The organism is Roseovarius nubinhibens ISM, assembly GCF_000152625.1.
Taxonomy (GTDB): domain Bacteria; phylum Pseudomonadota; class Alphaproteobacteria; order Rhodobacterales; family Rhodobacteraceae; genus Roseovarius; species Roseovarius nubinhibens.
Genome location: NZ_CH724156.1, coordinates 2,368,086 through 2,479,501 on the forward strand (window position 1 = coordinate 2,368,086; position 111,416 = coordinate 2,479,501).

Below are 111,416 nucleotides of genomic sequence, written 5' to 3' on the forward strand. Positions count from 1 at the left end.
AGGTGCCTTTGACGAAACGCTTGTAGCTGTTGATATAGGGCGCGAAGAAATAGGTCATGTCGGGCGCGTATTTGAGCAGGCCCGCCATGTAATGTTTCATCAGCTCGCTCATGCCGAGCGGGTCGTTCGCGTCATAGAAGGCCGGTTTGCCCTCTTTCCACAGCGATTGGTGGACATGGCTCGAGCTGCCGACCTTGTCGTGATGCCATTTCGGCAGGAAGCTCGCGGCATGGCCCTGCTGCCACGAGATTTCCTTGACCGCATGTTTGGCGATCGTGTGGTAATCGGCGGTGTCGAGCGCCGCGGCATATTTGATGTTGAGCTCTTCCTGACCGGCCTCGGCCTCGCCCTTGGAATTCTCGATGGGAATGCCCGCGTTCCACAGATGGTTGCGGATCGGGCGCATCACATGCTCTTCCTTGGTGGTCTGGAAGATGTTGTAATCCTCGTTATAGCCGGAATAGGGCTGCAGATCGCGGTAGCCGTCCTTGCGCAGCTCTTCAAAGCTCTTCTCGAAGAGGAAGAATTCCAACTCGGTCGCCATCATCGCGTCAAAGCCCATGGCGTCGAGCCGGGCGAGCTGTTTCTTGAGCATGGCGCGCGGCGAATGCGGCACCGGTTCATGCGTGTGGTGGTCGAGCACGTCGCACAGCACCATCACCGTGCCTTCGAGCCAGGGCACCGGGCGCAGCGTTGTGAGATCGGGCTTCATCACATAATCGCCATAGCCCTGCTCCCAAGAGGTCGAGGCAAAGCCCTCGGGCGTGGCCATCTCGAGATCGGTGGCCAGCAGGTAGTTGCAGCAATGGGTTTCTTCCCAGGCGCTGGCGATGAAATGCCCGGCGTGGAACCGTTTGCCCATCAGGCGGCCCTGCATGTCCACGAGGCATGCGAGGACGGTATCGACGCTGCCATCGGCAACCTGGTCTTTCAACGTATCGAAGGAGAGCATGAGCGGCCCTTTGTTGTTGCGGCCAAAACGCTTGGCGAAGCGTTTTGCCAAATTCCTGTGGAGGAATTTGGCCCACCCGGAAGCGGGCCAAATCCGATTGCGAAACCTCTATCAGGTGTAGCGGTAGGGCCGACCGGCTTTTTGCATGTCGGCGTTGTATTTTTTGAAGATTTCGACGACGCGCGCCTTGGTCTCGGATTCGGCGGCGATCTCGTCCCAGAAGGTGAGCGCGGCGTCTTCGACCTTGGCCCATTCTTCGTCGGGGATCGTGGTCAGCTTCATCTTGTCGCCATTGACGCGCAGCGAGGCTTCGCCACCCCAATACCACCACTGACGGTAGTAATGCGACTGGTCACAGCAGACGCGGAACAGCGTTTGCAGGTCTTCGGGCAGCTCGTCCCAGCGGCCTTGGTTGGCAAAGAACGACCCGGCCCAAGCGCCCGAGATGTTGTTGGTGAGGAAATAGTTGGTCACATCGGCCCAGCCGACGGTGTAATCCTCGGTGATGCCCGACCAGGCGATGCCGTCGAGCTCGCCGGTTTGCACGGCAACCTCGATGTCTTCCCACGGCAGGGTCACCGGCACGACGCCGAACTGCGCGAGGAAGCGACCGGCGGTGGGGAAGGTAAAGACCCGCTTGCCTTCGAGATCGGCGAGGCTGTTGATCGGGTCCTTGGTGGCGAAATGGCAGGGGTCCCAGGACCCGGCCGAGATATGTTTGACGCCGACCTTGGAATATTCCTCGTCCCAGATTTCATTCAGACCGTATTGGTTGAAGAGCACCGGCACATCGAGGGAATAGCGCGAGGCAAAGGGGAAGTAGCCGCCAAAGACGGTGACTTCGGTGGGCGAGGCCATGCTGTCGTCATCGGATTGCACCGCGTCAATCGTGCCGCGCTGCATGGCGCGGAAAAGCTCGCCCGTGGGCACCAGCTGATCGGCGAAGAAGAGCTCGATCTGCATCCGGTCGCCGGCGATCTTGTTGAACATATCGATGGCGGGTTTCACCACATGTTCGGCCAGCGCGGGACCGGCGTAGGTCTGCATCCGCCATTTGATCGTCGATTGCGCGATGGCCGGGGTCGCCAGCGGCGCGGCGGCGGCACCGACGGCGGCCGTGGTTAAGAACTTGCGTCTTGTGGTCATGGTCTCTCTCCTTTGTTGAACGAGGTGCCCCTTGCGGGGTCTTGGTGGTTATTTTCCGTAGACATAGTCGGGCAGCCAGAGCGCGATCTGCGGGAAGACCATCACCAGTGTCAGCGCGACAGCCATCACGAGGACGAAGGGGATGATCGACACATAGATGTCGCGAAGCCCGATTTCCGGCGGGGCCATGGCCCGCATCAGAAAGAGGTTATAGCCGAAGGGCGGCGTCATATAGGCGATCTGCGTGGTGATCGTATAGAGTACACCATACCATATGAGATCGAACCCCAGCTCGCCCACCAGCGGCACATAGAGCGGCGCCACGATGACCAGCATCGCCGTGTCGTCGAGAAACGTGCCCATGATGATGAAGCTGAGCTGCATCAGGATCAGGATCGCCCAAGGCCCGAGGCCGAGCTGCGAGGTGAAGAGATCCTCGATGGCCTTGACCGCGCCGAGCCCGTCGAAAATCGCGCCAAAGCCCAGGGCCGCGAGGATGATCCACATGAACATGCAAGAAATGCCGAGCGTGTTGCGCACCGAGTTTTCAAAGACTTCGCGGGTCATCCGGCCCTTGAGCACGGCGGCGAGAAAGGCGGTCATCGCGCCGATGGCCGAGCTTTCGACAAGCGAGGTCCAGCCGTTGACGAAGGGCACCATCATCGCGGCAAAGATCGCCAGCGGCAGGATGCCCGCGCCCAAGAGCCGCATCTTTTCCGCCATCGGCACGCGGCGCTCTTCTTCCGGCAGGACCGGGCCGAGATCGGGCTGCAGACGGCAGCGCACATAGATGTAGATGATGAACATCGCGGCCATCAACAGCCCCGGCAGCACACCTGCGAGCCAGAGCTGCCCCACCGGCTGCCGCGCGATCATCGCATAGAGGACGAGCACCACCGAGGGCGGCACGAGAATACCTAAGGAAGAGCCTGCCTGAATGACCCCGGTTACCATGATCTTGTCATAGCCCCGGCGCAGCAGTTCCGGCAGGGCGATGGTCGCCCCGATGGCCATGCCCGCCACCGACAGGCCGTTCATCGCGGAAATCAGCACCATGAGGCCGATCGTGCCAATGGCCAGACCGCCGCGCACCGGGCCCATCCAGACATGGAACATCTTGTAGAGATCATCGGCGATGCGGCTCTCGGAGAGCACATAGCCCATGAAGATGAACATCGGCAGGGTGAGCAGCGGATACCATTTCATCAGCTTCATCGCCGCCGAGAAGGGCACATCGACGCCGCCCGTGCCCCAGAGCAAAAGCCCTGCCGCCGCGCCGACAAAGCCGATGGCGCCAAAGACACGCTGCCCGGTGAGCAGCATCAGCATCATCGAGCTGAACATCAGCAGCGCGATCATTTCGTAGGACATCAGACCTCCACTCCGCGCAGACGCGCGATGTCACGGAAAAACTCGGCCAGGCATTGCAGGAGCATCAGGAAGACGCCGAAACAGAGCAGCGCCTTGACCGGCCAGATATAAGGGCGCCAGGCGCTGCGGCTGCGTTCGAGAAAGCCGAGCTTTTCCCCCGCCGCGTCAGAGCCTTCGGTGACCAGCGTCACCAGCAGATCCCAGAAGAAGGAAAACGGCTCGGTGCCGAAATAGCCGAGCGAATAGGCGGTCGAGCCGACCGCGCCATAGAGCAGCACGCCGAGGTAGAACATCAGGAACAGAACGGTGATCCCGTCCATCCAGGCCTTGGTCCGTGGCGACCATTCGCCATAAAAGAGGTCCATCCGCACATTCGAGCCAAGCTGGATCGAATAGGGCCCGCCGAGCACGTAATAGGCGACCATGACGAACTGGGCCATTTCCAGTGTCCAGAGCGACGGGTTGAAGAACGTCTTGGACACCGAGGACCAGAGCAGCACGCCGATCAGCGCAAAGATCAGATACATGGTGATGCGGCCGATGAAACGGTTCATCGCATCGACCCCGTGGATATAGCCGAGAATGAGTCTAGGCATTCTGTGCCCTCCCGGTCTTGGCACCCGATGACCCCCCGGCCCCCAGAGCGTCGAGCGCCGGGCGCAAAAGCGTCAGCATCTCGTCGGTCATCTGCGCCTCGTCAGCGGCATTGGTCAGCAGATCGTTGCGGATCTCGATCATCACATTCGGCAGGCCCCGGGTGATGCCGTATTCCTTGAGCGAATGGGTGACGCCATCCTGCGGGCCGTAGGGCTCGTTCCGCTCGACACGGCGATGCGGCAGGCGGTGCGCCTGATCGAGCATCGCATCGGCAAGACCTGCATCCTCGTCATGCAGAATGCCGATTTCGACGGCGCGGGGGCGGTCGTTATAGACGGGCGTAAAGCTGTGGATGGTGATGAGGAGGCTTGGCTGACCGGCCTCTGCACGGGCATCCAAGAGCCGGTACACCGCGTCGCGGAAGGGCAGGTAGACCCGATCGACCCGGGCCTGGCGGGAGGCGTCATCAAGATCGCGATTGCCGGGGACAGAGATTTTCTCTGATTGGGACGGCATGGCCGAGGCCGCATGCGGCGGGCGGTTGCAATCATAGACCAGCCGCGAGACCGTCGAGGCCACCAAAGGCGCGTCGAGCGCCTGCGACAGGCCCAGCGCCACGGCGCGCGCGCCCGGGTCCCATGCGGCATGGCTCTGCCGGTCCGCCTCTGCGAGGCCGAGATCGCCGAAGTCATCGGGAAAACGGTTCGATGCATGTTCACAGAGAATCACCGCCGCGCCCTGACCCTGTGGGTTGATCAGCTCGACCGCCTGCAAATCCTGAGTGTCGCGCAATTCTGTTGCCAAATTCCGTCCCCCTTTGAAAAAATGTTTTCACAAGCGGGAAAGCCTGTCAATATATTCACAGTGAGCCCGGAGAAGAATTTGATCAAAGGCGCCCGACGGGAGGGGCCAAGGGAGGGACGAGGTGCCGGAGACAGACGAAACCGTCCGCGATCTGATCCGCGCGCATTACGAGGATCTGACCCAGACCGAGCGCAAATGCGCCAATGCGCTGTTGCAGGATTATCCCGGCGCGGGGCTGGCCTCGATCACCGAGGTGGCGGCCAATGCCGACGTGTCGACGCCGACCGTGGCGCGGATGGTGCAAAAGCTCGGCTTCAAGGGGTTTCCGCAGTTCCACAAGGCGCTGCTGCAGGAGTTGCAAGCCAAGGTCTCGGGGCCGACACAGCGCCGCGATGCCTGGGCCTCGGAGGCCCCGGCGGCGCATCTTCTCAACCGGTTTTCGCAAGCAGTGACCCACAATCTGGAGCAGACCTTTTCGCATGTGGACAGCGACCGGTTCGACGCCTCGGTGGCGCTGCTGTCGCGCACGGAAGGCCAGCTTTATATCGTTGGCGGGCGGATCACCCGGAGCCTCGCCGATTATGCCTTTACCCATTTTCAGGCGATCCGGCCGGGGGTGGTGCATATGACCTCCTCCGCCGCCACCTGGCCGCATTACGTGCTCGATATGGGGCCGGGGGACACGCTGTTGATCTTCGATATCCGGCGCTATGAGGCGAACCTCTTGCGACTGGCGGAACTCGCGTCAGAGCGCGGCGTCAAGGTGGTGCTCATCACCGATCAATGGACCTCGCCGGTGGCGCGGGTGAGCGACCATGCCTTCACCTGCTGGGTCGAGATCCCGTCAGGTTGGGACAGCAATATCTCGACCATGATGCTGCTCGAGGCGATGATCGCCGCCGTGCAGGAGAGCCGCTGGCCCGAGGCGCGCAAACGTTATGAAGAGCTCGACCAGATCTTTGATCAAACGCGGCTCTTTCGCAGGCCGGGCAGCAGCTAGCCCTATTGCGCTTGGGCGTAGAGATAGCCCAGACCGGCGGCGAGCAGCGCGCCGAGGATGACGGCGATGGTGATCTTGATGGCCGACCAAGGGCGTTCGCCCTGCACCCGGCCAGTGCGGCCATTGACCACGAACCGGTAGGTTTTGCCGCGGTATTTATAGGCCGCGAGCCAGACCGGCAGCAGGATATGTTTGAAGGTCACGTCGCTGATCGCGGTGTCGATATCGTGGATGCGCTGGCGGTCGCCGCCGATGTCGAATTTCACGTCGCGGGCGATCACCCGGTCCATATGGGCGCGGGCCTCGTCAAAGCCGGTGTCGAGATCGACCGTATAGGCCTCGGCCCGAAATCCGGCAAGATATTCAGGACGATAGGGTTCGAGCGCCGCGAGATCCCAGGGCTCTAGCGCGTCGGTATAGCGTTTCGGCAGGGAGGTGGAGCCGAGCACGAGCACGTCGTCGAAGAAGCGCGCGACGCGGCCTGTGACGGCGCGCCAGCGGATTTTGGCGACGCGCTGGGTCTGGCGTTTGCCGTCGCGCATGACGGTGCGGTTCTCGTAATAGACCGTGCCGCGTTCGCCGCGATAGCGGCTTTTCGTATCGGCGTCGAAGGTCCAGTAGGGGACGTAAATTCCCTGCATTTTCCGACCCTTGCGGGCATATTCCTGCAGCCCGCCGGGGGCAAACCAGAGCCCTCCGAGCCAGTCGGTCATGGCCTGCCGCGCGGCGCGTTCTTCGAGGGCGAAGGGGAGGAGGGCGCGGGGTTTTATGTGGCGGTTGGGGCCGGTGTCGGTGACCACGGGGGTGGCGCAGAACGGGCATTCGGCGGCGTGGGTGGCGGCGTCAAACTCGAACACCGCGCCGCAGTTGGGGCAATTGACCGTGCGCGTTTCTTCGATTTCTTGCGCAGGCAGCAAGTCATTGATGGCGCTGCGAAAATCGAGCTCGTTGATGGCGTGGGGGGCGCTGGCGCGTTCGATCTCGCGGGTGTTGCCGCAGAAATCGCAGACCAGTTGATCGGCGCCCGGGTCATAGCGATAGTCGCCGCCGCAATTGTCGCAGGGAAAGCGGTATTGCGTCGGTAAAGCGTCGGTATCTGGTCGGTGCGGAATCATCAGGGCGCCAGCGTTGGATTTGGGTATTTGTCACCAGAAAGAGCGGGGGCCGCGCGCCTAGCCTGCGGGCGGCGGTGGCGGCGGCATGACGGTGAAGAGCTGGGCCAATTCGCGCACGTCGCCGGCGCGCAGCCAGCCATCCTGACCCGGGGTCCAGACATGGGTGTCGCGGCTCAGGCTGCCGTCACCGGCCATGCGGCCCATATCGGCCTTGGAGAAGGGGCCGCGGGTCTGGCCGGCCTCGGCGATATGCCAGACATGTTCCACGGGGGGCGGCGGCGGAGCGGGCTGGGCCTGGGCCGGGCGGGCGCCCCAGGGGCCGGATTGCGGGCTCTGCTGGCCCGACATCTGCTGTGCCATGGCAAGCCCCATGCCCGCGCCGAGACCGGCGGCCATGCCGCCACCAGCCGGGTTGCGGGCGGCCTCGGTCATCGCCTCGGCGGCGGAATATTGGGTGAAGCGGCCAAGATCGCCGGCGACGCCCATCGAGGTGCGTTTGTCGAGCGCCGCTTCGACGGCGGCGGGCAGCGAGATGTTTTCGATATAGAGCTCGGGGATGGAGAGGCCGTATTCGGCCACGGTGGCGGAGATGGCGGCGGCGACCAGCTTGCCCAGGTCGGCGGTGTTGGCGGCCATGTCGAGCACCGGGATGCCGGAGCTGGCCAGCACGCGCGAGGCCTCTTGCACGATGATGTTGCGGATCTGGTAGCTGATCTCGTCCATGGTAAATTCGCCGTCGGTGCCGACGATTTCGACGAGGAATTTCGCGGGGTCCGTGACGCGCACGGAATAGGTGCCATAGGCGCGCAGCCGGGTCGGGCCGAACTCTGGATCGCGCAGCATGATCGGGTTCTTGGTGCCCCATTTGAGATCGTTGAACCGGGTCGTGTTGACGAAATAGATCTCGGATTTGAAGGGCGATTTGAAACCGTGATCCCAATGGTTGAGCGTGGTCAGGATCGGCATGTTGTTGGTCTCGAGCATGTAGAGACCGGGGGTGAAGACATCGGCCAGCTGACCTTCGTGGACGAAGACCGCCGCCTGACCTTCGCGCACGGTGAGCTTGGCACCATATTTGATTTCATGGCCTTCGCGCTCGAACCGCCAGACCATCGTGTCGCGGGTGTCATCGGTCCAGTGGATGATGTCGATGAATTCGCCGGTGAGAAAATCGAAAATACCCATAGATCAGGTCTCCTCTGGGTTAACTATTGCCCATGGCACGGGCGGTCAGGCGGCGCAGGATCGGCCGTGCCTCGTCGATCCCCATGCCGGGGCGCAGGGCGGGATCGTAGAGCAGGCCGAGCAGCAGCTCGTCATGGGTGGTGAGTAGGGCGAACTCGTCATCATCATTGAAGATCGAGGGCCGAGCCCGGGGGCTGTCATTGGCGAGGCCCATGCCTTGGGCCATTTCTTCGTGCACGCAGGAGCGGCGCATCAGCTCGGGCTGTTCGGCGCGCACGAAGGCCACCGCGCGGCTGTAGCTGTAGCGGCTGTCGTTCGAGCCAAAGGCCGTCACGAGGCAATAGATCGAGGGCGGCAGGTTGGCGATGAGCGAGAGCGTCGCCGAGTTCACATTGGGCGAGACCGAGCGGAGCAGCGCCTGAGCCTCGCGCGTGTCATCGGCGGTCATGAAGAAGACGTGGAAATTGGGCGCGTTGGCGGACATCGAAATGGGATGGCCGGTGACCCGGGCGAGGCGCTGGGTGAAGCCCGCGACCATCGCGCGGTCGCTGGCGCGCTGGGCCTCGGGGACGGTCGAGCCAAAGCTCGTCGAGACCCGCACCGGGCCGGTCCATTTGCGCAGCGCGCCGGGGCGGTTGGCGGCGCGGGCGCCGCTCACCGTATGTTCGTCGTAAAAGGCGATCCGTTCGAAATTGCGCAGCACGTCCGTGTCGGTAAAGACCGTGTCCGGGCCGCCGCCATCGGTGCGCAACAGCCCCTGCGATTGCAGATGCTGTTCGAGCCGGGCGTAGCGCTGCGCCAGCGACTGGCTATAGGCGGAGGGCTGTTGCGTGGCGGGCTGGGCCGCGCTCGGCGGGCGCAGCGCCGTGGGCTGGGCCGGGGCCGGGGGGGTGGGCGCCTGCGTGGCGGGCAGGCAGGCGGCGAGCGCGAAACACGCCGCCAAGAGCCCCGTCCGCACGGATCTGCACCCCGTGATGGTCATCCCCGGCCCCGCCAAGATCAGCTCGGGACCGCGGTGCCGGCGTTGTCGCCGGTGCCGTCGCGGCGGGCCTTGGCGGAGGCGAGCGTGTCGCGCAGCTCGGTCTCCATGCGCTTGAGCTCTTCCTCAGCGGCGGCGCGACGGGCCTTGCCTTCGTCGGCGATCTGCAGGCTTTCCTGAATGGTGCCGATGAGATCGGCATTGGCCTGTTTCACCGCTTCGATGTCGAACACGCCGCGTTCCATCTCTTCGCGGATCATCTTGTTGCTTTCGCGCAGATTTTCGGCATTGGCGGTGAGCAGCTCGTTGGTCAGGTCATTGGCGTCGCGCACCGCGGCGGCGGCGGCGGCGGAGCGCTGGATCGTGACCGCCTGCGCCAGCTGGGTTTCCCACAGCGGCACGGTGTTGACGAGGGTCGAGTTGATCTTGGTCACCAGGCTCTTGTCGTTTTCCTGCACGAGGCGGATCGACGGCAGCGATTGCATCGTCACCTGGCGGGTGAGTTTGAGATCATGCACCCGGCGTTCGAGATCGTCGCGCGCGGCGCGCAAATCGCGCAGCTCTTGCGCCTTCATCACCTGATCTTTTTCGGGCGCGGCCTCAACCTCGGCCTCTTTGGCGGGGATGTCGACCGTGTCGAGCACCCGCAGCTTTTCCTCGCCGGCGGCGATATAAAGCGCCAGCTCGTCATAGAATTGCAGGGTTTTCTCGTAGAGCAGGTCGAGCGATTTGATGTCCTTGAGCAGCGTGTGCTCATGGCTCAGCAGATCGTCGGTGATCTTGTCGATCTGGCCCTGCACGCTTTCGAACTTGGCGGTGAACTTGGCGAAGGGGGCGGCGCGGCCGAGCAGTTTTTCCCACCAGCTGCGTTCGCGGCGCACGTCGAGTTCGGAGACCGAGAAGCCGCGGATCGTGGTGACGATCGAGCGCAGGCTGTCGCCTGCCGGGCCCACGTCCTTGTTGCGGACGCCCTGCAGCATGGATTGCGAGATTTCCTGCAGCTCGGCCTGGGCGGCGGAGCCGAAGGAGACGATCGAATTGGTGTCCGACATGTTGATCTCGTCCATCCGTTTCTGGATGGCGGCGCTGGTCGGTTGATCGGCCTCTTGCAGCGGCACGACCGCGTTGGCGTCGGCGGGTTCGGGCAGGATCATGGCGCTGACTTGCTCGACTTCGGCCAATGTGGCCTCGGCCTTGGCGCGGGTGCTTTGTGACATAACGGGTCCTCTCAACTCGGGGTACTTAGCTGTCCAGATGGATGCCTTCACGCTGCAGGCGGTCGCGCAGGACGCTGATCTCGATCTCGAGGTCAGAATTGTTGTCTTGCAAGAGCTTGCGCGTCTTGGCGGTGAAATTCTCTTCGAGATCGGTCAGCAGCATCATGTAGTCCGACCGGGCGCCGGCATCGCGGGAGCGGGCGTAGATATCGGCAAATTTGATCGTCGCGTCGGTGGCGCCCTTGAGGTAGACGCCGAGATAGCGCCGGGCGGCGGTGAGATCGCGCGGGTCCTCTTCGACCGTGCGCAGCATCTCGCGCACCTTGGTCTGAAACCGCTCGACGCGGGCCTCGGCCTGACGGTCGCCCGAGCGCAGGATGGCGTCGCGCATGGCGGCGAGATGGGCCTCGGCCTGATCGACGACGCGGGCGACGCGGTCGGTCTGATGCTGGTCGATGCCCTCCATCCCCTTGTCGCGCAGCGGGTCGAGACCGAAGGCAAAGCCGTGCAGCAGGGTGCCGGCCACCAGATAGACCAGCGCGGCGAGCGTGCCGCCGCCTGCGGCAAAGCCTGCGAGGCCGAGACCGATCCCAGTCAGCAGCGAGCCGGCCATCTTGCGCGGCACGCCGGGGCGGCGGGCCACCTTGCGGGCGTCATAGGCCTCTTGCGCGATGATGCCCTCGCGGCTGAGCCAGGCGGCGAGCAAAAGAGCGCCCAATGCCAAGAGGTTAAGCGCCATGGCGGAGGCGCCGTTGCCAAAGGCCTGCCAGATCAGCGGCAGCGGCGCGAGGAAGAGGAAATTGACGCGGCCCCCGGCGCGGGTGCGTTTTGCATCGCGATAGGTGCCGATGTCCGGGGTGGTCTCGGTCGGGTCCGTGTCGGTGGGGTCGGGGCTATATTTGCCGCCATATCTCTGCGCCATCACACGCCTCCTGCGACGGTCACATAGAGGATCAATATGACAAGCAGAAAAAAGGCCAGTTTCTGCAACCCGGTTCCCGACATTCAACCCCCACAAGCCTTGGTTTCTCGTCAATAACTTAGGGGATGCAAGGCAGGCTTGCTAGGGGGAAGATTGGCAGGGGCGAAACATCGCCCCCGCCGCTGTCTCTTGCCGTCGGGCCTATGACCCGCTCAGCGACCCGATCAGTGACGGGCGCCGCCCTGCTGGGCGCGGCGTTCGGCGTTGAGCTTGCGGGTATAGCCGGATTGGATGATCTCGACCGCAAAGAGCACGATGACCGAGAAGTAGAATGTCGTCTTGGACATCGGCACCACCTCATAGCCAAAGAACTTGAGCGCCAGCGTGTCGTCATGCATCGCATGGGCTGCCGCCTGACCGGCCTCGCCCAAGAGCACCACACCGACGATCAGCAGGATGAAGAGGCCGAGCACCTCGTACATCCGGTTCTTTTCGAGGAAGCGCGTCACGCTGTCGGCCAGCACCAGCATCGCCACGCCCGAGAGGATGATTGCCGTGGCCAGCACCGCAAAGACATCGGTGATCGCCAGCGCCGAGAGCACCGAATCGAACGAGAAAATCAGGTTCATGAAGACGATGAGCATCACCACCTTGGCCGCCGATTTGCCGCTCTTGCCTTCGACATCGGTGTGCAGTTGTTCGACGCTGAGCATATGGCTGATTTCCTTGACCGCCGTGTAGATGATGAACACGCCGCCGAGGATGAAGACACAGGTGGCAAAATTCACCCCGCCTTCGAGGATGCCGACCCAGTTCAACACGACGAAGGGTTCGGCCATCTTGTCGATCAGGCTGATCATCACGAAGAGCAGCACCACCCGCAGCGCCACCGCGATGATGATGCCCCAAAAGCGCACGGCGCGTTGCTGCGCCACCGGCGCGCGCTGGGACTCGATGGAGATGTAGAGAAGGTTGTCAAAGCCGAGAACCGCCTGCAAGAAACACAACATCAGCAGGTTACCCAGGTTCTCGATGGTCAGAAGGTCGGCCATAATTCCGCTCCGGAGATAATTACGCGTATGATGGGTGATGTAGCGCAGTGGTCGCTTTAAGACAAAACGAAACGCGCGGCGGCCTATATGCCGAATGCGACAAGGATGCTAAAGCAGGCGGTCATGACGGAACGGAATTTCATCTCCAAAGGGGCGGCGAGCCTGCAGGTGGCCTATGACGGGCCGCCGAAGGATTACCATTTCCTGCTCTTGCCACGGCTGACGCTTCTCGCCTTTACCTCGGCGCTCGAGCCGCTGCGCATCGCCAATCAGGTGTCGGGCAAAGCGCTCTATCGCTGGTTTCTGATGACCGAGGATGGCGCGCCGGTGACCTGTTCCTGTGGCGTCCATATCACCCCCGACAGCGGCTTGGTCGATGTGCCGCGCAATGCGGCGGCCTTTGTCTGTGGCGGCACCGAACCGGCGGGCACCGCCTCGCCGCGCATCGTCAACTGGATCGCGCGGCAGGACGCCCATGGCTGTGCGGTGGGCGGCATCTGCACCGGGGCCTTTGCGCTGGCCCGGGCCGGGGTGATCCGCGACCGGAGCTTTACCCTGCATTGGGAAAACCAGCCCTCCTTTGTCGAAATCTTCCCAAGGCTCGAGCCGACCGGGCATCTCTTTGAGGCCGATCGCGGGCTTGTCACCTGTGGCGGCGGCAGCGCGGCGACCGATATGATGCTCGGGCTGATCGAACGCGATCACGGCAAGGAATTGGCGCTCATCGTGGCCGATATGTGCCTGCATGCGCGCAGCGGCGCACAGGGCGTGGCGCAGCGCTCGGCCTATTCAGCCGCGCTTGGCAGCCGCAACCCGCATCTCATCGCGGCGATCCGGCTCATGCAGGAGAACATCGAGACGCCGCGCGACATTCTCAGCATCAGCGAAGAGGTGGGCGTGTCGCGGCGGCAGTTGGAGCGGCTTTTCAAGCAGCACACTGCCGTATCGCCGGTGGAATATTACATCGACCTGCGAATCGCGCGGGCCCATGCGCTGCTCAACGAGACGGATATGAGCATTGCCGAGATCGCCTCGGCCACCGGGTTTTCCGGCACGTCGCTGCTCGCGGCGCGGTTCCGCAAACGCTATGGCAAGCCGCCCGGCGCCTATCGCCGCAGCTGGAGCGTGACACCGGGTTAGGGGTTACTTGCGGCGGCGCTGTGGTTTGCCGCGCGGCTTGGCCTTGGCCTGAGGGCCCGGCGTGCGCCCGGCCTCTTCCTCGGTCAGACCGAGCTGTTCGCGCATCACGCGGGGGCGAATTTCCTCGACCTCGCCGGATTTGAGCTGACCGAGCTGGAACGGGCCGTAGGACACCCGGATGAGCCGGTTGACGCTCAGCCCGACGCTTTCCATGGCGCGGCGGATCTCGCGGTTCTTGCCCTCGCGGATGGCCACGGTGATCCAGGCATTGGCGCCTTGCTGACGGTCGAGCGTCACCTGCATCGGCTGAAACCGCTCGCCTTCGAGTGTGACACCCTTGCGCAGCGGCTCAAAGGTCGCGTCATTGGGGCGGCCATTGACCCGCACCCGGTAGCGACGCAGCCAGCCGGTCGACGGCAGTTCCAGCCGCCGCTTGATGCCGCCGTCATTGGTCAAGAGCAGCAGACCCTCGGAATTGAGGTCGAGCCGCCCGACGCTCATCACCCGGGGCAGATCTTCGGGCAGCTTGTCGAAGATCGTGTCGCGCCCCTGTTCGTCACGGGTGGTGGTCACCAGCCCGGTGGGCTTGTGATAGAGCCAGAGGCGCGGCGGCTCGGGCGTGGCGAGGGCGCGCCCGTCCACGGTGATCTTGTCGCTCGGGGTGACATTGAGCGCGGGGCTGTCGATCTTGCGGCCGTTGACCGTCACACGGCCGGCCTCGACCATGCGTTCGGCTTCGCGGCGGCTGGCGAGGCCGGCACGGGCGATGACCTTGGCGATCCGATCGCCGGGAGGAGGAGTCTCTGACATGCTGCGTCCCTTACCCTATCCATCCGGCTTGCGGTAGTGGGGGAAGCGAGGCAAAAAGCACGGATGACATTTCGCAGCCATATGGACCGGGCGCTCGATGAGGCCCGCGCCGCCGCCGCCCGCGGCGAAGTGCCCGTGGGCGCGGTTCTGGTCGGGCCGGATGGCGCGGTGATCGCCGCCGATGGCAACCGGACGCGCGCCGGCCATGATCCGACGGCCCATGCCGAGATGCTGGTGATCCGGGCGGGCTGTGCGGTGCTCGGGGTCGAGCGGCTGACGGGCTGCGATCTCTATGTGACGCTGGAGCCTTGCGCCATGTGCGCCGCCGCCATCTCTGCGGCCCGCGTGGCGCGGGTCTATTATGGCGCGGGCGATCCGAAATCGGGCGGCGTGGCCCATGGCGCGCGGGTTTTCAGCCACCCGCAATGCCACCATGTGCCCGAGATCTATGACGGGATCGGCGGGGCTGAGAGCGAGGCGCTGCTTCGCGCCTTCTTTGCCGCGCGTCGAGGCGCGACCGGAGCAGAGGGTATTTAGAACCAGAAAGAGGCAGGGCGTGGCCCTCTTTCTGGTTGGAAAATACCCAAGGCGCGACGTGGGTCCCTAGCGGGCCGTCTATTCGGCGGCGCGCCGGGTGCTCAGCCCCGCTTCGCGGTAGAGATAGTCACGGGTCAGCGGCACGCTGCGCTGGTCGCGGGCGAGTTGGAACTGGAACACCACTTGCGTGGCATGGCGGAAGGTGAGCTCGCTCGCCAGAAGGTAATAGCGCCACATCCGGCAGAACCGGTCGTCATAGAGCGCGCGGGCGCGGTCGATATTGTCCTCGAACCGGCTGAGCCAATGGCTCAGCGTTTCGGCATAATGCAGCCGCCAGACCTCGACATCGGTGGTGACCAGTTTTTGATGTTCGATGGCGCGTAGAGTTTCCGACATGGCGGGGACATAGCCGCCGGGGAAGATGTATTTGGTGATCCAGGGCGAGGTGGAGCCGGGGGGCTCGGACCGGCCGATGGTGTGGATGAGCGCCACGCCCTCGGGGGTCAGCAATTGGCGCAGGCTGCGGAAATAGGTCTCGTAATGGGGCACGCCGACATGTTCGAACATGCCCACCGAGACGATCCGATCAAATTCGCCGCTGATGTCGCGGTAATCGGTGAGCAGGAATTTGGCGCGCTGGGCGAGGCCGGCCTCTTCGGCGCGGCGATTGGCCATGGCGTGCTGTTCGGTGGAAAGCGTGATGCCGGTGACCTCGGCGCCATAGTCGCGCGCCAGGGTGAGCCCCATGCCGCCCCAGCCGCAGCCGATGTCGAGCACGCGCATCCCCGGCTCGATCAGCAGCTTGCGGGCGATATGGTGTTTCTTGGCCTCCTGCGACGCCTCGAGCGTCATCCCCGGATTAGAAAAATAGGCGCAGGAATATTGCCGGTCGGCGTCTAGAAAAAGATCATAGAGCTCGCCCGAGAGATCGTAGTGATGCGCCACATTGGCGCGCGAGCGGCTGGCGGGGTTGAACTGTTTGAGATGGCGCAGCGCCACGCGGAGATATTCGAGCGGGCGGCGGAACCAGGGCTGACCCTGGGCGTGGATATTGATCAGCGCGAGGCTGAGAAAGCCGCGCAGATCGTCGCCGGCGATGGTCAGGCGGCCGTCCATATAGGCCTCGCCCACCGCCATGTCGGGCGACAGCACGATCTTGCGCGGCAGCGTGTCATCATGCAGCGTGATCGCCACCTCTGGCGCGCCTTCGCCCGAGCCATAGCTCTGGGTGCGGCCGCTGGGCAGGGTCACGGTGAGCCGTCCCTGCCGGATCAAATGTTCGAGAAACGCGTCGAATACCTGTACCCACATGGTCCGATCTCCTCCCAAAGCGGCGGGCGGGAATTGCGCGCCGTTCCAGAGGAGTCGTTGCCGGACAGCCCCCGGAATTTGCAGGACGTCTTTCAAATCGAAGAGCATTTTTGCGCAAAGAGAGCGTTCTGTAAACGGTTTGCTAACTTTTTTGCGGGTGGCGTGCGTGGCACGAATGCCCGTGGATTGATCATGGATTGCCAGAGGATTGGCCTTGGAATGCCCCGGTGCCCTTGACTTTAGGCCGTGGGCAAGGTGTATCGGCGCGACCAAGGATCACTCAGACCCGCGCCCCGCGAGGCGCCCGGAGACAGCATCATGCACGCATATCGCAGCCACACCTGCGCCGATCTCAACAAGGACCACGTGGGTCAGACCGTTCGTCTGGCCGGCTGGGTGCACCGCATCCGCGACCACGGGGGCGTGTTGTTCGTCGATCTGCGGGATCATTATGGCATCACCCAGGTGCTCTGTGATCCCGACAGCCCGGTGTTTTCGCAGGTCGAAGAGCTGCGCAGCGAATGGTGTGTGCGCATCGATGGCGAGGTCAAGGCCCGGGCCGAGAGCCTGATCAACCCCAAGCTGCCCACCGGCGAGATCGAAGTCTATATCCGCGATGTCGAAGTGCTCGGCCGGGCGCAGGAGCTGCCGCTTTTGGTCTTTGGCGATCAGGAATATCCCGAGGAAACCCGCCTGCGCTATCGCTATCTCGATCTGCGCCGCGAGGCGATGCAGCGCAACATGACGCTGCGCTCGGATGTGGTGGCCTCGATCCGCCGCCGCATGTGGGACCAGAAGTTCCGCGAATTTCAGACGCCGATCATCACCGCGTCGAGCCCCGAGGGCGCGCGCGATTTCCTCGTGCCGAGCCGTCTGCACCCGGGCAAGTTCTATGCGCTGCCGCAGGCGCCGCAGCAGTTCAAACAGCTGATCATGGTGTCGGGCTTCGACAAGTATTTCCAGATCGCGCCCTGTTTCCGCGATGAAGACCCGCGCGCCGACCGTTCGCCCACCGATTTCTATCAGCTCGACCTCGAGATGAGCTTTGTCGAGCAGCAAGATGTGTTCGACACGGTGGCGCCGGTGATTGCGGGCGTGTTCGAAGAGTTCGGCGGCGGCCGCAAGGTCGATGCGCCGGGCGACTGGCCGCAGATCCCCTATGCGAGCGCGATGCTCAAATATGGCACCGACAAGCCGGACCTGCGCAACCCGATCGAGATGCAGGATGTGAGCGAGCATTTCCGCGGCTCGGGCTTTGCGATCTTTGCCAAGCTGCTCGAACAGGACGGCACCGAGATCCGCGCCATCCCCGCGCCGACCGGCGGCAGCCGCAAATTCTGTGACCGGATGAACGCCTTTGCCCAGAAAGAGGGTCTGCCCGGCATGGGTTATATCTTCTGGCGGGCGGGCGAAAACGGCATGGAGGCGGCAGGCCCGCTGGCCAAGAACATCGGCCCCGAGCGCACCGAGGCGATCCGCCAGCAGCTCGGCCTCGGCGAGGGCGATGCGGCCTTCTTCCTCGGCGGCAAGCCCGATGCGTTCCAGCGCGTGGCCGGCAAGGCGCGCGATGTGATTGGTGAAGAGCTCGGCCTCACCGATCAGGACCGGTTTGCCTTTGCCTGGATCGTGGATTTCCCGATCTACGAGAAGGACGAAGAGACCGGCGAGATCGATTTCGAGCATAACCCGTTCTCGATGCCGCAGGGCGGCATGGCGGCGCTTGATGGCGATCCGCTGGCGGTCAAGGGCTGGCAATATGACCTTGCCTGCAACGGCTATGAGCTTGTCTCCGGGGCGATCCGGAACCACAAGCCGGAGATCATGCTCAAGGCGTTCGAGCTGGCGGGCTATGGTGAGGACGAGGTCAAGAGCCGCTTTGGCGCGCTGTTCAACGCCTTCCATTACGGGGCCCCGCCGCACGGTGGCTGTGCCGCCGGGATCGACCGGATCGTGATGCTTCTGGCCAATCAGGAAAACATCCGCGAAGTCATCATGTTCCCGATGAACCAGCGGGCCGAAGACCTGATGATGAACGCGCCGTCGGAGCCCACCAGCGATCAGCTCATGGAGCTGGGGCTTCGGGTGATGCCGCGCGAAGAGTGATCTTTGGCGATGAGATGCGAGAAGGCCGGGTCAGGGACCCGGCCTTTGGCGTTTTAAGGGGCGTGCGGCCTGAGGATCAGTCTTCGAGACTGTCTTCGCGCTTTTCCGCGATCAGGCCGAGCTCCTTGTCCTTGCGCTCTTGGAAGCGTTTTCCATAGCCTTCGATCTCGTCCTCGGGGATGACCTCGCGGGCGCGGCTGAACACCTCGTCCTCTTCTTCGTCGATGTGATGTTCGTAATCATGGCGCAGTTTCTTGAACTTTTGCAGCCAGGCGCCCTGGCTCATGTCCATCTCGTTGAGCTCTTCGAGCAGGTCGTCGATTTGCTGATGCTCATGCACGGAATGGCGGGCGCTGTCCTGGCCCCAGGTTTTCGAGATGAGCTTGGAATAAAACGTCTCTTCTTCGGCGGCGGAATGGCTTTTGACATCCATGTAGAACTGCGTCCAGGCGTCCTGACGGTCTTCGCTGGCGCCGCTGGTGTCCTCGATCCGGTCCAAAAGCTTGCGATGCGCGTCATGGTCGGATTTCAGGGCGGTGTAGATATCTGGCATGGGTCTCTCCTCGGCTGGCTTTGCCATGCAACGCAGGCGAGGGGCGGCGGGTTCCCGCGCGGGGGTCAGCCGGTGAGCGAGGGATCGTCGGCGACGCGAACCAGTCGGGTGAGATCGGAGAGCGATTCGTGTTGGCGGCTGTCGGCGTCGAAGTTGCCGGGGTCGAGCCAGAGGCGGTAGGCCTCTGCGAGCGCGGGCCAGTCCTTGTCGATGACGGCGAACCAGGCGGTGTCGCGGTTGCGGCCCTTGACCACGGTGGCCTGTCGGAAGAGGCCCTCGTAGCTGAACCCGAGGCGCTGTGCGGCGCGGCGCGACGGGCGGTTGAGCGCGTCGCATTTCCATTCATAGCGCCGGTAGCCCGCGTCAAAGGCCCATTGCATCATGAGAAAATGCGCCTCGGTGGCGGCGCGGGTTTGCTGCAGGCAGGGGGCGAGGGCGATGGAGCCGGTTTCGATACTCCCCGAGGCCGGGGTGATGCGCAGGTAGGAGGCAAAGCCGCCCCAGTCGCCGGTTTCCTTGTTCTGGATCGCAAAAAAAAGCTGATCGCGCGATTGCGTGGCCTCGCGCATCCAGCGGTGAAACTGCGCGGCCGAGGCGAAGGGGCCGTCCGACATGTAATCCCAGACCCAGTCATGGCCGTCGAAAGCGCGAAAGAGCAGCGCGGCATGGGCATCGGCGTCGAGCGCCACGAGCCGAGCATAGTGCCCGTCGAACACGAGCCCGGCCTCGGGGGCGGGCGGGGGCGTCCAATTCTCGATCACCGGGCCGATGGGGCGGTCGCTCTTCATGCCGATCCTCCTTTGGGATGCGGCAACGATGCTAGGCCGGGGCGGCGGGCGGTTAAAGCGCTATCCGCCAAGCGGCGCGCGGTTTTAGATCGCGGCGCGGTCGGCGACGCGCTCTTGCAACAGCGCGGCCAGATGGGCGAGGGTGCGTGCCGGGCTTTCCTTGCGGTCGAGGGTCTCGGACAGGCTCTGAGCGCAGAGCAGCAGCTCGTTATCTTCGGCGGCGCGGGCGATGCCGATGAGAAACTGGCTGATATAGCGGATCATCCGGGGGCTGAGCGAGTCCTCGACCAGCAGCGAGATATGCCCGAGGTCGTCGCGATAGGCCATCGGATCGGGGTGGATCACCTCGTCGCGCATTGGGCGCGGGCCGCTGGGCTGTCGGTCGGGGGGCAGGGCGTTGAGAATGATATTCTGAAACGTGCCGAGATTGGCCACGGGTTTCGGCAGGAAGGCATCGGCCCCGGCCTGCATGGCGCGGGAGGCGGCGCCCTCATCGCCGCTGGTGCCGATGATGGCGGCGACACGGGGCAGGGCGGTGCTCAGATCCGAGATGAGATCCTCGCCCGCGCCATCGGGCAGGCCGAGATCAACGAGGATCGCCGAGGGGCGGTAGACCTGCAGGTGACGCCGCGCCGAGCGCAGGCAGTCCGCGCGGCGGATGCGTGCGCCGCTGTGCAGGCACATGAGCCGGAGCGCATCGCTGGCGTAAAGGCTATCCTCGACGGCGAGGATCGTCATGCCCAGCAACGGTCGGCCCGCGTTGGGCGCCTGAGCGGGGTGAAAGCAAGCAATGTCATCCATGACCGTCTCCTGATGTTGTCCGGGCCGCGGTGCAGTCTGGGCCGAGTCGCAGCATGGCAGAGCGATGGTGAACGCGAGGTTAATCGCGGGGCTGCGGCGCTTCGCCCCGCTGCGGACCCTTGTCATGGGAGGCGCGGAGTTTCATAAGAAACGCCGACAGAACCATTCCGAGGGAGAGCCTGACCATGATCGGACGCCTGAACCACGTAGCCATTGCCGTGCCGGATCTCGACGCCGCGGCGGCGCAATATCGCGACGCGCTCGGCGCCAAGGTGGGTGCGCCCCAGGACGAGCCCGACCACGGCGTCACGGTGATCTTCATCGAGCTGCCGAACACCAAGATCGAGCTTCTCTACCCGCTGGGCGACGACAGCCCGATCAACGGTTTCCTTGAAAAGAACCCCTCGGGCGGCATTCACCATGTCTGCTATGAGGTCGATGACATTCTCGCGGCGCGCGACCATCTCAAGGCGACGGGGGCCCGTGTGCTTGGCTCGGGCGAGCCCAAGATCGGCGCCCATGGCAAGCCGGTGCTGTTCCTTCACCCGAAGGATTTCAACGGCTGCCTCGTCGAGCTGGAGCAGGTCTGATGGGCCCCGTCTCCGGTCTTGTCCTCTATGTGGTGATCTGGGCCATGACCTTTCTTGTGGCGCTGCCCATCCGCATCCAGACGCAGGGCGAGGCAGGCGAAGTGGTCAAGGGCACCCATTCGGGATCGCCGCAGCAGCATCACATCAAGAAAAAGGCCTGGATCACCACCGGCGTGGCCTTTGTGATCTGGGCCATCTGCGCCTATGTCATCCTCACCGGCACGGTGACGGTGCGCGACATCGACTGGTTCAACCGGATGGGGTGATCCCGCTTTTGCGCGTCACCGCGTGGAAGATGTGGGTGAACGTGGCGGCCCCGAGGATCGGCACCAGCAGGTTCACAAGCGGGATCGACAGCGGCATCGCCATCAGCGTGCCGGCGATCCAGATCCGGCCGATATGGGCGCGGCGCAACTCCTTGGCGCGGTCGCGCCCGACATGGCGCATGGCGGCGAGCTGAAAATACTCGCGCCCGAGCAAGAACCCGTTCATCGCCCAGAAGATAAAGAGCGCGGCGGGCGGGAACAGAATGTAGAGGATCAGCGCGAGGATATTCGCGGCCACCAGCACGCCGAGAAAATTCACCGTGTCACGCAGCCCGTCCCAAAAGCCCACATTGCGGCCCTTGGGCACGTCCGGGTAATGCCGGTCCTCGACCGCCTGCGCCACGTCTTCGAGAAAGAGCGAGGTGATGGCCGAGGCGACCGGCACCATGAGGAAGACCGACAGGAGCAGCATCACAAAGAAGCTGCCCCAGCTCAGCAGATCATCGACCCAAGTGACATGGCCGATGATCGGCAGCTCTGCCCCCTCGCCAAGCGACCATTGCAGAAAGGCGAGAAACACCGCATAGACGGCGATCAGCAGGGCAAAGCTCAGCCCGATGCCGAGAAAGAACACCCGCCGGAACCGAGGATCGCTGAGCTGGCCCAGCGCCTTGAAAAAACTTGCGAAAATCATGCGTCCATCCAGGTGGTGATCTCTGCCAGATCAGGGCGGGGCCGGTCGGGCGGGGCGGTCTCGGCGGTGCCGATATGGATGATCCCGGCGACCCGTTCAGAGGCGGCGAGGCCGAGCCCCGCCTCGACGAAATGGCGGTCGAAGACCGGCCAGCCGGTAAGCCAGTTCGCCCCCCAGCCCGAGGCCAGCGCGGCATTGAGCAGCGCAAGGCAGACGGCCCCGGCGGAATAGGTTTGTTCGACCTCGGGGATCTTGTCCGAGGGTTTCGGCGCCTCGATCACCACCACGGCGAGGGGCGAGCTGTCATAGCAGGCACGGGCCTTGGCGATGTCTTCGTCCGAGCGGCCGCTGGCCGCGCCACAACTCGCCACGAGATCGCCGAGCCGCCGCAGCGCTGCCGTCTCGAGCACCACAAAGCGCCACGGCACCAGCTTGCCATGGTCCGGGGTGCGGGCGGCGGCGGTGAGAATGGGCGTGAGGGCGGCGCGATCCGGGGCCGGACCTTGCAAGAGCTTGGCCGGGCGCGACCGGCGGCTGAGAAGAAACTCCATCACGGCCGGGGCCGGGCTTTGATCGGTCATGCTATGGGGTCCGCCTCTTCTACAAACTGCAATGCCCCGTATGTCGGGGCAGGGCGGTCCGGGGTCAAGCCCTTGTGGCGGCGGGCCGGTCTCGTGCGGATAGCTCAGCGCGGCTGGCGGGCGCGCTGATAGACGCCTTCGGGCAGGTCGAGCGCGGCGGCGAGATCCTGCAGCTGGTTCACCGAGAGGGTGATCGTGATGCTTTGATCCGTGCGCGCGTCAAACTGGGTGAGCGTCACGCATTCCTCAAAGGCGTTGATGATCACGTCTTCCTGCAAGGGCGCGGTGCCCTCGTCGACGAGCGTGATCACGGTGGAGTCGAATTCGTGTTCAATGGAAAACATGGGTTTACCCTGACCTGCTTGGCGGATCATTGCAAGATGTCAGCGTCCCGCGCGAAGGCACTGGCAAGTGGGTTGATCCGTGCTAGATTATTCAGCGACCAAGTAGAACCGAGGTTTCCATGCGTAAACTGATCTGTGCCAGCTTTCTCGTTCTTGCGGGATGCGTGAGCACCACCACGACCCAGTCGCCCAGCCCGCAGCCGAGCCAGCCGCAGGCGCAATCGGCCCAGAGCAAGGCCACCACACCGACCGCCGCACAGGTGAGCCGGTTCAAGACCGTGGTGTCCCGCGTCGAGCCGGTGGCCGAGCGGATGTGCCGCCAGCAGACCTCGAACCTCAACTGTGATTTCAAGGTGGTGATCGACGATCGCCCGCAGAAATCGCCGAACGCGTTCCAGACCATCGACAAATCGGGGCGGCCGATCCTGGCCTTCAACCTGCCGATGATCGCGCAGGTGCGCAATGATGACGAGTTGGCCTTTGTGATGGGCCATGAGGCGGCGCATCATATCGAGCGCCATCTCGACCAGCAGCGCAACAATGCCATGGCCGGGGCGATCATCCTCGGCGGGCTTGCGGCGCTCACCGGTGCAAGCTCGGGCAATGTCGATGCGGCGGCGGATCTCGGCGCCAATGTCGGCGCGCGTAGCTATTCCAAGAATCACGAGCTCGAGGCGGATGCGCTGGGCACGGTGATCACGCGCTATGCGGGCTATAACCCGGTGCGCGGGGCCGAGTTCTTTACCCAGATCCCGGATCCGGGCGACCGCTTCCTCGGCACCCACCCGCCCAACAAGTCGCGGATCGAGACGGTGCGCCGGGTCAACGCCGGGCTCTGATGCGGCAGCTTCTCAATGTGATCAGCGACCGGGGATCGAAATATGCGGTCTCCGGGGCGGCGGTGCGGGATCGCGCCGCCGTTGACGATTTTCTCAAGGAATTGAAACGCAACAAGAAGTTCGCGAAGGCGACCCACAACAGCTGGGCGGTGGATTTCTCGGAGGCGGGCCCTCTCAAGGGCGATGACGGCGAAGCGGGCGCGGGCCAGGTCATCCTGCGGATGCTCGAGCGCGAAGAGCTGCGCGACCACGTGATCGTGGTCACCCGCTGGTATGGCGGCAAGCATCTCGGCGGCGACAGGTTCCGCCATGTGCAGGATTGCGTGCGGGCCTATTTGGAAGGGGCTTAGCCCAACCGCCCCCAGAGATCATATTCGCCGGCCTCGTCGACGGTGACCGAGACGAGATCGCCGACCGAGAGCCCCTCGGTGCCTTCGTCGATGAAGAGATTGCCGTCGATCTCGGGCGCATCCGCCTTGGTGCGGCAGGTGGCGATGCCGTCCGCGTCGATGTCATCGACGATCACCTCTTGGACGCTGCCCACCTTGGCGGCGAGCTTGGCCTCGGAGATGGCCTGCGCCTTTTCCATGAACCGCTCCCAACGCTCCTGCTTGACCTCTTCGGCGACGTGATCGGGCAGGTCGTTCGACCGCGCGCCATCGACGTTTTCATATTTGAAACAGCCGACCCGGTCGAGCTGGGCCTCGTCCATCCAGTCGAGCAGGTGCTGGAACTCGGCCTCGGTTTCACCGGGATAGCCCACGATGAAGGTCGAGCGCAGGGTGATGTCGGGGCAGATGTCGCGCCAGGCGGCGATCTCGGTCAGGGTTTTCGACGTATGGGCCGGGCGCGCCATGCGTTTGAGCACATCGGGATGCGAATGCTGAAACGGGATGTCGAGATAGGGCAGCACCAGCCCCTCGGCCATCAGCGGGATGAGCTGGCGCACATGCGGGTAGGGGTAGACGTAATGCAGCCGCACCCAAGCCCCGAGCGAGCCCAGATCGCGGGCCAGATCGGTGATATGGGCGCGGTGGCCGCGATCCTCGGCATGTTTGATGTCAACGCCATAGGCCGAGGTGTCCTGACTGATCACCAGCAATTCGCGCACGCCGTTTTCGACCAGCTTCTCGGCCTCTCGCATCACCGCGAAGGCCGGGCGCGAGGCGAGACGGCCGCGCATGTCGGGGATGATGCAGAATTTGCACTTGTGATTGCAGCCCTCGGAAATCTTGAGATAGCTGTAATGGCGCGGCGTGAGCTTGACGCTCGAGGCGGGCAGCAGATCGACAAAGGGATCGGGCGAGGGCGGCACCGCCCCATGCACCGCGTCGAGCACCTGTTCATATTGATGCGGCCCGGTCACCGCGAGCACTTTGGGATGCACCCCGGTGATATAGTCGGGCTCGGCCCCGAGACAGCCGGTGACGATCACCCGGCCATTCTCCTTGAGCGCCTCGCCAATCGCCTCAAGGCTTTCGGCCTTGGCGCTGTCGAGAAAGCCGCAGGTGTTCACGATCACCGCATCGGCGCCGGAGTAATCGGGCGAGATGCCATAGCCTTCGGCGCGCAGCCGGGTCAGGATGCGTTCGCTGTCGACAAGGGCCTTGGGGCAGCCAAGGCTCACCATGCCAATGGTGGGCTGGCCAGCACGGGAGGTGTCGGTGACGCGGGCGCGCGCAAGATCGGGGCGCAGATCGGGTGGGTTTGTGCTCATGGGGGCCATATAACCATGCCGGGGCGGGCCGGAAAGAGTGAAACGGTTATTGTAAATCAGGGCCGCGGCTTCCATCATTGCGAAAAGACACAGCAGAGCAGGACGGAGGCCCACCCATGCGCTGGATCATTCGCCTGATGGTGCTGGCCCTTGTGTTCGTGGTCATTGCCGTCGGTTCAATTCTCTTGTTGCCGAGCGAGCGCATTGCCCGCATTGCCGCCGACCAGATCGCCCAGGCCACCGGGCGCAAGGTCGAGATGACCGGCGAGACCAAGGTCAGTTTCTACCCCGTGCTGGGCATCAGCACCGGGCGCACCACCGTCGCCAATGCCGATTGGTCCGACAAGGGCCCGATGTTCCAGGCCGACAGTTTCAAGGTCGGGGTCGATCCTCAGGCGCTCTTTGGCGGGGCGATCCGGATCACCGGGCTCGAAGCGGTGAACCCGCATATCCTGTTGCAAAAGGACAAATCGGGCCGCGTCAACTGGGAGCTCAATGTCGAGGGGGTCACCACCACCGGCGCCGGGACCGAGAGCGCGCCGGCGCAATCCTCGCAGCTGGCTCTGACGCTGGACCGGGCGCTCATCACCGGGGCGCAGCTCACCTATATCGACGATCAGGCGGGCAGCACCACGCAGATCAAGGATGTGAATTTCGATATGCGCTGGCCGTCCTATACCGGCGAGGCGACGATCGACGCCTCGTTCCGGCCCGCGCAAGAGGTGGTGTCGATCACCGGCCGCATCGCGCGGCTCGATCATCTGATCGACGGGGCGGTGTCGGATCTGACGGCCAAGGTCAGCACCAAGGGCGGTGCCGTCGATTTCACCGGCAAGGTGAGCAGCCTGCCGCAGGCGGCGGGGCGGATCAGCGCCGATCTGTCAGACAGCTCGCGGTTTATGACCTCGCTGGGGCAAGCGGCGCTCGACCTGCCAGAGGGGCTTGGCCGGGCGGCATCGGTGGCGGGGGACCTGACCTATAGCGAGGCGGGGCGGCTGTCGCTGCGCAACCTCAGCGCCAAGCTCGACCACAATAGCCTGACGGGCGGGGTTGATTTCATCCCCGGCGGGGCGCGACCCCGGATCGAGGCGCAGCTTGACGCGGGCGCGCTCGACCTCAGCGCGCTGGCGCCCGAGAGCGACGGCGAGGCCGGCACCAAGGAGACCGGCACGGCGGTGGACACCGGTTGGTCCAAGGCGCCGATCGATGCCAGCGCGCTTGGCCTGGCCGATGCGCAGATTGCGCTTTCTGCCAAGAGCATCGACCTCGGCACGTTCAACTTTGGCCAGACGCGGATGATCGCCGCGGTCGATAATTCGCGGGCGGTGTTCACGCTCAAGGAGCTCAGCGGCTATGGCGGCAATGTCTCGGGCGAATTCGTTGCCAACAACCGCAGCGGCCTTTCGGTGGGCGGCAGCATGACCGCGCGCGGCATGGATATGGAACGCCTGCTCACCGATGCGGCGGGGATCACGCGCTTTGCCACGACGGGCGACATGACGCTCAATTTCCTCGGCGTTGGGCAATCGGTCCATGCGATCATGAACAGCCTGAGCGGCAGTCTCAGCCTTGGCACCGGGCGCGGCGTGATCAGCGGCTTTGACCTCGACAAGCTTATGCGCTCGGGCGATGTCACCGGCGGCACCACGGTGTTTGACGAGATGTCGGCGAGCTTTGCCATCAAGGATGGCAATATGCAGGGTGACGATCTCAAGATGTCGATGCCGCTGGCGCGGGCGACGGGCACCGGACGGATCGGGCTTGGGGCGCAGGATCTGAACTATACGTTCACGCCGAGCCTTCTCGAGGGCGACAGCCGCAAGGGTCTCGCCATTCCGGTGCGCATCAAGGGGCCTTGGGCCAATCCCAAGATCTACCCCGATCTTGAGGCGGCGATTGATCTCAACTTCAAGGAAGAGAAGAAAAAGCTCAAGGAAGAGGCCCGCCAAGAGGTTCAGAAGGCCATCGAGAAAGAGCTTGGGGTGACGGTGCCCGAGGGCGGCGATCTCAAGGATACGCTCAAGAAAGAGGCTGAGGACACGATCAAGAAAGAGCTGTTCAAGCTTTTTGACTGACGGGCGTCATGCCGGGCAAAGCAAAGGGGCCGCGAATGTGCGGCCCCTTTTGTTTGTGCTGTGGCGGGGCTCAGTGGCCGCCGCCGCCAAGCCCGACACCGGCGATGAGCGCGCCCCAGACCTTGAGCCGCAGCCCCGCCGCCTTGACCACCCCGGTGGCCGAGATCACGTGACCGAAAACGCCGGGAAGACGGTTGGTATAGGTCTGGATGATGCAGCCACTGCCATCGAGCATGATCGCCTCATGTTCCGGGTGCAGCAGTTCGAAATAGACAAGGATCGAGCCGCGTGTCGCCCGGGCGCTGGGCTCGAGAAGATCGCCGCCGGGGGTGACCTGACCCGACGCGATGGCGGGCTGAATGGCCACGATATGCGCGGGCAACACCGCATCCCGGTTCGACAGGTTCAGATTGCTTTCGCAGGCGATCTCGGCGGGCATCCCTTCGTAAAGCGTGGCGCGGGCGACCTGTGGGAACCCGGCGATCACCCGCAGATGGGCGTCCTCGCCCCGTTCGGGGATGATCACCATGCCCGGGCGCAGCACCAGCTGTGACGCGGGGCTGCCGACGCTCATCGCCATCTGCGTCACCGTGCCATCGGCATAGGCGCGCACCTCGGTGTGATCGAGCTCGACCTGGGCGCGTTGCACAGCCGCCTCGGCCACGGCGCGCTGAGCGGGGATGCTCTGCGACAGATCGGTTTCGGCCACGTCGGTCTGTGCCTTGGCCGCCTCGCGCGTGGCCTCGGCGGAAATGACCGCCGCCTCCAGCTCGCGCACCTTATCCTGGGTGCCGACATTGCGGTCGAGCAGGGTCTGCGCCTGATCGAGATCCTGCTGCAGCTTGGCGAGGCTGGCGTTGGCTGATGTGACGCTCGCCTTGGCGAGGGTCAGCGCATCCTTGGCCTTGGCCTCGGCGGCGTCGAGCTGGGCAAGCTCGGCCTTGGCCTGGGTCAGGGCGGCGGTCTGGCTGCTGTTCTCGATGCGAAAGAGCAGATCGCCCGCCTTGACCGCCTGACCGTTTTCGACGGCCACCTCGGTCACCGGGCCATTGGCCTGCGCCACGACCGAGATGGTGCGAAAGGGCACGAGACCGGTGTAGGATTTCGGGTGAAAGTAAAAGATCGTCACGAACAGCGCGAAGGCGAGGCAGGCCCAGGCGTAGAGCGCGGTTTTCATGTTCCAGATGGTCATCGCCTCGCCGCGCAGGCGCAGTTGAATATAGCGGATGAGAACGGGAAAGGAGGTCAGGAGCAGCTCAATCATGGGCGGTCTCCGGGCCGGTCGCCACAGCGGTGTCATGAGGCCGGGTCTCGGGCGCGCCGGCAGGGCCTTCGCCCACATGGAACCGCGCCCAATCGGCCATCAGCGCGATGAGAATGGCGCTGAGCGGCAGCAGGATGCTCACATGTCCGAGGGGGAAAACCTCATAGAGCAGGGCGATTGTCAGCAGTGTCGGGATCGTCTTGGCCAAGGGCGTGCCATGGGCGCGCTGTTCGGCCCAGCGGTCAAAGGATGCATAGAGCACCACCAGCCCGTAGAGCGCGAGAATAAGACCGCCCAAGGCCACCCAGGCCAGACTGTCGCCCCCGCCGGGGGAGGTGAACCAAAAAGGCGCCGCGTGTTCGGAACCATGCGTTGTCGTCATCGGAAACTCCTCTTGCAAATATATCTGCAAGGGTAAGCGACCGATCCGCCAGCTGTCCACGATTTATGGGGGGCGCAAATGCGATCCGGCGGCCCCTATGTCAGGGCCGCCGGGTCATGGAAACAAAGCGCGCGCGTTGCGCTGCGAGAGATTTAGCGGCGGCGGTCCCGGCGCGACGACATGGGCTGGAACGCCACGCCGACATGGGCCTCGCAATAGGGTTTGCCCGCTTGCGACGGCAGGCCGCAGAACCAGAAATCATCGGTCGCGGGATCGCCCACGGGCCATTTGCAGGTCCGCGAGGTCAGCTCCATCAGCGTGAGCTTCTTGGCCTTCTTCTCGACTTCGCTGACCTTGGCCAGCGCCTTGGGGTCGATCTCATTGGCCGAAGGCTGCGGCGGCAGGGGCTGACCGGCCGGGATGATCGGCTTGATCCGGCTGCCGGGCACCGGGCTCGGCGCAGCCTCTGCGGCGGGCTCGGGCTTGGGCGCGGGCTCTTCCTTGGGCTGCGGCGCGGCGGCGGCGGCCTTCTTGGGCTTGGGCGCAGGTTTCGCAGCCGCCTTGGCGGGCTTGGGCTTGGCCTCGGTCGCCGCGCTCGCGCCGCCCGTGCCGCCACCGCCATTGCGGTTGGACAGGCCAAGGCGATGCACCTTGCCGATCACCGCGTTGCGGGTGACGCCGCCGAGTTCCTTGGCGATCTGGCTGGCCGATTGCCCTTCAGCCCACATTTTCTTGAGTATCTCGACGCGTTCGTCGTTCCAGGACATGGTAACTCCGTGCAAAAGGGGCGGGGCACATCCCCTGTGCATTGCCGCCCTGAAAAATCCGGTCAAGGGCCTATTCTAATCACTGGGGGCCAAGTTACAAGGCACGAGCAACGGAATCGGCACGAGGGCAGCATGTATCAGCAAATGGGCGAAAGACGGTTCGGGGCGGTCAACTGGCTGGGGCTGGCGACATTGGCGCGGCGCGAGGTGCAGCGCTTTCTCGCGGTCTGGACGCAAACCATCCTTGCGCCGCTCGTGACCTCGGGGCTGTTCCTGCTGATTTTCACCATCGCCATCGGGCCTCGGCGCGGCGATGTGATGGGCGTGCCCTTTACCCATTTCATTGCCCCCGGCATCCTGATGATGGCGGTGATCCAGAACGCTTTTGCCAATACCTCCTCGTCGATTGTCATCTCGAAAGTGCAGGGCAATATCGTCGACACGCTGATGCCGCCGCTCAGCGCTGGAGAGCTGGTGCTGGGCTATCTCGCGGGGGCGGTGGCGCGCGGGGTGATCGTGGCGCTGGCGATTGCGCTGGGTCTGTGGCTGGTGCTCGGGCAGGCCCCGGCGCATCCGATCTGGGCGCTATGCTTTGTCGTGCTTGGCGCGGCATTCATCGGCGGTGTCGGCATCGTGGCGGGGATTTTTGCCAATAAATTCGACCAGATGGCGGCCATCACCAATTTCATCGTGACGCCCTTGGCGTTCCTGTCGGGCACGTTTTATTCGGTCGAGGCGCTGCCGCCGGTGCTGCGCGATATCACCCATGCCAACCCGATCTTCTACCTGATCGACGGCGCGCGGTTCGGGGTCATCGGCGTCTCGGACGCCTCACCGGTGTTGGCGCTCTCGGTGGCCTGCGGCTCCGTTCTCGGGATCATGGCGCTGGCCTGGCTGATGTTCCGCCGGGGCTATCGGCTCAAGTCCTGAGCCGGCCTTCGCGCCAGGCCAGAAGCCCCGCGCCGCAGAGGATCACCACCCCGCCAATGAGCGAGACCGCATCCGGCACAACGCCAAAGATCGCCAGATCGTAGAGCGCGGCAAAGGCCAGCGCCGCATAGAAGAAAGGCGCCACGAAACTGGCATCGGCGCGGGCCATGGCATTGACGAAACAGGCCTGACCCGAAGCCATGAGCGCGCCGAGACCGGCCAGCGCCGCCCATTGCGCGGGCGTCGGTGTTTGCCAGACGGCGAGGGCTGCGAGCGTCGCGATGCACAGCCCGATCACATTGTTGAGCAAGAGAATCTGCATCATGCCTTCGCGGCCCGACAGGCGCTTGATCAAGATCAGCTCGGCCCCGAGGCAAAGCGCCGAGCCCAGCGCCAGCAGCGCCCCGAACTCGAGCGCGCCGCCCCCCGGGCGGGTCAGGATGAGCGCCCCGCAAAGCGCCACGGCAGCAGCAGTCCAACGCCACGGCCCGACCTTTTCGCCCAAGAGCGGCACCGCCAGCAGCATGGCGAAGACCGGGTTGAGAAAACTGATCGCGGTGGCATCCGACAGCGGGATAAAGGCCGCGGCGGCGAACATAAAGCTCGCCCCGCCCCAGCCGAGGCTCGACCGGCCCAGATGCAACAAGAGCGCGGGCGGGGTGAAGCGGGGGCCAGCACCAAAGCCGCCCCTGAGAGCGCCATCAGGGCAAAGAAAACCGGCCCTGGCTGATCTGTAGCGCGTGGAGCGGCGGCCCGAGAACGCCGGTGCCCAGCGCCTTGGCGATCAGCGTGGTGGCGGCAATGAACCCAGCGGCACAGAGCGTGAGCAGGGCGACAAGGGCAGGGTTCTGGGGGCGCGAGGTCATGGGCCATCGGTGACAGCCGCCCCTGACCCTCGCAAGAGACAAAACGGCGGGGAATGCATTTTTTGCTTCCCGAATGGCTGAGCGGACGCTAAACCCATGGCCATGATCAAACGACGCCTTCATATCCGACGCCGACGCCTGAGTGCGTGAGCCCCGTTTGACCCCGGCGCGATTGCGCCTTTTCTTCCCCAGAGATTGACCTTTTCTTGACGCTGCGGCACTCAATGCCCTGTCTTTAGCGGAGTATATCCAATGATCCCGTCCATTCTGCCGACCTATAACCGTGCGCCCCTCAGCTTTGTCAAAGGCGAGGGCAGCTGGCTCATCGAGGCGGATGGGCGACGTTTTCTCGATCTTGGCGCGGGGATCGCGGTGAACGCGCTGGGCCATGCCCACCCCAAGCTGGTGGCGGCGCTGACCGAACAGGCGGGCAAGCTGTGGCACACGTCGAACCTCTATCACATCCCGGCGCAACAGGCGCTGGCCGACAAGCTGGTGGAACACAGCTTTGCCGATACGGTGTTCTTCACCAATTCGGGCACCGAGAGCTGTGAGCTCGCGGTCAAGATGGCGCGCAAATACTGGTACGAGAAAAACGCCCCCGAACGGGTTGAGATCATTGCCTTTCATGGCTCGTTCCATGGCCGGTCCTCGGCCGGGATCGCGGCCGCCGGGTCGGAAAAGATGACCAAGGGCTTTGGTCCGCTGTTGCCCGGGTTCAAACATCTCGATTGGGGCGATCTCGAGGGGCTCAAGGGCGCGATCGACAGCCGCACCGCCGCCGTGCTGCTCGAGCCGGTGCAGGGCGAGGGCGGCATTCGCCCGATGGCCGATCACGATCTGCGCGCGTTGCGCCAGATTTGCGACGAGGCGGGCATTTTGCTCATCTTTGACGAGGTGCAATGCGGCATGGGCCGGACCGGGCGGCTCTTTGCCCATGAATGGGCCGGTGTCACGCCCGATATCATGATGGTGGCCAAGGGCATTGGCGGGGGCTTTCCGCTCGGGGCGGTGCTGGCCACCGAGGCGGCCGCAGTGGCCATGACGGCGGGCTCGCACGGGTCGACCTATGGCGGCAACCCGCTGGCCTGTGCCGTGGGCTGTGCGGTGATGGATGAGGTGACCGCGCCCGGATTTCTCGAAACGGTCAACACCCGGGCGAGCCAGCTTCAGCAAAAGCTTGGCGGGCTCGTCGAGGCCTATCCGGAAGTTTTTGCAGAGCTGCGCGGCTCGGGGCTGATGCTCGGGCTGAAATGCGTGGCGCCGAACACCGATGTGCTGCAGGCCTGCTATGAGGCCGGGCTCATCACCGTGCCCGCAGGCGACAATGTGATCCGCCTCCTGCCGCCTCTGACGCTCAGCGAAGACGAGGTGACCGAGGCGGTGTCGCGGCTCGACCATGCGGCGCGTGCCATCAAGGACCGGCTCTAAGGCCCTCTGCTCTCACCATATTTTCCATGCCGGTCAACAAGGGGGACCGATAGATGCCCGATTTTCTCGATATTCACAAAACCGACGCTGGCGCGCTGCGCGATATTCTCGATCAGGCGAGCCAGATGAAACAGGCCCGTCTGGGTCGCAAACGCGGCGCGCCCGACGATGATCAGCCGCTGGCCAATCACATGGTCGCGCTGATCTTTGAAAAACCGTCGACGCGGACGCGGGTGAGCTTTGACGCGGGCGTGCGGCAGATGGGCGGGCAGACCATGCTCTTGTCCGGGGCAGAGCTGCAGCTTGGCCATGGCGAGACCATCGCCGACACCGCCCGGGTGCTGAGCCGCTATGTCGATCTGATCATGATCCGGACCTTTGACGAATCCGTCCTGCTCGAGCTGGCGGAACATTCGCAAGTGCCGGTGATCAACGGCCTGACAGACCGCACACACCCCTGTCAGATCATGGCCGATATCCTCACCTATGAGGAACATCGCGGGCCGATCAAGGGCAAGAAGGTCGTCTGGTCGGGCGATGGCAACAATGTCTGTGCCTCCTTCCTCCATGCCGCCGGCAAGTTCGGGTTTGATTTCACCTATACCGGTCCGCAACAGCTTGATCCCGAAGAGGAATTCATCGGCGAGGCGCGGCGCGCGGGGGTTCAGGTTACGATCGAACGCGACGCGGCCAAGGCCGTCGAGGGTGCCGATCTGGTGGTCACGGACACCTGGGTCAGCATGCATGACAGCCAATCCACCAAGGAGCGACGGCATAATCTCCTGCGGTCCTATCAGGTGAATGACGCGCTGATGAGCCATGCCAAGCCCGATGCGCTCTTCATGCATTGCCTGCCGGCCCATCGCGAAGAAGAGGTCACGAGCAAGGTCATGGACGGGCCGCAATCGGTGATCTGGGACGAGGCCGAGAACCGGCTGCACGCCCAGAAGGCCGTGATGCGCTGGTGCCTCGGGGTCTGAGCCGACGGGCCTTGCAAATCCTGCGCCAAGGCCTAGCCTGAACCCGACACATCACGGTGGAGACGGGCATGGCGAAGGCGCAGATCGGGGTCTATGGGCTGGGGACGATGGGCAGCGCTCTGGCGCTGAACATGGCCGAGGCCGGCATCCGCGTGGCCGTCACCAACCGCGAGGCCGACTGGATCGCCCGCTTTGTCACCGAGGCCGGGGCGCTTGCCGAAAATATCGTGCCCCAAGACGGGCTTGAGGCGTTTGTCGCGAGCCTCGTGACGCCGCGCGTGATCCTGTTCATGATCCCCTCCGGCGCGCCGATGGACGCGATGATCGAGGCGATTGCGCCGCTTCTGTCGCCCGGTGACACGATCATCGACGGCGGCAATGCCAATTTCCACGACACGCGGCGGCGGTCGGCGGCGCTGGCCACGCAGGATCTGCATTTCGTTGGCATGGGCGTGTCGGGCGGCGAAGAGGGCGCGCGGCATGGGCCGTCGATGATGGTGGGCGGCTCGGACCATAGCTGGGCGCAGCTCAAACCGCTGCTCGAGGCCATCGCGGCGCGCTATGGCGAGGACCCCTGCGTCGCGCATCTCGGGCCGGATGGGGCGGGGCATTTCGTCAAGACGGTGCATAACGGGATTGAGTATGCCGACATGCAGGCGATTGCCGAGATCTACACGCTCGAACATCACGGCGCGGCCAAGATTCCCGAGGAAATCGGCGCCATGTTCACGCGCTGGGATGCCGGCCCCCTCAAGTCCTATCTGCTGGAAATCACAGGGAAACTTTTGACCTATACCGATCCGGAAACCGGTCATCCCATGGTCGATGTGATCTGGGATGCGGCGGGGCAAAAGGGGACGGGGCGCTGGACGGTGATCGAGGCGCTGCGGATGGGGCAATCGGCCAGCATGATCGAGGCTGCGGTGGGCGCGCGGGGCTGGTCGTCGGAGAAATACACCCGCGTCGAGGCCGAGAAAATCCTCGGCGGCGCGCGGGGGGCGATGGAGTGCAGCGAAGAGGTGCTGGCGGATGCCTTCATGGCGGCGCGGATCCTGAGCTATGCGCAGGGGTTTCGCATCCTGAAGGCGGCGTCAGAGGAGTATGACTGGCAGCTCGACATGGCGCGGATTGCTGAAATCTGGCGCGCGGGCTGTATCATTAGGTCGGCCATTCTCGACGATATTTCAGAAGCATTCCAAGGGGATATCCCCCATGGTGAGCTGATCCTCGCGCCCCGGTTCGCCCAGACGCTGGCGCAGTGCATCCCGAGCCTGAGACAGGTCGTGTCGCAGGCGGTGCATAGCGGCCACGCGGTGCCCGCGCTCGCGGCGGGGCTGAGCTGGTACGACACGATGCGGCAGGGCTGGGGCAGCGCCAATATCATCCAGGCCCAGCGCGATTTCTTTGGCTATCACGGGTTCGAAAAATTCGGCGTCGAGGGGCAGTTCCACGGCCCCTGGTGGGACGATTAGGCGATGTCGGTAACACGTCGGTATTTCGACGGTATCGCGACTGTCCGGATTTTCGGGGTCTCGCCTAGCTGCTGCAGAGGTCCCATTGCGGTGCGGCGGCGCTTTCCAGCAGGTAGGGCGCGAAGGTGAGGGCGCCGAGGATGAGGGCGGTGAGGGCGCAGAGGAGGACGGCGCCGGCGGCCATGTCCTTGGCCCGGCCGATGAGCGGGTGGGGCGCGGTGGTGATCGCGTTGCAGGTGGTCTCGACCGCAGTGTTGAGGATTTCCGCGGCGATCACCAGACCGATGCAGAGGATGATCCAGCGCCAGGCGGCGAGATCGATCTGCAGGATGAAGCCGAGGCCGATGGCGAGGGCCGCTGCGCCGAGGTGGAGCCAGGCGCTATGTTCGCGCCGTAGGACCAGCTTGATGCCATGGGCGGCAAAGCCAAAGCTCCGAGCGCGGTGACGCCAGGTGAATTTCCGGGCCGCTGCGGGCGGCGTTGGGGTCTCTGTCGGGTCTGTCGGATCTAATGTCCAGCTCAGGGGGCTTGCCGTATCAGAGGCGGGCAGGAGGCGGAGGGTTCGGGCGATCCAGAGGAGCGCGCCGAAGAGGAGGGCGATGAGGGCGCAGCAGATCATTGCGCCGCCTCTTTGGTCGAGAGGCCAACGGGTTTGGCCGGGGTCAGGGTGAGGCTGGTCCGCTCGGTGAGGGTGACAGAGAACGTGACCTCGCCGGAGGCGTCGGAGAGAAGCTCGGCGGGCTCGGGCGCGCAGAGCCTGCAACGCGTGCGAGGGGCGAGCCCCGCCACGGTGAGCGTGACCTCTGAGCCCGGCGCGGTGGGCACGAGGCTCAGGGCCAAGCCCCCATCCTGCCAGCGCGCGTTGGCGACGAGGACATCGGGATAGGGCGCCGAGGCGAGATAGGGGGTCTGTGGCGGCAGCGGGGCGGTCACGAGGTGGCGCAGGCTGTCGCGGCGCAGCACGCGGGCGAGCATCTCATTGGCATGGGCCCAGATCGAGGCCCCGGGCCGGTGCGCGATGCCATTGGCGAGGCAAAGCGGCAGATCGCGCGCCAGATGGTCCTGCAGCGCGCGGGCGGCGCTCGCATCGCCCATTTCCCCCGCGGCGGCGGCGGTAGCGGCATAGCCCGCGGCGCGGGTGAAGCGGTAATTGCCCACATCGACCGGCCAGATGACCGCGCGCCAATCGCGCCCGGCGCGGGCGATCTGCAGCGCGGCCCATTGGCGTCGGGCGATGTCGGGGAAGACGGCGTTGAAGAAAAGGCAAGGAAAGCTCTGGAGCACCGCGCCGCCGATGGCGGGCGGGGCAAAGCCCGTATAGCTCGACCGGAAGGGCAGAAAGCGCCCGTTGGTGTCGATGAACTCGGCCTCGAGATGCTGGCGGAAGGCGGGGGCGATTGTTTGCCAATGGGCGGTGCCATAGGCCGCGTCATAGGCGCGGATCGCGGTGGCGGTGATCGCGTTGCAGAGGGGAAAGACCCAGTTCGGCTCGCAGGGCAGCAATCCATAGCTGGCGCGCGCGTATTGGGCGACAAGCGTCTCGATGATCTCGTGGATCGTGTAGCTGTAGCGGACATCCCTGTCGGAGATGCAGGTCATCCGCAGGGCGTCCTCGTCGAGCGGATAGCCCACGGCCTTTTGGTGGTAGAGAAGCTGGGCCGCGACAAAGCCGGAATACATGATGTTGTCGCGGGCGAAGGGATCGCCATTGCGGTCGAGATTGCCCCAGCTGTTTTCGAGCTTCCAATAGCGCCAGACGCGGGGGTCGGCCTGCTTGGCCTTCAGCTTGGATTGGGCCTCGGCCATGTAGCCCGCGAAGGCAGGAAGGTGGGCGGCTTGAACCGCCGAGAGGGCGTAGGAGGTGAAGTTGAGCTGATAGCGCAGGGCGGCGGTCTGGAACTGATCGAGCTGGTCAAAGCCGTTGAAGGTCTCGACCGGTTGCAGGGCGCGATCGAGGAGCAGGCGCAGGGCGGCGAGATCTGCGTCGGTGAGCGCGTCAGCCTGGGGTGTGGGCGGGGCGGTGTCGGGCTGATAGGCGCGCAGGGCTTGGTTGAGGGCGCGGCGTTTTCGGGGCAGGCGCCAGGTTTGAAAGGTTTGATGGCAGAGTAAGCCGGTGAGGAGGACCGGGGGCAGCCAGAGGACGTTTTCGCTGCCCGCCGCGGGGGCTGTCCACATGGCGAGAAGGGCGAGGCCGAGCCAAGTGGCGCAGGGCAGGATCACATTGCCGGTGGCGAACCAGATCACCAGGCTCAGCCCGAAGGCGAGAAGCCCGGCCAAGAGCAGCATGAGGGCCATGGTATCGCCTTGGCCGGTGATGGCGGGAAGGAACCCGAGGCCGGGGAACAAGAGCCCGAGACCGAAGGTTTGCGGCGCCTCTCCGGGCATGAGGATCAGGGCAAAGCCGATCAGCGAAAGCATCGCGTAGCCGATGAGAAAGCGCGATTGTTTCGCGCTTGTGAGCGGGCCGCAAGCGCTGTCGGGGATCGGGAAGAGGGAAATTTCGTCGGGCAAACTACTCTGCATCACAAAGTTAACCTTCAAATTTTTACACAACAGGTTTCGGGGGCGTGGCGGGGGCGGGGCGTTCCGCGTCTTGGGTCGCGTCCTTGACGATTCTTTCGAGCACGGCGAGGTAGTCGAAAAACTGTTTCTGCCCCTCGGCGGTGATCGTGCAATGGGTGTGGGGGCGGTTGTTTTCATAGCCCTTTTCCACGGTGACCAGCCCGGCGTCTTGCAGGACCTTGATATGGCGGCTCAGATTGCCGTCGGTCAGGTCGCAGAGCCGTTTGAGATCGACGAAGGAGAGGCCCTTGGGGTGCGAGACCAGCGAGGTCAGCAGCCCAAGCCGGGCCTTTTCGTGAATGGTCCGTTCGAGCCCGTCATAGGAAAACCGGGCGCGGTTGCGATCCTCAGTCATGGCAGGGGTCTCCTTTGCGGGTTTTTGCGCTTTTCCGGGGCCCAGTGGAGCAGGCAGGCCAGAAGGATCTGGCCGAGGCCGAACGGCAGGCCCATGGCCCAAGGGGTGATGGCTGTGGCCTGGGCCGAGATCAAGAGGACGAGCAGCCCCGCGACGAGATACCAGCCCGCGGCGAAGAGCGTGTTGCGCGGCAGCATCGAGGTGGCGGCAAAGAGGCCAAGCGCGAGGAGGATCTGCCAGAGCCCCGGTAAGATCCACGTGATCTCAGGGGTTTGCGTCAGGATGATCCAGCCGAGCGCGGCCCCGGCAATGAGGCAGGGCAGGAATTTTTGCAAGATCGCCCAGAGCAGATTTGAGGCGTTTGGGCCGTGGGTGCGGCGGGTGAGGGCGTAGGTCTCGATGGCGATGAGCGCGGTGCTGAGGCAGGCGAGGGCGATCCAGGGGAGGAGGGACGTGTCGCCGCCGGTCAGGGCCTGCAGCGTCGCGAGCCCGAGGGCCAGAGCGCCGGTGAGAGCGATCACCAGAGGGCCAAACCCCTGAAATAGCTGCACGTCCGCAATCTGACTGCGGATGTTCGAGATATCGTCCAGGGCGCGCTGTAGCTCGGTCATGGAGTTCTTTGTATTGCAAAGTGATCTCTCGGGCAAGGGGGATTTGGTTGCCAAAATGGCGTTTGCGGCTTTGCGGTATCACGTCGGTATTGCGACGGTAACACGACTGTGGCGGGATCAGACTGCCAGGTGCAGGAGCATCACGATCGCCATTCCCATCATCATCAGGTTTTCCGTCAGGCTGACGAAGCCAAGCGGCACGTTCGAGCCGCCGCCCACGCAGGCGCATTTCAGCTTGCGCTTGTCGATATAGACCGCCTTGAACACGCTGACAGCGCCGATGGTGGAGATAAAGAGCGCGGCGGGGGCGGACAGCGGCGTCAGGATCATGCCGGTCATCAGGACGCCTGCGCCGACCTCGACCCAAGGGTAGACATAGGCGTAAGGCACCCATTTTCGCGCCAGCAGATCGTAGTTGAGAAACATCGTGGTAAAGCTCTCGATGTCGCGGAGCTTTTGCATGCCGAGCAGGATCATCGACAGCGAGATGAACCAGCCCAGTGTCTGCCAGGTGAGCGCGCCGAGAAAGCCGATGGAGAGCGCCAGCGCGGTGGCGGCGGCCACGGCAAAGAGGTAGATCACCGGTCGGTAGGTGGTGGCATCCGGGTCGTAACCGGTCAGCTTTTGGCGTAGCGCGTCATAGCCGCCGACACGCGTGCCGTCGATCCAGACCTGTGGCGTGGTGGGCACGTCATGGGCGGCCTTAAAAGCATCGACCTCGGCGCGCTCGCGAAACAGCCGGTCATCGACCTCGAACCCTTTGCTCTGCAAAAGCCAGCGCGCCTTTTGCCCCGCCGGGCAGAGATGGTCTGGCAGGGCCATGCGGTAGAGAACGGCGGTTTTGCCGGTGGCCGCCGTGGCGGGATCGGTGGTCACATCGGCAACATTGCGCGTGGTCTCGGGCATGGCGGGGCTCCTTCATGTCTGGGATCTGAGACGACCCATATAAGGTGAAACGTAATGGGGGCGGGGCTTGGTTCCATAAGGGCGGGGCGTCGTGGGGACGCAAAGATGCCAAAAAATCGTCTCAAAACCTTGCAACACTGCGGGAGTGAACAGAGTAGAGTGTAGAGAGTGCTATGAGTATTGTCCCGTTTTTTGCAGCGCTGAGGCGCTGTTTCGACTATTCCGGAACCATGTCGCGCGCCGATTTCGGCTGTTTTCTGGGGTGGCTTTTGCTGCTCACGATTGGCTGGCGTCTGATCACCCACAGTTGGATGCCCGTGCTGTTGCTGGCCTTGCCGCCGTTGGTCTCGGCCATGGTACGGCGCAGCCGGGACGCCCGCCCGGAGGAGGTGCGGGTGATGCTGCTGTTGATGGCCACGCCGCTCGTTTTCGCGTTTCTCTACGCTATGATGATCGCCCTCGGGGAGCGGATCACCGGGGGGACATGGCCCGATCTTCTGTTTCAGATCCCGGTTGCGATCGTCGCCGTGGCGCTCTGGGGGCTGATCTTGCTCTCTCTGCTGGTGCGGGAAGGGGCGGAGAAGAAGGTGCAGGAAGCGCAGCCCGATCCTGATGCGGAACGTGCAAGGGCACAGGCCTTGATCACCGAGATGTCCGACCAGATTGCAAGGAAACTGGGGTTTCCGAACGAACCGGCGGCAAAGCCGAAACTGCCCCCGGATGGCAAAGAAATTGCAGAGACCTTCAAATTGCTCAAGCTGCTTTGCGCGAAGTATTCGCATGGAATGGCTTCGCCGAACTTTGAGAAGACTGCGGAAATGATGCGCAAAACGTTGATGGCTGGCGGGTGGGTCGAGGCAGATGCCGATACCACAGAACGCGCGCCAGAGCGGTTCCAGGGAACGCTGGAAGTTCTCTTTCCAAAAAAAGGGCCTTGGGAAGCCACGCCCGAGGGTGTTACCGCCTTCATTCATCCCCATCACCCGGAGGCACTTGCGGTCATTGAATTTAAGCATGCCTATCCTCAAACGAACCAAAACTTCAGGTTTCTCCTGTCACCAGACCTGGCTGAGGCCGCAGCGCGGATGGGGGTGGATTCGATATTTTATCGCTCATACCCTGACAGCTTTCAGGTCAGGCAGCTCGACGTCGGGCTCGCAATCGGGGGCAGTTCCCTACGTGCGGGGCGTGACGGATTGTCCACGTTTTTAACGATACGTAAGCTTTCGCAGGCCGCGCTTGAGAACGCGCCGGGCTGCGCGGCGGGCTATGTCGAGCTGGGCTTTGACGAGCAGTGTTTCTAGCGAGGGCTGCCTTTGCACCGTGGAGGCGGCGTGTCTCCGGCCCCGCCCCTTCAGGTCACGATGAGCGCCCTTGCCTCGGGGGTTCTGCGCCAGGTTTGCAGCGCCTCGAGACAGGCGGTGACGGTGCGGCGGGGGTGGCGGAGCGCGTGGCCGGCGGCGAGCTGGAGCGGCGGCAGGTCGCCTGAGAGCGGCCGGGCCAGGAGCGCGTCATTGCCATAGCTGCGGTCGGTGAGCGGGCGCATGTTGAGCAGGGCGATGCCATGGCCCGCGCCGACGAGGCTTCGGACCATTTCAGTGGCGGTGGCCCGGGCGGCGATGCGGGGGCGCAACCCGGCCGTGGCAAAGAGGCTCTCGACATAGGGGCGGGCGACGGGGCGGTCGAGCTGGACCAGCGGGTGATCGGCCACATCGGCGAGGCTTGGGCAGGGGATCTGGCCGAGCGGATGGCCCTCGGGCATCAGCACATAGGGCGGCAGGTCGAGCAGCGGGGTGAGCGCGATGCCGGGGCGCAGATCGCCGCCGGTGAAGAGGATGAGATCGAGCGCGCCGGACAAGAGCGCCTCTTGCGCGCTGTCATTGTCATGTTCGCTGAGCTCGAGCGTGATGCCGGGATGGTCGCGCAAAAGCGGCCCGAGCGCATGCGGCAGGAAGGCGGGCGCCACCGGGGCGTAATAGCCGATGCGCAGCGGCCCGGCGAGGCGGCGGGCCTGTTGCCGGCCCCAGTCGAGCGTCTCGCCATACTCCTCGAGCAAGACACGGAGCCGGGCGGCGAGCGCCCGCGCCTCGGGCGTCGGAGTGATCCCCTTGGCGCGGCTGCGGATCAGGAGATCGGCGCCCATCTCTTCCTCGACCTGGGTGAGGGCGGCGGCGACGGCGGAGGGCGCGATATGGAGCTGTGCCGCGGCCCCGGTGATCGAGCCGCAATCCACCACGGTGACAAAGGCGCGGAGCGCGCGCAGCGACAGGCGCAGGTCGGGGGGCATGGTCTATCCTCTGATAATCAGAGGTAGTTTCAATATTAATTCTGTTTTTGCAAGATCGAGCGGCGTGGCAGGATGGCGGCCTGTGAGACCTGTCAGAACGACTGCTTGGAAAGGCTGCCCCATGAGCGAGAATGAGAGCCCCGCGCCGCATCTGCCCGGCTGGAACCATATCCCCGATGTGCCGGTGGCGGTGTCGCCGTTTTTCAGCTGGCCGCCCGAGCCGCGGCGGATGGTGCGCTGGGTCCGGCTGCGCTGGTTCGCGCTGGCCGAGAATGTGATCCTTGTGGGCATCGCGCTTGTGTCCTGGGCGTGGTTTCAGCCGTCGATGGAGGCGGCGCGCACGCTGTCGCTCGACTGGGTCGCGGCGATCTGGCTGCGCAACATGGTGCTCATGTGCCTCGTGGCCGGGGGGCTGCATTGGTTTTTCTACATGCGGCACGGGCAGGGCAAGCGGCTCAAATACGATGCGCGGCCCTTGATGACCAAGGGGCGGCAGTTCAATTTCGGCGGCCAGGTGCGCGACAATATGTTCTGGAGCCTCACCAGCGGGGTGGGGTTCTGGACCGGCTATGAGGTGCTGATGTTCTGGGCCATGGCGAACGGCTGGGCGCCGCATCTGAGCTGGGCCGGGAGCCCGGTGTGGTTCGTGCTGTTGTTCCCGCTGACGCCGGTGTGGATTTCGTTCCATTTCTACTGGATTCACCGGGCGCTGCATTGGGGGCCGCTCTATCGGTTGGCGCATGGGCTGCATCATCGCAACGTCAATGTCGGGCCGTGGTCGGGGCTGTCGATGCATCCGGTGGAGCATCTGATGTTCTTCAGCTCGGTTCTCATCCATGTCATCGTGCCAGCGCATCCGCTGCATATCCTGTTTCACATGCAGCATCAGGCGCTGACGGCGGCGACCTCGCATACGGGCTATGAGAGCCTTCTGGTCAAGGATCGGCAGGCGCTGGCGCTGGGGACGTTTCATCACCAGATGCATCATCGCTATTTCGAGGTGAATTACGGCAATCTCGAAGTGCCCTGGGACAAGTGGTTCGGCTCGTTCCACGATGGCACGGCGGAGGCGCATGAGCGGCTCAAATCGCGGCGCGGGCGGGCGGGCTGAGGCTAGCTTGCGTCGGGGTGATTGCGGCCCCAGATGGCGGCGGCGTCGCGGGCGATGAGGCGGCGCTGCAGCTGATCGAGCTCGGCCAGGGCGCGGCGGCGGTCGCCGGTGCGGGCCAGCGCCTTGTCAAAGGCGCGCGCGACCGAGCGCGGCCGCCACGGCAAGAGTGCCCCCGCGAGCCAGCGGCGCAGTTCGGCGGGCAGGCGGTCATATTCCTGCATCGCGGGCCGGCTGTGGCGTTTTGCGGGCAGGGTCGAGCGGCCCGTGTTGCGACCTGTATTGCGGCGGGAGTTGCGGCCTGTGGTGCGGGGCATGGTGGCGTCCGGGTTGGGAATCTCCCGGGATTGATATGTTATACTGTATCACGCCGCAAGGGGGCGCGGGCCGAGGCCGGGCGCGGGGCTGCCGCGATCAGCCCGTGGCGCTGTTGAGCAGGATGAAGATCAGGGCCGACATGGCGGCGGCGGCGGGCACGGTGATCACCCAGGCCGCGACGATGGTCATGAAATGGCTGCGACGGACGAGCTTGCGGCGGCGGCGTTCTTCGGCGGGCAGGCGGCGGGTCTGCCCCGAGGCGGCGAGGCCCTGGCGCAGGCGGCGCTCCATATACCATTCGCGGAAGAAGCCGACGCCAAAGACGCCGCCCACGGCGATATGGGTCGAGCTCACCGGCAGGCCGAGCCAGGAGGCGATGATCACGGTGATGGCCGCCGAAAGGGCCACGCAATAGGCGCGCATCGGGTTGAGCTTGGTGATCTGGCTGCCGACCATGCGGATCAGTTTCGGGCCGAAGAGGAAGAGGCCGAAGGAGATCCCCGCCGCGCCGATCACCATGACCCAGAGCGGGATCGCGACCTTGTCGGCGAAATTGCCCTCTTGGGCGGCATGGACGATGGCGGCGAGCGGGCCCACCGCATTGGCCACGTCATTGGCGCCATGGGCGAAGGAGAGAAGCGCGGCCGAAAGGATGAGCGGCAGGCCGAAGAGCGTCTTGAGCGAGCGGTTGCGGTTTTCGAGCCCTTCCGACTGACGCCGGATGAGCGGCCGGGTGATGAGCCATGTCAGCAGCCCGAGCCCGAGCCCGATCAGCAGCGCGGAGGGCAGGTCGATGGAGATCACCCGCTTGAGCCCCTTGAGGGCCAGATAGGCCGCGAATGTGCCGGCCATGACGCCGACCAGCACGGGCACCCAGACGCGGGCGGCGGCGATCTTGTCGTCGCGGTAGATGATCCGGTCCTTGATCAGGGCGAGGAAGGCAGCGGCGATGATGCCGCCGAGCACCGGGCTGATGACCCAGGAGGCGGCGATCTGGCCCATGGTGGGCCAGTTGACCGCGCCAAACCCCGCCGCCGCGATGCCCGCGCCCATGACGCCGCCGACGACGCTATGGGTGGTGGAGACCGGCGCGCCGAGTTTCGTCGCGAGGTTGACCCAGAGCGCGGCGGACAGAAGCGCCGCCATCATCGCCCAGATGAAGGTGCGGGTTTCGGACATGCCGGAAGGGTCGATGATGCCCTTGGAGATGGTCGAGACCACGTCGCCGCCCGCCAAGAGCGCGCCGGCGCTTTCGCAGACCGCCGCGATGAGGATGGCGCTGCCCATGCTGAGCGCGTTGGCGCCCACCGCGGGCCCCATGTTGTTGGCCACGTCATTGGCGCCGATGTTAAGCGCCATATAGGCCCCGAAGACGGCGGCGGTGATGACGACGAAGCGTTCGGGTTCGGTGCCCAGAAAGAGCGAGGCGAGAAGCCCGGCGATCACCAGAAAGGCCAGCGAAATCCCCATGCCGACAAGCGGGCGCGACACATAGCTGGTGGCGTATTCCATATGGGAAATACGCCCCAGATCCTTGTCGAGGGTCTTCCATTGATTGTGGCTGGTCGGTTCGCTCATCCGCGGCCCCGTTTGCTATGGTCGCGCAGACCGCTAGTGCCTTTGGTCGCGGGTTTCAATCGCTGCCCGGGGCTTCGTGACAATTTTGTAACGATTTTTTGACACCGAGGCCGTGGGCCGTGCGGATCAGAGCGCGCGCAGGATTTCGGCCAGTTCCGGCTCGTCCACCCGGTCGGCGGCCTGTTCGGGGCTCAGCCAGAGCCGGGCGCGTTCGGCCCGTTCGGGATAGTCGCGGGCAAGATCGGCCACCTCGACGCGGAACAGTTCGACCCGCACCGGGGCCGGGTAGCCGCCATCAAGCTGCTTGTCGTAATGGTAATGGCCGATATGGGCGGGCTCGGTCTCGGTCGGGGTGACGCCGCCCTCTTCCCAAGCCTCGATCAGCGCCGCCTCGGCGGTGGCGCAGCCATCCATCAGCCAGCCCTTGGGCAGCACCCAGCGGCCGGTGTCCCGGCTGGTGATCATCAGTACTTCGAGCCCGGCGCCGCCGGTCCGCAGGCAGAGCGCCGCCACCTGAAGCTCGGGCGGTCGCCGCAGCAGGGGCTGGACCATTTCGGCCCAGGCACGTTTCAATCCATCGGTCATAGCTATCCTGTCGGCTGCTCGCAGAGCCATTCGTGTTTTTGTCGTTGATGAGGGCAATATAGGGTGTTTTCAGGGAGATATCAAATAATGAGCTCTCAAGACCTCCGTGATCGACCCCGACAACAGCGTGTTTCCGCCTCCTTTCGTCACCGCGCGGTGGCTCAACCTTGCCATCTGGAGGTTAACATCCCGTCAAAATCGCGCCGGTGATCAAACGTTTTTTTCGCCCGGCCGTTAGCAAAGCCTCAACCTCTCTGGGGTAGATGTGAGGGGCGAGGGAAAGTCGCGGCGGTGCTCAGGGCCGGGCTGATAGCGATGGGCGGCTGTCGAGAGCGTGAACTACCTGCCGCGCGGTTTTGCGCGCAAGGTGGGGTCGGCCTGGGTCGGGTCCTCGGGCCAGGGATGTTTGGGATAGCGGCCGCGCATGTCCTTGCGCACGTCGGCGTAGGAACTCGCCCAGAAGCCGGGCAGGTCCATCGTGGTCTGCACCGGGCGGCCCGCCGGGGACAGGAGCGTGACGCGCAAGGGCGTGCCGGCGACATTCGGGTGGGTTTTCTGGCCGAACATTTCCTGCAGGCGGAGGGAGATTTCCGGGGCCTCGCCGGAATAGTCGATGGGAATGTCGCGCCCCAGCGGTGTGGTGAAGCGGCCCGGCACCGATTGGTCGAGCGCCTGCATCTGGCCCCAGTCGAGCCGGGCGCGGAGCGCGTCGAGCATGTCGAAGCGCTTCCAATCCGCGGCGCTGCGCAGGCCGGTGAGATAGGGCAGAAGCCAGCTCTCGAGCGTGTCGAGCAGGGCCGCGTCGGACATGTCGGGCAGGTCCATCCCGCCCGCGCGGGCGAGCATCACGCGGGCGCGGAAGCGGCGCGCCGGGTCGGACCAGCTCAGCCCCAGCTCGCGCACCCCGTCGAGCATGGCGCGGGCCAGCGCCTCGGGCGGGGCGTCCTTCCAGACGCGGTCGTCGAGCACCAGCGCGCCGAACCGTTCGTGACGCCGCGCCAGCACTCGGCGGTCGCGGCTGTCCCAGAGGCAGAGGTCCTGCCAGCCGATGCGGTCGCTGTAGAGTGTGCGCAGCTCGGCCTCGGAAAGGGCGATGGCCTGCCGGATGCGGGCCTCGCGGCGGTCGCCGTCGAGATCGGTGGCCACGATGAGCCGGGTCGCGGCGAGCGTGTCCTCCTCGGCAAAGACCGCGCCCTTGCCGCCTGAGAGCACATAGCGCGGCGCGTCGCCCGCGCGGCGCAGCCCGACGCGGTCGGGATAGGCGAGCGCGGCCATTTGCGCGGCGCTGAGATCGGGATGCGCCGGTTTCGGCGCGAGCCGGGCGAGGCGTTTGGCCTCTTGCGTGATGCGGGTCAGCGCCGGGCGGTTGGGCGTGTGGGGCGAGCGCGCGGCGAAGCCTTTGGGATCGCGCAGGGCGGCGAGGCGCAGGGTCAGATCGCTCGGCGCGCTGCGCGGCAACGGATCGCGGTCGGCGAGAAGGGCGGCGAGCGGCGCGGCCTCGGGACCGGCCAGTGCCAGCATATGCGCCAGACGCGGGTGCAGCGGCATGGTGGCGAGGCGGCGGCCATGCTCGGTGATGTGCCCCACCTCATCGAGCGCGCCGAGGAGCTGCAACAGCGCCTGCGCCTCGGCATAGCTGCGCGGGTTGGGCTGGGTCAGGAAGGGCAGGGCGTCGGGCGCCGCACCCCAGAGCGCCAGATCGAGCGCCAGACCGGCGAGATCCGCGGCCTCGATCTCGGCCGGGGGGAAGGCGGCGAGGCCGCCTTCTTCGCCGCGGGTCCAGAGCCGGTAGCAGATCCCCGGCGCGACACGGCCGGCGCGGCCAGCGCGCTGGGTCGCCTCGGCGCGGGTGACGCGTTCGGTGATGAGGCGCGACATGCCGGCACCGGGATCGAACCGGGCGCGGCGGGCGCGGCCGGCGTCGACCACGACGCGGATGTCTTCGATGGTCAGCGAGGTTTCGGCGATCGAGGTGGCGAGCACGATCTTGCGCCCCGAGGCGACGGGCGCGATGGCGGCGCGTTGCTCGGCGAAGGGCATCGCGCCATAGAGCGGGCGCAGCACGCAGCCCTTGGGCAGGCCGGGGGCGAGCAGGGCCTCGGTGCGGCGGATTTCGCCCTCGCCGGGGAGAAAGACGAGCACGCCGCCTTCGGTCTCGGAAAGGGCCTCGGTCACGAGATCGGCGGTTGCCTCGGGCAGCCGGGCCTTGGGGCCGAGCGGGCGGTCGAGCCAGCGGGTCTCGACCGGGTAGCTGCGACCCTCGGAGGTGATCACCGGCGCATTGCCCATGAGCGCGGCGACGGGGCCTGCGTCGAGCGTGGCGGACATCGGCAGCAAGATCAGGTCGTCGCGCAGCGCCTCGCGGATTTCGAGGCAGAGGGCGAGGCCGAGATCGGCATTGAGCGAGCGTTCGTGAAATTCGTCAAAGAGCACCGCGCCCACGCCCGGCAGGTCGGGGTCGGATTGGATCATCCGTGTCAGGATGCCTTCGGTCACCACTTCGATCTGGGTGCGGGGGCCGCATTTCGCCTCGCCCCGGATGCGGTAGCCGACGGTGTCGCCGGGGCTCTCGCCCAGCGTTTCCGCCAGCCGTTCGGCGGCGGCGCGGGCGGCGAGGCGGCGCGGTTCGAGCATCAGAATGCGCCCCGAGGTGAGCCCGGCCTGCAAGAGCGCCAGCGGCACCACGGTCGTCTTGCCGGCGCCGGGCGGGGCCTGCAGCACGGCGCGGCCATGGGCGCGCAGGGCAGCCACCAGTTCGGGCAGGCAGTCATGGATGGGCAGGGTCGCGGTCATGGCCGCTTTATCCGTCATCGGCGGGCGATTGGCCAGTGTTCCGGTGGCGGCGCGGTGGCGGCGCGGGGCGGTTCGGGCTGGACATCGGCGCGCGGCCCCGTGCATGTATCGGGTCGGCAAGAAATGGCAGGCGGGGGGACCGGGCGCGACATGAATATCACAGAGCTGAGCGAGCGGATCACGCGCGGCGACCGGCGGGCGCTGTCGCGGGGGATCACCCTTGTGGAAAGCAGCCGCGACGACCATCGCGCGCAGGCGGCGGAGCTGCTCGACCTGTTGCGGGGCAGCGGGCGGGAGGCGCTGCGCATCGGGCTCTCGGGCACGCCGGGGGTGGGCAAATCCACCTTCATCGAAGGCTTTGGCATGTATCTGCTGGACCAAGGCAAGAGCGTCGCGGTTCTGGCGGTTGACCCGTCGAGCGCGCGCTCGGGCGGCTCGATCCTTGGTGACAAGACCCGGATGGAGCGGCTGTCGCGGGCCAAGGGCGCCTTTATCCGGCCTTCGCCGAGCCAGAGTCAGCTTGGCGGTGTGGCGCGGCGGTCGCGGGAGGCGGTGGCGCTCTGCGAGGCGGCGGGGTTCGATGTGGTGCTGATCGAAACGGTGGGCGTCGGCCAGTCCGAGACCATGGTGGCCGAGATGGCCGATCTGTTCTTGCTGCTGCTGGCCCCGGCGGGGGGCGATGAATTGCAAGGCGTCAAGCGCGGCATCATGGAGATTGCCGATCTGATCCTCGTCAACAAGGCCGATGGCGATCTGAAATCCACCGCGATGCGGACCTGTGCGGATTACGCGGGGGCGCTGCGCCTGTTGCGCAAACGGGCGCAGGACCCGGAGGGGTTTCCCAAGGCGATGACGGTCTCGGCGCTGGAACTGGCGGGGTTTTCAGAGGCTTGGGGCGAGATGTGTGCGCTCACCCAGTGGCGGCGTGAGACCGGGCATTTCGCGGCGCGGCGGGCCGAGCAGGCGCGCTATTGGTTCGGGGAAGAGGTGCGGCATGCGCTCTTGGCGCAGTTGCAGAACGGGCCGGCGCGGCAGGATATGGCCGAGCTCGCCGAGGCGGTGGCCGCGGGCGACATGGCGGTGAGCGCCGCCGCCCGCGAGATGCTGAGCCGCTTGGGCCGTTAGGGCGTTTTGCCGAGATCGGCGAGGATCGGGCAATCGGGCCGGTGGTCGCCGGCGCAGGCCTCGACCAGATCGGCGAGCGTGGCGCGCATCTGCCGGAGCTCGGCGATTTTCTCGTCGATCCGGGCGAGGTGGTCGCTGGCCAGCGCCTTGACCTCGGCGCTTTCGCGGTTGCGATCCTCGTAGAGCGTCATCAGCAGGCGGCAATCCTCGATGGAAAAGCCAAGCGCCCGGGCACGGCCGAGAAAGGCCAGCTTGTGCATGTCCTGTTCGCTATAGTCGCGGTAGCCATTGGGGCGGCGCGCGGGCGTCACGAGGCCGATGTCCTCGTAATAGCGGATCGTCTTGGCGGGCAGCCGGGCGCGGTCGGCGACATCTCCGATATTCATGCGGTGACCTCCTGTCTGGCGCGGGCCTGCCCGGCGGGGGTGGTGCCGCCGGGGGTTTCCGAGAGCGCGGCGCTGAGCCCGCGCAGGCGCAGCGCATTGCTGAGCACGAAGACCGAGCTCAGCGCCATGGCCCCGGCCGCCAGCATCGGCGACAGCAGGAGGCCAAAGGCCGGGTAGAGCACGCCCGCCGCCACCGGGATCAGCGCCACGTTATAGCCAAAGGCCCAAACGAGGTTCTGCCTTATGTTGCGCAGCGTGGCGCCCGAGACATGCAGCGCGTTGACCACGCCGCGCAGATCGCCGGACATCAGCACCACATCGGCGCTTTCAATCGCCACATCGGTGCCGGTGCCGATGGCAATGCCGACATCGGCATGGGCGAGGGCGGGCGCGTCATTGATGCCGTCGCCGACAAAGGCGAGCTTTTCGCCATGGGTGCGCAGATGGTCGAGCGCCGCCACCTTGCCGTCGGGCAGCACATCGGCGACCACCGTGTCGATGCCGGCCTCGCGGGCGATGGCGCGGGCGGTGGCCTCTTTGTCGCCGGTGATCATCGCGACCCGCAGGCCCCGGTCATGCAGCGCGGCGATGGCGGCGCGGCTGGCCGGTTTGATCGGGTCCGAGACGCCGATCACGGCGGCGGCCTCTCCGTCGAGCGCCACGTAGAAGGCGGTGCGCCCGCGCTCGGCCATGGCCTCGGCCACCGGGTCAAGATGGGAGCTGTCGACGCCCTCGCGGGCGAGCAGCCGGGCGGCACCAACCAGCACCTCTTTGCCCGCCACCATGGCCGTGACGCCATGGCCTGCGATGGCCTCGAAATCGCTGGCCTCGAGCGTTGCCACGCCTTCCGCGCGAGCGGCGCGCAGGATGGCTTCGGCGATGGGGTGTTCCGAGCGGGCCTCGACCGCGGCGACGGCGGCGAGAAGATCGGCGCGGGTCACGCCCTCGGCCAGATGCAGATCGGTGAGCTCCGGGCGGCCTTCGGTGATGGTGCCGGTCTTGTCAAAGGCCACGATGTCGATCTCGGAGAGCTGTTGCAGCGCGTCGCCCTTGCGAAAGAGCACGCCGAGCCCGGCGGCGCGGCCGGTGCCGACCATGATCGAGGTCGGCGTGGCGAGCCCCATGGCACAGGGGCAGGCGATGATCAGCACCGAGACCGCCGCCACCAGCGCGTGCGAGAGCGCCGGGCTCGGCCCGAAGGCGAGCCATGCGGCGAGCGTGGCCAGCGCCACGGCGATCACCGCGGGCACGAACCAGAGGGTGATCCGGTCCACCAGACCCTGGATCGGCAGGCGGGCGCCTTGCGCCTCTTCGACCATGCGGATGATCTGGGCCAGGGTGGTGTCCGCGCCGACGCGGGTGGCGCGGAACTCGAAGCTGCCGGTGCCGTTGACGGTGCCGCCGGTGACCGCATCGCCGGGGGTTTTCGCCACGGGCAGCGGCTCGCCGGTGATCATGCTCTCGTCGATATTGGCGCGGCCTTCGGTCAGCTCGCCATCGACGGGGATGCGTTCGCCGGGGCGCACCACGAGGATGTCACCGGGCTGCAGATCGTCGACGGCGCGGGTGGTGATCTCGCCATCGACGCGGACGCGGGCCTCTTTGACCTGCAGGCCGAGAAGTTTCTCGATGGCGGCCCCGGTGCGGCCGCGGGCGCGGGCCTCCATCCAGCGGCCCAGCAGGATGAGCACGACGATCACCGCCGCCGCCTCGAAATAGACGGCGCGGGCGGAGGCGGGCAGCAGCGCGGGCGCAAAGAGCGCCACCAGCGAATAGAGATAGGCGGCCCCGGTGCCGAGCGCCACGAGGCTGTTCATGTCGGGCGCGCCGCGAAAGAGCGCGGGAAAGCCCTTGGTGTAGAAGCTGCGGCCGGGGATGAAGAGCACGAGGCTGGTGAGGAGGAACTGAAGGATCCAGCTCGTCTCATGGCCGATGCTCTGGCCGATCAGCGCGTGCATGCCGGGGATCACATGGCTGCCCATTTCCAGCACGAAGACCGGCAGGGCGAGGGCGGCGGCAAACCAGGTGCGGCGGGCGAGATGGCGGGCCTCTTCGGCCTTGCGCGCGCTTTGCGTCGGGCGGGGCGTTGTGGCGTTATCGGTGCCGCCACCATCCGGGCCGCCATCTGGGCCACCGGAGCGCAATGTCGCCGGGTAGCCCGCGTCGCGGGCGGCTTTGAGCACGGCTTGCACGTCGCCCGCGCCCTCGGCGAGGGTGACCGAGGCGCTTTCAGCGGCAAGGTTCACATGGGCGTCGATCACGCCGGGGGCGGCGGCCAGCGCCTTTTGCACCCGGCCGACGCAGGAGGCGCAGGACATGCCGGCGATGTCGAGCCGCAGCTCTTGGGTGCGGGCCGGGTAGCCTGCCGCCTCAAGCGCCGCGATGGCGGCGGCGAGGCCGGTGGCGTCGGTTGTGATGCGGGCGCTTTCATTGGCGAGGTTCACATGGGCCTCGGAGACGCCGGGGGCGGATTTGAGCGCCGCCTCGGCCCGTCCCACGCAGGAGGCACAGGAGAGGTTTGAGAGCGAAAGCTGATATGTCTGGGCCGTGGTCATGGCTGATGTCCTATGAGTCGCTGGGCCCCGATATGGGGGCCGATCGACATCTCATATAAGGCTTCCAGTCACTGGAGGGTCAAGAGGTATTTTTCGGGCGCTTTTGCCGTGCCCTTTCAGGCCTCTGCGCCCGGGGCCGGCGCGGTGCAGGGGTATTTGCCACCAGAAAGAGCAGGGGCGCGTGCGATGCGGCGGGCGGGGCGGCGATTGCGGGTGACGCCCATCTGGGGGTGTGCTAGGCCAAGGGCATGAGCCAGCTGCCCAGTAAGGACGAGATCCTGCAATGGATTTCGGACAACCCGACCGAGACTTCGAAACGTGACATCGCCCGTGCCTTTGGCATCAAGGGTGCGGCGAGGATCGACCTCAAACGCATCCTCAAGGAGCTTGAGGCCGAGGGTCATCTCGAGAAACGCAAGAAGACCTATCGCGATCCCGACCGTTTGCCGCCGGTGGCGGTGATGCGGGTCGGCGTGCCCGATGCCGATGGCGATCTTTTCGCGCATCCGATGGAATGGGCGGGCGAGGGCGAGGCGCCCGTGGCGTTGATCGTGGCCAAGCCGGGCGATCCGGCGCTGGGCGAGGGCGATCAGGTGTTGTTGCGCCTGCAGGAGGTGGCGGATGAGGACCACGCCTATGAAGGGCGGCTCATCCGGCGGATCGGGACCAATCCGCGCAAGGTGCTGGGGATTTTTCGCGCCGGGTCCGAGGGCGGACGCATTCACCCGATCGACAAGGGCGATGACAAGGAATGGATCGTCGCGGCGGAGGCCGTGGCGGGGGCCAAGGATGGCGAGCTTGTCGAGGCGGAGCAGGCCGGGCCCAAGGGCCGTATGGGCCTGCCGCGGGCGCGGATCGTGGCGCGGCTCGGGGATCCGAGCGCGCCCAAGGCCGTGTCGCTCATCGCGATCCATCAGCATGGCATTCCCGATGAGTTTCCCGATGAGGTGATCGCCGAGGCGGATGCGATGAAACCTGCGGGGCTCGACGGGCGGGAGGATCTGCGTGAGCTGCCCCTGGTCACCATCGACCCGTCGGATGCGCGGGATCATGATGACGCCTGTTTCGCCCATGAGGATGACGACCCGAAGAACGCTGGCGGGCATGTGATCTGGGTCGCGATTGCCGATGTGGCGCATTATGTGACGCCGGGCTCGGCGCTCGACCGGGAGGCGAAAAAGCGCGGCAATTCCAGCTATTTCCCCGATCGCGTCGTGCCGATGCTGCCGGATCGGCTGTCGGGCGATCTTTGTTCGCTGCATGAGGGCGTGCCGCGCGCCTGTCTGGCGGTGCGGATGCAGATCGATGCCCATGGTCAGAAGATCGGCCATCGCTTTGTGCGGGGGCTCATGAAGTCGCCCGCCTCGCTGCATTACCAAGAGGTGCAGGCGGCGATGGATGGCGCGCCGAATGAGAAAGTCGCGCCCCTGATGGAGGAGGTGATCCGGCCGCTCTATGCCGCCTATGACGCGCTCTGCGATGCGCGGGCGGCGCGCCAGCCTCTCGATCTCGACCTGCCGGAGCGCAAGGTGGTGCTCAGCGAGGAGGGCGAGGTTCTGTCGGTGAATTTCACCGAGCGGCTCGATGCGCATCGGTTGATCGAAGAATTCATGATCCTCGCCAATGTGGCGGCGGCGGAAACCTTGCTGGCGAAGAAATCGCCGCTGCTGTTGCGGGTGCATGAAGAACCCGCGCCTGAAAAGCTCGATGCGCTGCGCGACGTGGCGGAGACGGCGGGGCTCAGCCTGGCCAAGGGGCAGGGGCTCAAGACCATGCATCTCAACCGTCTTTTGAAGGCGGCGGAGGGCACGGATCATGCCGAGCAGATCAACATGGCGACGCTGCGGGCGATGACCCAGGCCTATTATTCGCCGGCGAATTTCGGGCATTTCGGCCTGTCTCTCAAATCCTATGCGCATTTCACCTCGCCCATTCGGCGCTATGCCGATCTCGTGGTGCATCGGGCGCTGATTTCGGTGCATGGCTGGGGCGAGGATGGGCTGTCGCCGCAGGAGGTGGAGCGGCTCGAACAGACGGCGGAGCATATTTCGCAGACCGAGCGGCGGTCGATGCTGGCTGAACGCGACACCAATGACCGCTATCTCGCGGCCTTTCTCAGCGAGCGGGTCGGCGAGGAATTTTCCGGCAAGATCAGTGGTGTGGCGCGGTTTGGCGTCTTTGTCCGGCTGGACGAGACGGGGGCGGACGGGCTCATCCCGATGCGCAGCCTTGGGCGCGAGTATTTCCATTTTGACGCGGAGAGCGCGACGCTCACCGGGCAGGACAGTGGCCGGGTGATCGGCATGGGGCAGCGGGTGACCGTGAAGCTTGCCGAGGCGGTGCCGGTGACGGGGGGGATCGCCCTCGAGCTGGTGTCCATCGAGGGCAAGGCGGTCAAGCGCGGCGCCTCGGCACGGCGCGGATCGGCGCCCCGGCGCAAGCAGGGCCAAGCCAAGCGCAAGGGCGCCAAGATGAAACGCAAGGTCGAGCGGCGGCGGAAGTAACCCGTCAGGGCGCAATCAGGGCAGGGTAAACCTTGTGTCGCGCTGGCTGATCATCTGGTCGCCGCGCCATAGGGTTGCGCGGCCGAGGTAGGCGCCGGGCGGCCAGCGGTCGGTCTTGCGTTTCTTGCCAGCGGCGCGAAAGAGCCGGGCCTGCGATGTTTTGAGCAGGGCGCGGTGGCGGATGATCTGGCCTTGGGGGCCGGTGATCTCAAGCTCGATCACATCGCCTTGGCGTCCGCCATGGGCAAAGGCCCAGAGCACCAGCGCCGGGGCCTCGGCGGTGACCTCACGTGGGGCGGTGCCGGCGCGGATCGCGTCATACTCTGGCACGAGGGGCGCAAAGCCCAGATCCATCACCCCGCCGGTCGTGGCGCTGATGTCGGGGGCCCAGAGGGTGGCCTCGGGCGGCGTGTCGCAGCCCGTGACGCCGTCGGGCGCGAAAGGGTCGACGACGCGCCCCTCATGGCGCAGGGTGAGGTGGAGATGGGGAAACTCGGTCCGCCCCGAGAGGCCGATGCGACCCAGTGGCGTGCCGGTGGTGACCATATCGCCGGGGGCGAGCGTGATCGAGCCCTCTGCCATATGGCAATATTGGCTCGTCCAGCCGCCCTCATGTTCAAGGATCAGCCCATTGCCGCAATCGCGCCCGCCGAGCGCCTCCGGCGCGTCGCGGTCGTAGGTTGCGTCTTTCATGTCACTGCGGGCGGCGGTGACGCGGCCCGGCGCGATGGCCAGAACGCCCACGTGGCGCGCGAGATCGGCCTCGGTGGCGAGGGCGAAATCGGTGCCTTTGTGGCCGTCATAGGTCTGATCGCCGCAGGTGAGTTCGCGCGTGCCGGGACCGGGGTCGTGATCGACATATTGTTGGAGGAAACAATCCTGCCCGAGTGTGCAATCGACCGGCAGGGCAAAGCGCGGCAGCGGGTCGGCCTGTGCGGCGCTGGCCCATGAAAAGGCCGCCGCGATGAGACACGCGGCGGCCCTTGGTGGGGTGAGGCCCAGGGTCACTCGGCCGTGAGAAGCGGCGGCTTCTTGCGGGTGATCCGGGGGTGATCCGGCCCGTCGAGCCGCAGATCGATCTTGCCGTCCTTGATGCCGACCTTGACGATCCCGCCCTTGGCGAGCTTGCCAAAGAGCAGCTCTTCGGCGAGGGGCTTTTTGATATGTTCCTGAATGACGCGGCCAAGCGGGCGCGCGCCCATCTTGGAATCATACCCCTTGTCAGCGAGCCATTCGGCGGCCTTGGGCGTGAGTTCGATGGTGACCTTGCGATCGAGAAGCTGCGCCTCGAGCTGCAGCACGAATTTCTCGACCACCTGCAGGATGACCTCCTTGGGCAGGGCGCCAAAGCTGATCACCGCATCGAGACGGTTGCGGAATTCCGGGGTGAAGGTCCGCTCGATCGCGGCGGTGTCTTCGCCCTCGCGGCGGTCGCGGCCAAAGCCGATGGCCTCTTTCGCCTGTTCCGCGGCCCCGGCGTTCGAGGTCATGATCAGGATCACGTTGCGGAAATCCACGGTGCGCCCGTTGTGATCGGTGAGCTGGCCATGATCCATGACCTGCAGCAGGATGTTGTAGACATCCGGATGCGCCTTTTCGATCTCGTCGAGGAGCAGCACGCAATGGGGATGCTGATCGACCCCGTCGGTCAAAAGACCGCCCTGATCGAAGCCGACATAGCCCGGAGGCGCGCCGATGAGACGCGACACGGCGTGTTTCTCCATATATTCCGACATGTCAAAGCGCAGAAGTTCCACGCCCAGCGTCATGGAGAGCTGTTTGGCGACCTCGGTCTTGCCGACGCCCGTGGGACCGGCAAAGAGATAGTTGCCGATGGGTTTCTCGGGCTCGCGCAGACCGGCCCGGGCGAGCTTGATCGCCGAGCTGAGCGCCTCGATGGCGGTGTCCTGACCGAACACGACCCGCTTGAGCGAGGCGGCGAGATCCTTGAGCACCTCGGCATCGTCCTTGGAGACGTTCTTGGGCGGGATGCGCGCGATCTTGGCGACGACCTCTTCGATCTCCTTGGTGCCGATGCTCTTGCGGCGTTTGGAAGCGGCGAGCAGATGCTGCGCCGCGCCCGCCTCGTCGATCACGTCGATCGCCTTGTCGGGAAGCTTGCGGTCGTTGATATAGCGCGAGCTCAGTTCAACGGCGGTCTGGATCGCGTCATTGGTGTATTTGACCGAATGGTGATCCTCGAAATAGGGTTTGAGCCCTTTGAGGATCTTGACCGCGTCTTCGACCGAAGGCTCCACCACGTCGATTTTCTGGAACCGGCGCGACAGGGCGCGGTCCTTTTCGAAATGCTGGCGGAATTCCTTGTAGGTGGTCGAGCCCATGCAGCGCAGCTTGCCGCCTTGCAGCGCGGGTTTGAGCAGGTTGGACGCATCCATCGCGCCGCCAGAGGTGGCCCCGGCGCCGATCACGGTATGGATCTCGTCGATGAAGAGCACCGCGTCGGGGTGGTTTTCCAGCTCAGTCATCACCGCCTTGAGCCGCTCTTCGAAATCGCCGCGATAGCGGGTGCCCGCCAGAAGCGCGCCCATGTCGAGCGAATAGATCGTCGTCTTGGACAGGATTTCCGGGGTCTCGCCCTTGACGATCTTATAGGCGAGGCCTTCGGCGATGGCGGTCTTGCCGACACCGGGATCGCCCACCAGAAGCGGGTTGTTCTTGCGGCGGCGGCAGAGCACCTGAATGCAGCGCTCAACCTCGGAGGCGCGGCCGATCAGCGGATCGACATCACCGGCGCGCGATTTCTGATTGAGATCAACGCAGTATTTGGCCAGCGCGCTTTCGCCTTCCTGCACCTGTTCGGTGCCGTCGCCGCCGCTGTGGCTGCTGCTGCTGTCTTCGGCATCCGCACCGGTGACCGGGCGGCTCTCGCCAAAGGCGGGATCCTTGGCGACACCGTGGGCGATGTAATTCACCGCGTCATAGCGCGTCATGTCCTGTTCTTGCAGGAAGAAGGCGGCGTTGCTTTCGCGTTCGGCAAAGATCGCCACCAGCACATTGGCGCCGGTGACCTCGGTGCGGCCCGAGGATTGGACATGGATGGCGGCGCGTTGAATCACGCGCTGAAACGCGGCGGTGGGAACCGCCTCGGAGCCTTCGATGTCGGTGACCAGATTGCTCAGCTCTTCGTCGATGAAATCGACGAGCGTGCCGCGCAGTTCTTCGGTGTCGACGCTACACGCCTTCATCACGCGGGCTGCGTCGGGTTCATCGACCAGCGCCAGCAAAAGATGTTCCAATGTTGCGAACTCATGGCGTCGCGCGTTGGCAAGGGCCAGCGCGGCATGAATTGCCTGCTCAAGTGTGTTTGAGAATGAAGGCACTGTTGTGCTCCTTCTTATTTGGTCCCGGACACGGCATGTCCTTTGACCTTGGCCTCATACCCTTAAAGTTTGGTCGATATCCCCGTAGCTTCAAGGTTTTTCTGTCACAAAATGCTCACTTTTCCTGACAATGCTGCACTTATGCGTGTGGCGCGGGTCAGAAACGGTCTTTGCGGTGTCGGATTTCGGCGAAAACCTCGGCATCGGACGCATCGCCCATGTCGAGGGCGGATTTGAGCGCCGGGTCGGAAGCCCGCAAAAACGGATTGGTGGCCAGTTCGTCGGATAGGGTGGAAGGGACGGTCGGTTGGTTGGCAGAGCGCGCGGTGGCGATCCGCTCGGCTCTTGATATAAGCGCGGAATTCGCCGGGTCAATGGACAAGGCAAAGCGCGCGTTGGCGGCGGTATATTCATGGCCCGAGCAGATCGTCGTCTCGGGCGGCAGGGCGGCCAGTTTCGACAGGCTCTGCCACATCTGATCCATCGTGCCCTCGAACACCCGGCCACAGCCGAGCGCCATCAGGCTATCGGCGGTGAAGGCCACGGCGCTTTGCGGAAAATGCAGGGCGATATGGCCGATCGTGTGGCCTGAGACGTCGAACACATGGCCGGTCTCGCCACCGATGTCGACCGTGCCGCCATCGCGCAATGCGATGTCGAGCGGCGGCAGGCGGTGGGCATCGGCGGCATTGCCAGCGACCTTGGCTTGATGTTCAGCCAGCAGTTCGGGCAGGCCCTGCACATGGTCGTCATGGTGATGGGTGAGGATCACGAGGCTGGCCTGCCAGCCCCGTTCGGCCAGTACCGCCGTGATCGGCGCGGCCTCGGGCACGTCGACCACGGCGGTGGCTCCGGTGCCCGGATCATGGGCGAGATAGGCATAATTGTCGCTCAGACATGGGACGGTAACGATTTCCAGCGCCATGATATTTCCCCCTCGATGCAATGCTGCTAGGGTCATGGTGACTGATCCGGGGCAGGGCTGCAATGCATCTAGACGTGCAGGATCTGAGGAATTTCTATTACCGCAGCGCGCTGGGCCGCGCGGCGCAGAAAACCTTGCGCCAAGAGCTGTTGAAATTCTGGCCCGAAGCCAAGGGGCAGACGGTGGCGGGCTTTGGCTTTGCGGTGCCCTTCCTGCGCCCTTATCTGAGCGAGGCGCGGCGGGTGGTGGGGCTGATGCCGGCGCAGCAGGGGGTGATTGCCTGGCCGCAGGGGATGCCGAATGTCAGCGTTTTATGCGAAGAGACCTCCTGGCCCTTGGAAACTGGGCGGATCGACAAGCTCTTGCTGGTGCATGCGCTGGAGGTGAGCGAGCGGCCCGGCGACCTTTTGGAGGAATGCTGGCGGGCGCTGGGGCCGGGGGGATCGGCGATTTTCGTGCTGCCGAACCGGGCCGGGCTGTGGTCGCGGAGCGACCGCACGCCCTTTGGCTATGGCCGTCCCTATTCGCAAGGACAGCTCGAAACCTTGTTGAAAACCAAGGGCTTCCTGCCTGAGCGCCATGTCACGACCCTCTATCAGCCGCCGAGCGAGCGGCGGTTCTGGCGCAAGACCGCCGGGATGTGGGAGCGGCTTGGCGGCAAGATCGAGATCATCGGCGCGGGCGGGGTTCTCATGGTGGAGGCCAGCAAACGGGTGCAGGGCCAGACCGGGACCGGGGTCAAGGACGCGGTGCGCAACCCGCTCGAAGTGCTGCAACCGAAGCCCAAGGTAAAGCCGATCTGAGCCGCAAAATGGCCTGTCGGTATTCCGTCGGTAGAACGACAGTATCGCGACTGTGGCGGAAATTGGCCATTGAGCGGGGGCTGCGACCGGGGATCACGCCCGAGGATTATTTCCCGCGCTGACACAAATTCCATCTGGATTTCCAACGCGATCTTTGCCAATTTCATTTGCATACGAAGTACTTGAGGGCCTGTGTGCGAGAGCGCGGGCCCCGTGCAGCCCCGGCTTTGCTCGCACAGGCCCGGTTGCCTTTTGCCAGCCAGTGACCCCGGACAACAACCCAGCCCATCGGCAAGGTGGCCATGACGCTTATGAAACGACTCTGTCTCACGCTTTATGTCCTGCTGCTGCGGCAGTGCGGGCTGCGGGCATTGCGGCGGGGCGATTATGGCCGGGCCCGGCAATTGACCGACCGGATTCGGCGGCTTGAGGGCAAAAAGCAGCGCTGAGGTGAGGGCGCGGAGGCCCAGCAGAGACCCGACAGATCAGAAGAAGGCGGCGAGCGCGGTGGCGGGTTGGTCGTCGCAGGGCGGCTGTAGATGCGCGCCCCGGGCGAGGGTGCGGTCAATCAGGGCGCGGGCTTGCTTGCCGGTGAGCAAGGGCCGGGCCGGGGTCTTGGCACAGCCATAGAGCGCGCGGGGCAGGCGGTGGCCGGCCGCGTCGCGAAACTGGCCCAGAGTGAGCGCCTCGCTCGATTGCGGGCCGAGCATCAGGCTTTCGACCAGCGCGCCGCTGGCGTCGATGACCTCATGCCGGTCGAACAGCAGATGCATATAGATGAGATCGGGCGGAGTGTTGTCGATCTCGGCGATCTCGGAGGTGGCAAATTGAATGGCGGGGATCAGCACCTCGTCCTCGCCCACCATATGGTCGGCCACCTTGCTGCGCAAAAGCACGCGATGTTGCCGCGAGAGATAGAGATCGGCCAGCGGCACCCCGGGGGCCAGCGCATCGCGGCGCAGCAGGATCGGCCGGGTCTTGGGCTCGGCGGCAAAGAGTGCGGCGGGCATCTTGGCCTGACCGATCCACCGCAAGGGCTGATAGCCATGGTCGAGGGTCCAGACCAGATCGCCCGCCCGCAATTTATGGCAGGGGCGATAGCCGAGCGGCGTGCGCACCGGCACCTCCGAGGTCAGGCAGAGGATCGAGCTGCCGAGGGAAATCGTGCCGTAATATTCATTGCCATAGACATCCCATTGATAGCTCTGTCCGATGTTGAGATTGGTGAAGTCGAGCACCGGATCCGAGCTGGCACCCTCGGCGGCACCGCTTTTGGCGACGATGGCGCCTTGGCTCTTGGCACCGTAGAAATCGACGACCTGACCCTCGGTGGTGTTGGTCAGCGCGATGGCCGAGCCTTCGTTGCCGTCGCTGGTGCCGCTCTTGATGCCGACGGACACGATATAGATGGTGAAATTCGGATTGTCGGGATGGGGGACGGGGGACAGGCTCGACAGGCGCACTTCGCCGCCGGGGATGCCGGCGTTGCTGTGCAGGTTGCCATTGTGGCGGTAGACGCTGACCACGAAATCATCGGGGTCGTCATTGGGACCGAGGGTGATCTCGACCCATTCGGTCGCGGCGGCCGATCCTCTGAAATTCAGTTCTGAGATAAACGCCATGAACCTGCTGCCCGCGTTTTTGTCGAACTTGTGATTTTCTTATAATTTAAGGCTTAAATTGCGGCGATTTTTAGGCAGCTCGCGTTCTGCGGGTATTGGGCGCGCCTGGGCGGCGGCCTCAGGCGGGTGGCTCCGAGGTCTGGCGCGGCTCTGTCGGACGCAAAAAAACGCGGCCGGAGACCCGGCCGCGTTGCGCGCTTTGGAGGGGGGAGGGCCGGCGGCAGGTGTCACCGCCGGACCAGCGCGGATCAGGTCAGAACAGCCCAGATCAGACCTGAACAGATGGGGCTCGGCCCGGGCTTTAGACGGTGGCCGCCGCCTCATCAGCCGCCGGAGTGGCCGCCGGGGTCGCATCGGGGGCTGCCGCCGGAGTGGACTCGGGGCTGGCCGCCGGCGTTGTCTCGGGGCTGGTATCCGGGCTGGTGTCGGCGGCGGGCGCCACGAAGCTGATGTCGGACTGGGTGATCGTCGCGCCATTGGTGAGCTGGATCAGCAGATCGGGGCGGTTCTCATAGCTCAGCCGCAGCTCTGTTGGGCTCTCATCCGTGCCGGGGGTGATGTCGACGCTCGAGGGCTCTTCGCTGGTGATCTGCAGCATGTCCTCCTCGGGGTCGAAATCGCTGATGACGATGGCGGCCAGCTCTTCGGGCGTGGCGCCTTCGGCCTCGTGGCTGATGTTGAACGTATCGGCCCCTTCGCCGCCGGTGAGGCTGCTGGTCTCGGTGCCATCGGCCTCCGAGGGGGTGGTGATCGAGAGCAGATCGTCGCCTGCGCCGCCGTCGAGCGTCGCGCCCGCATAGGCCGAGAGGCTGTCGTCGCCGGACCCGCCGCGCAGGGTGGCGGTGCTGTCCTCGGCGGCGGTGAGCGTGTCATCGCCCGCGCCACCATTGCCCAGAGCCGCCTCCGAGACAGTCAGCAGGTCATCGCCCGCGCCGCCATGACCATGGGCCTCGCCGGAGATGTTGAGCGTGTCATTGCCCTCGCCGCCAAAGCCGGTGGCCTCGCCCGAGAGGGTCAGGGTGTCATTGCCGTTCTCGCCAACCAGCCGCGTGCTGCCGTCGCCGGTCAGCGTATCGTGGCCAGAGCCGCCGCTGGCGCGGGCGTTTTCAGTGGCGTTCAGCGTGTCATTGCCGACGCCGCCATCGCCACGGGCGTTGTCGTCGAGGGTCAGCAGATCGTCGCCGGTGCCGCCCTGGGCAAGCGAATTGTCGGTGGCGGTGAGCGTGTCATTGCCCTCGCCGCCGGCGATGGTGGCCTGATGCGTGCTAAAGAGCGTGTCATTGCCCAGATGGCCCGAGGCCTGCGCGGTGTTCGCCGCGTGGATCGTGTCATCGCCGTCGCCGCCAAAGCCGGTGGCGCTGTCGGTCAGGGTGATCGTGTCATTGCCGTCGCGGCCTAGCATGGTGGCATTGCCGGAGCCGGTGAGCGTGTCATCGCCCTGGGTTCCGTGCACGACGTCTTCGTCGTCGCCGGTGAAGTCGTCACCGGCCATGCCGGGGAGTTCCATATCGGGGTTTTCTTCGGGCGGATTGTCGTCATCGTCGTCGGTCAGAGCATCAACGAGGAAGAAGGTACCGCCGATCAGGGCCAGGCTGGCCAGTATTATAATTTCCATCACACACCTGTGTACTTGTTAACATTGTCACTCGCATCGAAGTCACGCGCCTCGACGCCACTTGCATCGAACCAAGGTCGATCGCGTGAACCACTGGGCGGGAAACAGGGCCGCCGAATACAGTCGGGGCCAAACCCAAGGCGCACGCTCAAAAACCACAACCTCTTAACGAGGCGTTAATAAAGTTTAATCAAGGCAGAAAGGTGGAACCTGTCAAGGTGGATGGCGAAATGATGGTAAATTCGCCGCCCTCCGACGGCCATTGTTTCGCAAGGGGCGTCAATGGCGCGGATGGGCGGGCATTGTCGCAAGGGATGCGGAAGGGAATCGCTGGGCGCGCGCCTCTCGGACCGCGGGGCCGTGGCTGTGGCATCCGCGGGCGACGGGCCGGGGCCGTGCCGGTTTGCGACATTGGAATGTGCGCTGAGCCGGGGGATTTGTCGCAAAAGTTTTACGATAGCGGTAACGCCGCACCCTCGAATTTGCCGCGATCCGCGCCATGTCACGATTCTTGGGAGGAATCCGGGTAATTTTTTTACCCTGCAATCTTGACACAAACCGTCGCACCTAAGGTAAGCCCTTGGCCGGTCTCAGTTTTCCGGGATTTGGCCCGGAGGCCAAGCCGCTTGCCCGCTTGGCAAGGCTCTGCTAGACCCACGCCGATCACAGTGATTTGAGCCGCTCAAGGCTCTCCAACGCCCCCGGAGGCAGGTGTCTGCCTGAATACCGGGGCCAACTGTCGGAAGGGTGGACGTGTCGGAAACAGCTTCGATTTCCTCCGGTATCGCCGCGCGCTATGCGACGGCGATTTTTGAACTCGCGCAGGACAGCAGCGCGCTGCCGAAGCTGGAGGCAGGCGTTGACGCGCTCGCTGAGGCTTTGGAGACCAGTGCCGATCTGCGTGCCATGATTGCTTCGCCGGTCATCAGCCGGGCCGAGCAAGGTGCGGCGATCGCCGCGCTGGCCAAGAAGATGAAACTGCCGGCCGAGCTGAGCCAGGGTCTGGCGCTGATGGCCGAAAAGCGCCGTCTGTTCACGCTGCCCCAGCTGGTCAAGTCGCTGCGTGCGATGCTGGCCGAGCATAAGGGTGAAGTGACCGCCGAGGTGACCAGTGCCAAGGCGCTGACCAAGACCCAGGCGGACAAGCTGGCCAAGACGCTGAAATCCAGCGTCGGCAAGGATGTCAAAATCAATGCGACCGTCGATGAAAGCCTCATTGGCGGTCTTGTCGTGAAAATGGGCTCGAAGATGATCGATACCTCGATCCGCTCGCGTCTCAATTCTCTCCAGAATGCAATGAAAGAGGTCGGATAAATGGGTATCCAAGCTGCAGAGATTTCTGCGATCCTTAAGGACCAGATCAAGAATTTCGGCAAGGATGCCGAAGTGGCCGAGGTTGGCCGGGTTCTGTCGGTCGGTGACGGTATTGCCCGTGTGCATGGTCTCGACAATGTTCAGGCCGGTGAGCTGGTGGAATTCCCCGGCGCGGTCATGGGTATGGCGCTCAACCTCGAGACCGACAACGTCGGTGTCGTGATCTTCGGCTCTGACCGTCAGATCAAGGAAGGCGACGTCGTCAAGCGGACCAAGTCGATCGTGGACGTTCCGATCGGGGACGAGCTGCTCGGCCGCGTCGTTGACGCGCTCGGCAACCCGCTCGACGGCAAAGGCCCGATCGGTGCCGCCAAGCGTGGGCTCGCCGACGTCAAGGCCCCCGGCATCATCCCGCGTAAATCGGTGCATGAGCCGATGGCGACCGGCCTCAAGTCGGTGGACGCGATGATCCCCGTTGGCCGTGGCCAGCGTGAGCTCATCATCGGCGACCGTCAGACCGGCAAGACCGCGATTGCGCTCGACACGATGCTGAACCAGAAATCCTACAACGAAGCCGCCGGCGACGACGAGAGCAAGAAGCTCTACTGCGTCTACGTGGCCGTGGGTCAGAAGCGTTCGACCGTGGCGCAGCTGGTGAAGAAGCTCGAAGAGAACGGCGCCATGGAATATTCCATCGTCGTCGCCGCGACCGCCTCGGACCCCGCGCCGATGCAGTTCCTCGCGCCCTATTCGGCAACCGCCATGGCGGAGCATTTCCGCGACAACGGCCGTCACGCGCTCATCGTTTATGATGACCTGTCGAAACAGGCCGTGTCCTATCGTCAGATGTCGCTGCTGCTGCGTCGCCCGCCCGGGCGTGAAGCCTATCCCGGTGACGTTTTCTACCTCCACTCGCGTCTGCTCGAGCGTTCGGCCAAGCTCAACGAAGACAATGGCGCGGGCTCGCTGACGGCGCTGCCGATCATCGAAACCCAAGGTGGCGACGTGTCGGCCTTTATTCCGACCAACGTGATCTCGATCACCGACGGTCAGATCTTCCTCGAGACCGAGCTGTTCTACCAGGGCATCCGCCCCGCCGTGAACACCGGTCTGTCGGTGAGCCGCGTGGGCTCGTCGGCGCAGACCAACGCGATGAAATCGGTCGCCGGTCCGGTGAAACTGTCGCTCGCCCAGTATCGCGAGATGGCGGCCTTCGCCCAGTTCGGGTCGGATCTCGACGCCGCCACCCAGCAGCTGCTGAACCGTGGTGCGCGCCTGACCGAGCTGATGAAACAGCCGCAATACGCGCCGCTGACCAACGCCGAAATCGTCTGCGTGATCTACGCCGGCACCAACGGCTACCTCGACAAGATCGCCGTCAATCAGGTCGGCCGCTTTGAAGAGGGTCTGCTGAACCACATGCGCACCAAGCGCAAGGACGTGCTCGACTGGATCACCAACGAAGATCCGAAGATCAAGGGTGAGGCCGAGGACAAGCTCAAGGCTGCTCTGGACGAGTTCGCGGCCGACTTCGCATAAGGGGGGACGAGGCAATGCCGAGTCTTAAGGACCTTAAAAACAGGATCGAGTCGGTCAAATCGACCCGCAAGATCACCAAGGCCATGCAAATGGTGGCCGCCGCAAAACTGCGGCGGGCCCAGGATGCCGCCGAACAATCGCGCCCTTATACGGAGCGGTTCAACGCGGTCATGGCCAAGCTTGCCGCCTCGGTCGGGGATAGCGATAGCGCCCCCCGTCTGCTGCGTGGCACCGGATCGGATCAGGTTCAGCTCTTGGTGGTCTTGACCGCCGAGCGCGGCCTGTGCGGCGGCTTCAACACGAATATCGTGAAGCGGGCCAAGGTCGAGGCGCAAAAGCTTCTGGCCGAAGGCAAGACCGTCAAGATCCTCACCGTTGGCAAGAAGGGGCGCGACGCGCTCAAACGCGAATATAGCGCGCATTTCGTCGGTCATGTCGACCTGAGCGAAGTGAAGAATCTCGGCTATGGCGATGCGCAATCCATCGCCGCCGATATTCTGGCACGCTTTGACGCGGGCGAGTTCGACGTGGCGAAGATCTTCTTCTCGCGTTTCGAAAACGTTGTGAGCCAGGTTCCGACCATGCAGCAGGTGATCCCTGCCGATGTGGCCGAGGCCGAGGCTGGTGACGAGGATGCCGCAGCGGGCGTGGTCTATGACTACGAACCCAGCGAAGAGGCCATTCTGGCCGATCTGCTGCCGCGCGGTGTGGCCACTGCGATCTTTAGCGCGCTGCTGGAGAACGGGGCCTCGGAACAGGGCGCGCGGATGTCCGCCATGGACAACGCCACCCGCAACGCCGGCGAGATGATCGACAAGCTGACCATCGAGTTCAACCGCTCGCGTCAGGCCGTCATCACCAACGAGCTTATTGAAATTATTTCGGGCGCTGAGGCGCTCTAAGAGACCGGAGACGAAACATGGCAAATGCAAAAGGCACAATCACTCAGGTGATCGGCGCCGTGGTGGACGTTCAGTTCGGCGACCACCTGCCCGAAATTCTGAACGCCCTGACCACCGACAACAACGGCAAGAAACTGGTCCTCGAAGTGGCCCAGCACCTTGGTGAGAACACCGTGCGGACCATCGCGATGGACAGCACCGAGGGTCTCGTGCGCGGTCAGGAAGTGACCGACACCGACGGCCCGATCACCGTGCCCGTCGGCAACGCCACCCTGGGCCGTATCCTCAACGTCGTGGGCGAGCCCGTGGACGAGGGTGCCCCGATCAAGGCAACCGAAACCCGCGCCATCCACCAAGAAGCGCCCGAGTTCCAAGAACAGTCGACCGAGTCGGAAGTTCTGGTCACCGGGATCAAGGTGGTTGACCTGCTGGCCCCCTACGCAAAAGGCGGCAAGATCGGCCTCTTCGGCGGTGCCGGCGTGGGCAAGACCGTTCTCATCATGGAACTGATCAACAACATCGCCAAAGTGCACTCGGGTTTCTCGGTGTTCGCCGGTGTGGGTGAGCGGACCCGTGAGGGCAACGACCTCTATCACGAGATGATCGAATCCAACGTTATCAACCCCGATAACCTGGAAGAGAGCCAAGTGGCCCTCGTCTACGGTCAGATGAACGAACCTCCGGGAGCGCGTATGCGTGTGGCCCTGACCGGTCTGACCCTGGCCGAGCAGTTCCGCGACCAGTCCGGGACCGACGTTCTGTTCTTCGTCGACAACATCTTCCGCTTTACCCAAGCCGGTTCGGAAGTGTCGGCCCTTCTTGGTCGTATTCCTTCGGCTGTGGGCTATCAGCCGACGCTGGCGACCGACATGGGCGCGATGCAGGAACGCATCACCTCGACCAAATCGGGTTCGATCACCTCGGTGCAGGCCGTCTACGTTCCCGCGGACGACCTTACCGACCCCGCGCCTGCGACCTCGTTCGCGCACCTCGACGCCACCACCGTTCTGTCGCGTGCCATCTCCGAGCTGGGCATCTACCCGGCGGTGGACCCGCTCGACAGTACGTCGCGCCTGATGGACCCGGCGATCGTTGGTGAAGAGCACTACCAAGTGGCCCGTGACGTGCAGGGTATCCTGCAACGCTACAAGTCGCTGCAGGACATCATCGCCATCCTCGGCATGGACGAACTGTCGGAAGAGGACAAGCTGACCGTGGCCCGTGCCCGGAAGATCCAGCGTTTCCTCAGCCAGCCCTTCGACGTGGCAAAGGTCTTCACCGGTTCGGACGGTGTGCAGGTGCCTCTCGAAGACACGATCCGGTCGTTCAAGGCCGTGGTTGCCGGCGAATATGACCACCTGCCCGAAGGTGCCTTCTACATGGTTGGCGGCATCGACGACGTGGTGGCCAAAGCCGAGAAGATGGCTGCCGACGCGGCCTAAGAGACGCGGGGTGGGCCCCAGGCCCACCCTGACCAGACCATCCCGGCATAGGGGGGCCACGCCCCCCGGTGCCCAAAGCGGAGGCCAAGATGGCTGAAACAGTGCAATTCGACCTCGTCAGCCCGGAACGCCGTCTGGCGTCGGTTCAGGTGACCGAGGTGCAGATCCCCGGCGCCGATGGCGACATGACGGTGATGGCCGACCACGCGCCTCTGATCACCTCGCTGCGCCCCGGTGTGCTTCGCGCAAGCGGCCCGGACGGTGAGAGCGAATATGTCGTGACCGGCGGCTTTGCCGAGATCAACGCCGATGGCATTTCGGTGCTGGCCGAGCGCGCCGTGCCGCGCGGTGACATGACGCAGGACAGCTTTAAGGCGCTGGTGGATGACGCCAAGCAAAAGCTCGACCGCGCTCAGGAAACCTTCAAGAACGAGCCGGGCCCGGTCGATGATGCGGCCAAGCTGCTCGCCGATATGGTGGCCATGGGCGACGAAATCGGCCTCTCCTCGCATTAAGCGGCGGCAGGCAAAAATAGAGAAGGGTCCGCCATGGCGGGCCCTTTTTTGTACATAAGACTTCTTTTTTTCGCCAGATTGGTTAATTAGATCAACTTTGAGTGGTGCGAGCGGTTGGAAGAATGAAAAGACTCGATAACAGGCTGATCGGAATCGATCAGGGCGAATTGGTGCTCTTCTCGGATTACGAGAAGGGTGGCGAGATGTGGACGGGCACGGGCGAGCGCACGCGCCGCCATTCGATCCATTTCGCCGAAGCCTATCGCCTGCCGCCGATGGTGCATGTGTCGCTGTCGATGTGGGACACCGACAGTTCGACCAATGCGCGGATGGAAATTTCCGCCGAGAACATCACAGAGATCGGGTTTGATTGCGTGTTTCGCACCTGGGCCGATACGCGAGTGGCGCGGGCGCGGATGCGCTGGATGTCGATTGGTGAGCTGGCCCATGAGGATGATTGGGACCTCTATTGAGCCGCGTCGCCATAGCCTGACCGCAAGACATGAAAAGGCCGCCGAACCCAAGGGTTGGCGGCCTAAGTTGATTCAACGCATGAAGTGGCGGAATTAGCTCGCGGAATACATCCCGTCATAGATCGGGCCGAGCGTGTCGGTTTCAAACAGCGACGAGACCGAGGTGCCGTTCCAGATGTTCAGGATCGCCTGGGCAAAGATCGGCGCGGTCGGCACGATGCGGATATTGGGCGCGTTGCGCACCGCTTCGCTCGGCGCGATCGTGTCGGTCAGAACCAGCGATTTCATCACCGATTTGCTGACCCGTTCGACGGCGGGGCCCGACATCACGCCATGGGTGATATAGGCGTGGACCTCGGAGGCGCCATGTTCGAGCAGCACTTCGGCGGCCTTGCAGAGCGTGCCGGCGGTGTCGCAGATGTCATCGACGATGATGCATTTCTTGCCCGAGACGTCGCCGATCACGGTCATTTCCGCCACTTCGCCCGCCTTTTCGCGGCGCTTGTCGACGATGGAGAGCGGCGCGTTGATGCGCTTGGCCAGTTCGCGGGCGCGGGCCACGCCGCCGACGTCGGGCGATACGATCATCACCTCGTCCATGCAATCCTTGAACTGATCCTTCACATCGAGGGCAAAGATCGGCGAGGCATAGAGGTTGTCGACGGGGATGTCGAAGAAGCCCTGGATCTGCGTCGCGTGGAGATCCATGGTCAGCACCCGTTCGATGCCTGCGCCATAGATCATGTTGGCCACCAGCTTGGCGGTGATCGGCGTGCGGGCCTTGGTGCGGCGGTCCTGACGGGCATAACCGAAATAGGGGATCACGGCGGTGATGCGCTGGGCCGAGCTGCGGCGGAGCGCGTCGGCCATGATCAGGAGTTCCATCAGGTTGTCATTCGCCGGGTTCGACGTCGACTGGATGATGAACATGTCTTCGCCACGAACGTTTTCGTAAACTTCGACAAAGATTTCCTGATCGTTGAAACGCTCGATCCTCGCGTCGCACAGACCCACCTGCACACCGCGATGCATCGACATGCGTCGGGCCACGGCATTGGCGAGGGGTTTGTTGGCATTGCCAGTGATAAGCTTGGGTTCGGCGGTCTGGGGCATGTGCGGTTCCTGTCCGGGGAGCTGAATGACAGATTCGTGACGTTGAACCCCGCTTAGCACGCGCTTAGGGTCGGGCAAAGTGTGACCCCACAGGGAGGAGCCGGAAAATGGCCCATATCGACTATTACTTCACCACTTTGTCGCCTTTCGCCTATCTCGCCGACCAGCGGCTCGAGCGAATCGCGGAAGCCGAAGGCGCGAGCATCACCTACAAGCCGCTCGATATCATGGCGCTGTTTTCCCGCACGGGCGGTCAGGCGCCGAAGGATCGCCACCCGTCGCGCATGGCCTATCGCAATCAGGAAGTGCGCCGTCAGGCCAAGAAGACCGGCATGAAGATGAGCTTTCAGCCGGCCCATTGGCCGACCAACGCGGCGCCTTCCTCATATGCGATCATCGCGGCGCAGGCGGCGGGCGGCGGCGATATGGGGGCGCTGGTGCATGGGGTGCTACGGGCGTGCTGGGCCGAGGATCGCGACATTGCCGAGGATGCGGTGATCCGCGACTGCCTCGAACAGGCGGGATTCGATCCGGCGCTGGCCGATAGCGGTCTGTTGTCGGGGGCCGAGACCTATGCCGCCAATCTCGAAGAGGCGGTGTCGGTCGGGGTGTTTGGCTCGCCCTTCTATGTGGTCGACAGTGGCGAGATGTTCTGGGGTCAGGACCGGCTCGACGATCTGCAGGCGCATTTGCAGGGCAAGCTCTGATCCGATGCCACAGGGGATGATGGCCGGGGTCGAGACCCATTGGACCGAGTTCGGTCGCGGGCCGCGTGGTGCGCTGCTCATTCATTGCTCGCTCGCCCATGGCGGCAGTTGGGCCGGGGTGGCGCGGCGGCTGTCGGAGCGGCTGGCGATGCGGGCCTTTGATCTGCCCGGCCATGGCCGCAGTGCCGATTGGGGTGGCGAGACCGAGCTGCAGGGGCTCAGCGCCGAGATTGCCGCGAGCCTTGCCGCCGAGATGGGGGGCGGCGCGCCGGTGGATGTGATCGGGCATTCCTTTGGCGCGACGGTGGGTTTGCGGCTGGCGCTGGAGCGGCCCGAGCTGGTGCGCAGTCTGACGCTCATCGAGCCGGTGTTCTTTGCGCTGGCGCTGGCCGATCAGCCGGGGCTCGACACGGCGTTCGAGGGCGACACGCGGGCGATCACGGCGGGGCTCGCATCGGGCGATCATGCGGCGGCGGCGCGGGCCTTTACCGCGCTCTGGGGCGATGGCACCGAGTGGGACACGATCCCGGAGCCGCAGCAGCGCAGGCTGGCGGATCAGATGCATCTGATCGCGGGCTCGGGTCCGGCGCTTTATGAGGATGCGGGCGGGATGCTGCGCCCGGGGCGGATCGAGGCGATTGCCTGCCCCGTGCTGCTCATGGAGGGCGGCGCGTCGCCCGCGATCATCCCAGCGATCCTTGACGGGATTGCGGCGCGGCTGCCGCAGGCCGAGCGGGTGGTCGTGGAGGGGGCGGGGCATATGCTGCCCATCACCCATCCCGAGCCGGTGGCCGAGGCCATTGGCGCGCTGCTCAGCCGGTCTTAGGTGAGCCCTGTGATGAGGCGGCAGAGCCGCGCCGCGCCGTCGCGCAGCTCGGCCTCGTCAAAGCCGGAATAGCCCAAGAGCAGGGCCTCGGGCGCGTCGGGCAGCACAGCATGGGCCGAGAGCGCGCCGATCCGGAGCCCCATGGCGCGGCCCGCCTCGGCGATGGCGCGGTCGCAGGTGTGGGCGCGCAGGCAGGGGCGCAGCGGGACGCAGAGATGCATGCCGGAGGGATCGGGCGCGAGATCGAGCCAGCGGGCCAAGGGGGCGAGCGCGTCGAGGAGCACCACCTGGCGGCGGGCATAGCTGCGCCGCATCCGGCGGAGATGAGTGGCGAACTCGCCGCTGTCCATGAACCCCGCTAGCGCCGGTTGCGGCGCGAGAGAGGCGCGTGCGCCGCGCTGGGCGAGATAGGCGTGGACCGGGGCGATGGCGGGCTCTGGCAGGACGAGATAGCCAAGCCGCAGGGCGGAGCTCAGCAATTTGGAAAAGCTGCCCATATAGATCGTGCGCCCCTGTTGATCGAGACCGGCGAGGGCGGGCAGGGGCTGGCCCTGGTAGCGGAATTCGCTGTCGTAATCATCCTCGACGATGAGGGTGCCCTGCGCCGCGGCCCAGTCGAGCAGGGCGAGCCGTCGGGCGAGCGGCATCGGGCGGCCGGTGGGGTAGTGGCGCGAGGGGGTGACGATGGCAGCGGCGGTGGCGGCGGCGGTGCGGTCCGGGATGCGCGCCGGGTCAAAGCCCTCTGCGTCGATGCGCAGGGGCAGGGGGATGTGGCCCGTGTCGCGCACCGCGTGATGCAGGCTCGCCCAGCCCGGATCTTCGAGCGCGATCTGGGCGGGGCCGGTTTGGGCGGGGCCGGTCTGAGCTGGCGGGGGCAGCAGCGCCCGGGCGAGGATATCGACCCCGTCCCAGGCGCCGCCGGTGATCACCACCTGTTCGCCCTGACAATCAAGCCCGCGCCACGCCCCGAGATGCGCAGCGATGGCGCGGCGCAGGGGCATCCAGCCGAACGGATCGGGACGGCCCAGAAGCGCCGGGTCGGGGGCGCGCCAGGCCCGATCCATCTGGCGGGCCCAGTCGCGGTGCGGAAAGAGCGATTGATCGGGCAGGCCGGTCTGAAAGATCTGCCACGCGGCGGGGGGCGGCGCGGGCGGCGGGGCGTTTTGCGGGGCGGGGGCGAGATGCGGCAGGTCGGCCGCGACAAAGGTGCCGCTGCCACGCCGGGCGGTGAGATAGCCCTCGGCCATGAGCTGATCATAGGCGGTGGTGACGGTCATCCGCGACACCGAGAGTTCCGCCGCGAGGCTGCGGCTTGGGGGCAGGGGCAGGCCCGCCAGATCGCCGCCGCGCAGCAAGAGCGCGCGCAGCCCGTCGCAGAGCTGTTGGTGCAGCGGCGCGGGCTGGGACCGGTCGAGCGTCAGCGCAAAAAGCGCCGCCTCGAACCCGGGCTGCGTCAAATTGGACTGAGATTTTTTGTCGATACTGGCCATGTTGCATAGACCAATACCCCTCTAAGCCTAGTCCATCAAGACAAGACAAAGGCCCAAGCCATGACCCAGACCCTCGACATCACCGACAGAACCCGCCTGCGCCGCAGCCATGAGCGCGGGCATTTCGACCGTGAGACGATCAACGCCATCCTCGATGCGCAACCCATGTGCAGCGTCGGCTATGTGATTGATATGAAACCCTATGTCACCCCGACGCTGCAATGGCGCGAGGGCAATCATGTCTATTGGCATGGCTCGTCGGCGAGCCGGGCCTTGCGCAATTCGCGCGATGCGGAGGTGTGTCTCACGGTGTCGATCCTCGACGGGTTCGTGATGGCGCGGTCGGGGATGCATCATTCGGTCAATTCGCGGTCGGTCATGCTCTTTGGTCGGGCGTTCAAGGTCGAAGACCCGGCGGAGAAACATGCCAAGCTGGCGCGGTTCGTGAACGGGCTGTTCCCCGGGCGCTATGAGGGGCTGCGCGAGGAACATGCGCAGGATCTCAAGGCGACGACGCTGCTCGGGATGGAGATTGCCGAGGGCAGCGCCAAGATCCGCACCGGCCCGCCGAAAGATGAGGAGGCGGATTACGAATTGCCGATCTGGGCCGGGGTGATCCCGGTGACGACAACGGTTGGCACGCCCGAGCCGGACCCGCGCAACCTGCCCGGCGTCGAGATGCCGGAGCATATCCGCAAGTTTCGTCTGTGAGATTTCGTCTGTGAGATAGGGCGCGAAGAGGCGCGGGGTCAGCCCCGCGCCAGCGCCACGAATTGATCAATGAGATCGTCGCTGATCGACCAGTCGCAGACGAGCCGCATCGGCAGCGCCTCGTCCGGGTCGCCGTCGAGCCCACCCTCGAGCAGGTAATAGACCGCGCCCGCCGCATGGAGCCGCTGATGCGCGGCGCGGGGCAGGGCGCCAAAGATGATATTGGCCTGCGGCTCGAAGTGAAATTCCATGCCGGGCACGGTTTTCAGCCCCGCCACCAGCCGCGCCATATTGGCATTGGCGCGGCGCGCCGAGCTGAGCCAGAGATCATCGGTCAGAAGCGCGTTCATCTGCGCCGCCATATAGCGGTGCTTCGAGAAAAGATGCGCCCCGCGTTTGCGGCGCAGCTCGAACTCCCAGGCTTTTTCCGGGTTGAAGAAGATCACCGCCTCGACGCCGGGGGCGCCGTTCTTGGTGCCGCCAAAGCTCAGCGCGTCGACGCCGAGCTTCCATGTCATTTCGGCGGGCGTGCAGCCGAGCGTCACCAGCGCATTGGCAAAGCGCGCGCCATCCATATGGACGGGCAGGTTGTAGCCATGGGCGAGCTCGGTCAGGGCGCGCAGCTCGTCGAGCGTATAGACGCGGCCGCGTTCGGTGACTTGGGTGATCGAGACCGGGCCACGCTGCGGGCCATGGACGCCACGGGTTTCCTCATAGTCGATGGCGGCGCGCAGCTCGGCGGCGCTCATCTTGTCGTCTTGCCCCACGAGGGTAAGCTTGGCCCCCGACATATAGAATTCCGGCCCGTTGCATTCATCTTCGTGGATATGGGCGAACCGGGTGCAGAACACCGTGTCCCAGGGCTGGGTCAGGGTGGCGAGGGCGAGGCAATTGGCCGCCGTGCCGGTGGCCACCAGATAGACCGCCGCCTCGGGGGCCTCGAAGAGATCGCGGACCTGATCGCGCACCACATCCATCAGCGGCTCGACCCCGTAGGGGTTGGCATAGCCCTGATTGACGTCGAGAAGCGCCTGCATGACCTGCGGATGGGCCGGGCCGGCATTGTCGGAAGCGAAAAACATCAGGTTGGCTCCTCTATAATATGGTCTTCCCAATCATCCTCGCCGACCTCGAATTCGGGCACGGTGCGGTGGCGCATCGAGACGCCCGCCTCATGCACGCTCTCGGCAGTGCCGGAGATCAGCGGATGCCAGTCATAGAGCGGCTTGCCCTGCCAGAGCAGTTTGTAGGCACAGGTTTCGGGCATCCAATAGAGATGGGTTTCGAGCGTGTTGGCGTCGAGCGAGATACATTCCGGCACGAATTGATGGCGGATCGGATATTGCGCGCAGCGGCAGGTGGTGTCGTCGAAGAGACGGCAGGCGACGCGGGTCAGCGCCACTTCGCCGCTGTCCTCATCCTCGATCTTGTTGAGGCAGCATTTGCCGCAGCCGTCGCAGAGCGCCTCCCATTCCGGGCGGGTCATCCGATTGAGCGGCGTGGTCTCCCAGAACCGGGGGCGCAGCCCGTCGCGGTTGATCGGATCCTCTGGCCCGTCCGAGAACGCCCTGCTCATGATGCCTCGAGAATCTCGCGGGCGCGGGCGCAATCGGCATCCATCTGGGCGATGAAGGCCTCGAGACTGTCGAACACCTCTTCGGGGCGCAGATAGTCGGCCAGCGCCACCGAGAGATGCGCGCCATAGAGATCGCCGGAGAAATCAAAGAGGAAGGTTTCGAGATTGGGCACCTCGCCATTGAACATCGGGCGGATGCCGAGGCTTGCCGCGCCATGGTAGCGCCCCTTGTGGGGGCCATCCATGACCTCGATCTGCACCGCGTAGACGCCGAATTTCGGCGGGTGCAGCCCGGCGATGGACATGTTCGCGGTGGGATAGCCCAGCTCGCGGCCGCGCTGTTCGCCGCCCACCACCGGTCCGTCGATCCGGTGCCAATGGCCAAGCATAGCGGCGGCGTCGCGCGGGCGGCCTTCGGAGAGGGCCTGACGGATGGCGGTCGAGCTGACCTCGCCCTGATCGCCTTCGAGCAGTTCGGCCACGGTGACGCCAAAGCCCATCTCTGCGCCAAAGCGTTTGAGATCGGCGGCATTGCCGGTGCGGCCCTTGCCAAAGCAGAAATCCGCCCCGACCACCACATGCGCGAGGCCGAGCCCGTCGCAGAGCACATTGCGGGCGAACTCCTCGGGGCTGAGCGCCGAGAGGGCGGCGTTGAAATTGAGCTCGTAGAGCCGCTCGACGCCGAGCTTTTCGAGCCGGTTGGCGCGAGCCTCGGCGCTCATCAGGCGAAAGGGCGGGGCCTCGGGGGCGAAATACTGGCGCGGGTGGGGCTCGAACGTGAGTACGCCGAGCGGGGCATCGGCGGCCTCTCCGGCCTTGCGCGCAAGGTCGATCACCGCCTGGTGGCCGAGATGGACGCCATCGAAATTGCCGATGGCCACGGATGCGCCCCGGTCGGCGGCATCAACATAGCTGTGGTCGCGGATGATCCTCATGCAGGTTGCCTAGCGCGGGGCGGGGGGCGGTGCAACGGGGGATCGTTAGGAATGTCCCTATTTTCCAGCTTGCCCGATGGCGGGCGGGCCGCTTTACTGGCGCGCGTGCGAGGGATGCGTGCGTATGTGTGACAGAGATCAGAGGCGGGCCCGGCTGCGGGCCGTGGGGCGATGAGCGGCGCGGCGTTGGAGCAGCGCGGCTCTGCGATGGGGCCGATCGTGTTTGTCGGGCTCACGATCTATACGATCGTGATGCAGCCCGGTCCCGACGGGTTGGCCAATCCGGCAGATAGCATGGACATGAAAACGGTGCAGCGCGCGCCGCTGGGCAGCGTGCCGCGCGCGGCGTCGGCGTCCGGAGATCTGGCGGGGCTAGATCTGGCGGGGCTGGCGGGGATTTTACCTGCGCCGGTGGCGGCAGGGTTTGCGCCGCGCCTGTCGATGATCATGGGCGAGGATGCGCCGCCAAGCCCGGTGCCGCGCCTGCCGCCGGTGTCGGCGCAAAGCCGGGCGGTTTTAGCGCCGGATCTTGGGGGCGCGGCGGGAGCCGAGCCTGCAAAGGCAATCCTCTGGCCGAGGGTTGAGCCGCAGCCACTGGCGATGCGCCTGCCGGATTTACCCATGTCGATGGCGGAGGGGTTGCCCGTTCAACTGCCCTTGCCCGAGGCGATGCGGGTGACCGGTGATGCGGTGCATCTGCGCGGCGGGCCTGCGGTCTGGCATGAGGTCTTGGCCAAGCTCACGCGCGACGCGCCGGTGCTGCGGCTTGGCACGCGGGGCAATTGGAGCCGGATCAGCGTCGGCGCGGGGGCCGAGACGCAAAGCGGCTGGATCTATTCGAGATATCTCGACGCGCCCGCGCCCTAGAAGGGCGTCGGGATCAGTCGAACTTGCCCGAGGGCGCGAGCACGGTGGCCTCGCCGACCAGCACCTTCTTGCCATTGACGAGGCAGCGGCAGTCGAGCTGTACCCGTCGTTTGGCGTGGTCGATGCCGATCACCTCGACCTCGGCGCGGACCATGTCGCCGGGGCGCACGGGGGCGAGGAACTTGAGGCTCTGGCCCATGTAGACCGTGCCGTGACCGGGGAGCTGTTCGCCGATGACGGCCGAGATCAGCCCGGCGGTGAGCATGCCATGGGCGATGCGCCCCTCAAAGATCGTGTCCTGCGCGTAATCATCGTCGAGATGCACCGGATTCCGGTCGGTCGAGATCTGCGCGAACATCTCGATATCCTCGTCGGTCACCACCTTTTGCAGGTAGCGCATCATGCCCATCTCGATCTGTTCGATGGTGATGGTTCCGCGCGGCAGATTGTCCAACATCCGACCCTCCGTTGATCAAAGTTCCGAAGGTCGTCGCGCAATTTTGCAATGCCGCCGCCCTCGGGTTGGCAACTTTATTACTTTGCAGGTGCAGAAAATCAAGCCCTATTTTCCCCGGGGGCCACGCCTTAGCGCAGCCGCCCGATGGTAAAGGTAGGATGTGCCTCTTGCGTCGCGAGATAGGTCTCGAGCGCCTGCGGGTCGGGATGATCGGCGGTCTTGGTCTCGGCGGCGGCGAGCCCACCGGAGATGAAGAGCGAATCGATATCCTCGCCCTGCGCGCCTGCGATGTCGGTCAGGATGCCGTCGCCGATGGCGAGAATGCGCGACCGGTCGATGTCACGGCCAAGGGCTGCGAGACGGCGATAGGCGAGATCATAGATCGGCGGGTGCGGCTTGCCGAAATAGAGGCTTTCGCCGCCCATTTCGGTATAGAGCCGCGCCAGGGCGCCTGCGCACCATTCGCGGGTTTCGCCGCGGTCGACGACGATATCGGGGTTGGCGCAGAGAAGCTTCATCCCCTTTTGCTTGGCAAAGAGGAACTCGGGGCGGTTGACCTCGGGGTCGGCCTGCGGATCGAAAGGGCCGCAGCAGACGATGCCTTCGGCGTCCTTGAGTTCGACCCGTTCGATGGCCGCCGGGTTGTCGATGATCTCGAGCGGCTCGAAGAACCCGGCGTCGCGCGCCCATTCGCCCATGAACCAGACTTTTTCGCCGACCATGCCGCGAAACATCGCGGCGCGGGCCGAATCGCCGGAGGTGGCAATCGTGTCATAGGCCTCGCGCGGCACGCCGAATTGCGACAGCTGCGCCTCGACCCCGGCGCGGGGCTTGGGCGAGTTGGTGACCAGCACCACGAGACCGCCCGAGGCGCGATAGTCTTGCATCGCCTGAACCGCCGAGGGAAAGGCCGTGATGCCATTGTGCAGACAGCCCCAGAGATCGACGAAGAGCGCGTCGTAGCTGGCGGAAATCTCGGAGAGGGCGGTGATGATGCGGGTCATGGGTCAGGTTCCTTGCAGCGGCGGCGGGATCAGCGGGTGCGCACCGCGTCGATCATGCGTTGTACATTGTCGGGATCGGCGTCCGGCGTGATGCCATGGCCGAGATTGAAGATATGGGGCCCATGTGACAACGCGTCGACAATGGCGTGGGTTTCCTGCACCAGCGCCTCGCCGCCCGTCACCATATGCGACGAGGCGAGATTGCCCTGCACACAGCCGTCGATCTGCACATGGGCGGCGGCCCAGGCGGCATCGACCCCATCGTCGAGCGCCACGCAATCGGCCCCGGTGGCACGGGCAAACCCCTCGTAGCGGGGGCCGGCACCGCGCGGGAAGGCGATGATCGGCGTCTCTGGGTGGCGGGCCTTGAGCGCCGCGATGATGCGTTGCGCAGGCGCGAGAGCGTAGGCCGCGAAATCCTCGTCATTGAGCGAGCCGGCCCAGCTGTCAAAGAGCTTGATCACTTCGGCCCCGGCGTCGATCTGCGCCGAGAGATATTCGATCGTGGCCTCGGTGATCCGGTCGAGCAGCGCCTCGAACACCGGGCGGTTTTCCGCTTTGAGCGCGTGGGCCGGGCCTTGGTCCGGGGTGCCGCGCCCGGCGATCATATAGGTGGCCACGGTCCAGGGCGCCCCGGCAAAGCCGATGAGCGTGGTCTCGGACGGCAGGGCGCCGGAGAGATTGCGCAGCGTCTGGTAGATCGGGTTCAGCGTCTCGTGGATGTCGCTCACCGGTTTCAGCGCGTTGAGCCCTTGGGCATCGGTGATGGTCGAGAGGCGCGGGCCTTCGCCGGTGACGAACCACAGATCGGCGCCGAGCGCCTGCGGCACCAGAAGAATATCGGCAAAGAGAATGGCCGCATCGAACCCGTAGCGGCGGATCGGCTGCAGCGTCACCTCGGTCGCCAGATCGCTGTTGTAGCACAGCGACAGGAAATCGCCCGCCTCGGCCCGCGTGGCGCGGTATTCGGGCAGGTAGCGCCCGGCCTGACGCATCATCCAGATCGGCGGGGTGGGCAGGGTCTCGCCCGCGAGCGCACGCAGGATGGGTTTGTCGGAACGGGTCATGGCATCTCCTTTGCGGGTGCGGATCGGCACGTGCCGCCGTGGTCCCGCCCCGGCGGCATAATGTCAAGGGCAGGCGGCTTGCCTCGGCCTTGGCAGATCACTAAACCGGGCGTCATGGAACATAAATTACCCTCTCCGTCGCACCCTATGAAAATCGGCACCCGTGGCTCGCCCCTGGCTTTGGCGCAGGCCTATGAGACCCGGGACCGGCTTGTCGCGGCCTTTGATCTGCCCGAGACGGCCTTTGAGATCGTGATCATCACCACCACCGGCGACCGGGTCATTGACCGGCCGCTCAAGGAGATCGGTGGCAAGGGGCTCTTTACCCGCGAGATCGAGGATGCGCTGCTCACCGGGGATATCGACCTCGCGGTGCATTCGATGAAGGACATGCCGGTGCTGCAGCCCGAGGGGCTCATCATCGACTGCTATTTGCCGCGCGAAGATGTGCGCGACGCCTTTATCTGTCCGACCGGGCGCAACCTGTCGGAGATGGCGCCGGGCACCAAGGTGGGCAGTTCGTCGCTGCGCCGTCGGGCGCAGGTGCTGGTGGCGCATCCGCAGCTCGAGGTGGTCGAATTTCGCGGCAATGTGCAAACTCGTCTGCGCAAGCTCGACGAGGGCGTGGCGGCCTGTACGTTTCTGGCGATGGCGGGGCTCAACCGGCTCAAGCGGACCGAGGTCATCACCCGCGCGCTCGAGCCCGAGGAAATGCTGCCCGCCGTGGCGCAGGGCGCGATTGGCATTGAGCGGCGGCGCGACGACAGCGGCGCGGCGATGATGCTCGAGGCGATACATCACGGGCCGACGGGTCAGCGTCTTGCGGCGGAGCGGGCGTTTCTGGCGGCGCTCGACGGGTCTTGCGAGACGCCGATTGCGGGGCTGGCGGAGTTGCAGGGCGGCACGTTGCGCCTGCGCGGCGAGATCCTGCGCCCCGATGGCAGCGAGCGGCTCTGCGATGATCGCAGCGCGCCGGTCGAGGATGGGGCCGAGCTTGGCCGGGCCATGGCGGTCGATCTTCTGGCGCAGGCAGGCCCGGATTTCTTTGACTGGCGGGGCTGAAATTGGCGGGGCTGAAATTGGCGGGGGCTGAGCGCCCCGCCGATCAGATTTTATGACGCATCAGGCGGGGCTTAGCCCGCCGGGATGAGCTTACCGGGGTTGAGAATGCCCTTGGGGTCAAGCGCCTGTTTGATCGCGCGCATTGCCGCCAGCGCCGCAGGGTCCTTGAAGGCCTGCATCTCGGGCAGTTTCTCGGTGCCGATGCCATGTTCGGCGGAAAAGCTGCCACCGAGCGCCACCACCGCCTCTTCCACGGCCATATGGATGGTGTGATGGAGGGCGGGATCGGGGTTTTCGGGCCAGACGGCGAAATGCAGATTGCCATCGCCGAGATGGGCGACCGAAATGTCCTGCGCGCCGGGGTCGAGCCGGGCGATGATCGCGGCGATCTCGTCCAGCAGCTCTTGCATCCGGTCGAGCGGCACCGCCACGTCATTATGCACCAGTGGCTCGCGCAGAAGGCAGACCTCGGCAGAGGCTTCGCGGCGGGCCCACATCTCCATCCGCTGGCTGTCGCTCTGCGCCACCACCGCGTCGAGGATTTCACCCGCTTCAAAAGCGTCGGCCAGCGCCGTTTCGAGCAGCGTGGCGATGGGCAGCGTGCCATCCTCGGCCGGGATCGCATCGCGCGGCGCGGTGGCGCCGAGCTCGATCAGGATGTTGACATCATGGGGCGCGTCAAAGGGCGCGCGGGCCTCGGGGAAGCGGGCCATATGCGCCGCGACATAGCTGCCGGGCATATATTCGAACGCCTCCACCGCGCCGCCGCTTTCGGTCTTGAGCCGGTTGAGCAGGCGCAGCGCCGCGCTCACATCGCGTGCGGCGACCATGGCGGTCGCATAGGCGCGGGGGCGGGGGTAGAGCCGCAGCACGGCGGCGGTGATCACGCCGAGCGTGCCTTCGGCCCCGACCAGAAGCTGGCGCAGGTTATAGCCGGAATTGTCCTTGTGGAGCTGGCTCATCAGGTTGACGATCTGGCCGTCGGGCAGCACCGCCTCGATGCCGAGGCAGAGATCGCGCGTATTGCCATAGCGCAGCACGTTCGAGCCGCCGGCATTGGTCGACAGCGCCCCGCCGAGCATGGCCGAACCGCGCGCGCCGAAGAAAAGCGGAAAGATCAAATCGTGCTCGGCCACCGCGTCATGGATCGTCGACAGGATCGCGCCCGCCTCGACCACGGCCACGCGGGCCTCGGGGCGGATCTCGCGAATGGCGCGCATCCGTTCCATCGACAAGAGCACCGCGCCACCCGCCGCCGTCGCCCCGGTGAGCCCGGTGCCGCCGCCGCGCGGCACGATGGCGGTGCCGGTGCGATTGGCCCATTTCAACACCTCGGAGACCTCTTTGGTGCTGCCCGGGCGCACAACGGCCAGCGGCGTGCCCTGATGTTCGCCCGCCCAGTCGCGGGCATGGCTGTCGGTGGCGTCACCGGTGAGCACATGGGCCGCGCCGACGATGGCGCTCAATGCGTCGATGGGGGTCAGTGTGTCCGTGCTCATGGTCTTAGCGCTCACAGCGTCAGATGCCGGGCGCGGGCGCCGCGTTCGATGGCGGCGGCATGGAGCCGGTCGATATTGAGCTCATAGCGGATCTCTTCCAAGAGCCGCAGCTCGCCCTCGGCGATGGCGCCATCGGCGGCGGCCACGTCACAGGCCAGCGCATAGGCGGTCTCGAACAGCGGCTCGGGCAGGTTGTCGCGCACCAGCCCAAAGAGCGCATCAAGCCCGTCCTCTTGGCCGAAGAGATCAAACACCACATTGGCCGTCTGCCGCATCCGGTCGAGATCGTAATCGGCGAAAATCGGCAGGTTGTTGACCGCGACCTCGATCTTGATGAGCTCGGCGGTGCGGATGTTTTCATCCGAGGCCGAGACGGCGATCATCACCGCGACCAGGCAATCCTGGGCGCTGAGCGGGTGCGGAGCGGGTTGGGTCATCAGAAATTCCTTTGGGGCCGGAGGGCTGTTGGTGCGCAGATTATTGACCTTGGGGGGCAGGGGCAATAGGAAGCGCCTTGCCCAAGCGCACAAGGGGTGCGCGGCCAACCGGAGTGTTTCCCATGTCTGATCTGCGCGATGCCGCGATGCAATCGAAAGCCTGGCCTTTTGAAGAAGCGCGCCGCGTGCTCAAACGGTATGAGAAAGCGCCGCCGGAAAAGGGCTATGTGCTCTTCGAGACCGGCTATGGGCCGAGCGGGCTGCCGCATATCGGGACCTTTGGCGAGGTGCTGCGCACCACGATGATCCGCCGCGCCTTTGAGGTGATCTCGGACATTCCGACGCGGCTCATCTGTTTTTCCGACGATCTCGACGGGATGCGCAAAGTGCCGGGCAATGTGCCCAATCAGGAACGCCTGAAAGAGGACATTCAACGCCCTCTCACCAGTGTCTATGACCCGTTCGAGACGCATGAGAGCTTTGGCCATCACAACAACGCCATGCTGCGCCGGTTCCTCGACACGTTCGGGTTCGACTATGAGTTCTATTCGGCCACGGAATTTTACAAATCCGGCCAGTTCGACGAGGTGCTGAAACGCGCGGTCGAACGCTATGACGACGTGATGAAAGTCATGCTCAAGAGCCTGCGCGAAGAGCGTCGCCAGACCTATTCGATCTTTTTGCCGATCCATCCCGAGACCGGTCGCGTGCTCTATGTGCCGATGAAAGAGGTCAACGCCACCGATTACACGATCACCTTTGACGACGAAGACGGGCGGGAATGGACCCTGCCGGTGACCGGCGGCAATGTGAAACTGCAGTGGAAGCCTGATTTCGGCGCGCGCTGGGCGGCGCTCGATGTTGATTTCGAAATGTATGGCAAGGACCATTCCACCAACACGCCGATCTATGACCGGATCTGCGAGATCCTTGGCGGGCGCAAGCCCGAGCATTTCACCTATGAGCTCTTCCTCGATGACAAGGGCCAGAAGATTTCGAAATCCTCGGGCAACGGGATTTCGATTGATGAATGGCTGACCTATGCCTCGACCGAGAGCCTCAGCTATTTCATGTATCAAAAGCCGAAAACGGCCAAGCGCCTGTTTTTCGACGTGATTCCGCGGGCGATGGACGAATATCACCAGCAGCTGCGCGCCTATGCGGGGCAGAGCGCCGATCAGCAGCTCGCCAATCCGGTCTATCATATCCACGAGGGCGATGTGCCGGCGAGCGATATGGTCGTGCCGTTCTCGATGCTGCTCAACCTCGCGTCGGTGGCCGGGGCCGAGGAGAAGGACGCGCTCTGGGGCTATATCCGCCGCTATGCGCCGGAGGCGAGCCCCGAGGCCAACCCGCAGCTCGATCAGGCGGCGGGCTATGCGGTGCGCTATTACAATGATTTCGTGAAGCCCGAGAAGACCTTCCGCGCGCCGACGGATCAAGAGCGTGCGGCGATGGCTGATCTGGCCGAGGCCTTTGGCGCGGCCGAGGTGGCGCTTGACCAGATTGCCCGTAAAAACAAGATGATGGGCAATGATGAGCCGCTGCCCGAGGCGGATTTCGCGGATGGCGATTTCCTGCAATCGGTGGTCTTTGCGGTCGGCAAGAACCACGGGTTCGACAATCTGCGCGACTGGTTCAAGGCGCTCTATGAGGTGCTGTTGGGGCAGAGCCAGGGGCCGCGCTTTGGGTCGTTTGCGGCGCTCTATGGGGTGCAGGAAACCCGCGATCTGATTGCCAAGGGGCTCGCAGGCGATCTGTCCTAAGGTCTTGTAAGAAAATGGGATTTGCCGCGTGACTTAGCGGCAGATCCCTTTGATTTCGACCCCGTCCCAAGGCAGGTAGACGGTTTTCGGGATATAGATCCCCTGCAGCGGCATTTCCTGTTGGATCAGGCGTTTGAGCCTCTCGGTGCGCGGCGCCTTTGGGTCGAGCGTGGCGCAGCAGACATATTCCTCGACGATGCTCGCCTGCTGTTCGTAGGAATAGTCGAGAAACCGCGTATCTGTTGAAATATCAAAGAGATAGGGGTCCTTGCCGCCGCCATGTTCGCGGCCGGCGCGCCAGGGGGTGTATTGGGTCCGGGCGCGGTTCTGCCATTGCCAGACATGGGTGATCTCATGGGCGAAAAACATCGCCGAAAGCAGCCCCATTTCCTCTGGGTAGTTGTCGAAATAATCCTTTAGATAGTAAGGCTTAGACAGCAGGATATGGTTCCAGAGGGCGACGGCGGCGGGGGTGGTGGTGATGATCTCGTCCTCGGGTTCGGGGAGGATCCGTTCGCGGCAGGTGAGCCGGGGGCGTTTTTGCCGCCGGAATGTCACCGCATCGACAGGCAGCCCCTGGACGAGCCGCACGCGGTCTGCCGCGATCGTGTCGCCATGTATCTGTTTTGCAAAGTTTTTCTCGGCCGGGGTCAGGGGGCGACCACAGGCGGCGAGGAGAAGGAAGAGGAAAATCACGGCACGCATGGGCCGACCCTAGCAAAGGGATTTTGCCGCGACGAGGGGCAAAACGCGATGTCGGCAGCACGTCGGTATTGCGACGGTAAAGCGACGGTGCGGATTTGCCATCGGCCAAGCCCCGCGCAAGGGTGAGATCGCCGCCGCAATTCCCCTTCCGCGCCGACCGGAGATCGGCAAGATGGGCGCATGCAATCCATTTCAAACAAAAGGGGATGACAGATGGGGTTTTGGGATTTTCTCAAGGGCGGGGACAAGACGCCCAAGGCAGAAGAGCTGAAGAAAGAAGTTGAGGGCATGGGTCTCAACACCGCCGGGCTGAGCATCGATGTCGAGGGCGACGTGGTGAAGGTCTCGGGCGAGGCGGTCGATCAGGAGACCAAGGAAAAGATCATCATGGTCGTGGGCAATGCCGATGGCGTGGCGGCGGTCGAGGACAATGCCGGGGGCAGTGATCCGAAGTTCCACGAGGTGAAGAAAGGCGACACGCTGTGGAAGATCGCCGAGGCGACGCTTGGCAATGGCGCGCGCTATCCGGAGATTTTCGAAGCCAACAAGCCGATGCTGAGCGACCCGGACAAGATCTATCCCGGTCAGCGCCTGCGGATCCCGCAGTAAGCGACCGGTCCGCACCGAATTGGGCCCAAGGCCCTCACGGGTGTTTCAGGAGTGAGTGGCTGGCCCCGCGATGTTTGCGGGGCTTTTTTTGTTGGGGGGCGTATTGGGGAACAACGTGAGCGTTCTGCATCTCTTGGGACGTGGCGCGCAGCGGCACGGCCCGGCGCCCGACCGCCCCCATGGGCGGGCGCCTTGCGCCCACCCGCGGTCAGGCGCAGGGCCTTGTGCTGTGCGAGGGAAGGGCCTGTGAGTTCGGAGCAGACGATGGCGTTCTGCGTCCCTTGGGACGTGTGGCGTCATCCGCTCGGCCCGCGCCTGACCTTCCCGTTATGCCAGAGGCATGCTTGCAGCATGACGAAGGCGCATGCGCGGGCTTCCAGGCTAAAGCTGCGCCTTGTGATTTCGGAGCAGACGATGGCGTTCTGCGTCCCTTGGGACGTGGCGCGAAGCGGCACGGCCCGCGCCTGACCTTCCCGTCATGCCTGAGGCATGCTTTCAGCATGACGAAGGCGCATTCGCGCCCTCCCAAGGTCAGGCCCGGGCCTTGTGATGTGGGAGGGTGCGGCTAAGGCTGATTGGTTGTGACGGCGCGTTGGGTTTGACGTCAGTTGCTCTTCAGCACCGACAGATCAAACATCCAATTCCTCAACAAACCGCGCGTTTTCCTGAATATACTGAAAGCGCAGCTCGGGTTTCTTGCCCATCAGACGCTCGACCAGATCGCCGGTCTCGCCGGGCTCGTCCTCGTCGATGGTCACGCGGATCAATTTCCGCGTCTTGGGGTCCATGGTGGTTTCCTTGAGGTCCTTCGCATCCATCTCGCCCAGACCCTTGAAGCGCGAGACGTCGATCTTGCCCTTGCCGCCAAGGCCTTTTTCAAGCCAGCTGTCGCGCTCGGGCTCGTCGAGGCAATAGACGCGTTTCGCGCCTTGGGTCAGCCGGTAGAGCGGCGGGCAGGCGAGGTAGAGATGGCCCGCGTCGATCATCGGGCGCATCTGGGTAAAGAAGAAGGTCATCAGGAGCGAGGCGATATGCGCCCCGTCGACATCGGCGTCGGTCATGATGATGACCTTGTCATAGCGCAGATCGTCGAGGTTGAACTTGGTGCCAAGCCCAACGCCGAGCGCCTGTGTCAGATCGCTGATCTCGGCATTGGTGCCAAGCTTCGAGCTGGCCGCGCCGAGCACGTTGAGGATCTTGCCGCGCAAGGGCAGGAGCGCCTGGTTGACCCGGTTGCGGGCCATCTTGGCCGAGCCGCCGGCGCTGTCGCCCTCGACGATGAAGAGCTCTGTCCCGTCGCGCACATTGGTCGAACAATCCACCAGCTTGCCGGGCAGGCGCAGCTTCTTGGTGGCGGTCTTGCGCTGGGTTTCCTTTTCCTGACGCCGCCGCAGCCGTTCCTCGGCGCGCAGCACGAGGAAATCGAGGATCGCGCCGGCTGATTTCGTGTCGGAGGCGAGCCAATTGTCGAAATGGTCGCGCACCGAATTTTCCACCATGCGCTGGGCCTCGGTGGTGGCGAGACGGTCCTTGGTCTGGCCGACGAATTCCGGCTCGCGGATAAAGCAGGAGACGAGCGCCCCGGCGCCGGTCACCAGGTCTTCGCGGGTGATCTGGCCTGCCTTTTTATTGCCGACCAGCTCGCCATAGGCCTTGATCCCCTTGAGGATCGCGGCCCAGAACCCGGCCTCATGGGTGCCGCCCTCGGGGGTGGGCACGGTGTTGCAATAGGATTGGATGAACCCGTCGCGGGCGGGCGTCCAGTTGATCGCCCATTCGACCTTGCCCGGCGCGTTGAATTTCTCAAACGACACGGTGCCGGCAAAGGGCACTTCGGCATAGGTGGTGGCCCCGCCCATCGCCTCTTTGAGATAGTCCGAGAGACCGCCGGGAAAGTGGAACTTGGCCTCCATCGGCGTGTCGCCATCGGGAATGGCGGATTTCCAGCGGATCTCGACCCCGGAAAAGAGATAGGCCTTGGAGCGCGCCATCTTGAACAGGCGGTGCGGTTTGAGCTTGAGCGAGCCAAAGATCTCGGGATCGGGGTGGAAGGTCACCGCCGTGCCGCGCCGGTTGGGGGCGGCGCCGATCTTTTCGAGCTTGCCCTGCGGGACGCCGCGCGAGAACTCCATCGCGAAGAGTTCCTTGTTGCGGGCCACTTCGACGCGCAGGTGATCCGAGAGCGCGTTGACCACCGACGAGCCGACCCCGTGCAGGCCGCCCGAGGTCTCGTAGCTGTCGCCGGAGAATTTGCCGCCCGCGTTCAGCGTGCAGAAGATGATCTCGAGCGCCGATTTGCTCGGGTCCTTGGGGTGGGGGCCGGTGGGGATGCCACGGCCATTGTCGCGCACCGAGACATGGCCGTTTTCATGCAGCTCGACCTCGATCCAGGTGGCGTGGCCGGCGACCGCCTCGTCCATCGAGTTGTCGATGATTTCGGCCACCATGTGATGCAGGGCGCGGTCGTCCTTGCCGCCGATATACATGCCGGGGCGCAGGCGGACGTGCTCCATATCCTCGAGCACCTGGATGGAGGAGGCATCGTAATCGCCGGAATCCGGCATCTGGGTGAGGAGGTCGTCTGACATGCGGCTGCTCTGCTTTTCTTGGTTGGGCCCGAGTATGGCAGAGCGGGGCGGCAGGGGGAAGAGGGGCAGGCGTTCGCGTGCCCCTCTTTTCTAAGGCGGTGGTTGGCGTCAGCCGGGGATCACAGGCTGAGCTGATAGCTTTCGGGCGCGTAGGCATAGCCGTCGCCGCGGGTCTCGACATAGCCGAGCGCCGGGAAGGGCATGTGATAGCCGATGAAGGGCGTGCGGTCCGCCGCCAGCCGGTCGAGCAGGGCGCGGCGCGATTTGGCGGCCTCGGCCTTGTCCATGTCGAATTTCACCTCCCAGTCGGGATGGGCCAGCGACCAGACATAGTGATTGGCGAAATCGGCCCCGATCACCAGGCTCTTGCCGCCGCTGTCGAGCGTATAGCTCATATGGCCGGGTGTGTGGCCAAAGGCCGCCTCGGCGGTGATGCCGGGGGCGGCGTCTTCGCCGGGGGCGAGCATCTTGGTCTGTTCGGCGAGCGGGCGCATCTTGGCGTCAAAGCCTTCATTGCCCATCGCGGCCCAGGCGTCATATTCCTGCGCGCCGGTGACATAGCTTGCGTTGGGGAAGGTCGGCGTGCCGTCCTCGCGCATCAAGCCGCCGATATGGTCGCCATGCATATGGGTGATGACCACCAGATCGACCTGATCGGCCTCATAGCCCGCGGCGCTCAGCGCGGCGAGCGTGCCTTCGGCGTTGAGCCCGGTGTCAAAGAGCACCAGCTGCGCGCCGGTGTTGACCACGGTCGGCGTGAAATAGAACCGCGCGGCATCGGTGGGGATATTGGCGGCCTCGGAGACCTCGGCAAATTCGGCGGGCTCGACATTGAGGCCAAAGATCGTCTGCGGGTCGGGCACGGTGCGGCTGCCGGCGAGGATCGTGGTGACCTCGAACTCGCCCAGCGTCACCCGGCGATAGGGGGCGAGCCCGGCGCCGAGCATCGGCGCGGTGGCGCGGGCCATGCTGCCGAGACCTGCGGCGAGCGGCAGGGCGGCGGCGCTGGCGATGAGGCTGCGGCGGGAGAGGGATGTGGTCATGACAGAAAACTCCTGAAGGGGAAATGACTGTGCCCATCTTAACGCAGGTTGCGGTTTGGGCGATGGCAGAATGGTAAATTCGGCGTGAATGCGCCGCGCGGATCGCGTATGGCGGGACGGGACGGGCCGAAACCGGCGGAGGCGGGGCGCAGGGGCCTGCCGTTGCAGATAAGTTGCACATAAATTGGGCACAGGGACGAGCGATGATCGGGCAGGAATTCAGCCGCGAGATGCGGCGCGGCGACGAACCGGCGGTCGAGGCGCTGCTGCGCGCGGCCTTTGGCGGCGGCGCCGAGGCGCAGCTTGTCGCCCAGTTGCGCAAATCGGGCCGGATGGCGGGCGAGGTGGTGCAGCCGCAGGGCGAGGCGATCATCGGCTATTACGCCCTGTCGCAGATGCGCGGACCAAAAGGCTGGCTCTGCCTTGCGCCGGTGGCGGTGGACCCCGACCATCAGGGGCGCGGCGTCGGGCGGCGGATGATCGGCATGTTGGCGGAATGGGCGCGGCTCAGCGGGCAATATGTGGTGGTGCTCGGCCAGCCGGAGTTCTACGGCCGCGCCGGGTTCAGCCTCGAGCGGGCGGCCAAGCTGCACAGCCCCTATCCGGTCACGCAGACGTTATTGGCCGGGCCGGGCACGGATGTGCCAGAGGAGACCCTCGTCTATCCGCCCGAGTTCGAAAGCCTCTGAATGCGCCTTGTCCTGCTTATCTGTCTGACGATGATGGCCTTTGCCGGCAATTCCGTGCTGACGCGCGCCGGGCTCGTGGGCGAGGGGATGGATGCGGTGAGCTTTGGCACGATCCGGCTGGTGGCGGGGGCGCTGACGCTCTTGGGCCTGTGCCTCTTGCTGCGCGGCGGGCTGCGGCTCTGGGGGCCGGGGCGGGCGTTCAGCGTGGCGGCGCTTCTTCTTTATTTCTATGCGTTCTCGGCGGCCTCCGATGGGCTCGATGCCGGGCTTGGCGCGATCATCCTCTTTGGGGTGGTGCAGATCACCATGTTCGCCGGTGGCCTCGTCAAGGGCGAGACCATGCCGGCGCGCCGCTGGCTTGGCGCGGCGCTCAGCATGGCGGGGCTGGTCTGGCTTTTGTGGCCCGATGGGGCGGTGACGGTGAGCCTCTGGCATGGGCTGTCGATGGCGCTGGGCGGGGTCGGCTGGGGGCTTTATTCGCTGGCCGGGCGGGCGAGCCGCGATGCGCTCAACGCGACGGCGGCGAATTTCCTGCTCACCGCGCCGCTGGGGGTGCTGCTCTGGCTCGGGTTCAGCCAATCGGGCGCCCTGCCGCCGGTCTGGGACAGCACCGGCGCGTGGCTGGCGGTGCTCAGCGGCGCGGTCACCTCGGGCATGGGCTATGCGCTGTGGTATTCGGTGCTGCCGCGCATCGAGGCCTCGGTCGCGGCGGTGGCGCAGCTCTCGGTGCCGGTGATCGCCATGGCGGGCGGCATGGTCTTGCTTGGCGAGGTGCTCACCTTGCGTTTCGTGCTGGCCGGGGGGCTGGTTCTGGGCGGTGTGGCGCTGTCGGTGATGGCGCCGAAACGCGGCGGGGGCGGGCCGCTCGACAAGCGGAAACAGGGCGGCTAAGGTCGCGCAAAAATTCGGTAAGGGGTCTGTGATGCTTCGTAAATTCTGGGGTCTTCTGTGTTTTCTGGCGCTCAGCCTGGTGATGGGCTGTGGCACGGGGACGGGGCCGGTGACGGCCACGCCCGATGAGGTGCAGGAGCTCGCCGTGGCGATTGCGGCGCTGAGCCCGGAGGTCGATCCGGAGGAGGCCTATCGCGCCGCAAAGATCTCGTTCGAGCACAGCCGTGAGCTTGCCATTCAATATGAGATCACCGACCCGCCGCTCGTGCATAATTCCAAGGTGAATATGGGCATCAAGCCGCGCGGCCTGTGCTATCACTGGGCGCAGGATATGGAAAAGCGGCTCAAGGCCGAGCGGTTCGAGACGCTCGAGATGCACCGCGCCATTGCCAATGCCAGCAACCCGTTCCGCATCGAGCATTCCACCGCCATCATCAGCGCCAAGGGGGCCGATATGTATGACGGGATCGTGCTCGACCCCTGGCGGTTGGGCGGTCAGCTTTTCTGGGACGAGCTGCGCGACGACACCCGCTATAAATGGGTGCCGCGCGAGGTGGTCATGGACCAAAAACGCAAGCTGCGGGCGCAGGAATACTGATGGGCGTCAGCGCCCGGGCGCAATGTGGCGCTGGGGTATTTGACACCAGAAAGACGCGCGGTCAGGGCTTTTACGGGCGGCGCAAAAGCCGTATTCCAGAGCTATGAAACGTGTGATCTCTGTTCTCTTGTCGTGTTTTCTTCCGGCTCAGGCGATGGCCGCGGAGGGGGAATGCGTGGTGCTTTTGCATGGGTTGGCGCGCACCGAGAATTCGATGCTCGTGCTGCAAGAGGCGCTGGAGGCGCAGGGCTATTCGGTGATTGCGCCGCGCTACCGCTCGACCAGCGCCGAGATCGACAAGCTGGCGCGGCAGACCCTGCCCGGCGCGATGGCGCAATGCGGCGCGGGGCCGGTGCATTTTGTCACCCATTCCATGGGCGGTATCCTGCTGCGCCATTGGCTGCGCGACAACCGGCCGGAGCGGCTCGGTCGGGTGGTGATGCTCGGGCCGCCGAACCATGGCTCGGAGATTGTCGATGAGCTGGGCGGTCTTGAGCTCTTCAGATGGATCAACGGGCCGGCGGGGGCGCAGCTCGAGACCGGGCCGGGGGGCGTGCCGGAGGGGCTTCCCGATGTGGATTTCGAGCTTGGGGTGATAGCCGGGACGCGGTCGCTCAACCCTTATTATTCCTCGCTCATCGAGGGGCCGGATGATGGCAAGGTCTCGGTCGCCTCGACCAAGGTGGCGGGGATGGCGGATCATATCGAGCTGCCGGTGACCCATACGTTCATGATGAACAACCCGGTGGTGATCGCACAGGTTCTGGCGTTTTTGCGCAAAGGCGCGTTTGAGCGCGACATGGCGCTGGGTGATCTGTTCTGGGGCGAGAGCGAATGAGCGCTGGGCTCGATCTGCGTCTGGTGGGGGCGGAGGTGCTGTGGCCTGAGGGGCTGGGGGCGCGGCCTTTGCGACTGGCGGGCGGCGTGATCGAGGCGGATGCGCCGGGGCGTGAGGTTGATCTCTCGGGGTTTTGGGTGCTGCCGGGGATCGTCGATATTCATGGCGACGGGTTCGAGCGGCATCTGGCGCCGCGCCGGGGCGCGATGAAGGATGTCGACCAAGGGCTTCTGGTGGCGGAGGCGGAGCTTGCCGCGAATGGCATCACCACCGCCGTCATGGCGCAGTTCTACAGTTGGGAAGGGGGGATGCGCGGGCCGGAGTTCGCCGAGCGTGTCTTTGCCGGGATTGCGGCGTTGCGCGGCAGTGTGGCGACCGATTTGCGCCATCAGCTGCGGTTCGAGATTGCCATGCTTACGCAGTACCCGGCCTTGGAGGAGTTTGTCGCGCGGCATGGGGTCGAGTATCTCGTGTTCAACGATCACCTGCCGCATGAGGAGCTTGCCAAGGGCAAGCGGCCGCCGCGGTTGACGGGGCAGGCGCTGCGGATCGGGCGCAATCCGGAGAAACATCTGGCGGATATGCAGGCGATGCATGCGGCGATGGGCGAGGTGGCGGAGGCGCTTGATGGGCTCTGTGCGCGGCTGCGGGAGCGGGGGCTGCGGCTTGGCTCGCATGACGATCGGAGTGCGGAGGATCGGGCTATCTGGCGGGGGCGGGGCGTGACGATTGCCGAGTTTCCCGAGACGATGGCGGCGGTCGAGGCGGCGGCGGAGGCGGGCGAGCCGGTGATCATGGGCGCGCCGAACCTGGTGCGCGGCGGGTCGCATAAGGGCAATGTCTCGGCGATGGAGATGGTTGCGATGGGCCATGTCGGCGCGCTGGCCTCGGATTATCATTACCCGTCGCTCATGCGGGCGGTGCATTTGATTGAACGCGGCGGGTTGGCCAGTCTCAGCGCGGCCTGGGCGATGGTCTCGGAAGGGCCGGCGCGGATGCTGGGGCTGCTGGATCGGGGGAGGATTGCGCCGGGGCTGCGGGCCGATCTGGTGGTGATTGATCCCGAGACGCGGCGCATCGGGGCGACGATTGCCGGCGGCTCTGTCAGCTATATGAGCGGTGAGGTGGCGGCGCGGTTCATTGCGGGTGCGCCTGTGTGATTTAGCAGCGTGAGCAAGGGCTGTGATCACGGAGGGTGATCACGGGTGATAAGTCCCGGCGCGACTGCCTATTATTCGGGCAGCGCAGATATTCCACCTCCCGAGAATCTATGCTTAGAAGTAGCCATTAGATTTTCATGGGAGGAATGAAAGTGAAACATTGGATTATGGGCGCTGTCGCCGCCGCCGGGCTTGCCGTGGCTCCGATTTCCGCGATGGCCGAGACCATCCGCGTCACGCTGCAACTGCCGGAAACCCATTCGCTCGGCCAGAACTGGAACGAATTTGCCAGCATCATCGGCGAGAAATCGGGCGGCGCGCTCGAGGTGCAGCTGTTCCCGTCGGCGCAGCTCTTCAAGGACAAGGAAGTGCCGGGCGCCGTGGGCAGCGGTGCGGTTGAGGCGGGGTCCGCCTTTATCGGGCGCTTTGCCGGGTCGGTTCCGGCGGTGGACGTGGTGTCGATCCCCTTCATCTTCTCAAACGAGGCGCATATTCGGGCCGCCGTGGCCCCCGGGTCGGCGCTGCGTCAGACCATCGATGAGGCGATCCTCAAAGAGACCAACAACCGCGTGCTCTGGTGGCAGGCCTATGGCCGCAACATCTATCTCAACAATGGCTCGGCCATCACCGTGCCCGCCGATCTTGAGGGCAAGAAGGTGCGGACCTATGGCAAGGTGCATGGCTGGACCGTGCAGGCGCTGGGCGGCGCGCCGACGCTGATGTCGGGCTCGAAGCAGTTCCTCGCCTATCAGCAGGGCGCGGTCGATGTCGGCATGACCGGCTCGTCCGGGGTCAAGTCGCGCAAGCTCTACGAGGTGATGGATCACATGACCCTGACCTTTGACAGCGCGATCGAATTCGTGGCCGTGATCAACAATGACTTCTACGAGGCCCTGTCGGATGAGCATAAGGCGATCATCGACGAGGCGGCGCGTGAGGTTGAGCAAAAGCTGCGCGACCAGATCTACAAGGAAGAGGCCGAGACCATCGAAGAGATGAAGGCCCATATGACCGTGGTGGAGCTCTCGGAAGAGCAGCGCGGCGAATGGGTCGCGGCCACTGCCAGCGTGGTGGATCGCTTTGTCGAGGAAACCGGCGAGACCGGCAAAGCCGCGGTCGACGCCGTCAAGGCCGCCGACGCGCAATAAGCCCGCGTGACGCGACAAGAGGGAAAGCGCGAACCGCGCTTTCCCTCGCCGCATTATTTCAGCGACCAAGACCAATTATCACGGGGGACGTGGGATGATTGTCCGCGCGATTGACGCGATTTCCGAGGCGACCGGCAAGCTCAGCGCCTGGTGTCTCTTTGCCATCGGCTTTTTCATCACCTTCGAGATCGTGATGCGCTATGTGTTCAACGCGCCGACGGTCTGGGTCGACGAGATCAGCCGCGTTCTGCAGGTCTGGGTCGTCTATCTCGGCGTGGCCTATGTTCTCAAACATCGCGAGATGGTGACGATCGAGATCATCCTGAGCAACCCCGACACGATCTGGCGCAAGCTGGCCGAGAGCTTTGCCATTCTGGTGCTGTTCATCTTCGCCGGGACCGCCTGTTATTTCGGCTTTCAAATCTGGCTCAAGGCGACGCTGGCGGGCCATACGACCGACACCTATCTCGCACCGCCCAAGATGATCACCCATGCGCCGGTCTGGGTCGGCAGCGTGCTGCTCATGCTGCAGGGCGGGGTGCAGCTTTACCGGGTCTGGACCGAGGGTCTGCCCGAAGATGATATTCTGGAAGGGCAGCACTGATGGAAGCGGTTTTCATTCTGGTGGCGCTGATGGCGCTGCTTTTGCTGCGCACGCCGGTGGCGCTGGCGCTGGGCGGGCTGGGGGTGATCCTTCTGGCACTAAAGGGACTGCCGATGGTGGCGGTGCCGCAGCGGTTGCATGGCTCGATGGACAGTTTCGAGCTGCTCGCGGTGCCGATGTTCCTGTTGATGTCCAATGTGCTGCTCAAGGGCGGGGTTGGGCGCGATCTCTATGCGGCGGTGCAGAGCTGGGTCGGCCATTGGCCCGGCGGGCTTGGCGTGGCGACGATCCTGTCCTGCACGCTGTTTTCGGCGATCTCGGGCTCTTCCGTGGCGACGGCTGCGACCATCGGCACGGTGGCCATTCCCGAGATGTCGAGCCGCGGCTATGACCGGCGTTTCGTCTATGGGATGCTGGCGGCCGGTGGCACGCTTGGCATTCTCATTCCGCCGTCGATCCCTCTCATCCTCTATGGGGTGGTGACCGAAAGCTCGATCCCGACGCTGTTTCTGGCGGGTGTCGGGCCGGGGCTGTTCCTCGCGGGCTGTTTCATCGTCTATGGCGTGATCTATTCGCGGTTTTCCACCGCCTATCAGCCGATGGCCAAGGCGACCTGGGGCGAACGGATGCGCGCCACCGGTCTGGCGCTGCCCACGGTGGCGCTGGCGGTGGCCATCGTCGGCTCGATCTATACCGGCATCGCCACCCCGTCAGAGAGCGCCGGGCTTGGCTTTGTTCTGGCGCTGATCATCACCTTTGCCATGGGGCGGATGGATTGGCCCAAGCTGCGCGAGGCGGTCGAAGGCTCGCTCAAGACCTCGGTGATGGTGCTGATCATCGTGGCCGGGGCCAAGGTGTTTTCCTATGCGATCACGCTCTATCTCATTCCGCAGTCGATCAGCGCGTTTCTGACCGAGAACATCTCGCAGCCGGGGCTCTTCATCCTCGCGGTCGGGGTGGTCCTGCTGATCATGGGGTTCTTCCTCGAATCGCTGTCGATGCTGCTCATCATGGTGCCGGTACTGCTGCCGGCGGTGCTCAACACCGGGATCGATCCGATCTGGTTCGGCATCTTCTTTGTGGTGCTGATCGAGACCGCGCTCATCACGCCGCCGGTGGGGATGAACCTCTTTGTCATTCAGGCGGTGGCCCGGGCGCGGCTGCAGGAGGTGGCGCAGGGTGCGTTGCCTTTCGCGGGGATCATGCTCTGTGTTGCGGTGCTCTTGTGGTTCTGGCCGGCGCTGGCGCTCTATATTCCTTATGAGGTGGCTCGATGACGACGACATTTCCCAACCCCCGCGCCGACCGTCTGCGCGAGCTTCTTGCCGGGGACGATCTCTTGCTGTCGCCTTGCTGCTATGATGCGCTCTCGGCGCGGATGATCGAGCAGGCCGGGTTCGAGATGAGCTTTATGTCGGGCTTTGCCGCCTCGGCCTCGCGCATCGGGATGCCCGATCTGGGGCTCATGTCCTATGGCGAGGTTCTCGATCATACGCGCAATATCGCGGAGGCGACGCGGCTGCCGTTCGTGGCCGATGGCGACACCGGCTATGGCAATGCGATGAATGTGATCCGCACGGTCAAGGGGCTTGGCCGGGCTGGGGCGGCGGCGGTGATGATCGAGGATCAGGTGGCGCCGAAACGCTGTGGCCATACGCCGGGCAAGGCGGTGGTGTCGCGCGACCTGGCTTATGACCGCATTCGCGCCGCGGTCGACGCGCGCCAGGAGCAGGATGTTCTCATCCTCGCGCGGACCGATGCGCGCCATGATCATGGGCTCGGCGAGGCGATGGAGCGGGCGGCGATGTTCCACGAGCTTGGCGCCGATATCATTTTCGTCGAGGCGCCGCAGTCCGAGGCCGAGATGCGCCGCATCTGTGACGAGCTGCCGGGGCCGCAGATGGCCAATATGCTCGAAGGGGGGGCGACGCCGATCCTGCCCCATGCCGAGCTGCGCGACATCGGGTTCCGGATCGCGGCCTATCCTCTGACGCTCTTGTCGGCGGTGATGGCAACGGCGGTCGAGACGCTGGCGGCGCTGCGCGAGGACCGGGTCGAGACCGGGCGGCTCATGGAGTTTGGCGAGCTGCGCGACCGGATCGGGTTCAACGACTACTACACCCGTGCTGACCGCTACGAGAGCTGACCGGGAGGCCGGCGAGCGGCACGGCGACCGCGCCGGGCTTGGCATTCTGCTGATGCTGGTGGCGGCGGTGTTTGCCACCTCGCTCTCGGCCTCGGCCAAGTGGCTCTTGACCGAGCTGGCCTGGCCCGCGCTGCAGGTGGTGGCGCTGCGCTATGCGGTGCATTTCGCCATGGCCTGCGCGATTTTCCTGCCCAAACAAGGCGTTGCGGTGTTTCGCGCCAATGCGCCGGGGCGGCTCTTGCTGCGGTCCTTGGTGCTGATCCTCGCGACCTTGTTCAATTTCCTGGCGCTACAGCATCTGCCGCTGACCCTCACCACGGTGATCCTATTCGCCGGGCCGATCCTCATCACGGTTCTGTCGGTGCCGATGCTGGGCGAGCGCATTGGCGCGCATCGGCTGGTGGCGGTGCTTGTGGGGTTTTGCGGGGTGCTGGTGGTGATCCAGCCCGGGGGCGTGGGGTTTGATCCGGCGGTGCTCTACTCCGTCGGGTCGATGGGCTTTGCCTCGCTCTACTACATCCTCACGCGGATGCTGGCGGGGGTGGACAGCAACGCCTCGATCCAGCTCTGGTCCTCGGGGCTGGCGAGCGTGGTCTTTCTGCCGCTGAGCCTTGGCACCTGGGTCTGGCCCGAGAGCGGTACGGCGCTGGCGGTGGTGCTCTTCATGGGGGTCTGTGGCGGGCTCAGCCATATCGCCAGCACCGGCGCGCATCAGCTGGCGCGGGCCTCGATGCTCGCCCCGTTCACCTATGCGCAGATCGTCACGGCGAGCGCGGCGGGATATCTGCTCTTTGGCGAGCGACCGGGGGCTGCGACGCTCGTGGGCTGCGCCATCATTATCGGCTCAGGCCTTTACCTCTGGTGGCGCGAGACGCGGCTCAGCTGACCTCGATCCAGCTCGTCATGCCAGAGGCCGCATGGCCCAGCATGTGACAATGAAAAAGCCATTTGCCCGGGTTGTCGGCCATGAAGGCGACCGAACGCCGCTCGCCGCGCTGCATGAGGATCGTGTCGCGCATCGGGCCAAAGCTGCCATCAGCCAGCATCTCGCGGAAATGCATCCCGTGCAGATGCATCGCATGCGGGAAGGCGGTGCGATTGTCGAGGTCGAGCTGCACGGTTTCGCCCCGCGCAATCTCGGCCAGCGGTGCGTCAGACAGGCCAACGATGCCGCCCAGCGCCCAGAACTGATTGGCGGCGACTAGATCGCCCATGCCCTGTTCGCGGCCCTGATATTGCGCCGCGCGCAGCCCGCCCATGGCGCCGCCCTCGATCGGCATGGCAAGACGGCGGGCCCCGGCCAGCCCGGTCACCTCCATCGCCGGGTTGGGCGGCAGGGCTGCGGGCGCATCGCGGCGCGCGAGGCTCGCCCGGCCGGTGACGGCAAAGGCCACCTGCGACAGACCGCCCTCGCGGGTGAATTGCACCAGATCGGCGGTCTCGCCCTCGGCGGCCAGGACATCGACAAAGAGATCGGCGCGTTGGCCGGGGCCGAGCGCGAGCGGCTCTGTTGCGGGCAGGGGCGTGGCGAGCGGCATGCCGTCGAGCGCCATCACCCAGCCCTCGAGCCCCGAAAGCCCGAGCGTGAAGACCCGCGCATTGGCGGCGTTGATCAGCCGCAGCCGCAGCCGCGCGTGCTGTTGCACCTCGCGGCGCAGGGCGAACTGGCCATTGGTCACGATGAGATTGCCAAGCCGCCCGGCATGGCTGCGATCATGCGGGGCCTCGAAATCGGGATCGAACTGCGCCGTCTCCGGATCGAGCAGGAGATCGTCGAGCACCAGAACCTCTTCGCCATCGACCTGCGGCGGCTCGGGTTCCTCGATGATGAGCGGCCCGTAGAGACCGCGCGCCACCTGCTCGAAGGACCGGGTATGGGCGTGATACCAATAGGTGCCGGCATCGGGCGGGGTGAACTCATAGGTGAATTGCGCGCCGGGCGCGACGGCCTCCTGGGTGAGGCCTGCCACCCCGTCCATCGCATTATGGAGCCGAATCCCGTGCCAATGGATCGTGCTTGGCTCCGGCAGGCCATTGTCGAAGACGCGGCGCAGGGGCGCGCCCTGACGAAGGCGGATTTCCGTGCCGGGCAGCGTGCCGCCATAGGCCCAGATTTCGGTCTCGGGGTAGGGGCTGGGGGCGATCTGTGCCCTCACCGGCGCGGCGCGCAGGATGTCGGTCGCGCTGGCAAAGGCCCGTGGGGACAGGGCACTGAGTGCGGCCGTGGCGGCGAGCCCATGGCTCAGAAACTGGCGGCGGTCGATCATCATGGCTCCTCCTCGCTCGCGCGATCATCGCGCAAATCGCGCGCGCCGGGAAGGCGGCATGGCGGGGGCGTGGCGGATTGACGCCATGGCACTCGCGGCGAAGCGTGAAGAGCCTGCGTGGCTAGGGGCTCTGCCCCCGGCCTTGCGGCCTCCCCCGGGATATTTTCGGCCAAAAGAAGCACCGGGGGACAGTTGATTGTTTCTTCTGGCGGGAAATATCCCGGGGGTCGAGGGGGCAGAGCCCCCTCGGGGGTCCCAATCAGTCGCGTGTGCCGGAGAAGCGCGTCTGCCAGTCTTCGCGGGCCTCGTCGGTGATCTTGGCAAAGAGCACGTCGGGCACGGTGAAGCCATGCCCCGGCGCGAGGGTCTCGAGCGCGGCACCCACATCTTCGGGCCATTGGTCGTCCTCGGTCTGCATCGATTTGAGCATCGCGGCGCTGGCGTCGGGGATGAAGGGTGCGCTCAGCACCGCGTAGAGGCGGATGAGATTAAGGGCGAGACGGACTTGGGCCGCAGCCTTTTCGGGATCGTCCTTGAACGTGGCCCAGGGGGCTGCGGATTGCAGGTATTCATTGCCCGCGACCCAGATGGCGCGCAGCTCATTGGCGGATTTGCGCACTTCCATCGCCTCCATATGGCCCTCATAGGCGCGGATGCGGGTGGTCAGCGTCTCGATGAGCGCGGTCTCTTCCGCGCCGAATGCGCCGCCTGCGGGCACCTCTTCGCCGAATTTCGAGCGGCAGAACTTGGTCACCCGGCTGACGAAATTGCCGAGCACATCGGCGAGATCCTTGTTCACCGAGGCCTGGAAGTTTTCCCAGGTAAACTCGCTGTCCGAGCTTTCGGGCGCGTGGCTCAGCAGCCACCAGCGCCAGTAATCGGCGGGCAGGATGTCGAGCGCCTGATCCATGAAGACGCCGCGGCCCTGGCTCGTCGAGAACTGGCCGCCGTCGTAGTTCAGGTAGTTGAAGCTCTTGATGTAATCGACGAGTTTCCACGGCTCGCCCGAGCCGAGGATCGTGGCCGGAAAGCTCAGCGTGTGGAAGGGGACGTTATCCTTGCCCATGAACTGGGTATAGGTCACGTCCTCGGCGCCCTTGTCGGTGCGCCACCAGCGTTCCCAATCGTCGCCCTTGCCGGCATCGACCCATTCCTGCGAGCAGGCGATATATTCGATGGGCGCGTCGAACCAGACGTAGAAGACCTTGCCTTCCATGCCGGGCCAGTCGGCCTCGCCCTTCTTGACGGGCACGCCCCAGTCGAGATCGCGGGTGATGCCGCGGTCCTGCAGCCCGTCGCCATCATTGAGCCATTTGCGGGCGATGGAGGTGGTCAGGATGGGCCAGTCTTTCTTGGCGTCGATCCAGGCGTTGAGCTCGTCGCGCATCGAGGATTGGCGCAGGTAGAGGTGGCGGGTTTCGCGCACTTCGAGGTCGGTCGAGCCGGAGACCGCCGAGCGCGGTTCAATGAGGTCGGTCGGGTCGAGCTGCTTGGTGCAGTTTTCGCATTGGTCGCCCCGGGCCTTGTCGTAGCCGCAATTGGGGCAGGTGCCCTCGATATAGCGGTCGGGGAGGAAGCGGCCGTCGGCGTTGGAATAGACCTGTTTTTCCGAGACCTCCTCGATCAGCCCGGCCTCGGCGAGGCGGCCTGCGAAATGCTGGGTCAGCCGGTGGTTCTGCGGGCTCGACGAGCGGCCGAAATGATCAAAGCTCAGGCGGAAGCCCTTGGCGATCTCGGCCTGAATGTCATGCATCTCGGCGCAATATTGTTCGACCGGCTTGCCGGCTTTGGCGGCGGCCAGCTCTGCCGGGGTGCCATGTTCGTCGGTGGCGCAGAGAAACAGCACCTCCTGGCCGCGGCCGCGCAGGTAGCGCGCGAAGAGATCGGCGGGCAATTGGCTGCCCACGAGATTGCCGAGGTGTTTGATCCCGTTGATATACGGGATGGCGGAGGTGATGAGATGGCGTGCCATTGGGTTCTGTCCTGCCTCGCGGTTCGTTGCGCCCCGTTTAGCGCAAGGGGCGCGGCTGTGCCAGAGGGGTCAGGGCCCGTTTCTGTCGCGGCTCTGGCCGGTGAGGCGGCCGATGATGAAACTGGTGCGCGGCGACCAGACATAGCGGGTGCGCCGATGCCGTGTCGGGCGGGCGCGCATCCGCCAGAGGCCAAAGATGATGAGCCCGGCGTGGCCGGTGGCGATCATCGAGAACATCGCGCCGGGGCCGTAGGCCTCGATCAGCTCTGACGCGAGATAGGGCGCGGCGATGGCGCCCAGCGCGTAGAAGAACATCAGCGCAGCCGAGAGTTCGACCCGCTGATCGGAGGTCGCGAAATCATTGGCATGGGCCGCCGAGACCGAGAAGATCGGAAAGGAAAACAGGCCAAAGGCAAAGGCCGCGAGCATCGCGCCGCTGGTGCTCAGCGTGGGCATGAGCGCGGTGATGATGCAGCAGATGATCGCCCCGATGGACAGCCCGATGAGCACATGGCGGCGGTCGTATTTGTCCGAAAGCAGGCCCGCGGGATATTGCGCCAGCGCGCCGCCGAGCACGAAGCTGGCGAGAAACCAGGCGATCTGATCGGTGGCGAGCCCGACCTGTTGGCCATAGACCGGGCCGACCATGCGGAAGGCGGCGCTCGACAGGGCGGCGACGACCACACCGGCGGCGGCAAGCGGCGAGCAGTGGATCGCGAGCATCGGGCGCAGGCGCGGCGCGTGGGGGATTTCGGGCTGGCGCACGCGGGTCATGGTGAGCGGCAAGAGCGAGGCGCAGCAGAGGATCGCGAGGATGTTGTAGGAGACGTAACTCGCGGGATCCAATACGGAAATCAGCATCTGCGCCACCAAAGACGCGCCCATGTCCACCACCCGGTAGATGCCCATGGTGCGGCCGCGCGTCTCGTTGGTGAGCTTGGTGTTGAGCCAGCTTTCGATGACCGTGTAACAGCCCGCCACACAGAGCCCCGTCGCCACCCGCATCAGCGCCCAGGCATAGGGGTCAATAAAGAGCATATGCGCCAGAAGGCCGATCGCCCCGGCCGCCGTCAGCACCGCGAAGGCGCGCGAATGGCCGACCGAGCCCATCAGCCGGGGCGCCCACCAGCAGCCGATGAAAAAGCCGAAGAAATGCGCCGAGCCGAGGATGCCGATCTGTTCGGTGGAGAAGTTGAGCGCAATGCCGGAGAGGGCGTCGAGCGGGCCGACACCACCGGAGGAGAGCTGAAGCAGGGCGACAGACAGGAAAAGGGAGGCGAATGAAATCAAGGTGCGCATGTCGGGGCCACCTTGGCAGGGACGCGAAAGGGTGCAAGCCCCTATTCGACAAACTTGCGTCGTTTTCCGCCCCGATGTCCGGCCCGGCCCTTCCATCCGCGGCAGATCGCGCTAGGGTCCGGCCCAGAGAATGACATGCGAGACGAGGGTAGTGATGCAACGACGCAAACTGGGACGCACGGGGATCGAGGTGAGCGCGCTCTGTCTCGGGACGATGACATTTGGCCGGCAAACCCCTGCAAAAGAAGGCCATGCGCAGCTTGACCGGGCGCTGGAGGCGGGGATCGATTTCATTGATACGGCCGAGATGTACCCGGTCAATCCGGTGCTTCCCGAGGACACGGGCGTGACCGAGAGCATCGTCGGCGACTGGATCGCGGCCTCGGGCAAGCGGCAGGAGATCGTGCTCGCCACCAAGCATTCCGGCGCGGGGTTCAAGGGGGCGCGGGACGGGGCGTTGATTTCATCGCAGACCATCCCGGAGGCCATCGAGGGATCGCTCAAGCGGCTCAAGACCGATGTGATCGACCTCTATCAGTTTCACTGGCCGAACCGGGGCAGCTACATGTTCCGGCAGAACTGGAGCTATGCGCCCTGGGAGCAGGACCGCGAGACCACGCGGGCGCATATGGAGGATGCGCTGGGCGCGCTCGGGCGCGAGGTCGAGCGCGGCACGATCCGCGCCTTTGGCCTGTCGAACGAGAGCACCTGGGGCACGGCGGAATGGCTGCGCATCGCCAAGGAAACAAAGGGTCCGAGGGTCGCCAGCATCCAGAATGAATATTCGCTTCTGTGTCGGATGGCGGATACCGATCTGGCCGAGTTGATGGTCAATGAGGACGTGTCTTTGCTGCCGTTTTCGCCGCTGGGCGCGGGGTTTCTGACCGGGAAATATCAGGCCGGTGCGGTACCCGATGGCTCGCGCATGTCGGTCAATGAGACGATGGGCGGGCGCAAGTCGGAGCGGGTGTTTGCCGCCGTTGACGCCTATCTTGCGCTGGCCCGCGAGCATGATCTCGACCCGGTGCATATGGCGCTGGCCTGGACGGTGCAGCGGCCTTTCGTGACCTCCTCGATCTTTGGCGCGACGCGGCTCGAGCAGCTCGAACATGTGATCGCGGGGATGGATCTGACGCTCTCGCAAGAGGTGCTGAGCGCGCTCGACGAGGTGCATAAGCAGCATCCGATGCCCTATTGAGACGGGTGAAATCGGCAGGTCGGCAGCACGTCGGTATTGCGTCGGTAAAGCGACAGTGGGGGTTTTGCGGGGTTTTGGCCCTGCTTAGTCCCCGCCAAGACCCCGCATAGTTCCCGATCTCGCGCCGGTCAGGCCGCGCCCGGCGGGGCGGCGGCGGCGCGTTTGCGGCGGGGCTGGGCGAACATGACGACATTGCCCAAAAGCGCGAGACCGGCGCCAAGCATGGCGGTGGGCGTCCAGACATAGCCTTCGAAGACGGTCGAGACGGCGAGGGCCACGATGGGGAACATGACGGTGGCATAGCCCGCCTGCGCCGAGCCGATCTGCGACACCAGCATCAGATAGGTGGTGAAGCCGATCACCGAGGCGAAGACCGCCAGATAGAGGAGCGCCGCGAGATAGACCGGGCTTTGCGGGAGGGTGAGGGTCTGGCCGGTGGCGAGGGCGAGGCCCAAAAGCACCAGTGCGCCGATGCCCATGCCCCAGGCATTGGCGATGATCGGCGGCGTGCCCGCAGCGCTGTTGCGGCGCGAGGCCATGTTGCCCCAGGAAAAGATCATCGTGCCGAGCGCCGCCCAGCCCAGACCGCGCAGCGTGTCGGGATCGAAGGAGATGGCGAGCCCCTCCCAGAACAGCAAGACGAGACCGGTGACGCCGATGCCGCCGGCGAGCAGCACCCGCGCGGTGATCCTCTCGCCAAAGAAGAGCCGCGCATTGAGCGCGTTGAAGATCGAGGCCAGGGAAAACACCACCGACAAAAGCCCCGAGGGGATGAGCATTGCGGCATTGTAGAGCGCGATGAAATTGAGGCTGAAGAGGCAAAGCGCCTGTAGCGCGACAAAGCGCCATTGCGCGGGGCGTCTGAGACGGCCCATCGCGGCCAGCCCCAAAAGCAGCAGCACCGCCGCCAGCGCGATGCGGTAGAGCACCGAGACGCCGACCGGCACCGGGCCGATCTGGAGCGCGATGCCGATCCAGCTGGTGCCCCAGATGAAAACGGTGATGAGAAACAAAAGCGTGCTGTTCATGGGTGGGGCCTCCTGCGAGGGCGGTATCAGGCGGCGGCGGGCGGCGCTTGCACGATCTTGCGGTTATCGCCGGGCGGGGCGATTTGGCGGCTTTGGTCGGGGCGAAGATAGCGCTAGATTGGCGGCATGGGACACACGGTATCAGAGTATCTTGAACGATCGCCGACGGCACGGGCGCGGGCGCGGCTCGATCTTGGGGCCGGGCGGGCGGTGACGATTTGGGAAAACCACAATGACCGGGTGTTCTATGACAGTCCCGAGGGCCATGCGTTCAGCCTCTATCTCAAGGGGGGCACCGGGACGCGGCGGCTCGATGCCGGGGGGATCGCGGGCTGGCCCGGGGCGATTTGCGTCTTGCCGGAGGGGCAGAGTTCGGACTGGGAGATCACGCGGCCGTTCCGGTTTTTGCATCTGGTGCTGCCGGATGCGGCGTTACGGGCCGGGTTCTCGCGCATTCACGACCGGGACGCGCGCTATTTCGATCTGCCGGAGCTGATGTATGCGGCGTCGCCGGACCTATCGGAGCCCTTGCTGCGGCTGGCGCAGGCGGCGGTGGCGGCGGATGCGCTGGCCGGGGATGAGGCGATGGCCGATCTGATCCAGCGCCTGCCCGAGCGCCGTGTCTCGTTGCGCGGCGGGCTCACCTCGCGGCAGCTTGGCCGGGCGGAGGAGTGGATCGCGGCGCATCTCGATGGGCCGATCCGGCTGGCGGATCTGGCCGAGGCGGCGGGGCTCTCGGAATATCATTTTCACCGGATGTTTCGGGCCTCGCGCGGCACCTCGCCGCATAAATGGGTCACCATGCGGCGGGTCGAGGCGGCGAAGGCGCGGCTGCGTGGAGCGGGCAGCATTGCCGAGGTCGCGAGCGCCTGCGGCTTTGCATGTCAGAGCCATCTCACCCGCGTCTTCAAGGCCGAGACCAGCGTGACGCCGGCGCTCTACCGGCGGTCCCTGATGGGGCGCGACGGCTAGCCCGCCATCAGGCGGCGCAGATGGGCGGGGAATTCGCGGGCGGTGACCTGGGCCTCGCGCACCAGATGGTCGACATGATCGGTGAGGGCGCGGACCCGTTCGCGGTCGCGAAAGACCATGTAGGATTGGCCGATATAGATCACCGCGAGCAGCGGGCCGAAGATGGTGACCGGGGCGGAATAGATCTGGCGCGCGTCAAAGAGCGTGAGGCGGACGCGCGGGTAGAGCTGTTCGGCGGTCTGGGCGAGATACTCGGCCTGCGCGGCCCGGATGTCGGCGGGGAGCGTGGCGTAATAGCCTTCGCTGCGGGCGAAGGAATAGAGTTCGAACATCGGCAGGGCGATCTCATAATCCGATTGGGTGCGGCGCGCCCAGTCGAGCCGGTCCTCGGAGGCGGCGACGGCCTGATCGATGCTGCGGCCCAGATGCGGGGCGTATTCCCATTCGAGCATCTCGCGGGTCTTGAGCAGGTCGGGCAGGCCGGCGGGGACGTGGCGGATCTTGTAGCCCTCGGCCTCTTCGTGCCAGCGAAAGATCTGATCATCGGCATGCGAGCGGCGGGCCTCGGTCAGGGTGACCGATTGCGCCAGCACCGCCGCCGCCGTTTCCGACCGGTCGGTGAGCCCCAGGAGCCAATCCGCCGAGACCCCGAGCACCGCCGCGCATTCGCCCACCACCTGCGCATTGGGCAGCCGGGCACCATCGCTGCCCAAGAGCTGCGACACGGTGGAGCGATCGACGCCGATACGCCGGGCGAGCGCGGTTTGCGACAGGCCTTCGCGGCGCAGCGCCTCGGCGAGACGGGTGCGAAACAGCCGGGCGCGATCACGTTTGTCGATTTTATCAATCATGTGTTGAGTTTTATCACATATCGCGGGCTTTGTTAACTGTTTCCCGACTGCCCAGCGCAAAATCGGCGCGGTATCAAGGAGTTGGGACAGATATGAGGACAAAGATGGAGACGCGTCGCCGGACCCTGGTCAAGGCAGTGTTATGGCAAGTGCTGGGGCTACTATCCATGGCCCTTGTTGGGTTTTACCTAACCGGATCGGCGGCAATGGGCAGTATGATTGCCTTAGTGAACACGAGTATCGGGTTTGCTGTCTATGTGCTCTATGAACGTGTCTGGGCGCGGATTTCTTGGGGACGGGAACATGGGTAGTCGCGCGCCATCCCTGACGAGACGGCGGGCGGTCGAATGGCCGACGCTTGCGGTGCTGGCGGGCTGTTATGCGGCCTGGGGGCTGTGCCTCTTTGGGCTGGCGGGGGTTCATCCGGCGCTGGCGATGCTGGCGCTGGTGCCGGTGCTGGCGCTGCACAGTTCGCTCAGCCATGAGGCGCTGCACGGGCATCCGACGCGGCATCCGGTGATCAACGCGGCGCTGCTCTTTCCCTGTCTGGGGCTCTTCATTCCCTATCTGAGGTTCAAGGCGCAACATCTTGAACATCATCGCGATTCCATTCTGACCGATCCCTATGACGATCCGGAATCGAATTTCCTCGACCCGAAAGTCTGGGCGCGGTTGCCGGGCTGGTTCCGGGCGCTCCTGCGGTTCAACAACACGCTTTTGGGGCGGATCGTGATCGGGCCGGTGCTGGGACAGATCGCCTTTGTGCAGGGCGACTGGCGGCTGATCCGGGCCGGGGACCGTGGGGTGATGGCGGCCTGGGCGCTGCATCTCGTGGCGGTGCTGCCGGTGCTGTGGCTCGTGGCGCTGTCGCCGCTGCCGCTCTGGGCCTATCTGCTGGCCTGCTATGGCGCGCTTGCGGTGCTCAAGATCCGGACCTTTCTCGAGCATCGGGCGCATGAGCGGGCGCGGGGGCGGACCGTGGTGATCGAGGATCGCGGCATTCTGGCCTTTCTCTTTCTCAACAACAATTTCCACGTGGTGCATCACATGCATCCCAAAGCGCCGTGGTATGAGCTTCCGGGGCTTTATGCGCGCAACCGAGCGCATTACCTGCGGCGCAACGAGGGCTATCGCTATCGCTCTTATGGCGAGGTGTTCCGGGCGCATTTCCTGCGCGCCAAGGACCCGGTGCCGCATCCGTTCCTGCCGAGCGAGTAACGCCGCCCCTAAAGTGCCACCTGTCACAAGGCGCTGGTCTTGGCCCGGGAATGCGGGCAAGAGGGCGGCATGGAATTCTGGATCCTCCTCGCAATCGCCGCTGCCGCGTTTCAGACGCTGCGGTTCATGGTGCAAAAACGGCTCAGCATGGGGGCGCTGTCGGCGGGCGGCGCCACTTGGGCGCGGTTCGTTTATGCGGCGCCCTTCGCCTTGGTGCTGGCGGCCAGCTATGCGGTGATGATCGGCTGGCGGCCGGCGGGGATGGGGCCGCTGTTCTGGGCCTATGCGCTCACCGGTGGGCTGGCGCAGATCCTTGCCACATGGTGTGTCGTGGCGCTGTTTGCGCGGCGCAATTTCGCGGTGGGCATCACCTTCAAGAAGACCGAAGTGATCCAAACCGCGCTTGTCGGGTTTATCGTGCTGGGCGACCGGATCAGCCTTTGGGCGCTGGCGGCGATCCTTCTGGGGCTGATCGGGGTGCTTGTCCTGTCGGACGGGGTGGCCACGGGCGGGCGCGGCTGGCGACGCTTTGCCAACCGCTCGGCGGCGCTGGGGCTCACCTCGGGGGCGTTTTTCGCGATCTCGGCGGTGGGCTATCGCGGTGCGACGCTTGAGATTGCCTCGGACGATGCGCTCATGCGGGCGGCGATGACGCTGGCGATGGTGACCTCGGCGCAGACGCTGGGGCTTGGCGCTTGGCTCGGCTGGCGCGAACCGGGGGAGATCGCCCGCGTCTGGCGCGCCCGGCGGCAGGCGGTCTGGATGGGGGTGATGGGGCTCGGCGGCAGCCTGTGCTGGTTCACCGCCTTCACCTTGCAAAACGCGGCGATGGTGTTTGCGGTGGGGCAGGTCGAGGTGATCTTCTCGATGCTGGTCTCGGTGGCGGTGTTTCGCGAGCGGATCAGCGGGCGCGAGATGCTCGGCATTGCGCTGTTGACCGCGAGCATTCTGGCGCTGGTGGTGTTTGGCTGATCAGTCAGCAGCTCTGGGCGCATGGCCGCGCAGGCGCAGAAAGAGGCTTTCCTCGTCATCATTGCGAAAGAAGGGCACCGAGGCGGGGGGGCCGCCGCGCTTGGCGTGATCGGCGAGCTCTGCCAGCACCACCTCGGTGATGAAGGGCAGGTCGAACTCGCGGGCGCGGGCGAGCGGCACCCATTGCAGATGGCTCAGCTCGTCGCAGGCCTGCGAGAAATCATCAGGATCGCTTTGCAGCTCATCGGCATCCAGCAGAAAGAACCGCGCGTCAAAGCGGCGCGGGCGGCCCGGCGGGGTGATGGCGCGAAAGAAGAATTGCAGCGCATGGGCGGTGGGCAGATGGCCGGTGGCGGCGTAGCTCTGCCAATCCTCGGGCGGGGTGCCGTCCCAAGTGCCGGGCGTGCCGAGGATCTGGCCGGTCTCTTCCCAGAGCTCACGGATCGCGGTCACGGCGAGCGCATGGCTCAGATCATCGTCGCAATCCTCGCCGAGACGGGTGGCGCAGAGCCCGGGCAGCGGGCGCACCAGCGGGATATCGGCATCCTCGCGATCGACGGCGCCGCCGGGAAAGACGAATTTATTGGGCATGAAGGCGGCCTTGGCGCCGCGCTGCCCCATCAGCACCTGCGGATCGCCCAGCCGGTCGCGCAGCACGATCACGGTGGCGGCGTGGCGGATGGCGGTCTTGTCGATACTCATGGCGGCGCCCTTTGTTTGGTTGTGGTCCCGGTTCGGGCCATGGCTGTGACGGCGGGCGGGCCGGGGGCGCGGGCCTAGTCTGCCGTGCCGAACCCATGCATCCGCCGCGCCCATTGGAACGCCACGACGGCGCCCTTGAGCCTCGGCAGAAGGTAGAGCGAAAGCCCGACGCAGCCAATGGTGAATGTGGTCGCCAGCACCAGCGGATCGGGGCGGAAATTCACGAACATCACATGCAGGAGCGGCGCCATCAGGTGACCGACGATCAGGATGGTCAGATAGGCCGGGCCATCATCGGCGCGGTGATGCGAGAGGTCCTGCTGACAGACGGTGCAGGTGTCGCGCACCTTGAGATAGCTCTTGAGCATCGGGCCGGAGCCGCAATTGGGGCATTTGCGGCAAAAGCCGCGCCAGAGCGCCTGTTTCATGGGGCGGTCCTCGGCCAGTTCGGCGGTGGTCACGGTCTGATCAGTCATGGGGGTCCCGGGGGCTTCGCGTTGCGGCATGGGGGCAATGTGGCCCATTCGAGGGGCCGGGGAAAGGGGCGATGGGGCGCTTGCGGCGCCATGTCGCGCGACAGGTTGGCAGGGGGGTGTTGGGCGGGATTTGCCGGGAGTGAGGCCTGTTGAGGGGTCTGTGGTGAGGCGGGGGGGAAG

106 protein-coding genes and 1 pseudogene (1 of these 107 only partly in view) are annotated in these 111,416 nt (G+C 65.0%); 46 read left to right on the forward strand and 61 right to left on the reverse strand.

Features of this window, described 5'->3' with window-relative positions; all coding sequences use genetic code 11:
* The 5 genes from ISM_RS11260 to ISM_RS11280 form a co-directional block, all read right to left on the reverse strand.
* Window positions 1-952 carry the 5' portion of a glutamine synthetase family protein gene (locus ISM_RS11260; protein ID WP_040618488.1) on the reverse strand. 401 nt of this gene lie to the left of the window's left edge, so the window shows 952 of its 1,353 coding nt (coding positions 1-952); it begins with the start codon at window positions 950-952; its stop codon lies beyond the left edge, outside the window.
* A 111-nt stretch (window positions 953-1,063) separates the two neighbouring features.
* A complete protein-coding gene (locus ISM_RS11265) occupies window positions 1,064-2,098 on the reverse strand; it encodes a TRAP transporter substrate-binding protein (RefSeq protein ID WP_009814295.1) in 1,035 nt (344 codons plus the stop codon).
* Between the two features lie 48 nt (window positions 2,099-2,146).
* Window positions 2,147-3,469, reverse strand: coding sequence for a TRAP transporter large permease (locus ISM_RS11270; RefSeq protein WP_009814296.1), 1,323 nt, complete (start codon window positions 3,467-3,469; stop codon window positions 2,147-2,149).
* Window positions 3,469-4,065 carry a TRAP transporter small permease subunit gene (locus ISM_RS11275; protein WP_040618037.1) on the reverse strand — a complete coding sequence of 199 codons (597 nt, stop codon included), beginning with the start codon at window positions 4,063-4,065 and terminating at the stop codon, window positions 3,469-3,471. Before ISM_RS11275 ends, ISM_RS11270 begins: the two co-directional genes overlap by 1 nt.
* Complete coding sequence (locus tag ISM_RS11280) at window positions 4,058-4,870, reverse strand: N-formylglutamate amidohydrolase (RefSeq protein WP_050754137.1); 813 nt, start codon at window positions 4,868-4,870, stop codon at window positions 4,058-4,060. The genes ISM_RS11275 and ISM_RS11280 overlap by 8 nt, the downstream gene beginning before the upstream one ends.
* Before the next feature lie 121 nt (window positions 4,871-4,991).
* Here ISM_RS11280 and ISM_RS11285 point away from each other — a divergent pair, with 121 nt between their 5' ends.
* The gene (locus ISM_RS11285) at window positions 4,992-5,870 is read left to right on the forward strand and encodes a MurR/RpiR family transcriptional regulator (protein ID WP_009814299.1); all 879 of its coding nucleotides are present in this window, start codon (window positions 4,992-4,994) and stop codon (window positions 5,868-5,870) included.
* A 2-nt stretch (window positions 5,871-5,872) separates the two neighbouring features.
* Here ISM_RS11285 and ISM_RS11290 read toward each other — a convergent pair whose 3' ends face one another.
* The 6 genes from ISM_RS11290 to ISM_RS11315 all read right to left on the reverse strand — a co-directional run bounded on the left by ISM_RS11290 (window position 5,873) and on the right by ISM_RS11315 (window position 12,340).
* Window positions 5,873-6,985: a TFIIB-type zinc ribbon-containing protein gene (locus tag ISM_RS11290; RefSeq protein ID WP_009814300.1), complete on the reverse strand. Its 1,113-nt coding sequence runs from the start codon at window positions 6,983-6,985 to the stop codon at window positions 5,873-5,875.
* A 57-nt stretch (window positions 6,986-7,042) separates the two neighbouring features.
* The gene (locus tag ISM_RS11295; RefSeq protein WP_009814301.1) at window positions 7,043-8,170 is read right to left on the reverse strand and encodes an SPFH domain-containing protein; all 1,128 of its coding nucleotides are present in this window, start codon (window positions 8,168-8,170) and stop codon (window positions 7,043-7,045) included.
* A gap of 19 nt (window positions 8,171-8,189) precedes the next feature.
* Entirely contained in the window at window positions 8,190-9,152 is a 963-nt protein-coding gene (locus ISM_RS11300) for a DUF2927 domain-containing protein (protein ID WP_050754138.1), read from the reverse strand.
* A 17-nt stretch (window positions 9,153-9,169) separates the two neighbouring features.
* Window positions 9,170-10,366 (reverse strand): toxic anion resistance protein, encoded by a 1,197-nt coding sequence (locus ISM_RS11305; RefSeq protein WP_009814303.1) that lies wholly within the window; start codon window positions 10,364-10,366, stop codon window positions 9,170-9,172.
* Between the two features lie 25 nt (window positions 10,367-10,391).
* Complete coding sequence (locus tag ISM_RS11310) at window positions 10,392-11,288, reverse strand: 5-bromo-4-chloroindolyl phosphate hydrolysis family protein (protein ID WP_009814304.1); 897 nt, start codon at window positions 11,286-11,288, stop codon at window positions 10,392-10,394.
* A gap of 224 nt (window positions 11,289-11,512) precedes the next feature.
* Window positions 11,513-12,340 (reverse strand): TerC family protein, encoded by an 828-nt coding sequence (locus tag ISM_RS11315; protein ID WP_009814305.1) that lies wholly within the window; start codon window positions 12,338-12,340, stop codon window positions 11,513-11,515.
* A 123-nt stretch (window positions 12,341-12,463) separates the two neighbouring features.
* Here ISM_RS11315 and ISM_RS11320 point away from each other — a divergent pair, with 123 nt between their 5' ends.
* Window positions 12,464-13,480 carry a GlxA family transcriptional regulator gene (locus tag ISM_RS11320; RefSeq protein ID WP_040618040.1) on the forward strand — a complete coding sequence of 339 codons (1,017 nt, stop codon included), beginning with the start codon at window positions 12,464-12,466 and terminating at the stop codon, window positions 13,478-13,480.
* Between the two features lie 3 nt (window positions 13,481-13,483).
* Here ISM_RS11320 and ISM_RS11325 read toward each other — a convergent pair whose 3' ends face one another.
* A complete protein-coding gene (locus ISM_RS11325) occupies window positions 13,484-14,290 on the reverse strand; it encodes a pseudouridine synthase (RefSeq protein WP_009814307.1) in 807 nt (268 codons plus the stop codon).
* A 63-nt stretch (window positions 14,291-14,353) separates the two neighbouring features.
* On the opposite strand from ISM_RS11325, the gene ISM_RS11330 reads away from it, so the two are divergent.
* On the forward strand, window positions 14,354-14,827 hold the full coding sequence (locus ISM_RS11330; protein WP_040618041.1) for a nucleoside deaminase: 474 nt from the start codon (window positions 14,354-14,356) through the stop codon (window positions 14,825-14,827).
* A 78-nt stretch (window positions 14,828-14,905) separates the two neighbouring features.
* On the opposite strand, the gene ISM_RS11335 is transcribed toward ISM_RS11330, so the two are convergent.
* Window positions 14,906-16,138, reverse strand: coding sequence for an SAM-dependent methyltransferase (locus tag ISM_RS11335; RefSeq protein WP_009814309.1), 1,233 nt, complete (start codon window positions 16,136-16,138; stop codon window positions 14,906-14,908).
* A gap of 318 nt (window positions 16,139-16,456) precedes the next feature.
* Between ISM_RS11335 and aspS the strand changes: the two genes are divergently transcribed.
* A complete protein-coding gene (gene aspS, locus ISM_RS11340; protein WP_009814310.1) occupies window positions 16,457-18,241 on the forward strand; it encodes an aspartate--tRNA ligase in 1,785 nt (594 codons plus the stop codon).
* A gap of 76 nt (window positions 18,242-18,317) precedes the next feature.
* On the opposite strand, the gene ISM_RS11345 is transcribed toward aspS, so the two are convergent.
* From ISM_RS11345 to ISM_RS11355, 3 genes are all read right to left on the reverse strand, one after another.
* Window positions 18,318-18,794: a hemerythrin domain-containing protein gene (locus ISM_RS11345; RefSeq protein ID WP_009814311.1), complete on the reverse strand. Its 477-nt coding sequence runs from the start codon at window positions 18,792-18,794 to the stop codon at window positions 18,318-18,320.
* A 65-nt stretch (window positions 18,795-18,859) separates the two neighbouring features.
* Window positions 18,860-19,582, reverse strand: coding sequence for a GNAT family N-acetyltransferase (locus ISM_RS11350; RefSeq protein ID WP_009814312.1), 723 nt, complete (start codon window positions 19,580-19,582; stop codon window positions 18,860-18,862).
* An 84-nt stretch (window positions 19,583-19,666) separates the two neighbouring features.
* The gene (locus ISM_RS11355) at window positions 19,667-20,383 is read right to left on the reverse strand and encodes a response regulator (protein ID WP_040618042.1); all 717 of its coding nucleotides are present in this window, start codon (window positions 20,381-20,383) and stop codon (window positions 19,667-19,669) included.
* Between the two features lie 185 nt (window positions 20,384-20,568).
* On the opposite strand from ISM_RS11355, the gene mce reads away from it, so the two are divergent.
* Together mce and ISM_RS11365 are read left to right on the forward strand one after the other, a co-directional pair.
* On the forward strand, window positions 20,569-20,973 hold the full coding sequence (gene mce, locus ISM_RS11360) for a methylmalonyl-CoA epimerase (RefSeq protein WP_009814314.1): 405 nt from the start codon (window positions 20,569-20,571) through the stop codon (window positions 20,971-20,973).
* Complete coding sequence (locus tag ISM_RS11365; RefSeq protein WP_009814315.1) at window positions 20,973-21,239, forward strand: DUF1467 family protein; 267 nt, start codon at window positions 20,973-20,975, stop codon at window positions 21,237-21,239. The genes mce and ISM_RS11365 overlap by 1 nt, the downstream gene beginning before the upstream one ends.
* On the opposite strand, the gene ISM_RS11370 is transcribed toward ISM_RS11365, so the two are convergent.
* The 3 genes from ISM_RS11370 to ISM_RS11380 form a co-directional block, all read right to left on the reverse strand.
* Entirely contained in the window at window positions 21,223-21,933 is a 711-nt protein-coding gene (locus tag ISM_RS11370; protein ID WP_009814316.1) for an EI24 domain-containing protein, read from the reverse strand. The genes ISM_RS11365 and ISM_RS11370 overlap by 17 nt on opposite strands.
* A complete protein-coding gene (locus ISM_RS11375) occupies window positions 21,930-22,514 on the reverse strand; it encodes a nitroreductase family protein (RefSeq protein WP_009814317.1) in 585 nt (194 codons plus the stop codon). Before ISM_RS11375 ends, ISM_RS11370 begins: the two co-directional genes overlap by 4 nt.
* Window positions 22,515-22,618: 104 nt before the next feature.
* The gene (locus ISM_RS11380) at window positions 22,619-22,858 is read right to left on the reverse strand and encodes a hypothetical protein (protein ID WP_009814318.1); all 240 of its coding nucleotides are present in this window, start codon (window positions 22,856-22,858) and stop codon (window positions 22,619-22,621) included.
* Between the two features lie 119 nt (window positions 22,859-22,977).
* Between ISM_RS11380 and ISM_RS11385 the strand changes: the two genes are divergently transcribed.
* Window positions 22,978-23,697, forward strand: a complete 720-nt coding sequence (locus tag ISM_RS11385; protein ID WP_009814319.1) for a M48 family metallopeptidase — start codon at window positions 22,978-22,980, stop codon at window positions 23,695-23,697.
* Window positions 23,697-24,047, forward strand: coding sequence for a YigZ family protein (locus ISM_RS11390; RefSeq protein ID WP_009814320.1), 351 nt, complete (start codon window positions 23,697-23,699; stop codon window positions 24,045-24,047). The genes ISM_RS11385 and ISM_RS11390 overlap by 1 nt, the downstream gene beginning before the upstream one ends.
* Here the strand turns inward: ISM_RS11390 and rimO are convergent.
* Window positions 24,044-25,414 carry a 30S ribosomal protein S12 methylthiotransferase RimO gene (rimO, locus tag ISM_RS11395; protein WP_040618489.1) on the reverse strand — a complete coding sequence of 457 codons (1,371 nt, stop codon included), beginning with the start codon at window positions 25,412-25,414 and terminating at the stop codon, window positions 24,044-24,046. The genes ISM_RS11390 and rimO overlap by 4 nt on opposite strands.
* Window positions 25,415-25,530: 116 nt before the next feature.
* Here rimO and ISM_RS11400 point away from each other — a divergent pair, with 116 nt between their 5' ends.
* On the forward strand, window positions 25,531-27,489 hold the full coding sequence (locus ISM_RS11400; RefSeq protein WP_009814322.1) for an AsmA family protein: 1,959 nt from the start codon (window positions 25,531-25,533) through the stop codon (window positions 27,487-27,489).
* Between the two features lie 70 nt (window positions 27,490-27,559).
* Here ISM_RS11400 and ISM_RS11405 read toward each other — a convergent pair whose 3' ends face one another.
* The 3 genes from ISM_RS11405 to ISM_RS11415 form a co-directional block, all read right to left on the reverse strand.
* Window positions 27,560-28,753: an HlyD family secretion protein gene (locus tag ISM_RS11405; protein ID WP_009814323.1), complete on the reverse strand. Its 1,194-nt coding sequence runs from the start codon at window positions 28,751-28,753 to the stop codon at window positions 27,560-27,562.
* Window positions 28,746-29,135, reverse strand: coding sequence for a hypothetical protein (locus tag ISM_RS11410; RefSeq protein WP_040618043.1), 390 nt, complete (start codon window positions 29,133-29,135; stop codon window positions 28,746-28,748). The genes ISM_RS11405 and ISM_RS11410 overlap by 8 nt, the downstream gene beginning before the upstream one ends.
* Window positions 29,136-29,287: 152 nt before the next feature.
* Entirely contained in the window at window positions 29,288-29,902 is a 615-nt protein-coding gene (locus ISM_RS11415) for a GcrA family cell cycle regulator (protein WP_009814325.1), read from the reverse strand.
* Between the two features lie 132 nt (window positions 29,903-30,034).
* On the opposite strand from ISM_RS11415, the gene ISM_RS11420 reads away from it, so the two are divergent.
* On the forward strand, window positions 30,035-30,832 hold the full coding sequence (locus tag ISM_RS11420; RefSeq protein ID WP_009814326.1) for an ABC transporter permease: 798 nt from the start codon (window positions 30,035-30,037) through the stop codon (window positions 30,830-30,832).
* Here the strand turns inward: ISM_RS11420 and ISM_RS11425 are convergent.
* Window positions 30,822-31,698 (reverse strand): annotated as a pseudogene (locus ISM_RS11425) (DMT family transporter). The gene ISM_RS11420 and the pseudogene ISM_RS11425 overlap by 11 nt on opposite strands.
* A gap of 252 nt (window positions 31,699-31,950) precedes the next feature.
* On the opposite strand from ISM_RS11425, the gene ISM_RS11430 reads away from it, so the two are divergent.
* The 3 genes from ISM_RS11430 (at window position 31,951) to gndA (ending at window position 35,581) form a co-directional block, all read left to right on the forward strand.
* Window positions 31,951-33,129, forward strand: a complete 1,179-nt coding sequence (locus ISM_RS11430; RefSeq protein ID WP_009814329.1) for an aspartate aminotransferase family protein — start codon at window positions 31,951-31,953, stop codon at window positions 33,127-33,129.
* A gap of 53 nt (window positions 33,130-33,182) precedes the next feature.
* A complete protein-coding gene (gene argF / locus ISM_RS11435) occupies window positions 33,183-34,109 on the forward strand; it encodes an ornithine carbamoyltransferase (protein WP_009814330.1) in 927 nt (308 codons plus the stop codon).
* A 68-nt stretch (window positions 34,110-34,177) separates the two neighbouring features.
* Complete coding sequence (gene gndA, locus ISM_RS11440; protein WP_040618044.1) at window positions 34,178-35,581, forward strand: NADP-dependent phosphogluconate dehydrogenase; 1,404 nt, start codon at window positions 34,178-34,180, stop codon at window positions 35,579-35,581.
* A gap of 64 nt (window positions 35,582-35,645) precedes the next feature.
* Here gndA and ISM_RS17740 read toward each other — a convergent pair whose 3' ends face one another.
* From ISM_RS17740 to ISM_RS11465, 5 genes are all read right to left on the reverse strand, one after another.
* The gene (locus tag ISM_RS17740) at window positions 35,646-36,200 is read right to left on the reverse strand and encodes a diacylglycerol kinase family protein (RefSeq protein WP_009814332.1); all 555 of its coding nucleotides are present in this window, start codon (window positions 36,198-36,200) and stop codon (window positions 35,646-35,648) included.
* Window positions 36,197-38,104, reverse strand: a complete 1,908-nt coding sequence (locus ISM_RS11450; protein ID WP_156783372.1) for a linalool dehydratase/isomerase domain-containing protein — start codon at window positions 38,102-38,104, stop codon at window positions 36,197-36,199. Before ISM_RS11450 ends, ISM_RS17740 begins: the two co-directional genes overlap by 4 nt.
* A 22-nt stretch (window positions 38,105-38,126) precedes the next feature.
* Window positions 38,127-38,498, reverse strand: a complete 372-nt coding sequence (locus ISM_RS11455; RefSeq protein WP_009814334.1) for a transcriptional regulator — start codon at window positions 38,496-38,498, stop codon at window positions 38,127-38,129.
* The gene (locus tag ISM_RS11460; RefSeq protein ID WP_009814335.1) at window positions 38,495-39,109 is read right to left on the reverse strand and encodes a hypothetical protein; all 615 of its coding nucleotides are present in this window, start codon (window positions 39,107-39,109) and stop codon (window positions 38,495-38,497) included. Before ISM_RS11460 ends, ISM_RS11455 begins: the two co-directional genes overlap by 4 nt.
* Window positions 39,110-39,226: 117 nt before the next feature.
* Window positions 39,227-40,015 carry a MauE/DoxX family redox-associated membrane protein gene (locus ISM_RS11465; RefSeq protein WP_009814336.1) on the reverse strand — a complete coding sequence of 263 codons (789 nt, stop codon included), beginning with the start codon at window positions 40,013-40,015 and terminating at the stop codon, window positions 39,227-39,229.
* A 173-nt stretch (window positions 40,016-40,188) separates the two neighbouring features.
* Between ISM_RS11465 and ISM_RS11470 the strand changes: the two genes are divergently transcribed.
* The gene (locus ISM_RS11470) at window positions 40,189-41,319 is read left to right on the forward strand and encodes a hypothetical protein (RefSeq protein ID WP_156783373.1); all 1,131 of its coding nucleotides are present in this window, start codon (window positions 40,189-40,191) and stop codon (window positions 41,317-41,319) included.
* A 50-nt stretch (window positions 41,320-41,369) separates the two neighbouring features.
* On the opposite strand, the gene ISM_RS11475 is transcribed toward ISM_RS11470, so the two are convergent.
* The gene (locus ISM_RS11475; RefSeq protein WP_009814338.1) at window positions 41,370-42,302 is read right to left on the reverse strand and encodes a LysR family transcriptional regulator; all 933 of its coding nucleotides are present in this window, start codon (window positions 42,300-42,302) and stop codon (window positions 41,370-41,372) included.
* Between the two features lie 121 nt (window positions 42,303-42,423).
* Between ISM_RS11475 and ISM_RS11480 the strand changes: the two genes are divergently transcribed.
* A complete protein-coding gene (locus tag ISM_RS11480; protein ID WP_009814339.1) occupies window positions 42,424-43,413 on the forward strand; it encodes a sterol desaturase family protein in 990 nt (329 codons plus the stop codon).
* A 2-nt stretch (window positions 43,414-43,415) separates the two neighbouring features.
* Here the strand turns inward: ISM_RS11480 and ISM_RS11485 are convergent, their stop codons facing one another.
* The 4 genes from ISM_RS11485 to hrpB form a co-directional block, all read right to left on the reverse strand.
* A complete protein-coding gene (locus ISM_RS11485; protein ID WP_009814340.1) occupies window positions 43,416-43,727 on the reverse strand; it encodes a DUF6525 family protein in 312 nt (103 codons plus the stop codon).
* A 97-nt stretch (window positions 43,728-43,824) separates the two neighbouring features.
* Entirely contained in the window at window positions 43,825-45,306 is a 1,482-nt protein-coding gene (locus ISM_RS11490; protein ID WP_009814341.1) for an inorganic phosphate transporter, read from the reverse strand.
* A 126-nt stretch (window positions 45,307-45,432) separates the two neighbouring features.
* Window positions 45,433-45,891, reverse strand: coding sequence for an NUDIX hydrolase (locus tag ISM_RS11495; protein WP_009814342.1), 459 nt, complete (start codon window positions 45,889-45,891; stop codon window positions 45,433-45,435).
* A 339-nt stretch (window positions 45,892-46,230) separates the two neighbouring features.
* Window positions 46,231-48,702, reverse strand: a complete 2,472-nt coding sequence (gene hrpB / locus ISM_RS11500; protein WP_254655679.1) for an ATP-dependent helicase HrpB — start codon at window positions 48,700-48,702, stop codon at window positions 46,231-46,233.
* A gap of 132 nt (window positions 48,703-48,834) precedes the next feature.
* On the opposite strand from hrpB, the gene meaB reads away from it, so the two are divergent.
* Window positions 48,835-49,809, forward strand: coding sequence for a methylmalonyl Co-A mutase-associated GTPase MeaB (gene meaB, locus ISM_RS11505; RefSeq protein ID WP_040618494.1), 975 nt, complete (start codon window positions 48,835-48,837; stop codon window positions 49,807-49,809).
* On the opposite strand, the gene cueR is transcribed toward meaB, so the two are convergent.
* Together cueR and ISM_RS11515 are read right to left on the reverse strand one after the other, a co-directional pair.
* Window positions 49,806-50,195 carry a Cu(I)-responsive transcriptional regulator gene (gene cueR, locus ISM_RS11510; RefSeq protein WP_009814345.1) on the reverse strand — a complete coding sequence of 130 codons (390 nt, stop codon included), beginning with the start codon at window positions 50,193-50,195 and terminating at the stop codon, window positions 49,806-49,808. The two genes, meaB and cueR, sit on opposite strands and share 4 nt — an antisense overlap.
* Window positions 50,192-52,750 carry a heavy metal translocating P-type ATPase gene (locus ISM_RS11515; protein WP_009814346.1) on the reverse strand — a complete coding sequence of 853 codons (2,559 nt, stop codon included), beginning with the start codon at window positions 52,748-52,750 and terminating at the stop codon, window positions 50,192-50,194. Before ISM_RS11515 ends, cueR begins: the two co-directional genes overlap by 4 nt.
* Before the next feature lie 248 nt (window positions 52,751-52,998).
* On the opposite strand from ISM_RS11515, the gene rnr reads away from it, so the two are divergent.
* Complete coding sequence (rnr, locus tag ISM_RS11520; RefSeq protein WP_009814347.1) at window positions 52,999-55,254, forward strand: ribonuclease R; 2,256 nt, start codon at window positions 52,999-53,001, stop codon at window positions 55,252-55,254.
* Between the two features lie 15 nt (window positions 55,255-55,269).
* On the opposite strand, the gene ISM_RS11525 is transcribed toward rnr, so the two are convergent.
* From ISM_RS11525 to gloB, 3 genes are all read right to left on the reverse strand, one after another.
* Window positions 55,270-56,262: a M23 family metallopeptidase gene (locus ISM_RS11525; RefSeq protein WP_009814348.1), complete on the reverse strand. Its 993-nt coding sequence runs from the start codon at window positions 56,260-56,262 to the stop codon at window positions 55,270-55,272.
* Complete coding sequence (gene clpA, locus ISM_RS11530) at window positions 56,259-58,595, reverse strand: ATP-dependent Clp protease ATP-binding subunit ClpA (protein WP_040618045.1); 2,337 nt, start codon at window positions 58,593-58,595, stop codon at window positions 56,259-56,261. Before clpA ends, ISM_RS11525 begins: the two co-directional genes overlap by 4 nt.
* 157 nt (window positions 58,596-58,752) lie before the next feature.
* Entirely contained in the window at window positions 58,753-59,520 is a 768-nt protein-coding gene (gene gloB, locus ISM_RS11535; protein WP_009814350.1) for a hydroxyacylglutathione hydrolase, read from the reverse strand.
* Window positions 59,521-59,582: 62 nt separating this feature from the next.
* Here gloB and ISM_RS11540 point away from each other — a divergent pair, with 62 nt between their 5' ends.
* On the forward strand, window positions 59,583-60,323 hold the full coding sequence (locus ISM_RS11540) for a class I SAM-dependent methyltransferase (protein WP_009814351.1): 741 nt from the start codon (window positions 59,583-59,585) through the stop codon (window positions 60,321-60,323).
* Window positions 60,324-60,808: 485 nt separating this feature from the next.
* On the opposite strand, the gene ISM_RS17745 is transcribed toward ISM_RS11540, so the two are convergent.
* Entirely contained in the window at window positions 60,809-61,945 is a 1,137-nt protein-coding gene (locus tag ISM_RS17745) for a Hint domain-containing protein (RefSeq protein ID WP_009814353.1), read from the reverse strand.
* A gap of 301 nt (window positions 61,946-62,246) precedes the next feature.
* Entirely contained in the window at window positions 62,247-63,560 is a 1,314-nt protein-coding gene (locus ISM_RS17750) for a calcium-binding protein (protein ID WP_009814354.1), read from the reverse strand.
* 753 nt (window positions 63,561-64,313) lie between these two features.
* Between ISM_RS17750 and ISM_RS11555 the strand changes: the two genes are divergently transcribed.
* The 6 genes from ISM_RS11555 to ISM_RS11580 all read left to right on the forward strand — a co-directional run bounded on the left by ISM_RS11555 (window position 64,314) and on the right by ISM_RS11580 (window position 69,745).
* Window positions 64,314-64,874: a F0F1 ATP synthase subunit delta gene (locus ISM_RS11555; RefSeq protein WP_009814355.1), complete on the forward strand. Its 561-nt coding sequence runs from the start codon at window positions 64,314-64,316 to the stop codon at window positions 64,872-64,874.
* A complete protein-coding gene (gene atpA / locus ISM_RS11560; RefSeq protein ID WP_009814356.1) occupies window positions 64,875-66,413 on the forward strand; it encodes a F0F1 ATP synthase subunit alpha in 1,539 nt (512 codons plus the stop codon).
* A gap of 14 nt (window positions 66,414-66,427) precedes the next feature.
* Window positions 66,428-67,315 (forward strand): F0F1 ATP synthase subunit gamma, encoded by an 888-nt coding sequence (locus tag ISM_RS11565; protein ID WP_009814357.1) that lies wholly within the window; start codon window positions 66,428-66,430, stop codon window positions 67,313-67,315.
* Window positions 67,316-67,332: 17 nt separating this feature from the next.
* Entirely contained in the window at window positions 67,333-68,757 is a 1,425-nt protein-coding gene (gene atpD, locus ISM_RS11570; RefSeq protein ID WP_009814358.1) for a F0F1 ATP synthase subunit beta, read from the forward strand.
* A gap of 89 nt (window positions 68,758-68,846) precedes the next feature.
* Window positions 68,847-69,272 (forward strand): F0F1 ATP synthase subunit epsilon, encoded by a 426-nt coding sequence (locus tag ISM_RS11575; protein ID WP_040618498.1) that lies wholly within the window; start codon window positions 68,847-68,849, stop codon window positions 69,270-69,272.
* Window positions 69,273-69,394: 122 nt separating this feature from the next.
* A complete protein-coding gene (locus tag ISM_RS11580; RefSeq protein WP_009814360.1) occupies window positions 69,395-69,745 on the forward strand; it encodes an H-type lectin domain-containing protein in 351 nt (116 codons plus the stop codon).
* 93 nt (window positions 69,746-69,838) lie between these two features.
* On the opposite strand, the gene ISM_RS11585 is transcribed toward ISM_RS11580, so the two are convergent.
* On the reverse strand, window positions 69,839-70,858 hold the full coding sequence (locus ISM_RS11585; protein WP_009814361.1) for a ribose-phosphate pyrophosphokinase: 1,020 nt from the start codon (window positions 70,856-70,858) through the stop codon (window positions 69,839-69,841).
* Window positions 70,859-70,965: 107 nt separating this feature from the next.
* On the opposite strand from ISM_RS11585, the gene ISM_RS11590 reads away from it, so the two are divergent.
* Both ISM_RS11590 and ISM_RS11595 read left to right on the forward strand, forming a co-directional pair.
* Window positions 70,966-71,565: a 2-hydroxychromene-2-carboxylate isomerase gene (locus tag ISM_RS11590; protein WP_009814362.1), complete on the forward strand. Its 600-nt coding sequence runs from the start codon at window positions 70,966-70,968 to the stop codon at window positions 71,563-71,565.
* 4 nt (window positions 71,566-71,569) lie between these two features.
* On the forward strand, window positions 71,570-72,391 hold the full coding sequence (locus tag ISM_RS11595; RefSeq protein WP_156783374.1) for an alpha/beta fold hydrolase: 822 nt from the start codon (window positions 71,570-71,572) through the stop codon (window positions 72,389-72,391).
* Here the strand turns inward: ISM_RS11595 and pdxR are convergent.
* Window positions 72,388-73,848, reverse strand: coding sequence for a MocR-like pyridoxine biosynthesis transcription factor PdxR (pdxR, locus tag ISM_RS11600; RefSeq protein ID WP_254655680.1), 1,461 nt, complete (start codon window positions 73,846-73,848; stop codon window positions 72,388-72,390). The genes ISM_RS11595 and pdxR overlap by 4 nt on opposite strands.
* A gap of 93 nt (window positions 73,849-73,941) precedes the next feature.
* Here pdxR and ISM_RS11605 point away from each other — a divergent pair, with 93 nt between their 5' ends.
* On the forward strand, window positions 73,942-74,592 hold the full coding sequence (locus tag ISM_RS11605; RefSeq protein ID WP_009814365.1) for a pyridoxamine 5'-phosphate oxidase family protein: 651 nt from the start codon (window positions 73,942-73,944) through the stop codon (window positions 74,590-74,592).
* A gap of 38 nt (window positions 74,593-74,630) precedes the next feature.
* Here ISM_RS11605 and ISM_RS11610 read toward each other — a convergent pair whose 3' ends face one another.
* Genes ISM_RS11610 through ISM_RS11620 form a run of 3 tightly spaced genes read right to left on the reverse strand, consistent with a single transcriptional unit; the run spans window position 74,631 to window position 77,103 of the window.
* Window positions 74,631-75,674 (reverse strand): threonine aldolase family protein, encoded by a 1,044-nt coding sequence (locus ISM_RS11610; protein ID WP_009814366.1) that lies wholly within the window; start codon window positions 75,672-75,674, stop codon window positions 74,631-74,633.
* Window positions 75,674-76,168, reverse strand: a complete 495-nt coding sequence (locus ISM_RS11615) for a YcgN family cysteine cluster protein (RefSeq protein WP_009814367.1) — start codon at window positions 76,166-76,168, stop codon at window positions 75,674-75,676. Before ISM_RS11615 ends, ISM_RS11610 begins: the two co-directional genes overlap by 1 nt.
* Window positions 76,165-77,103 carry a bifunctional riboflavin kinase/FAD synthetase gene (locus ISM_RS11620; protein WP_009814368.1) on the reverse strand — a complete coding sequence of 313 codons (939 nt, stop codon included), beginning with the start codon at window positions 77,101-77,103 and terminating at the stop codon, window positions 76,165-76,167. The genes ISM_RS11615 and ISM_RS11620 overlap by 4 nt, the downstream gene beginning before the upstream one ends.
* A gap of 171 nt (window positions 77,104-77,274) precedes the next feature.
* Here ISM_RS11620 and ISM_RS11625 point away from each other — a divergent pair, with 171 nt between their 5' ends.
* Entirely contained in the window at window positions 77,275-77,970 is a 696-nt protein-coding gene (locus ISM_RS11625; protein ID WP_009814369.1) for an SH3 domain-containing protein, read from the forward strand.
* Between the two features lie 13 nt (window positions 77,971-77,983).
* On the opposite strand, the gene ISM_RS11630 is transcribed toward ISM_RS11625, so the two are convergent.
* The 3 genes from ISM_RS11630 to hemE form a co-directional block, all read right to left on the reverse strand.
* Window positions 77,984-78,427, reverse strand: coding sequence for a MaoC family dehydratase (locus ISM_RS11630; protein ID WP_009814370.1), 444 nt, complete (start codon window positions 78,425-78,427; stop codon window positions 77,984-77,986).
* A gap of 128 nt (window positions 78,428-78,555) precedes the next feature.
* Window positions 78,556-79,431: a TIGR01459 family HAD-type hydrolase gene (locus ISM_RS11635; RefSeq protein ID WP_009814371.1), complete on the reverse strand. Its 876-nt coding sequence runs from the start codon at window positions 79,429-79,431 to the stop codon at window positions 78,556-78,558.
* Between the two features lie 29 nt (window positions 79,432-79,460).
* Entirely contained in the window at window positions 79,461-80,498 is a 1,038-nt protein-coding gene (gene hemE / locus ISM_RS11640; RefSeq protein WP_040618499.1) for a uroporphyrinogen decarboxylase, read from the reverse strand.
* A 114-nt stretch (window positions 80,499-80,612) separates the two neighbouring features.
* Between hemE and hemC the strand changes: the two genes are divergently transcribed.
* Window positions 80,613-81,560, forward strand: a complete 948-nt coding sequence (gene hemC, locus ISM_RS11645) for a hydroxymethylbilane synthase (RefSeq protein WP_040618046.1) — start codon at window positions 80,613-80,615, stop codon at window positions 81,558-81,560.
* A 71-nt stretch (window positions 81,561-81,631) separates the two neighbouring features.
* On the opposite strand, the gene ISM_RS11650 is transcribed toward hemC, so the two are convergent.
* Entirely contained in the window at window positions 81,632-83,059 is a 1,428-nt protein-coding gene (locus ISM_RS11650) for an FAD-binding oxidoreductase (RefSeq protein ID WP_009814374.1), read from the reverse strand.
* Window positions 83,060-83,070: 11 nt separating this feature from the next.
* Window positions 83,071-83,496: a tellurite resistance TerB family protein gene (locus tag ISM_RS11655; RefSeq protein WP_040618500.1), complete on the reverse strand. Its 426-nt coding sequence runs from the start codon at window positions 83,494-83,496 to the stop codon at window positions 83,071-83,073.
* 122 nt (window positions 83,497-83,618) lie between these two features.
* On the opposite strand from ISM_RS11655, the gene ISM_RS11660 reads away from it, so the two are divergent.
* Entirely contained in the window at window positions 83,619-85,262 is a 1,644-nt protein-coding gene (locus ISM_RS11660; RefSeq protein WP_009814376.1) for a lysine--tRNA ligase, read from the forward strand.
* 33 nt (window positions 85,263-85,295) lie between these two features.
* Here the strand turns inward: ISM_RS11660 and ISM_RS11665 are convergent, their stop codons facing one another.
* Window positions 85,296-85,967, reverse strand: coding sequence for a hypothetical protein (locus tag ISM_RS11665; RefSeq protein WP_009814377.1), 672 nt, complete (start codon window positions 85,965-85,967; stop codon window positions 85,296-85,298).
* A gap of 213 nt (window positions 85,968-86,180) precedes the next feature.
* On the opposite strand from ISM_RS11665, the gene lysM reads away from it, so the two are divergent.
* The gene (gene lysM / locus ISM_RS11670; protein WP_009814378.1) at window positions 86,181-86,576 is read left to right on the forward strand and encodes a peptidoglycan-binding protein LysM; all 396 of its coding nucleotides are present in this window, start codon (window positions 86,181-86,183) and stop codon (window positions 86,574-86,576) included.
* A gap of 629 nt (window positions 86,577-87,205) precedes the next feature.
* Here lysM and ISM_RS11675 read toward each other — a convergent pair.
* Together ISM_RS11675 and ISM_RS11680 are read right to left on the reverse strand one after the other, a co-directional pair.
* Window positions 87,206-89,164: a DNA topoisomerase IV subunit B gene (locus ISM_RS11675; RefSeq protein WP_009814379.1), complete on the reverse strand. Its 1,959-nt coding sequence runs from the start codon at window positions 89,162-89,164 to the stop codon at window positions 87,206-87,208.
* A gap of 119 nt (window positions 89,165-89,283) precedes the next feature.
* Window positions 89,284-90,207 (reverse strand): MBL fold metallo-hydrolase, encoded by a 924-nt coding sequence (locus tag ISM_RS11680; protein ID WP_009814380.1) that lies wholly within the window; start codon window positions 90,205-90,207, stop codon window positions 89,284-89,286.
* Between the two features lie 203 nt (window positions 90,208-90,410).
* Between ISM_RS11680 and ISM_RS11685 the strand changes: the two genes are divergently transcribed.
* The 10 genes from ISM_RS11685 (at window position 90,411) to ISM_RS11730 (ending at window position 99,167) form a co-directional block, all read left to right on the forward strand.
* Window positions 90,411-90,896: a GNAT family N-acetyltransferase gene (locus ISM_RS11685; RefSeq protein WP_009814381.1), complete on the forward strand. Its 486-nt coding sequence runs from the start codon at window positions 90,411-90,413 to the stop codon at window positions 90,894-90,896.
* Entirely contained in the window at window positions 90,897-91,787 is an 891-nt protein-coding gene (locus ISM_RS11690) for a DMT family transporter (RefSeq protein ID WP_009814382.1), read from the forward strand.
* Window positions 91,788-91,818: 31 nt separating this feature from the next.
* Entirely contained in the window at window positions 91,819-92,385 is a 567-nt protein-coding gene (locus tag ISM_RS11695) for a hypothetical protein (RefSeq protein WP_009814383.1), read from the forward strand.
* Between the two features lie 103 nt (window positions 92,386-92,488).
* Window positions 92,489-93,223 (forward strand): alpha/beta fold hydrolase, encoded by a 735-nt coding sequence (locus ISM_RS11700; protein WP_040618047.1) that lies wholly within the window; start codon window positions 92,489-92,491, stop codon window positions 93,221-93,223.
* Window positions 93,220-94,383 (forward strand): alpha-D-ribose 1-methylphosphonate 5-triphosphate diphosphatase, encoded by a 1,164-nt coding sequence (locus ISM_RS11705; protein WP_009814385.1) that lies wholly within the window; start codon window positions 93,220-93,222, stop codon window positions 94,381-94,383. Before ISM_RS11700 ends, ISM_RS11705 begins: the two co-directional genes overlap by 4 nt.
* Window positions 94,384-94,529: 146 nt before the next feature.
* Complete coding sequence (gene dctP / locus ISM_RS11710; RefSeq protein ID WP_009814386.1) at window positions 94,530-95,531, forward strand: TRAP transporter substrate-binding protein DctP; 1,002 nt, start codon at window positions 94,530-94,532, stop codon at window positions 95,529-95,531.
* A 94-nt stretch (window positions 95,532-95,625) separates the two neighbouring features.
* Window positions 95,626-96,135 (forward strand): TRAP transporter small permease, encoded by a 510-nt coding sequence (locus ISM_RS11715; protein WP_009814387.1) that lies wholly within the window; start codon window positions 95,626-95,628, stop codon window positions 96,133-96,135.
* Complete coding sequence (locus ISM_RS11720; RefSeq protein WP_009814388.1) at window positions 96,135-97,412, forward strand: TRAP transporter large permease; 1,278 nt, start codon at window positions 96,135-96,137, stop codon at window positions 97,410-97,412. The genes ISM_RS11715 and ISM_RS11720 overlap by 1 nt, the downstream gene beginning before the upstream one ends.
* Window positions 97,409-98,281 (forward strand): isocitrate lyase/PEP mutase family protein, encoded by an 873-nt coding sequence (locus tag ISM_RS11725; RefSeq protein ID WP_009814389.1) that lies wholly within the window; start codon window positions 97,409-97,411, stop codon window positions 98,279-98,281. The genes ISM_RS11720 and ISM_RS11725 overlap by 4 nt, the downstream gene beginning before the upstream one ends.
* Window positions 98,259-99,167 carry a DMT family transporter gene (locus ISM_RS11730; protein WP_009814390.1) on the forward strand — a complete coding sequence of 303 codons (909 nt, stop codon included), beginning with the start codon at window positions 98,259-98,261 and terminating at the stop codon, window positions 99,165-99,167. Before ISM_RS11725 ends, ISM_RS11730 begins: the two co-directional genes overlap by 23 nt.
* Here the strand turns inward: ISM_RS11730 and ISM_RS11735 are convergent.
* From ISM_RS11735 to ISM_RS11745, 3 genes are all read right to left on the reverse strand, one after another.
* Entirely contained in the window at window positions 99,160-100,551 is a 1,392-nt protein-coding gene (locus tag ISM_RS11735) for a multicopper oxidase family protein (RefSeq protein ID WP_009814391.1), read from the reverse strand. The genes ISM_RS11730 and ISM_RS11735 overlap by 8 nt on opposite strands.
* Window positions 100,552-100,807: 256 nt before the next feature.
* Window positions 100,808-102,520 carry a methionine--tRNA ligase gene (gene metG, locus ISM_RS11740; protein WP_009814392.1) on the reverse strand — a complete coding sequence of 571 codons (1,713 nt, stop codon included), beginning with the start codon at window positions 102,518-102,520 and terminating at the stop codon, window positions 100,808-100,810.
* A 69-nt stretch (window positions 102,521-102,589) separates the two neighbouring features.
* Window positions 102,590-103,819 (reverse strand): MFS transporter, encoded by a 1,230-nt coding sequence (locus ISM_RS11745; RefSeq protein WP_009814393.1) that lies wholly within the window; start codon window positions 103,817-103,819, stop codon window positions 102,590-102,592.
* A gap of 154 nt (window positions 103,820-103,973) precedes the next feature.
* Between ISM_RS11745 and ISM_RS11750 the strand changes: the two genes are divergently transcribed.
* Window positions 103,974-105,017 carry an aldo/keto reductase gene (locus ISM_RS11750; protein WP_009814394.1) on the forward strand — a complete coding sequence of 348 codons (1,044 nt, stop codon included), beginning with the start codon at window positions 103,974-103,976 and terminating at the stop codon, window positions 105,015-105,017.
* Window positions 105,018-105,145: 128 nt separating this feature from the next.
* Here ISM_RS11750 and ISM_RS11755 read toward each other — a convergent pair whose 3' ends face one another.
* Window positions 105,146-106,045, reverse strand: coding sequence for a DMT family transporter (locus ISM_RS11755; RefSeq protein ID WP_009814395.1), 900 nt, complete (start codon window positions 106,043-106,045; stop codon window positions 105,146-105,148).
* Between the two features lie 126 nt (window positions 106,046-106,171).
* Between ISM_RS11755 and ISM_RS11760 the strand changes: the two genes are divergently transcribed.
* Window positions 106,172-107,017: a helix-turn-helix domain-containing protein gene (locus ISM_RS11760; RefSeq protein ID WP_009814396.1), complete on the forward strand. Its 846-nt coding sequence runs from the start codon at window positions 106,172-106,174 to the stop codon at window positions 107,015-107,017.
* Here ISM_RS11760 and ISM_RS11765 read toward each other — a convergent pair.
* A complete protein-coding gene (locus tag ISM_RS11765; protein WP_009814397.1) occupies window positions 107,014-107,868 on the reverse strand; it encodes a helix-turn-helix domain-containing protein in 855 nt (284 codons plus the stop codon). The two genes, ISM_RS11760 and ISM_RS11765, sit on opposite strands and share 4 nt — an antisense overlap.
* A gap of 104 nt (window positions 107,869-107,972) precedes the next feature.
* Here ISM_RS11765 and ISM_RS11770 point away from each other — a divergent pair, with 104 nt between their 5' ends.
* The 3 genes from ISM_RS11770 (at window position 107,973) to ISM_RS11780 (ending at window position 110,058) form a co-directional block, all read left to right on the forward strand.
* Window positions 107,973-108,179, forward strand: coding sequence for a DUF2061 domain-containing protein (locus ISM_RS11770; RefSeq protein WP_009814398.1), 207 nt, complete (start codon window positions 107,973-107,975; stop codon window positions 108,177-108,179).
* Window positions 108,172-109,086 carry a fatty acid desaturase gene (locus tag ISM_RS11775; protein WP_009814399.1) on the forward strand — a complete coding sequence of 305 codons (915 nt, stop codon included), beginning with the start codon at window positions 108,172-108,174 and terminating at the stop codon, window positions 109,084-109,086. The genes ISM_RS11770 and ISM_RS11775 overlap by 8 nt, the downstream gene beginning before the upstream one ends.
* A gap of 69 nt (window positions 109,087-109,155) precedes the next feature.
* Window positions 109,156-110,058, forward strand: coding sequence for a DMT family transporter (locus tag ISM_RS11780; RefSeq protein ID WP_009814400.1), 903 nt, complete (start codon window positions 109,156-109,158; stop codon window positions 110,056-110,058).
* On the opposite strand, the gene ISM_RS11785 is transcribed toward ISM_RS11780, so the two are convergent.
* Window positions 110,059-110,760, reverse strand: coding sequence for an NUDIX hydrolase (locus ISM_RS11785; protein WP_009814401.1), 702 nt, complete (start codon window positions 110,758-110,760; stop codon window positions 110,059-110,061).
* 74 nt (window positions 110,761-110,834) lie between these two features.
* Entirely contained in the window at window positions 110,835-111,236 is a 402-nt protein-coding gene (locus ISM_RS11790) for a DUF983 domain-containing protein (RefSeq protein WP_040618504.1), read from the reverse strand.
* Window positions 111,237-111,416: the final 180 nt, after the last annotated feature.

Coding starts and splice junctions, on each gene's coding strand:
- ISM_RS11305 (WP_009814303.1), bottom strand. CDS start 10,366: ATGTCACAAAGCACCCGCGCCAAGGCCGAGGCCACATTGGCCGAAGTC.
- ISM_RS11605 (WP_009814365.1), top strand. CDS start 73,942: ATGACCCAGACCCTCGACATCACCGACAGAACCCGCCTGCGCCGCAGC.
- dctP (WP_009814386.1), top strand. CDS start 94,530: ATGAAAGTGAAACATTGGATTATGGGCGCTGTCGCCGCCGCCGGGCTT.
- ISM_RS11660 (WP_009814376.1), top strand. CDS start 83,619: ATGTCTGATCTGCGCGATGCCGCGATGCAATCGAAAGCCTGGCCTTTT.
- ISM_RS11680 (WP_009814380.1), bottom strand. CDS start 90,207: ATGACCACATCCCTCTCCCGCCGCAGCCTCATCGCCAGCGCCGCCGCC.
- ISM_RS11405 (WP_009814323.1), bottom strand. CDS start 28,753: ATGATTGAGCTGCTCCTGACCTCCTTTCCCGTTCTCATCCGCTATATT.
- ISM_RS11460 (WP_009814335.1), bottom strand. CDS start 39,109: ATGACCGAGCTACAGCGCGCCCTGGACGATATCTCGAACATCCGCAGT.
- ISM_RS11380 (WP_009814318.1), bottom strand. CDS start 22,858: ATGTTTTCCATTGAACACGAATTCGACTCCACCGTGATCACGCTCGTC.
- ISM_RS11785 (WP_009814401.1), bottom strand. CDS start 110,760: ATGAGTATCGACAAGACCGCCATCCGCCACGCCGCCACCGTGATCGTG.
- ISM_RS11385 (WP_009814319.1), top strand. CDS start 22,978: ATGCGTAAACTGATCTGTGCCAGCTTTCTCGTTCTTGCGGGATGCGTG.
- ISM_RS11735 (WP_009814391.1), bottom strand. CDS start 100,551: ATGATGATCGACCGCCGCCAGTTTCTGAGCCATGGGCTCGCCGCCACG.
- ISM_RS11750 (WP_009814394.1), top strand. CDS start 103,974: ATGCAACGACGCAAACTGGGACGCACGGGGATCGAGGTGAGCGCGCTC.
- ISM_RS11675 (WP_009814379.1), bottom strand. CDS start 89,164: ATGTCAGACGACCTCCTCACCCAGATGCCGGATTCCGGCGATTACGAT.
- ISM_RS11335 (WP_009814309.1), bottom strand. CDS start 16,138: ATGTGGGTACAGGTATTCGACGCGTTTCTCGAACATTTGATCCGGCAG.
- ISM_RS11330 (WP_040618041.1), top strand. CDS start 14,354: ATGACATTTCGCAGCCATATGGACCGGGCGCTCGATGAGGCCCGCGCC.
- ISM_RS11625 (WP_009814369.1), top strand. CDS start 77,275: ATGAGCGGCGCGGCGTTGGAGCAGCGCGGCTCTGCGATGGGGCCGATC.
- rnr (WP_009814347.1), top strand. CDS start 52,999: ATGAGCCAGCTGCCCAGTAAGGACGAGATCCTGCAATGGATTTCGGAC.
- ISM_RS11400 (WP_009814322.1), top strand. CDS start 25,531: ATGCGCTGGATCATTCGCCTGATGGTGCTGGCCCTTGTGTTCGTGGTC.
- ISM_RS11430 (WP_009814329.1), top strand. CDS start 31,951: ATGATCCCGTCCATTCTGCCGACCTATAACCGTGCGCCCCTCAGCTTT.
- ISM_RS11685 (WP_009814381.1), top strand. CDS start 90,411: ATGATCGGGCAGGAATTCAGCCGCGAGATGCGGCGCGGCGACGAACCG.
- ISM_RS11770 (WP_009814398.1), top strand. CDS start 107,973: ATGGAGACGCGTCGCCGGACCCTGGTCAAGGCAGTGTTATGGCAAGTG.
- ISM_RS11655 (WP_040618500.1), bottom strand. CDS start 83,496: ATGACCCAACCCGCTCCGCACCCGCTCAGCGCCCAGGATTGCCTGGTC.
- mce (WP_009814314.1), top strand. CDS start 20,569: ATGATCGGACGCCTGAACCACGTAGCCATTGCCGTGCCGGATCTCGAC.
- ISM_RS11325 (WP_009814307.1), bottom strand. CDS start 14,290: ATGTCAGAGACTCCTCCTCCCGGCGATCGGATCGCCAAGGTCATCGCC.
- ISM_RS11275 (WP_040618037.1), bottom strand. CDS start 4,065: ATGCCTAGACTCATTCTCGGCTATATCCACGGGGTCGATGCGATGAAC.
- ISM_RS11270 (WP_009814296.1), bottom strand. CDS start 3,469: ATGTCCTACGAAATGATCGCGCTGCTGATGTTCAGCTCGATGATGCTG.
- ISM_RS11320 (WP_040618040.1), top strand. CDS start 12,464: ATGACGGAACGGAATTTCATCTCCAAAGGGGCGGCGAGCCTGCAGGTG.
- gndA (WP_040618044.1), top strand. CDS start 34,178: ATGGCGAAGGCGCAGATCGGGGTCTATGGGCTGGGGACGATGGGCAGC.
- ISM_RS11775 (WP_009814399.1), top strand. CDS start 108,172: ATGGGTAGTCGCGCGCCATCCCTGACGAGACGGCGGGCGGTCGAATGG.
- ISM_RS11610 (WP_009814366.1), bottom strand. CDS start 75,674: ATGTTTTTCGCTTCCGACAATGCCGGCCCGGCCCATCCGCAGGTCATG.
- ISM_RS11455 (WP_009814334.1), bottom strand. CDS start 38,498: ATGACTGAGGATCGCAACCGCGCCCGGTTTTCCTATGACGGGCTCGAA.
- ISM_RS11615 (WP_009814367.1), bottom strand. CDS start 76,168: ATGAGCAGGGCGTTCTCGGACGGGCCAGAGGATCCGATCAACCGCGAC.
- ISM_RS17740 (WP_009814332.1), bottom strand. CDS start 36,200: ATGATCTGCTGCGCCCTCATCGCCCTCCTCTTCGGCGCGCTCCTCTGG.
- ISM_RS11420 (WP_009814326.1), top strand. CDS start 30,035: ATGTATCAGCAAATGGGCGAAAGACGGTTCGGGGCGGTCAACTGGCTG.
- ISM_RS11700 (WP_040618047.1), top strand. CDS start 92,489: ATGAAACGTGTGATCTCTGTTCTCTTGTCGTGTTTTCTTCCGGCTCAG.
- ISM_RS11665 (WP_009814377.1), bottom strand. CDS start 85,967: ATGCGTGCCGTGATTTTCCTCTTCCTTCTCCTCGCCGCCTGTGGTCGC.
- meaB (WP_040618494.1), top strand. CDS start 48,835: ATGAATATCACAGAGCTGAGCGAGCGGATCACGCGCGGCGACCGGCGG.
- ISM_RS11470 (WP_156783373.1), top strand. CDS start 40,189: ATGAGTATTGTCCCGTTTTTTGCAGCGCTGAGGCGCTGTTTCGACTAT.
- ISM_RS11635 (WP_009814371.1), bottom strand. CDS start 79,431: ATGACCCGCATCATCACCGCCCTCTCCGAGATTTCCGCCAGCTACGAC.
- ISM_RS11695 (WP_009814383.1), top strand. CDS start 91,819: ATGCTTCGTAAATTCTGGGGTCTTCTGTGTTTTCTGGCGCTCAGCCTG.
- ISM_RS11790 (WP_040618504.1), bottom strand. CDS start 111,236: ATGACTGATCAGACCGTGACCACCGCCGAACTGGCCGAGGACCGCCCC.
- ISM_RS11495 (WP_009814342.1), bottom strand. CDS start 45,891: ATGACCGATGGATTGAAACGTGCCTGGGCCGAAATGGTCCAGCCCCTG.
- rimO (WP_040618489.1), bottom strand. CDS start 25,414: ATGAGCACAAACCCACCCGATCTGCGCCCCGATCTTGCGCGCGCCCGC.
- ISM_RS11465 (WP_009814336.1), bottom strand. CDS start 40,015: ATGCCCGAGACCACGCGCAATGTTGCCGATGTGACCACCGATCCCGCC.
- ISM_RS11705 (WP_009814385.1), top strand. CDS start 93,220: ATGAGCGCTGGGCTCGATCTGCGTCTGGTGGGGGCGGAGGTGCTGTGG.
- ISM_RS11315 (WP_009814305.1), bottom strand. CDS start 12,340: ATGGCCGACCTTCTGACCATCGAGAACCTGGGTAACCTGCTGATGTTG.
- ISM_RS11690 (WP_009814382.1), top strand. CDS start 90,897: ATGCGCCTTGTCCTGCTTATCTGTCTGACGATGATGGCCTTTGCCGGC.
- ISM_RS11725 (WP_009814389.1), top strand. CDS start 97,409: ATGACGACGACATTTCCCAACCCCCGCGCCGACCGTCTGCGCGAGCTT.
- ISM_RS11630 (WP_009814370.1), bottom strand. CDS start 78,427: ATGTTGGACAATCTGCCGCGCGGAACCATCACCATCGAACAGATCGAG.
- ISM_RS11410 (WP_040618043.1), bottom strand. CDS start 29,135: ATGACGACAACGCATGGTTCCGAACACGCGGCGCCTTTTTGGTTCACC.
- ISM_RS11355 (WP_040618042.1), bottom strand. CDS start 20,383: ATGGATGACATTGCTTGCTTTCACCCCGCTCAGGCGCCCAACGCGGGC.
- ISM_RS11350 (WP_009814312.1), bottom strand. CDS start 19,582: ATGAAGAGCGACCGCCCCATCGGCCCGGTGATCGAGAATTGGACGCCC.
- ISM_RS11390 (WP_009814320.1), top strand. CDS start 23,697: ATGCGGCAGCTTCTCAATGTGATCAGCGACCGGGGATCGAAATATGCG.
- ISM_RS11375 (WP_009814317.1), bottom strand. CDS start 22,514: ATGACCGATCAAAGCCCGGCCCCGGCCGTGATGGAGTTTCTTCTCAGC.
- ISM_RS11490 (WP_009814341.1), bottom strand. CDS start 45,306: ATGAGCGAACCGACCAGCCACAATCAATGGAAGACCCTCGACAAGGAT.
- ISM_RS11620 (WP_009814368.1), bottom strand. CDS start 77,103: ATGAGGATCATCCGCGACCACAGCTATGTTGATGCCGCCGACCGGGGC.
- ISM_RS11450 (WP_156783372.1), bottom strand. CDS start 38,104: ATGCAGAGTAGTTTGCCCGACGAAATTTCCCTCTTCCCGATCCCCGAC.
- ISM_RS11290 (WP_009814300.1), bottom strand. CDS start 6,985: ATGATTCCGCACCGACCAGATACCGACGCTTTACCGACGCAATACCGC.
- ISM_RS11300 (WP_050754138.1), bottom strand. CDS start 9,152: ATGACCATCACGGGGTGCAGATCCGTGCGGACGGGGCTCTTGGCGGCG.
- ISM_RS11590 (WP_009814362.1), top strand. CDS start 70,966: ATGGCCCATATCGACTATTACTTCACCACTTTGTCGCCTTTCGCCTAT.
- atpD (WP_009814358.1), top strand. CDS start 67,333: ATGGCAAATGCAAAAGGCACAATCACTCAGGTGATCGGCGCCGTGGTG.
- atpA (WP_009814356.1), top strand. CDS start 64,875: ATGGGTATCCAAGCTGCAGAGATTTCTGCGATCCTTAAGGACCAGATC.
- ISM_RS11365 (WP_009814315.1), top strand. CDS start 20,973: ATGGGCCCCGTCTCCGGTCTTGTCCTCTATGTGGTGATCTGGGCCATG.
- ISM_RS11585 (WP_009814361.1), bottom strand. CDS start 70,858: ATGCCCCAGACCGCCGAACCCAAGCTTATCACTGGCAATGCCAACAAA.
- ISM_RS11370 (WP_009814316.1), bottom strand. CDS start 21,933: ATGATTTTCGCAAGTTTTTTCAAGGCGCTGGGCCAGCTCAGCGATCCT.
- ISM_RS11475 (WP_009814338.1), bottom strand. CDS start 42,302: ATGCCCCCCGACCTGCGCCTGTCGCTGCGCGCGCTCCGCGCCTTTGTC.
- hrpB (WP_254655679.1), bottom strand. CDS start 48,702: ATGACGGATAAAGCGGCCATGACCGCGACCCTGCCCATCCATGACTGC.
- ISM_RS17750 (WP_009814354.1), bottom strand. CDS start 63,560: ATGGAAATTATAATACTGGCCAGCCTGGCCCTGATCGGCGGTACCTTC.
- ISM_RS11780 (WP_009814400.1), top strand. CDS start 109,156: ATGGAATTCTGGATCCTCCTCGCAATCGCCGCTGCCGCGTTTCAGACG.
- gloB (WP_009814350.1), bottom strand. CDS start 59,520: ATGGCGCTGGAAATCGTTACCGTCCCATGTCTGAGCGACAATTATGCC.
- ISM_RS11345 (WP_009814311.1), bottom strand. CDS start 18,794: ATGCCAGATATCTACACCGCCCTGAAATCCGACCATGACGCGCATCGC.
- aspS (WP_009814310.1), top strand. CDS start 16,457: ATGCACGCATATCGCAGCCACACCTGCGCCGATCTCAACAAGGACCAC.
- ISM_RS11715 (WP_009814387.1), top strand. CDS start 95,626: ATGATTGTCCGCGCGATTGACGCGATTTCCGAGGCGACCGGCAAGCTC.
- ISM_RS11295 (WP_009814301.1), bottom strand. CDS start 8,170: ATGGGTATTTTCGATTTTCTCACCGGCGAATTCATCGACATCATCCAC.
- ISM_RS17745 (WP_009814353.1), bottom strand. CDS start 61,945: ATGGCGTTTATCTCAGAACTGAATTTCAGAGGATCGGCCGCCGCGACC.
- ISM_RS11515 (WP_009814346.1), bottom strand. CDS start 52,750: ATGACCACGGCCCAGACATATCAGCTTTCGCTCTCAAACCTCTCCTGT.
- argF (WP_009814330.1), top strand. CDS start 33,183: ATGCCCGATTTTCTCGATATTCACAAAACCGACGCTGGCGCGCTGCGC.
- lysM (WP_009814378.1), top strand. CDS start 86,181: ATGGGGTTTTGGGATTTTCTCAAGGGCGGGGACAAGACGCCCAAGGCA.
- hemC (WP_040618046.1), top strand. CDS start 80,613: ATGGAACATAAATTACCCTCTCCGTCGCACCCTATGAAAATCGGCACC.
- hemE (WP_040618499.1), bottom strand. CDS start 80,498: ATGACCCGTTCCGACAAACCCATCCTGCGTGCGCTCGCGGGCGAGACC.
- ISM_RS11485 (WP_009814340.1), bottom strand. CDS start 43,727: ATGCCCCGCACCACAGGCCGCAACTCCCGCCGCAATACAGGTCGCAAC.
- ISM_RS11650 (WP_009814374.1), bottom strand. CDS start 83,059: ATGAGCACGGACACACTGACCCCCATCGACGCATTGAGCGCCATCGTC.
- ISM_RS11745 (WP_009814393.1), bottom strand. CDS start 103,819: ATGCGCACCTTGATTTCATTCGCCTCCCTTTTCCTGTCTGTCGCCCTG.
- ISM_RS11765 (WP_009814397.1), bottom strand. CDS start 107,868: ATGATTGATAAAATCGACAAACGTGATCGCGCCCGGCTGTTTCGCACC.
- ISM_RS11580 (WP_009814360.1), top strand. CDS start 69,395: ATGAAAAGACTCGATAACAGGCTGATCGGAATCGATCAGGGCGAATTG.
- ISM_RS11265 (WP_009814295.1), bottom strand. CDS start 2,098: ATGACCACAAGACGCAAGTTCTTAACCACGGCCGCCGTCGGTGCCGCC.
- ISM_RS11565 (WP_009814357.1), top strand. CDS start 66,428: ATGCCGAGTCTTAAGGACCTTAAAAACAGGATCGAGTCGGTCAAATCG.
- ISM_RS11720 (WP_009814388.1), top strand. CDS start 96,135: ATGGAAGCGGTTTTCATTCTGGTGGCGCTGATGGCGCTGCTTTTGCTG.
- metG (WP_009814392.1), bottom strand. CDS start 102,520: ATGGCACGCCATCTCATCACCTCCGCCATCCCGTATATCAACGGGATC.
- ISM_RS11755 (WP_009814395.1), bottom strand. CDS start 106,045: ATGAACAGCACGCTTTTGTTTCTCATCACCGTTTTCATCTGGGGCACC.
- ISM_RS11415 (WP_009814325.1), bottom strand. CDS start 29,902: ATGTCCTGGAACGACGAACGCGTCGAGATACTCAAGAAAATGTGGGCT.
- ISM_RS11540 (WP_009814351.1), top strand. CDS start 59,583: ATGCATCTAGACGTGCAGGATCTGAGGAATTTCTATTACCGCAGCGCG.
- ISM_RS11595 (WP_156783374.1), top strand. CDS start 71,570: ATGCCACAGGGGATGATGGCCGGGGTCGAGACCCATTGGACCGAGTTC.
- ISM_RS11575 (WP_040618498.1), top strand. CDS start 68,847: ATGGCTGAAACAGTGCAATTCGACCTCGTCAGCCCGGAACGCCGTCTG.
- cueR (WP_009814345.1), bottom strand. CDS start 50,195: ATGAATATCGGAGATGTCGCCGACCGCGCCCGGCTGCCCGCCAAGACG.
- ISM_RS11480 (WP_009814339.1), top strand. CDS start 42,424: ATGAGCGAGAATGAGAGCCCCGCGCCGCATCTGCCCGGCTGGAACCAT.
- ISM_RS11310 (WP_009814304.1), bottom strand. CDS start 11,288: ATGGCGCAGAGATATGGCGGCAAATATAGCCCCGACCCCACCGACACG.
- ISM_RS11760 (WP_009814396.1), top strand. CDS start 106,172: ATGGGACACACGGTATCAGAGTATCTTGAACGATCGCCGACGGCACGG.